104 protein-coding genes and 1 riboswitch (2 of these 105 only partly in view) are annotated in these 112,514 nt (G+C 60.7%); of the genes, 65 read left to right on the forward strand and 39 right to left on the reverse strand.

Annotated features, from left to right (window positions below; genetic code table 11):
• A protein-coding gene (locus ACWFVE_RS05840; RefSeq protein ID WP_447528338.1) for an ATP-binding cassette domain-containing protein crosses the window boundary here: on the forward strand, positions 1-471 show its 3' end. 1,446 nt of this gene lie to the left of the window's left edge; only the last 471 of its 1,917 coding nucleotides appear in the window; the start codon falls outside the window, past its left edge; its stop codon occupies positions 469-471.
• Positions 472-515: 44 nt separating this feature from the next.
• Here the strand turns inward: ACWFVE_RS05840 and ACWFVE_RS05845 are convergent, their stop codons facing one another.
• Positions 516-968, reverse strand: a complete 453-nt coding sequence (locus ACWFVE_RS05845; RefSeq protein WP_447528339.1) for a universal stress protein — start codon at positions 966-968, stop codon at positions 516-518.
• A 152-nt stretch (positions 969-1,120) separates the two neighbouring features.
• Between ACWFVE_RS05845 and ACWFVE_RS05850 the strand changes: the two genes are divergently transcribed.
• Positions 1,121-1,639: a preprotein translocase subunit YajC gene (locus tag ACWFVE_RS05850; protein WP_447528340.1), complete on the forward strand. Its 519-nt coding sequence runs from the start codon at positions 1,121-1,123 to the stop codon at positions 1,637-1,639.
• A gap of 70 nt (positions 1,640-1,709) precedes the next feature.
• On the opposite strand, the gene slyA is transcribed toward ACWFVE_RS05850, so the two are convergent.
• Entirely contained in the window at positions 1,710-2,162 is a 453-nt protein-coding gene (slyA, locus tag ACWFVE_RS05855; protein WP_447528341.1) for a transcriptional regulator SlyA, read from the reverse strand.
• Between the two features lie 73 nt (positions 2,163-2,235).
• Positions 2,236-3,387 (reverse strand): DUF5924 family protein, encoded by a 1,152-nt coding sequence (locus tag ACWFVE_RS05860; RefSeq protein WP_447528342.1) that lies wholly within the window; start codon positions 3,385-3,387, stop codon positions 2,236-2,238.
• Between the two features lie 271 nt (positions 3,388-3,658).
• Here ACWFVE_RS05860 and fadB point away from each other — a divergent pair, with 271 nt between their 5' ends.
• Together fadB and fadA are read left to right on the forward strand one after the other, a co-directional pair.
• Complete coding sequence (gene fadB, locus ACWFVE_RS05865) at positions 3,659-5,830, forward strand: fatty acid oxidation complex subunit alpha FadB (RefSeq protein ID WP_447530503.1); 2,172 nt, start codon at positions 3,659-3,661, stop codon at positions 5,828-5,830.
• Positions 5,831-5,854: 24 nt separating this feature from the next.
• Positions 5,855-7,033 carry an acetyl-CoA C-acyltransferase FadA gene (fadA, locus tag ACWFVE_RS05870; RefSeq protein WP_447528343.1) on the forward strand — a complete coding sequence of 393 codons (1,179 nt, stop codon included), beginning with the start codon at positions 5,855-5,857 and terminating at the stop codon, positions 7,031-7,033.
• Positions 7,034-7,212: 179 nt separating this feature from the next.
• Here fadA and ACWFVE_RS05875 read toward each other — a convergent pair whose 3' ends face one another.
• Entirely contained in the window at positions 7,213-7,674 is a 462-nt protein-coding gene (locus ACWFVE_RS05875) for a flavodoxin family protein (RefSeq protein WP_447528344.1), read from the reverse strand.
• A 72-nt stretch (positions 7,675-7,746) separates the two neighbouring features.
• Here ACWFVE_RS05875 and ACWFVE_RS05880 point away from each other — a divergent pair, with 72 nt between their 5' ends.
• From ACWFVE_RS05880 to ACWFVE_RS05930, 11 genes are all read left to right on the forward strand, one after another.
• Positions 7,747-8,118, forward strand: a complete 372-nt coding sequence (locus tag ACWFVE_RS05880; protein ID WP_447528345.1) for a thiol-disulfide oxidoreductase DCC family protein — start codon at positions 7,747-7,749, stop codon at positions 8,116-8,118.
• 73 nt (positions 8,119-8,191) lie between these two features.
• Positions 8,192-8,731: a hypothetical protein gene (locus ACWFVE_RS05885; protein WP_447528346.1), complete on the forward strand. Its 540-nt coding sequence runs from the start codon at positions 8,192-8,194 to the stop codon at positions 8,729-8,731.
• Positions 8,732-8,804: 73 nt separating this feature from the next.
• On the forward strand, positions 8,805-9,278 hold the full coding sequence (locus ACWFVE_RS05890) for a YbhB/YbcL family Raf kinase inhibitor-like protein (RefSeq protein ID WP_447528347.1): 474 nt from the start codon (positions 8,805-8,807) through the stop codon (positions 9,276-9,278).
• A gap of 75 nt (positions 9,279-9,353) precedes the next feature.
• Complete coding sequence (locus ACWFVE_RS05895) at positions 9,354-9,692, forward strand: zinc ribbon domain-containing protein YjdM (RefSeq protein WP_447528348.1); 339 nt, start codon at positions 9,354-9,356, stop codon at positions 9,690-9,692.
• A gap of 214 nt (positions 9,693-9,906) precedes the next feature.
• Positions 9,907-10,371, forward strand: coding sequence for an SUF system Fe-S cluster assembly regulator (locus tag ACWFVE_RS05900; protein ID WP_447528349.1), 465 nt, complete (start codon positions 9,907-9,909; stop codon positions 10,369-10,371).
• A 71-nt stretch (positions 10,372-10,442) separates the two neighbouring features.
• Positions 10,443-11,885 (forward strand): Fe-S cluster assembly protein SufB, encoded by a 1,443-nt coding sequence (sufB, locus tag ACWFVE_RS05905; protein WP_447528350.1) that lies wholly within the window; start codon positions 10,443-10,445, stop codon positions 11,883-11,885.
• Between the two features lie 68 nt (positions 11,886-11,953).
• The gene (gene sufC, locus ACWFVE_RS05910) at positions 11,954-12,703 is read left to right on the forward strand and encodes a Fe-S cluster assembly ATPase SufC (RefSeq protein ID WP_447528351.1); all 750 of its coding nucleotides are present in this window, start codon (positions 11,954-11,956) and stop codon (positions 12,701-12,703) included.
• A complete protein-coding gene (gene sufD / locus ACWFVE_RS05915) occupies positions 12,700-14,040 on the forward strand; it encodes a Fe-S cluster assembly protein SufD (protein ID WP_447528352.1) in 1,341 nt (446 codons plus the stop codon). The genes sufC and sufD overlap by 4 nt, the downstream gene beginning before the upstream one ends.
• 27 nt (positions 14,041-14,067) lie before the next feature.
• Positions 14,068-15,330 (forward strand): SufS family cysteine desulfurase, encoded by a 1,263-nt coding sequence (locus ACWFVE_RS05920; RefSeq protein WP_447528353.1) that lies wholly within the window; start codon positions 14,068-14,070, stop codon positions 15,328-15,330.
• Positions 15,331-15,335: 5 nt separating this feature from the next.
• Positions 15,336-15,905 (forward strand): putative Fe-S cluster assembly protein SufT, encoded by a 570-nt coding sequence (gene sufT / locus ACWFVE_RS05925; RefSeq protein WP_447528354.1) that lies wholly within the window; start codon positions 15,336-15,338, stop codon positions 15,903-15,905.
• Between the two features lie 17 nt (positions 15,906-15,922).
• Complete coding sequence (locus ACWFVE_RS05930) at positions 15,923-16,687, forward strand: SanA/YdcF family protein (protein ID WP_447528355.1); 765 nt, start codon at positions 15,923-15,925, stop codon at positions 16,685-16,687.
• An 8-nt stretch (positions 16,688-16,695) separates the two neighbouring features.
• Here the strand turns inward: ACWFVE_RS05930 and ACWFVE_RS05935 are convergent, their stop codons facing one another.
• The 4 genes from ACWFVE_RS05935 to ACWFVE_RS05950 all read right to left on the reverse strand — a co-directional run bounded on the left by ACWFVE_RS05935 (position 16,696) and on the right by ACWFVE_RS05950 (position 19,761).
• A complete protein-coding gene (locus ACWFVE_RS05935) occupies positions 16,696-17,142 on the reverse strand; it encodes a hypothetical protein (RefSeq protein WP_447528356.1) in 447 nt (148 codons plus the stop codon).
• A 102-nt stretch (positions 17,143-17,244) separates the two neighbouring features.
• Entirely contained in the window at positions 17,245-18,153 is a 909-nt protein-coding gene (gene rimK, locus ACWFVE_RS05940) for a 30S ribosomal protein S6--L-glutamate ligase (protein WP_447528357.1), read from the reverse strand.
• Between the two features lie 36 nt (positions 18,154-18,189).
• Positions 18,190-18,630 (reverse strand): ATP-dependent zinc protease family protein, encoded by a 441-nt coding sequence (locus tag ACWFVE_RS05945; protein ID WP_447528358.1) that lies wholly within the window; start codon positions 18,628-18,630, stop codon positions 18,190-18,192.
• A 96-nt stretch (positions 18,631-18,726) separates the two neighbouring features.
• On the reverse strand, positions 18,727-19,761 hold the full coding sequence (locus ACWFVE_RS05950; protein ID WP_447528359.1) for a DUF3549 family protein: 1,035 nt from the start codon (positions 19,759-19,761) through the stop codon (positions 18,727-18,729).
• 267 nt (positions 19,762-20,028) lie between these two features.
• Here ACWFVE_RS05950 and ACWFVE_RS05955 point away from each other — a divergent pair, with 267 nt between their 5' ends.
• Positions 20,029-20,361 carry a YqcC family protein gene (locus tag ACWFVE_RS05955; protein ID WP_447528360.1) on the forward strand — a complete coding sequence of 111 codons (333 nt, stop codon included), beginning with the start codon at positions 20,029-20,031 and terminating at the stop codon, positions 20,359-20,361.
• An 87-nt stretch (positions 20,362-20,448) separates the two neighbouring features.
• On the opposite strand, the gene ACWFVE_RS05960 is transcribed toward ACWFVE_RS05955, so the two are convergent.
• The 5 genes from ACWFVE_RS05960 to ACWFVE_RS05980 form a co-directional block, all read right to left on the reverse strand.
• Positions 20,449-21,087, reverse strand: a complete 639-nt coding sequence (locus ACWFVE_RS05960; protein WP_447528361.1) for an OmpW/AlkL family protein — start codon at positions 21,085-21,087, stop codon at positions 20,449-20,451.
• Positions 21,088-21,257: 170 nt separating this feature from the next.
• Positions 21,258-22,748, reverse strand: a complete 1,491-nt coding sequence (gene putP / locus ACWFVE_RS05965) for a sodium/proline symporter PutP (protein ID WP_447528362.1) — start codon at positions 22,746-22,748, stop codon at positions 21,258-21,260.
• A gap of 140 nt (positions 22,749-22,888) precedes the next feature.
• Positions 22,889-26,080, reverse strand: coding sequence for a bifunctional proline dehydrogenase/L-glutamate gamma-semialdehyde dehydrogenase PutA (gene putA / locus ACWFVE_RS05970; RefSeq protein WP_447528363.1), 3,192 nt, complete (start codon positions 26,078-26,080; stop codon positions 22,889-22,891).
• A gap of 152 nt (positions 26,081-26,232) precedes the next feature.
• Positions 26,233-27,045 carry a helix-turn-helix domain-containing protein gene (locus ACWFVE_RS05975; RefSeq protein WP_447528364.1) on the reverse strand — a complete coding sequence of 271 codons (813 nt, stop codon included), beginning with the start codon at positions 27,043-27,045 and terminating at the stop codon, positions 26,233-26,235.
• 33 nt (positions 27,046-27,078) lie between these two features.
• Complete coding sequence (locus ACWFVE_RS05980; protein WP_447528365.1) at positions 27,079-27,438, reverse strand: hypothetical protein; 360 nt, start codon at positions 27,436-27,438, stop codon at positions 27,079-27,081.
• Between the two features lie 362 nt (positions 27,439-27,800).
• Between ACWFVE_RS05980 and ACWFVE_RS05985 the strand changes: the two genes are divergently transcribed.
• The 8 genes from ACWFVE_RS05985 (at position 27,801) to ACWFVE_RS06020 (ending at position 34,191) form a co-directional block, all read left to right on the forward strand.
• Positions 27,801-28,385 carry a YqaE/Pmp3 family membrane protein gene (locus ACWFVE_RS05985; RefSeq protein WP_447528366.1) on the forward strand — a complete coding sequence of 195 codons (585 nt, stop codon included), beginning with the start codon at positions 27,801-27,803 and terminating at the stop codon, positions 28,383-28,385.
• A 78-nt stretch (positions 28,386-28,463) separates the two neighbouring features.
• Positions 28,464-29,351, forward strand: coding sequence for a DMT family transporter (locus ACWFVE_RS05990; protein WP_447528367.1), 888 nt, complete (start codon positions 28,464-28,466; stop codon positions 29,349-29,351).
• A gap of 70 nt (positions 29,352-29,421) precedes the next feature.
• On the forward strand, positions 29,422-30,351 hold the full coding sequence (locus tag ACWFVE_RS05995) for an NAD(+) kinase (RefSeq protein WP_447528368.1): 930 nt from the start codon (positions 29,422-29,424) through the stop codon (positions 30,349-30,351).
• Positions 30,351-31,325 (forward strand): metallophosphoesterase, encoded by a 975-nt coding sequence (locus ACWFVE_RS06000; RefSeq protein WP_447528369.1) that lies wholly within the window; start codon positions 30,351-30,353, stop codon positions 31,323-31,325. The genes ACWFVE_RS05995 and ACWFVE_RS06000 overlap by 1 nt, the downstream gene beginning before the upstream one ends.
• 223 nt (positions 31,326-31,548) lie before the next feature.
• Positions 31,549-32,400 carry a rhomboid family intramembrane serine protease gene (locus ACWFVE_RS06005; RefSeq protein WP_447528370.1) on the forward strand — a complete coding sequence of 284 codons (852 nt, stop codon included), beginning with the start codon at positions 31,549-31,551 and terminating at the stop codon, positions 32,398-32,400.
• A 24-nt stretch (positions 32,401-32,424) separates the two neighbouring features.
• Complete coding sequence (locus ACWFVE_RS06010) at positions 32,425-32,709, forward strand: YeaC family protein (RefSeq protein ID WP_447528371.1); 285 nt, start codon at positions 32,425-32,427, stop codon at positions 32,707-32,709.
• Positions 32,710-32,755: 46 nt separating this feature from the next.
• Complete coding sequence (locus tag ACWFVE_RS06015) at positions 32,756-33,559, forward strand: DUF2797 domain-containing protein (protein WP_447530504.1); 804 nt, start codon at positions 32,756-32,758, stop codon at positions 33,557-33,559.
• Positions 33,560-33,765: 206 nt separating this feature from the next.
• Positions 33,766-34,191: a CopD family protein gene (locus tag ACWFVE_RS06020; protein ID WP_447528372.1), complete on the forward strand. Its 426-nt coding sequence runs from the start codon at positions 33,766-33,768 to the stop codon at positions 34,189-34,191.
• A 41-nt stretch (positions 34,192-34,232) separates the two neighbouring features.
• Here the strand turns inward: ACWFVE_RS06020 and ACWFVE_RS06025 are convergent, their stop codons facing one another.
• Positions 34,233-34,694 (reverse strand): DUF2231 domain-containing protein, encoded by a 462-nt coding sequence (locus tag ACWFVE_RS06025; protein WP_447528373.1) that lies wholly within the window; start codon positions 34,692-34,694, stop codon positions 34,233-34,235.
• A gap of 36 nt (positions 34,695-34,730) precedes the next feature.
• Here ACWFVE_RS06025 and coxB point away from each other — a divergent pair, with 36 nt between their 5' ends.
• From coxB to ACWFVE_RS06045, 4 genes are read left to right on the forward strand one after another with little or no spacing between them, the layout of a single operon-like run.
• Positions 34,731-35,798: a cytochrome c oxidase subunit II gene (gene coxB, locus ACWFVE_RS06030; protein ID WP_447528374.1), complete on the forward strand. Its 1,068-nt coding sequence runs from the start codon at positions 34,731-34,733 to the stop codon at positions 35,796-35,798.
• On the forward strand, positions 35,795-38,329 hold the full coding sequence (gene ctaD, locus ACWFVE_RS06035) for a cytochrome c oxidase subunit I (RefSeq protein WP_447528375.1): 2,535 nt from the start codon (positions 35,795-35,797) through the stop codon (positions 38,327-38,329). The genes coxB and ctaD overlap by 4 nt, the downstream gene beginning before the upstream one ends.
• Before the next feature lie 4 nt (positions 38,330-38,333).
• Positions 38,334-38,690, forward strand: a complete 357-nt coding sequence (locus ACWFVE_RS06040) for a hypothetical protein (protein WP_447528376.1) — start codon at positions 38,334-38,336, stop codon at positions 38,688-38,690.
• A 22-nt stretch (positions 38,691-38,712) separates the two neighbouring features.
• Positions 38,713-40,989 carry a heavy metal translocating P-type ATPase gene (locus ACWFVE_RS06045; RefSeq protein ID WP_447528377.1) on the forward strand — a complete coding sequence of 759 codons (2,277 nt, stop codon included), beginning with the start codon at positions 38,713-38,715 and terminating at the stop codon, positions 40,987-40,989.
• Here the strand turns inward: ACWFVE_RS06045 and ACWFVE_RS06050 are convergent.
• A complete protein-coding gene (locus tag ACWFVE_RS06050; protein WP_447528378.1) occupies positions 40,943-41,242 on the reverse strand; it encodes a helix-turn-helix domain-containing protein in 300 nt (99 codons plus the stop codon). The two genes, ACWFVE_RS06045 and ACWFVE_RS06050, sit on opposite strands and share 47 nt — an antisense overlap.
• Positions 41,243-41,362: 120 nt before the next feature.
• Here ACWFVE_RS06050 and ACWFVE_RS06055 point away from each other — a divergent pair, with 120 nt between their 5' ends.
• The 4 genes from ACWFVE_RS06055 to ACWFVE_RS06070 all read left to right on the forward strand — a co-directional run bounded on the left by ACWFVE_RS06055 (position 41,363) and on the right by ACWFVE_RS06070 (position 45,403).
• Entirely contained in the window at positions 41,363-42,283 is a 921-nt protein-coding gene (locus tag ACWFVE_RS06055; RefSeq protein WP_447528379.1) for a bile acid:sodium symporter family protein, read from the forward strand.
• A 134-nt stretch (positions 42,284-42,417) separates the two neighbouring features.
• Positions 42,418-43,599 carry a Na/Pi symporter gene (locus ACWFVE_RS06060; protein ID WP_447528380.1) on the forward strand — a complete coding sequence of 394 codons (1,182 nt, stop codon included), beginning with the start codon at positions 42,418-42,420 and terminating at the stop codon, positions 43,597-43,599.
• A gap of 4 nt (positions 43,600-43,603) precedes the next feature.
• A complete protein-coding gene (locus ACWFVE_RS06065; protein ID WP_447528381.1) occupies positions 43,604-43,840 on the forward strand; it encodes a hypothetical protein in 237 nt (78 codons plus the stop codon).
• Between the two features lie 423 nt (positions 43,841-44,263).
• Positions 44,264-45,403 (forward strand): Na/Pi symporter, encoded by a 1,140-nt coding sequence (locus ACWFVE_RS06070; RefSeq protein WP_447528382.1) that lies wholly within the window; start codon positions 44,264-44,266, stop codon positions 45,401-45,403.
• A 38-nt stretch (positions 45,404-45,441) separates the two neighbouring features.
• On the opposite strand, the gene ACWFVE_RS06075 is transcribed toward ACWFVE_RS06070, so the two are convergent.
• Positions 45,442-46,539: a PA0069 family radical SAM protein gene (locus ACWFVE_RS06075; protein WP_447528383.1), complete on the reverse strand. Its 1,098-nt coding sequence runs from the start codon at positions 46,537-46,539 to the stop codon at positions 45,442-45,444.
• Positions 46,540-46,705: 166 nt separating this feature from the next.
• On the opposite strand from ACWFVE_RS06075, the gene ACWFVE_RS06080 reads away from it, so the two are divergent.
• From ACWFVE_RS06080 to ACWFVE_RS06110, 7 genes are all read left to right on the forward strand, one after another.
• On the forward strand, positions 46,706-48,148 hold the full coding sequence (locus ACWFVE_RS06080; protein ID WP_447528384.1) for an alkaline phosphatase: 1,443 nt from the start codon (positions 46,706-46,708) through the stop codon (positions 48,146-48,148).
• Between the two features lie 118 nt (positions 48,149-48,266).
• Positions 48,267-48,707, forward strand: coding sequence for a hypothetical protein (locus ACWFVE_RS06085; protein ID WP_447528385.1), 441 nt, complete (start codon positions 48,267-48,269; stop codon positions 48,705-48,707).
• A 178-nt stretch (positions 48,708-48,885) separates the two neighbouring features.
• A complete protein-coding gene (locus ACWFVE_RS06090) occupies positions 48,886-49,269 on the forward strand; it encodes a nuclear transport factor 2 family protein (protein ID WP_447528386.1) in 384 nt (127 codons plus the stop codon).
• Between the two features lie 357 nt (positions 49,270-49,626).
• Positions 49,627-50,406: a hypothetical protein gene (locus ACWFVE_RS06095; protein ID WP_447528387.1), complete on the forward strand. Its 780-nt coding sequence runs from the start codon at positions 49,627-49,629 to the stop codon at positions 50,404-50,406.
• 84 nt (positions 50,407-50,490) lie between these two features.
• A complete protein-coding gene (locus tag ACWFVE_RS06100; protein WP_447528388.1) occupies positions 50,491-51,513 on the forward strand; it encodes a hypothetical protein in 1,023 nt (340 codons plus the stop codon).
• Positions 51,514-51,633: 120 nt separating this feature from the next.
• A complete protein-coding gene (locus ACWFVE_RS06105) occupies positions 51,634-52,137 on the forward strand; it encodes an AAA family ATPase (protein ID WP_447528389.1) in 504 nt (167 codons plus the stop codon).
• A 188-nt stretch (positions 52,138-52,325) separates the two neighbouring features.
• Positions 52,326-52,787 (forward strand): DUF6998 domain-containing protein, encoded by a 462-nt coding sequence (locus tag ACWFVE_RS06110; protein ID WP_447528390.1) that lies wholly within the window; start codon positions 52,326-52,328, stop codon positions 52,785-52,787.
• A gap of 62 nt (positions 52,788-52,849) precedes the next feature.
• On the opposite strand, the gene ACWFVE_RS06115 is transcribed toward ACWFVE_RS06110, so the two are convergent.
• Complete coding sequence (locus tag ACWFVE_RS06115) at positions 52,850-53,782, reverse strand: hypothetical protein (protein WP_447528391.1); 933 nt, start codon at positions 53,780-53,782, stop codon at positions 52,850-52,852.
• Between the two features lie 143 nt (positions 53,783-53,925).
• On the opposite strand from ACWFVE_RS06115, the gene ACWFVE_RS06120 reads away from it, so the two are divergent.
• Both ACWFVE_RS06120 and ACWFVE_RS06125 read left to right on the forward strand, forming a co-directional pair.
• Entirely contained in the window at positions 53,926-54,201 is a 276-nt protein-coding gene (locus tag ACWFVE_RS06120; RefSeq protein ID WP_447528392.1) for a hypothetical protein, read from the forward strand.
• Between the two features lie 5 nt (positions 54,202-54,206).
• Entirely contained in the window at positions 54,207-54,680 is a 474-nt protein-coding gene (locus tag ACWFVE_RS06125; RefSeq protein WP_447528393.1) for a hypothetical protein, read from the forward strand.
• A gap of 86 nt (positions 54,681-54,766) precedes the next feature.
• Here ACWFVE_RS06125 and pgi read toward each other — a convergent pair whose 3' ends face one another.
• From pgi to ptsP, 4 genes are all read right to left on the reverse strand, one after another.
• A complete protein-coding gene (pgi, locus tag ACWFVE_RS06130) occupies positions 54,767-56,425 on the reverse strand; it encodes a glucose-6-phosphate isomerase (protein WP_447528394.1) in 1,659 nt (552 codons plus the stop codon).
• A gap of 175 nt (positions 56,426-56,600) precedes the next feature.
• A complete protein-coding gene (locus ACWFVE_RS06135) occupies positions 56,601-58,337 on the reverse strand; it encodes a PTS fructose-like transporter subunit IIB (RefSeq protein WP_447528395.1) in 1,737 nt (578 codons plus the stop codon).
• Positions 58,334-59,302 carry a 1-phosphofructokinase gene (gene pfkB, locus ACWFVE_RS06140; RefSeq protein WP_447528396.1) on the reverse strand — a complete coding sequence of 323 codons (969 nt, stop codon included), beginning with the start codon at positions 59,300-59,302 and terminating at the stop codon, positions 58,334-58,336. The genes ACWFVE_RS06135 and pfkB overlap by 4 nt, the downstream gene beginning before the upstream one ends.
• Positions 59,302-62,190 (reverse strand): phosphoenolpyruvate--protein phosphotransferase, encoded by a 2,889-nt coding sequence (ptsP, locus tag ACWFVE_RS06145; RefSeq protein WP_447528397.1) that lies wholly within the window; start codon positions 62,188-62,190, stop codon positions 59,302-59,304. The genes pfkB and ptsP overlap by 1 nt, the downstream gene beginning before the upstream one ends.
• 201 nt (positions 62,191-62,391) lie before the next feature.
• Between ptsP and cra the strand changes: the two genes are divergently transcribed.
• Entirely contained in the window at positions 62,392-63,390 is a 999-nt protein-coding gene (gene cra, locus ACWFVE_RS06150; RefSeq protein WP_447528398.1) for a catabolite repressor/activator, read from the forward strand.
• 33 nt (positions 63,391-63,423) lie between these two features.
• On the opposite strand, the gene ACWFVE_RS06155 is transcribed toward cra, so the two are convergent.
• A complete protein-coding gene (locus ACWFVE_RS06155; protein WP_447528399.1) occupies positions 63,424-63,900 on the reverse strand; it encodes a methylglyoxal synthase in 477 nt (158 codons plus the stop codon).
• A gap of 55 nt (positions 63,901-63,955) precedes the next feature.
• Complete coding sequence (gene pyk, locus ACWFVE_RS06160; RefSeq protein WP_447528400.1) at positions 63,956-65,422, reverse strand: pyruvate kinase; 1,467 nt, start codon at positions 65,420-65,422, stop codon at positions 63,956-63,958.
• Between the two features lie 279 nt (positions 65,423-65,701).
• Here pyk and gap point away from each other — a divergent pair, with 279 nt between their 5' ends.
• On the forward strand, positions 65,702-66,706 hold the full coding sequence (gene gap / locus ACWFVE_RS06165) for a type I glyceraldehyde-3-phosphate dehydrogenase (RefSeq protein ID WP_447528401.1): 1,005 nt from the start codon (positions 65,702-65,704) through the stop codon (positions 66,704-66,706).
• A 123-nt stretch (positions 66,707-66,829) separates the two neighbouring features.
• Here the strand turns inward: gap and ACWFVE_RS06170 are convergent, their stop codons facing one another.
• Positions 66,830-68,821, reverse strand: a complete 1,992-nt coding sequence (locus tag ACWFVE_RS06170; RefSeq protein ID WP_447528402.1) for a bifunctional 2',3'-cyclic-nucleotide 2'-phosphodiesterase/3'-nucleotidase — start codon at positions 68,819-68,821, stop codon at positions 66,830-66,832.
• A 257-nt stretch (positions 68,822-69,078) separates the two neighbouring features.
• Here ACWFVE_RS06170 and ACWFVE_RS06175 point away from each other — a divergent pair, with 257 nt between their 5' ends.
• The 3 genes from ACWFVE_RS06175 (at position 69,079) to ACWFVE_RS06185 (ending at position 71,008) form a co-directional block, all read left to right on the forward strand.
• Positions 69,079-69,600 (forward strand): DUF3455 domain-containing protein, encoded by a 522-nt coding sequence (locus ACWFVE_RS06175; protein ID WP_447528403.1) that lies wholly within the window; start codon positions 69,079-69,081, stop codon positions 69,598-69,600.
• A 137-nt stretch (positions 69,601-69,737) separates the two neighbouring features.
• Positions 69,738-70,298 carry a sigma-70 family RNA polymerase sigma factor gene (locus ACWFVE_RS06180; RefSeq protein ID WP_447528404.1) on the forward strand — a complete coding sequence of 187 codons (561 nt, stop codon included), beginning with the start codon at positions 69,738-69,740 and terminating at the stop codon, positions 70,296-70,298.
• Complete coding sequence (locus ACWFVE_RS06185) at positions 70,295-71,008, forward strand: anti-sigma factor (protein ID WP_447528405.1); 714 nt, start codon at positions 70,295-70,297, stop codon at positions 71,006-71,008. The genes ACWFVE_RS06180 and ACWFVE_RS06185 overlap by 4 nt, the downstream gene beginning before the upstream one ends.
• Before the next feature lie 22 nt (positions 71,009-71,030).
• Here ACWFVE_RS06185 and trkA read toward each other — a convergent pair whose 3' ends face one another.
• Genes trkA through ACWFVE_RS06205 form a run of 4 tightly spaced genes read right to left on the reverse strand, consistent with a single transcriptional unit; the run spans position 71,031 to position 75,712 of the window.
• Positions 71,031-72,404 carry a Trk system potassium transporter TrkA gene (trkA, locus tag ACWFVE_RS06190; RefSeq protein WP_447528406.1) on the reverse strand — a complete coding sequence of 458 codons (1,374 nt, stop codon included), beginning with the start codon at positions 72,402-72,404 and terminating at the stop codon, positions 71,031-71,033.
• On the reverse strand, positions 72,401-73,126 hold the full coding sequence (locus ACWFVE_RS06195) for a response regulator transcription factor (protein WP_447528407.1): 726 nt from the start codon (positions 73,124-73,126) through the stop codon (positions 72,401-72,403). Before ACWFVE_RS06195 ends, trkA begins: the two co-directional genes overlap by 4 nt.
• Positions 73,119-74,222, reverse strand: a complete 1,104-nt coding sequence (locus ACWFVE_RS06200; RefSeq protein ID WP_447528408.1) for a sensor histidine kinase — start codon at positions 74,220-74,222, stop codon at positions 73,119-73,121. The genes ACWFVE_RS06195 and ACWFVE_RS06200 overlap by 8 nt, the downstream gene beginning before the upstream one ends.
• Entirely contained in the window at positions 74,222-75,712 is a 1,491-nt protein-coding gene (locus ACWFVE_RS06205; RefSeq protein WP_447528409.1) for a TrkH family potassium uptake protein, read from the reverse strand. Before ACWFVE_RS06205 ends, ACWFVE_RS06200 begins: the two co-directional genes overlap by 1 nt.
• A 249-nt stretch (positions 75,713-75,961) precedes the next feature.
• On the opposite strand from ACWFVE_RS06205, the gene zwf reads away from it, so the two are divergent.
• The 5 genes from zwf (at position 75,962) to ACWFVE_RS06230 (ending at position 85,462) form a co-directional block, all read left to right on the forward strand.
• Positions 75,962-77,455: a glucose-6-phosphate dehydrogenase gene (gene zwf / locus ACWFVE_RS06210; protein WP_447528410.1), complete on the forward strand. Its 1,494-nt coding sequence runs from the start codon at positions 75,962-75,964 to the stop codon at positions 77,453-77,455.
• A gap of 1 nt (position 77,456) precedes the next feature.
• Positions 77,457-78,122 (forward strand): 6-phosphogluconolactonase, encoded by a 666-nt coding sequence (gene pgl / locus ACWFVE_RS06215; protein WP_447528411.1) that lies wholly within the window; start codon positions 77,457-77,459, stop codon positions 78,120-78,122.
• Positions 78,123-78,168: 46 nt separating this feature from the next.
• Positions 78,169-78,831: a bifunctional 4-hydroxy-2-oxoglutarate aldolase/2-dehydro-3-deoxy-phosphogluconate aldolase gene (locus ACWFVE_RS06220; RefSeq protein ID WP_447528412.1), complete on the forward strand. Its 663-nt coding sequence runs from the start codon at positions 78,169-78,171 to the stop codon at positions 78,829-78,831.
• 210 nt (positions 78,832-79,041) lie between these two features.
• Positions 79,042-80,637: a solute:sodium symporter family transporter gene (locus tag ACWFVE_RS06225; RefSeq protein WP_447530505.1), complete on the forward strand. Its 1,596-nt coding sequence runs from the start codon at positions 79,042-79,044 to the stop codon at positions 80,635-80,637.
• A 295-nt stretch (positions 80,638-80,932) separates the two neighbouring features.
• Complete coding sequence (locus tag ACWFVE_RS06230; protein WP_447528413.1) at positions 80,933-85,462, forward strand: HEAT repeat domain-containing protein; 4,530 nt, start codon at positions 80,933-80,935, stop codon at positions 85,460-85,462.
• A gap of 228 nt (positions 85,463-85,690) precedes the next feature.
• Here the strand turns inward: ACWFVE_RS06230 and ACWFVE_RS06235 are convergent, their stop codons facing one another.
• From ACWFVE_RS06235 to ACWFVE_RS06285, 11 genes are all read right to left on the reverse strand, one after another.
• The gene (locus ACWFVE_RS06235; RefSeq protein ID WP_447528414.1) at positions 85,691-86,572 is read right to left on the reverse strand and encodes an SMP-30/gluconolactonase/LRE family protein; all 882 of its coding nucleotides are present in this window, start codon (positions 86,570-86,572) and stop codon (positions 85,691-85,693) included.
• Entirely contained in the window at positions 86,565-87,179 is a 615-nt protein-coding gene (locus tag ACWFVE_RS06240) for a 2-dehydro-3-deoxy-6-phosphogalactonate aldolase (RefSeq protein WP_447528415.1), read from the reverse strand. Before ACWFVE_RS06240 ends, ACWFVE_RS06235 begins: the two co-directional genes overlap by 8 nt.
• A gap of 13 nt (positions 87,180-87,192) precedes the next feature.
• Positions 87,193-88,158, reverse strand: coding sequence for a 2-dehydro-3-deoxygalactonokinase (locus ACWFVE_RS06245; RefSeq protein ID WP_447528416.1), 966 nt, complete (start codon positions 88,156-88,158; stop codon positions 87,193-87,195).
• Between the two features lie 20 nt (positions 88,159-88,178).
• The gene (gene dgoD / locus ACWFVE_RS06250; RefSeq protein ID WP_447528417.1) at positions 88,179-89,327 is read right to left on the reverse strand and encodes a galactonate dehydratase; all 1,149 of its coding nucleotides are present in this window, start codon (positions 89,325-89,327) and stop codon (positions 88,179-88,181) included.
• Positions 89,328-89,370: 43 nt separating this feature from the next.
• Entirely contained in the window at positions 89,371-90,084 is a 714-nt protein-coding gene (locus tag ACWFVE_RS06255; protein ID WP_447528418.1) for a FadR/GntR family transcriptional regulator, read from the reverse strand.
• 83 nt (positions 90,085-90,167) lie between these two features.
• A complete protein-coding gene (locus tag ACWFVE_RS06260; protein ID WP_447528419.1) occupies positions 90,168-91,133 on the reverse strand; it encodes a carbohydrate kinase family protein in 966 nt (321 codons plus the stop codon).
• Positions 91,134-91,216: 83 nt separating this feature from the next.
• Positions 91,217-92,182, reverse strand: a complete 966-nt coding sequence (gene glk / locus ACWFVE_RS06265) for a glucokinase (protein ID WP_447528420.1) — start codon at positions 92,180-92,182, stop codon at positions 91,217-91,219.
• Positions 92,182-94,071, reverse strand: coding sequence for a phosphogluconate dehydratase (edd, locus tag ACWFVE_RS06270; protein ID WP_447528421.1), 1,890 nt, complete (start codon positions 94,069-94,071; stop codon positions 92,182-92,184). Before edd ends, glk begins: the two co-directional genes overlap by 1 nt.
• Before the next feature lie 126 nt (positions 94,072-94,197).
• Positions 94,198-95,106, reverse strand: a complete 909-nt coding sequence (locus tag ACWFVE_RS06275; RefSeq protein ID WP_447528422.1) for an NAD-dependent epimerase/dehydratase family protein — start codon at positions 95,104-95,106, stop codon at positions 94,198-94,200.
• Between the two features lie 127 nt (positions 95,107-95,233).
• On the reverse strand, positions 95,234-98,395 hold the full coding sequence (locus ACWFVE_RS06280; protein WP_447528423.1) for an efflux RND transporter permease subunit: 3,162 nt from the start codon (positions 98,393-98,395) through the stop codon (positions 95,234-95,236).
• 9 nt (positions 98,396-98,404) lie between these two features.
• Positions 98,405-99,460: an efflux RND transporter periplasmic adaptor subunit gene (locus ACWFVE_RS06285; protein WP_447528424.1), complete on the reverse strand. Its 1,056-nt coding sequence runs from the start codon at positions 99,458-99,460 to the stop codon at positions 98,405-98,407.
• 178 nt (positions 99,461-99,638) lie between these two features.
• On the opposite strand from ACWFVE_RS06285, the gene ACWFVE_RS06290 reads away from it, so the two are divergent.
• The 14 genes from ACWFVE_RS06290 to ACWFVE_RS06355 all read left to right on the forward strand — a co-directional run.
• A complete protein-coding gene (locus ACWFVE_RS06290) occupies positions 99,639-101,087 on the forward strand; it encodes an efflux transporter outer membrane subunit (protein ID WP_447528425.1) in 1,449 nt (482 codons plus the stop codon).
• Between the two features lie 159 nt (positions 101,088-101,246).
• Positions 101,247-102,284, forward strand: a complete 1,038-nt coding sequence (gene cobT / locus ACWFVE_RS06295; RefSeq protein WP_447528426.1) for a nicotinate-nucleotide--dimethylbenzimidazole phosphoribosyltransferase — start codon at positions 101,247-101,249, stop codon at positions 102,282-102,284.
• Entirely contained in the window at positions 102,281-103,300 is a 1,020-nt protein-coding gene (gene cbiB / locus ACWFVE_RS06300) for an adenosylcobinamide-phosphate synthase CbiB (protein ID WP_447528427.1), read from the forward strand. Before cobT ends, cbiB begins: the two co-directional genes overlap by 4 nt.
• Complete coding sequence (locus ACWFVE_RS06305) at positions 103,297-103,827, forward strand: bifunctional adenosylcobinamide kinase/adenosylcobinamide-phosphate guanylyltransferase (RefSeq protein ID WP_447528428.1); 531 nt, start codon at positions 103,297-103,299, stop codon at positions 103,825-103,827. The genes cbiB and ACWFVE_RS06305 overlap by 4 nt, the downstream gene beginning before the upstream one ends.
• A 13-nt stretch (positions 103,828-103,840) precedes the next feature.
• Positions 103,841-104,602, forward strand: a complete 762-nt coding sequence (locus ACWFVE_RS06310; RefSeq protein WP_447528429.1) for an adenosylcobinamide-GDP ribazoletransferase — start codon at positions 103,841-103,843, stop codon at positions 104,600-104,602.
• Positions 104,554-105,198, forward strand: a complete 645-nt coding sequence (locus tag ACWFVE_RS06315; protein WP_447528430.1) for a histidine phosphatase family protein — start codon at positions 104,554-104,556, stop codon at positions 105,196-105,198. The genes ACWFVE_RS06310 and ACWFVE_RS06315 overlap by 49 nt, the downstream gene beginning before the upstream one ends.
• Entirely contained in the window at positions 105,150-105,578 is a 429-nt protein-coding gene (locus ACWFVE_RS06320) for a bifunctional adenosylcobinamide kinase/adenosylcobinamide-phosphate guanylyltransferase (RefSeq protein ID WP_447528431.1), read from the forward strand. The genes ACWFVE_RS06315 and ACWFVE_RS06320 overlap by 49 nt, the downstream gene beginning before the upstream one ends.
• A gap of 331 nt (positions 105,579-105,909) precedes the next feature.
• Positions 105,910-106,416: a DUF805 domain-containing protein gene (locus ACWFVE_RS06325; protein WP_447528432.1), complete on the forward strand. Its 507-nt coding sequence runs from the start codon at positions 105,910-105,912 to the stop codon at positions 106,414-106,416.
• Between the two features lie 64 nt (positions 106,417-106,480).
• Positions 106,481-106,704, forward strand: a riboswitch (cobalamin riboswitch).
• Between the two features lie 138 nt (positions 106,705-106,842).
• Positions 106,843-108,654 (forward strand): TonB-dependent receptor domain-containing protein, encoded by a 1,812-nt coding sequence (locus ACWFVE_RS06330; RefSeq protein ID WP_447528433.1) that lies wholly within the window; start codon positions 106,843-106,845, stop codon positions 108,652-108,654.
• A gap of 31 nt (positions 108,655-108,685) precedes the next feature.
• On the forward strand, positions 108,686-109,531 hold the full coding sequence (locus tag ACWFVE_RS06335; RefSeq protein WP_447528434.1) for a cobalamin-binding protein: 846 nt from the start codon (positions 108,686-108,688) through the stop codon (positions 109,529-109,531).
• Positions 109,528-110,505, forward strand: coding sequence for a FecCD family ABC transporter permease (locus tag ACWFVE_RS06340; protein ID WP_447528435.1), 978 nt, complete (start codon positions 109,528-109,530; stop codon positions 110,503-110,505). The genes ACWFVE_RS06335 and ACWFVE_RS06340 overlap by 4 nt, the downstream gene beginning before the upstream one ends.
• The gene (locus ACWFVE_RS06345) at positions 110,502-111,314 is read left to right on the forward strand and encodes an ABC transporter ATP-binding protein (RefSeq protein ID WP_447528436.1); all 813 of its coding nucleotides are present in this window, start codon (positions 110,502-110,504) and stop codon (positions 111,312-111,314) included. Before ACWFVE_RS06340 ends, ACWFVE_RS06345 begins: the two co-directional genes overlap by 4 nt.
• On the forward strand, positions 111,307-111,900 hold the full coding sequence (gene cobO, locus ACWFVE_RS06350) for a cob(I)yrinic acid a,c-diamide adenosyltransferase (RefSeq protein WP_447528437.1): 594 nt from the start codon (positions 111,307-111,309) through the stop codon (positions 111,898-111,900). The genes ACWFVE_RS06345 and cobO overlap by 8 nt, the downstream gene beginning before the upstream one ends.
• Positions 111,900-112,514, forward strand: partial view of a cobyrinate a,c-diamide synthase gene (locus ACWFVE_RS06355; protein ID WP_447528438.1) — the start only. 702 nt of this gene lie beyond the right edge of the window; the window shows 615 of its 1,317 coding nt (coding positions 1-615); the start codon lies at positions 111,900-111,902; the stop codon falls past the right edge of the window. Before cobO ends, ACWFVE_RS06355 begins: the two co-directional genes overlap by 1 nt.

Here is a 112,514-nt window from a genome sequence, read left to right on the forward strand (position 1 = left end):
GGTACGCTCCTGCTGGTTTCCCACGACCGAACCTTTATGGATCACGTGGTGACCAGCATGTTCGCCTTCGAGGGCGAGGGCGTGGTACGGGAATACGTGGGGGGTTATACCGACTGGATTCGCCAGGGCGGAAAGCTTCCCCCGGCGCCTTGGGAGGGCGCGGCGCGTCAGCATACCGAGCCGACCAGCAATGAGGCGCCAAAAGACAGCGAAAAGCCAAAAAGCGAGCCTCCCAAAAAGCAGGCCAAGCTCTCTTACAAGCTACAGCGCGAGCTGGATAGCCTACCTGGCGAGATCGAAAAGCTGGAAAGCGAGGTGGCGGCGCTGGAGCAAACCGTGGGAGATCCTGGGTTTTATCAAAAGCCCGCTACCGAGGTGACCGCGAAACTCCAGGAAATGGAGGGCGTTCAGGCGCGCCTGGAAAGTGCCATGGAACGCTGGATGGAACTCGAGGCGATGGCCAACGGCTAGGAAGTCCAGGCGAAGGCAGGGCGCCCGAAAGGGCGCCCGATCGCTTACTCGTCGGTCTGTTCGCCTTTGTGGCCTACGCGAACTGCGAGTACGTCGCAGGGCGCACCGTGCAGTACCCCGGTCGAGGTGGAACCGAGCAGCAGGGCAAAACCGTGGCGCCCATGGGAGCCCACGACGATCAAATCGACACCGTGCTCGCCCGCGAAGCGGTGAATTTCCGTATCCGGCATACCCACGACCACGTGCTGGTCTTCCGGCTGGACGTGGGGCATCGCGATCTCGGAGAGACGCTTTTTGGCGTGATCGTCCAGTTGATCCTGAATGCTGGTGAGATCCATGGGAATATCGCCGCCATAGGCGAACCCCAGTGGCTCCAGGGTGTGCATGATCGAGATTTTCGCTTGCTCGTTACGCTGAGATACGGCAATCGCGCGCTCGAGCACCTTGTGGGAATCCTTGGTCAAATCGACCGCGACCAGAATATGGTGATAGCTCATGGCCCATCTCCTTCGCAATAAGCAACAAAGGGCACCTTTGTTGGGTAATGTTTACTTTAAGCGCTGCGCCAAGGCTTAACAACGACCTGAATCAAGGTTTTTTTAACGCACACAGCGACGCCGGGTTAAAGCGTTTGCAGGAGAATGGCCGAATGGCATGGTTAATCGTGGTGGCGGTTTTGATGTTTATTGTCTCGCCGGTCATGTGGCTAAAGCCCAGCCCGCGTCAAAAACGCCAGGTCAAACTAAGGGCCTACGCCCGCCAGCAGAAAGTGGGCGTTAAAATGGCGTCCCCACCGCTGCACGGTTTCAAAGGCACCATGCCCGCTTATCGCTGGGCCTACGCGCAAAACGCGCCGGGCCCGGATTTCGTGTTGCTGCGGGAAAGCCATGCAAGCGAAGCACTGGACACGTTTCACGCCGGCTGGCGCTGGCGCATCGCGCCTCTTAGGCCGCTACCCGAAGAGGCCGAGGCCGCGCTAAAAGCGTTGCTGGAGCGTCTGCCCAAGGACGCTTTGGTGATCGAGTCCAACGCGCAGACGCTCACGCTCTGGTGGTGGGAGTCTCAGGACGCCGCGCGTTTTGAAAGCTATCTGACGGCGTTCAGGGCGATCACTCACTCGCTTGGCGGCCAGGCCGACCATTTGGCTTTATCGAGCCACGGCCGCTAGGTCGTTAGCTCTGTCTTTAAGCTCCGTCTTTAAGCCCCGTCTTTAAGCTCTCTGTCTTTAAGCCCCGCCTCTACACCCCGGGGCCTTCCTGGTCCCGGGCCTGTATGGCCAGCGCGTTGGCCTCGATGATCGCCAGCCCCTCATTGAGCTTTTCGACTTCCTCGTCGCTCAAGCCTTCGAAAATCTCTTCCCGCGCCTGTTTGGCAACGTTATCGATTTTCTCGAGCAGCGGCATCGCCTCTGGCGTCAGGTAGATGCGCTTGCTGCGTCGGTCGTTATCGCAGGCGCGGCGCTCGATCAGCCCCTGGGATTCCAACTGCCCCAGGGTACGCACCAGCGACGGCGCCTCGACCCCGATGACCTTGGCCAGATCGCACTGGGGGTGGCCTTCGCCCAGGCGCCACAAGTGATAAAGGGTGACCCAGCGGGTCTGGGTCAGGCCAAGCGGCGCCAGTCTTCGATCCAGAATAGAGCGCCATAGGTGCGGTAAACGCGCAATTCGAAAACCAATTGATGAAGCCATAAGTCGCTGCCCATAAGTGTGTTAAGTAAATTGTCATAACCTGGAACGCTGAATGCAAGCACCTGGCGCCATACTACTCCGCCTCGTCCTCTGGGCTTTCGCTACGCCCGGGGATAAAACGCCCTAAATTCAACCGGCTTAGCCCGCTTGCACGTATTTGACCGTCGGCCAGACTCGCCTGGTCGGGTTCTTCGGCCACCACGAAGCGGATCAATCCCAATCGCTGGCCGCCCGCGGTCATGATATCGATTCGCCAGTTGCCGGTGGGCTCGGCGGGGAAGTTGAGCTTGTGGCTCCAGGCCCGGTACCCTTGCTCGCGCCCGCCGCTGATATCGAGCTCGACGCTATCCATTTGCTGGCCGTTGTGATGCCAGACGTGGTGAATGGTTTCGCTCAACCCCCGAGGGGCGCGAATGGCGGTGTAAACGTAGAGCCCGTTACCGGCCAGGGCCTCGGGCGTTAGCGCCATCTCCCCCAAAGGGCTTCGGTGCTGGATATCGAAATCGGGCGAGAGCGCGCTGCTGGTCATCCAAAGCGTGGCCGGCGGTACCCACACCCGGCCCAGCCAGCCGGCAAAGGCCAGCGTCAGCAGCAGCGCTAAAAACAGGCACCAGCGCAGAAGCGAGCGTTTTTTCACCAGATGCCAAAAGCTTGGCAGCGCGATCAGCACGGTCAACCCCAGGGCGAGCACCAGGCTTTGCCCGGTGGTCAGGTGCAGCATGATCGGCAGTATGACCAGCACGACCAGAAAAACGCACTGGGCGTGGAATAGAAAGTAGAGACTTCGCGAGTGCCCGGCTAACTTGTAGTAGAGCGGGTCGACGATCGAGAGAATTGCCATCGCCACGACCAGCAGCGCAAACAGCATTTGGCCGCTGTTCCACACCGTGGTAATCAAAATGAAGGGCAGGGTGAAAAAAAGCGTTTCCTGGTGAATCATCTGAGCAATGAAGGTGGTCACCATTCGCGGCAGCCCTTCCTGGCCGCGCTTTCTCAGCACGCGGGAAAGCACGCTTTCCGAGAGCATCAGTGCCCAGGCGAACAAAAGTCCAAGCGCCAGTGCCGCGCCTAGCCACTGCTGACGGTCCACCAGAAAGAAACTGCCAAGACCCGCGGCAAAAGCAATCGGCGGCCAGAGAAACGTCCAGGGCTTGACGAGCACAACTATACGCTCAGCGCGCCTTTGTAAGGAGGCCATGCGGGAGGGGGTTAAAAAAGTGCCCATGGAGGTCAACTCAAATGGTAAACGTCTATAATCTCCGGGTTTGCAACGAAAGTCGATAGCGCTTCGCTGGCCCTTGCGCTGCAAGGGCCGGACTCTTGAACATCGCTTTATTAGCGTAGTCACAGCGTAATACCCGCCTTTGGAAGGCTTGACGTTACATGGCAACTCAACCAAGCTTAAGCGATCAAACGACCGTATGAAATACGCGGCAGGCCGCCCGCGGGGTAGCCTGCCCGAATCTGTAGAGCCCGTACCTGTGGAGATAGCGCGGATGATCTATCAAGGCAACGCCATCACGGTGGAGCGTCGTGACACCCAAGGTGGCAATAGCATCGCAGTGCTCACTTTCGATTTGAAAGATGAGTCCATCAACAAGCTTTCGAGCGCCGTCATTGCACAACTGGGTGAGGCGGTCAACGCGATCGAGTCCGAAACCGGCTTGAAAGGGTTGATGATCAAAAGCGCCAAGGACGTCTTCATCGTCGGGGCGGATATCACCGAGTTCCATTCGCTGTTCGATAAGGGCGAAGAGTATCTGGTCGAGATGAACCAGAAGGTTCACACGATTTTCAACGCCATCGAAGACCTGCCGTTTCCCACCGTGGCCGCGATTAACGGTCTGGCGCTGGGCGGCGGGTGCGAAGTGCTCCTGACCTGCGATTTTCGCGTCATGAGTGAGAAGGGCAAGATGGGGCTTCCCGAAACCAAGCTAGGCATTTTGCCGGGTTGGGGTGGCTGTGTGCGCCTACCGCGCATCATCGGCGCGGATAACGCCATCGAGTGGATCGCCGGCGGCACCGAAAACCGCCCCGAGGCCGCACTCAAAATGGGTGCCGTCGATGCCGTAGTCGCCCACGATCAGCTCGACGCTGCAGCGCTGGATGTGCTCGATCGCGCCAGCACCGGCGAGCTCGATTATCAAAGCCGCCGCGACGAGAAAAAAGGCCCGCTTAAGCTCAACGCCATCGAGCAGATGATGGCGTTCGAGACCGCCAAGGGTTATGTGGCCGGCAAGGCAGGCCCGCACTATCCCGCGCCGATCGAGGCCATCAAGGTGATCCAGAAAGGCGCCGGTGAAGAGCGCGACCGTGCCCAGGCCATCGAAGCCAAGGCGTTTGGCAAGCTCGCCATGAGTCCGGTGGCGTTCAACCTGGTGGGGCTGTTCCTGAACGACCAGGTCGTCAAGAAAAAGGCCGGTCAGTACGAGAAGAAGGCCCCGCCGGTCAAGCAGACTGCGGTGCTGGGGGCAGGCATCATGGGCGGCGGCATCGCCTACCAGAGCGCCTCCAAGGGCACGCCGATCATCATGAAAGACATCAAGCCGGAAGCGATCGAGCTTGGTTTGAAAGAGGCGCGCAAGCTTTTCGGCAAGCAGGTCGAGCGTAAAAAGTTCACCACCGAAGAGATGGCCGAGAAGCTCACCAACATTCGCCCCACGCTCTCCTATGGTGATTTCGAGAACGTCGATCTCGTCGTCGAGGCGGTGGTCGAGAACCCGAAGGTGAAAGAAGGCGTGCTGACCGAGGTCGAAAAGAGCGTCGGTGAGAACACCATTTTGACCTCGAACACCTCGACGATCTCCATCAACCGCTTGGCGCAGAACCTGCAACGCCCGCAAAACTTCTGCGGCATGCACTTTTTCAACCCGGTGCATCGTATGCCCCTGGTCGAAGTCATTCGCGGTGAGAAAACCTCGGATGAAGCGGTCGCCGCCACCGTGGCCTATGCCCGCGCCATGGGCAAAACGCCGATCGTGGTCAACGATTGCCCCGGCTTTTTGGTCAACCGCGTGCTCTTTCCCTACTTCGGCGGTTTCAGCTTTTTGGTCGAGCAGGGCGCGGACTTCCAGCACGTCGACAAGGTCATGGAGAAGTTTGGCTGGCCGATGGGGCCTGCGTACCTGCTGGATGTGGTCGGCATGGACACCGCGGTGCACGCCAACGAAGTCATGGCGGAAGGCTTCCCGGACCGCATGGCCCGCGAAGGCAAGACCGCGATTCAGGTGATGTATGAAAACGATCGCCTGGGCCAGAAAAACGACAAGGGCTTCTACGCCTACGAGGAAGACAAAAAGGGCAAGCCCAAGAAGGTCAGCGACGATCAGGCCTACGCCTTGATCAAGGAAGTAGCCGGCGAGCAAAAAGAGTTCTCCGATGACGACATCATCGCGCGCATGATGACGCCGCTTTGCCTTGAAACCGTGCGCTGCCTGGAAGACGGCATCGTCGACTCGCCCGCCGAGGCGGACATGGCGCTGATCTACGGCATCGGCTTCCCTCCCTTCCGCGGTGGAGCACTGCGCTACATCGACGCTATGGGCGTGGACAAATTCGTCGCCCAGGCCGAAGAGCTCGCAGCCGAGCTCGGCCCGCTTTACGCGCCGACCGAAAAGCTCAAGCAGATGGCGCAAAACGGCGAGTTTTTCTATCAGGGCAAGGCCTAAGTCACCGCGTACAGGAGCATTGTAATGAGTTTGAATCCGAGAGATATCGTGGTGGTCGACGGTGTTCGTACTGCCATGGCCAAGGCCAAGAACGGCGCTTTTCGCAACGTCCGCGCCGAGAACCTTTCTGCGGCGGTGATGCAGGCGTTGTTCGAGCGACACCCCAGCATGGATCCTTCTGAGGTCGACGACGTGATCTGGGGTTGCGTCAACCAGACCCTCGAGCAGTCGATGAACATTGCGCGTAACGCGGCGATCATGACCGGTATCCCGCGTACCGTGCCGGCGCAGACCGTCAACCGTCTGTGCGGCTCGTCGATGACTGCGCTGCATATCGCCGCGGCCAATATCAAGGCCAACATGGGCGATATGTACATCATCGGTGGCGTGGAGCACATGGAGCACGTACCCATGGCCCACGGCGTCGACGTCAACCCGGCGGCCAGCAAGTACGCCGCCAAAGCCGCCATGATGATGGGCCTGACCGCCGAGCTTTTGGGCAAGATGCACGGCGTCACCCGCGAAGAGCAGGACGCCTTCGGCGTGCGCTCGCACCAACGCGCCAAGGCCGCCAATGAGAACGGCTATTTCGATAACGAAATCATCGGCGTCGAAGGCCACGACAGCGAAGGTTGGCTGGTTAACTTCAAACACGACGAAGTCGTGCGCGGCGACGCGAGCATGGAGTCGATGGCCGGACTCAAGCCGGTGTTCGATCCGCGCAACGGCACCGTCACTGCCGGTACGTCCTCGGCGCTGTCGGTGGGCGCTTCTGCCATGGCGGTAATGAGCTACGAGCGCGCTCAGGCGCTGGGCCTCGAGCCGATCGCCCGAGTGCTTTCCACCGGTGTGGCGGGCTGTGATGCGTCCATCATGGGCTACGGCCCGGTGCCGGCGTCCAAAAAGGCGCTGAAAGCGGCAGGGCTTTCCGCCAGTGACATCGAAACCGTGGAGCTCAACGAGGCGTTTGCCGCCCAAGGCATTCCAGTGTTGAAGGATCTGGGCTTTTTGGACGACCTGGACAAGAAGGTCAACCTGAACGGCGGCGCGATCGCCTTGGGCCACCCGCTGGGCTGCTCCGGATCGCGCATCTGCACCACGCTTTTGAACGTTATGCGCCAGCAAGACACGACGCTGGGTCTGGCCACCATGTGTATCGGCATGGGTCAGGGTGTGGCGACCGTGTTCGAACGACTCAAGTAAGCGCTCAAGCAATCGAAAACGGCACCCAGTAGGGTGCCGTTTTTTTGTCGGGTTTGAGTCCGGCGGTGAGCGGTATCGGGCACCCCGAAGCGGGGATTTTTCGCCAGGGATGGCGAAAGTAGCGTACAGGGAGGTATTTACAGCGACCCGCGCAGGGGTGCCCGATACCGCAGCGCTAGCTAAAAAAGCCCGTTATCCAGCCCCGCGGCCATATAAAGACCGAGCTCCCGGGTTTGCTCGATAAAATCTTCCCGCCATTCGCCCTTGAGCACTAGTGGTTGCTGGGCAAAACGCCATCCCAGCCCCTTGCAGATACTTTCGACCGCTCGACGGGTGCCCGTGCCGTCGAGGCCCGCGCGTACGTAGAGTGCGCAGGGCAGGCCGCGTTTGTCATCGCTTACACCGTAGTAGCTGCGGTCGAAAAAATCCTTTAACGCGCCGCTCATGTAGCCCAGGTTTTCCGGGGTGCCCAGAAGGATGGCGTCGCAGGCGTTGACGTCGTCGGCGCCGGCCTCGAAGGGCGATTTCACTACGCACTCCACCGCGTCGATGGCGCTATCGCGGGCGCCTTTAGCCGCCGCATCAAGAAGGGCTTGGGTATTGGGGGAGGGCGCGTGGGCGACGATCAGTAAACGCTTCATCGGCATGGACCTTTAGTATTGCGTGTGCCGGGGGACATGCCACACTTAGGGCAGTCACTCAAGAGAGCCTATATGTCCTCTGCCCGCAAGATCAACGTCTATTACGACGGCCAATGCCCCCTTTGTCGCCGGGAGCGGCGCCGGTTCGAGCACCTCGCCGGGAAGCGCGGGCGCGATGTCGTCTGGTGTGACGTCGCCGAATACGAGCAGACGCTGGCAAAGCACGGCATCGCCCGCGACACCGCGCTTCGTTCGCTGCATATAGAACTCGAGGATGGGCGCATCATCGAAGGCATCGACGCTTACCGGCTGCTCATGAAACGTATTCCCTGGCTCTCGCCCGGGGCGTATATTATTGGCCTGCCCGGCATCAAGCAGGGCCTGCGCCGCTACTACGACTACTGGGTCGAGAAGCGGTTGAAGCGTCAGGGGCGCTGGTCTTAGCAGCTGGCGTGCGGCAAGTGAAGGCGGCCGATTTAGAGCGGTCGCCCAACGGATAACGGCATAGGGAATCGTGATGAACAAGGGAAACTGTTGGGCTTTACCGGGCGTGGTGGCACTAACGTTACTCATCGCTGGCTGCGCGGGGCGAACCCCACCACCCGCCGCGCCACCGCAAAGCGAGCCGGAGGCCACGCCGGCAACACCGGCCTACGTTGCCGCGCCCCGCTATGGCACGACGGATGTCTACTGGACGCCCCCGCTGATCACAAGCCCCGAAGAGAAAGCCGCCTATTACGTTAGCCGCCTTGCCGATCAGCGGTTTGTCGCACCCGGCGCCAACGGTGTACGCTACGTCGCCGCCGAGCAGCTTGGCGAGATCGGCCTGCCCGCCGTACCGCTGCTGCTTGCCCGGTTGGATACAAACGATGCGTTCGAGCTGATGCTGGCGCTTTACGCTCTCGAATTGGCCACCCAGGACCCGCTGATAACGACCCGAACCCAGGGCGATTATATCGAGCTTACCGGCGCGTTGAATCCGCAAACCAACGCCGAGAACGTGGCCAAGGCCCGCCAGTGGCAGCAGCGCCACCCCAGCGCGCTCGAACCCTATTAAAAACCGGTAGCCGGCGAATACGTTTGCCGCCGGGCCGTCATTCTCAGTCATAGTTGCAACGAAGGAGCCGATCATGGCGTTTGCACTCTCTTCGATGAAAGTAACCAGTTCCGCATTTGCCGACCATCAACCGGTTCCCGCGCAGTATACCGGTGAAGGCGACGACCTCTCGCCGCCGCTCGCCTGGCAGGATGCACCGGAAGGCACCCGCGGGTACGCGGTGATCTGTCACGACCCGGACGCGCCGCTGGTCAAAAACGGTGCCTACGGGTTCGTCCATTGGCTGATCTATAACCTGCCTGACGATATAACCGAGCTCTCGGAAGATGCCACGGTGGGAACCTTCGGTAACAACGACTTCGACAAGCCCGGCTATGCGGGCCCCATGCCGCCGGAAAATCACGGCAAGCACCTTTACTACTACTGGGTGCTGGCGCTGGATCGTCAAACGTCGCTGCCAGAAGGCCTGACAATGGGTGAGCTTCTCAAGGAAGTCGAGCCGCACCTTCTAGGCATGAACCGCTTGGTGGGTACCTATCAGCGCTAAGCCTGCTTAAGGCTGGTGAAAATCGCCCAATCGGTGTAGGCTCCATCGCTTTATTTGTCCGCGATGGAGCCTTCGATGAGTGATCTGCCCAGCTGTCCCGCCTGTAATTCCGCTTTCACCTACGATGATGGCCTACAGTTCGTCTGCCCCGAGTGCGGCAACGAATGGTCAAAAGAGGGCGAGGTAGCCGCGGAGGCCGAAAACGTCATTCGCGACGCCAACGGTAATCCGCTGGTCGATGGCGACACCGTCACGGTCATCAAGGACTTGAAGGTCAAGGGCAGCTCGACGGTGGTCAAGGTCGGTACCCGAGTGAAAAACATCCGTTTGGTCGACGGCGACCACGATATCGATTGCAAGGTCGACGGTATCGGTCCCATGAAGCTGAAGTCGCAGTTCGTCAAAAAAGCCTGATCGCACCTTGAAGCCCGCCGCTAACCCGGCGGGCTTTTTCGTGGCCGTCCAATAGTATATATAAATGAGAATGATTGGCTTTTATGATTCAAAAAGCGTCGATCATGCAAAGAAATAGCGCTTTTTGATCAATCATGGTATCCGGGGCTTCACATCATTTTCATACAGGACTAAAATGGTCCTCAATTGAAAGCGACACCCACCGGGAGTCCCCATGCTCAAGCTTTCTCGGCTAACCGACTACGCGGCGGTGGTCATGGCGCAAATTGCCCGCTACCCCGAAGTGCCCCACGCAGGCGCGGATCTGGCTCAGGTCGTCAATTTGCCCCATCCAACGGTCAGCAAGACGCTCAAGATGCTGGTCAAGGCGGGTCTTTTGACCTCGCAGCGTGGCGCCCAGGGCGGTTACCAGCTGGCGCGGCCCGCATCGAAAATCACTGTGGCGGATATCATCACCGCGATAGAAGGGCCGGTGGCGATGACCGAATGCAGCCACGCCGAAGGTGAGTGTGAGCTGGCCGCCACCTGCGGCGTCGCCGACAACTGGCAGCGCGTTTCCATGGCGCTGCGCACCCTATTGGAAAGCGTCACGCTTTCGCACCTGGCGGACACTACGCCGATCAAGCTGCCTATACAGCTACCGATTCAAACGATCAGCCTGTCGGCGGCGTCTGCTTAGCAGGCTCGCAAAGGCGCTCACTTTATGGACGGCGAGCAGGCTCGCCACCCAATTGCCTGGAGGGTACGACCATGGCTACCGAAGAAATGGAACAATTGGTTCGTCGTGAATACAAGGACGGCTTTGTCACCGACATCGAAAGCGATACGCTGCCACCTGGCCTGGACGAAAACACCATCGCCTTTATCTCCAAGAAGAAGGGCGAGCCGGAGTGGATGCTCGAGTGGCGTTTGGACGCCTATCGCCAGTGGCTCAAAATGGAAGAGCCCTCCTGGGCGCATCTGGACTACCCGCCGATCGACTACCAGGAAATCTCCTACTTCAGCGCGCCCAAGCGCCCGGAAGACATGCCGCAGAGCCTTGACGAAGTCGACCCCAAGCTTTTGGAAACCTACGAAAAGCTGGGTATCCCGCTCCACGAGCGCGCCGCCCTTGCCGGTGTCGCCGTCGATGCGGTGTTCGACTCGGTGTCGGTGGCCACGACCTTCAAAAAGGAGCTGGCCGAGGCGGGCGTGATTTTCTGCTCGATTTCCGAGGCGATTCGCGACTACCCGGAACTGATCAAGCAGTACCTGGGCACCGTGGTGCCGAAGGCGGACAACTACTTCGCCGCGCTCAACTCGGCGGTGTTCACCGACGGCTCCTTCGTATTCGTACCGGAAGGCGTGACCTGCCCGATGGAGCTCTCCACCTATTTCCGCATCAACGCGGCCAATACCGGCCAGTTCGAGCGTACGCTGATCGTTTGCGAAAGCCGCGCCGAGGTTTCTTATCTCGAAGGCTGCACCGCGCCGATGCGCGACGAGAACCAGCTCCACGCCGCGGTGGTCGAGCTAGTGGCCCTCGATGACGCCTACATCAAATACTCGACGGTGCAGAACTGGTACCCGGGCGACGAGAACGGCAAGGGCGGTATCTACAACTTCGTCACCAAGCGGGGCGAGTGTCGCGGCGACCGTGCGCGCATCAGCTGGACCCAGGTCGAAACCGGTTCGGCGATCACCTGGAAGTACCCCTCCTGTGTACTGCGCGGCAAGGACAGTATCGGCGAGTTCTATTCTGTCGCCGTGACCAACGGACGCCAGCAGGCGGACACCGGCACCAAAATGATCCACGTCGGCGAGGGCACGCGCTCCTATATCGTCGCCAAGGGTATCTCCGCCGGGCGCAGCGATCAGTCCTACCGTGGCCTTGTGAAGATCGGACCTAGAGCGAAGGGCGCGCGTAACTTTACCCAGTGCGATTCGCTCTTGATCGGCGATACCTGCGGCGCGCATACCTTCCCGTACCAGGAAATCGGCAACAGCACCGCCAAGATCGAGCACGAGGCGACGACCTCCAAGATCGGCGAAGATCAGCTGTTCTACTGCCAGAGCCGGGGCATCAGCGAAGAAGACGCGGTCAGCATGATCGTCAACGGTTTCTGCAAGGACGTTTTCCAGGAGCTCCCCATGGAGTTCGCCGTCGAAGCCGAAGCGCTTTTGAACGTGACCCTGGAAGGCGCGGTCGGCTAAACGCCTGCGCCACCATTTACTGTCAAGCGTCGCCGCGGCGACCCGCAAGATTTTGAAGGGCTAATACTATGTTGGAAGTTAACGATTTACACGTCACCGTCGAAGGCAACGAAATCCTCAAGGGCCTGACGCTGACCATCAACGCCGGCGAAGTCCACGCCATCATGGGCCCCAACGGCGCGGGCAAATCGACCCTTTCTGCTGTCATCGCGGGCAAGGATGGCTACGAAGTCACCCAGGGCAGTATCACGTTCGAAGGCAAGGACGTGCTCGAGATGGAGATCGAAGAGCGCGCTCAGGCGGGCCTGCTGCTCGGTTTTCAGTACCCGGTCGAGATTCCGGGGGTGAAGAACATCTACCTTTTGAAATCCGCGCTCAACGCCCAGCGTGCGGCCCGCGGTGAAGGCGAAATGCCGGCCCCGGAATTCATGAAGCTGATCAAAGAGAAGCTTGGTTTCATGAAAATGGACGCAAGCTTTTTGCAGCGCGCGGTCAACGAAGGCTTTTCCGGCGGCGAGAAAAAGCGCAACGAGATCCTGCAGATGCTCGTGCTGCAGCCCAAGCTTGCCATGCTCGACGAAATCGACTCGGGGCTCGATATCGACGCCATGAAGGTCGTGGCCGACGGCGTGAACAGCCTGCGCGCCCAGGAGCGCGCCATTTTGCTGGTGACTCACTACCAGCGCCTGCTCGACTACATCGTGCCGGATAAAGTGCACGTACTGGTCGATGGCCGCATCGTTAAAACCGGCGACGCCGAACTTGCCAAAGCACTAGAGGCGAACGGGTACGAAGGTATCGAGGAGTCCGTGGCATGAGCGACACCCAAACGTTTTTGGACACCCTGAAAACGCGCAGCACGCACTACAGCGGCGAGCCGAGCTGGATCGCCGCGCGCCGCCAGGCGGGTGCCGCGCGCTTCGAGGCGGTGGGCTTTCCCACTCGCCGTGACGAAGAGTGGAAATACACCGACGTGCGCGCCATCGCCCAGTCCAACTTTGCTTTGGCGGACAGCGCCGAGTTCTCCCAGGCCCAAGCGGCGGCGCTGACACTACCAATCGAGGCGTATCGGTTGAGCTTCGTCGACGGTGTTTTTTCCAAAGCACTTTCTGACGTCGATTCGCTACCGGAAGGCGTGCAGGTACTCACGCTCTCCAAAGCGCTCGAAGAGAATCACGAAGCGGTCGGCGGCCCCCTGGGTCGGTTGACCAGCGTCGACTTTTCCGCCTTTGCCGCGCTCAACACCGCCTTTATGGAAGAGGGCGCGGTGGTGCGCATCGCCCCTAACACCGTGGTGGAAAAGCCGATCATCCTGCAGTTTCTCTCCCGTGAGGGCGAGGCGGTAATGAGCCACCCGCGCATTCTGATCGAGGCCGGTGGGCGTAGTGAAGCGACCGTCATCGAGCATTACGCCGGCGAGGCGGATGCCACCAACTTCACCAACGTGGTCGCCGAGCTGATGCTCGACCGCGGCGCCATCCTGAACCACTACAAGCTTCAGGAAGCGCCGCTGGGGGATTTCCACGTCGCCAGCATTCACGTCGAGCAGAGCCGCGACAGCGTCTACACCTCGTATAATCTGAACTTGGGTGGGGCGCTGGCGCGTAACGACATCATCGCTGATCTCAACGGCGAAAACGCCTATACCAACCTTTACGGGCTGTTCTTCGGTCAGGGTCGCCAGCACGTGGACAACCACACCAAGGTGAACCACAACGCGCCGCTGACGTTCTCCAACGAGAACTACAAGGGCATCCTTGGCGACCGCGCCCACGGCGTGTTCAACGGCCGGGTTTACGTCAAGCGCGACAGCCAGAAGATCGAAGGCTTTCAGAGCAACCAGAACCTGCTGCTCTCGGATCGTGCGCACATCGACGCCAAGCCCGAACTCGAAATTTACGCCGATGACGTCAAGTGCTCCCACGGCACGACCACCGGTCAGCTCGACGAAGAGGCGGTCTACGCGCTGCGTACCCGGGGTATCGACGAAGCCACTGCGCGTGGGCTTTTGACGCTGGCCTTCGCCGGCGAAGTGCTCGAGCAGGTCACCCTCGATGCGATTGCCGAGCGGGTCGAACTGGCCGTGGCCGGCAAGCTACCCGAGCGCTTCAACCTGGCGGGTCTGGTTGAAATTGCCGCCGCGCTTAACGAATAAGCGTTTAACCAGTGAGAGGAGCGAGCCATGTTCGACACCGCGATTGAGACGCGCTCGGCGTTTGATGCGCTTTTTGATGTGAAGGCGCTGCGCGAACAGTTCCCGGTACTGCACCGGGAAGTTCACGGCAAGCCCCTGGTGTATCTGGATAACGCCGCGACGAGCCAGACGCCTCAACGGGTGATCGACGTGTTCGACGATTACTATTCGCGGTTCAATGCCAACATTCACCGTGGCCTGCATACGCTGGCCGATGAAGCGACCGCGGCCTTCGAGGGCACCCGCGCCAGGGTCAAGGCGTTTTTGAACGCCGAAGACACGCGCCAAATCATCTTCACTCGAGGCACCACCGAGGCGATCAACCTGGTGGCGCAGAGCTGGGGTCGCCAAAACCTCGCCGAGGGTGACGAAGTGTTGATCTCGATGCTGGAGCACCACTCCAACATCGTGCCTTGGCAGATGCTGGCCGCCGAGCGGGGTTTTACCCTGAAGGTGATTCCGGTAGACGCGGATGGGGCGCTCGACATGGACGCCTACCAGGCGCTTTTGAGTGAGCGCACCAAGCTGGTTGCGGTGAATCACGTCTCCAACGCCTTGGGTACCATCAACCCGGTGAAGGAGCTGGCTCGCCTGGCCCACCATCATGGCGCCTTGATCCTGGTCGATGGCGCCCAGGCAGCTCCCCACCAAAAGATCGATGTTCAGGATCTGGACGTGGATTTCTACGCGTTCTCCGGCCATAAAGTGTACGGGCCCACCGGCGCCGGCGCGCTTTACGGCAAGAAGGCGCTATTGGATGCCATGCCGCCCTGGCAGGGGGGCGGCGAGATGATCAAGACCGTCTCCTTCGACGCGGGTACTGTGTTTGCCGAGACCCCGCACAAGTTCGAGGCGGGCACCCCGGCGATTGCCGAGGTCATCGCCATGGGGCAGGCGCTCGAGTGGGTCGAAGGCGTCGGTGTGAGCAAGATCGGCCAGTGGGAAGCCACGCTTTTGGATCACGCCACCCAAGGCGTTAGCGAGATCGACGGGCTCAGGATCATCGGTACCGCGCCGCACAAGGCCGGGGTATTGTCCTTCGTGGTCGACGGCGCCCACTCCCAGGATATCGGGCTTTTGATCGACCAGTTGGGTGTGGCCATTCGTACCGGCCACCACTGCGCCCAGCCGCTTTTACACCATTTTGGTGTCGAAGCCACGTGTCGTGCGTCGTTTGCCGCGTATAATACGCTGGAAGAGATCGACATTTTCGTCGCCGCGCTTAAACGGGTCATTGGAATGGTGAGATAGCGTTTATGGATATTGAGCAGGTGGCAAGTCTCACCCGCGGCCAGCAACTGCCGCTTCAGCGCGACGTCGAGGCGATCGCGATTCCGTTTGGTAGCACAGAAACGTTGGCCGAGGACAGCGTGGTCAGCATCATGCAGGCCAAGGGCAGTACCGTCAGCGTGGGCTTCGAGGGGCGCCTTTATCTAATCGAGGGGCGTCACCTGGACGCGCTGGGGCTCGAGGCGCTACCCACGCCAACACTTCCCGAGTCCGCCAGCGAAGCGGATATCGAGGCCTTCGTGTGGGAGCAGCTCAGGACCTGTTTTGATCCGGAAATCCCGGTCAACATCGTCGATTTGGGCCTGGTGTACGGCTGCCGGATCGACCAGCTGATCAGCGGCGAGCGCATGGTGACGATCCGCATGACATTGACCGCACCTGGCTGCGGTATGGGCGATGTGATCGCCGCCGACGCGCGCAACAAGATTCTTGGCGCGCCGCAGATCAGCAAGGTACATACGGAAATCGTGTTTAGCCCGCCCTGGAGTCGGGACATGATGAGTGACGAGGCCAAGCTTGAGCTCGGCATGTTCTAACCCGGCCGAGGCGCTGGATGTTTAGTATTTTGATTCGGGCGATTCGATGGGTGTTGGTGTCGCTGGCGGCCTTTGCGCTGCTGGCGGCATTGGTGTTTTTAGCCGGTAACGTTTGGGTGCTGGCAAGCACCGCCCGCTTTATCGACCGGCCTTTGGAGCAGTGCCGGCCCGATGAGGTCGCCATCGTATTCGGCACCTCCCACTGGACCCGCAGCGGGCTGCGAAACCCGCACTTCCACGCGCGCATGCGGACCTCCGCCGAGCTAATCGAGCGGGCGACGGTGAACCATCTGCTGCTCTCCGGTGATAACCGCACCCAGGCGTATAACGAGCCCCGCGCCATGTGGCGCGAACTGCACCGCCGCGGCGTAGCCTCTCCCCGCATGACGCTGGACTTTGCTGGATTCAGTACCTACGACACCCTGGTGCGTGCCCGCGATGTGTTCGAACTCGACCAGGCGCTGCTGGTGACCCAGAGCTGGCATCTTCCGCGCGCCATTTATATCGGCCGCTCTTTGGGGATGGACGTAACCGGTTGCGTGGCCGAGCAGCAGCCGGCGGCGGGCGAGTGGCGCTTGCACCTGCGTGAAGTGGCGGCGCGCGTGGCAACGCTTGGGGATCTCTATCTCTGGGGGCGCGAGCCCTATTTTCTCGGGCCGACCGAGCCGATCGAGACCCAACGGAATGTGCCTACCTCAAATTCCGTCTTACCGCTTATTTACCATCTACCCGCCGAGCTGATGCCGGTCTCGCCGTCGCCACATGGCGAGGGCAGTGAATAACGGTGGCGCTAGCGCTTGGCGCGCTGTTTTTGCAGGTTGTAGAGTTCGCGGATCAGCTGACGGCACGCCTTCATGGCCTCATCGATCACCGGTTCGATTGCTTCGGGCAGCGGATGAGTAAACAGCGTCGAGAGGGCCTGCATCAGCACGCGCTCCTGCTCCAGAAGCTCGTTGATCAGTACCTGGCTGTCGTTGCCCACAAAGCTTTTCAAGCGGCTCCAGAGCCACAGGAAATCGTCGCGCTCGACGTCGGCGTCCCGAGGGAGCATTTTAAGTTGGCTACGCGCTAAAGACTGCAAAGAACGCATCTGCTTGAGTCGGGCGGCGTAGTAGGGCTTCAAAGCGTCGCGCAGCGAGGGGCGCAGGCGCTCAAGGTTATCCTGGAAATAGTCAATACTGTCGGCCAGCGCTTCGAGCACGCTGTCCATCGCCACCTGGCGATTATCAAGAAACATGAGCGTCTACCTCCTTCGGTGACGCAAATTGTGGCGGGGGCGGCCGGGTTTTGCCACCCCTCAAACGGATTATTTTTAGCGCTCGGCCCAAGGCCTTGAGCTCTAGCCTTTAGGCTTGGGGGGCGCTTTGCGCGGCGGCGTCGCGTTTTTCTCGATGTGCTCGATGATCATGCCGGCAATGTCCTTGCCCGTGGCGGTTTCGATCCCCTGTAACCCAGGCGACGAGTTGACTTCCATGATCACCGGGCCGTGGTTGGCGCGCAAAAGGTCTACGCCCGCCACTTGAAGGCCCATCGCCTTGGCGGCGCGAATCGCCGTCGAGCGCTCTTCCGGGGTGATACGAATGACGCTGGCCGTACCGCCCCGGTGCAGATTGGAGCGAAACTCGCCTTCCGCGGCTTGGCGCTTCATGGTGGCCACGACCTTATCGCCGATGACCAGGCAGCGGATATCCGCGCCCTTGGCCTCTTTGATGTACTCCTGAACCATGATATTGGCTTTCATGCCCATGAAGGCCTGAATCACCGACTCCGCGGCCTGGTTGGTCTCGGCCAGTACCACGCCGATGCCTTGAGTGCCCTCGAGCAGTTTGATCACCAGCGGCGCGCCTTTGACCATGGTGATCAAATCGGGGATGTCGTCCGGCGAGTGGGCGAAGCCGGTGATCGGCAGGCCCAACCCCTTGCGCGAGAGCAGCTGCAGCGAGCGCAGCTTGTCCCGGGAGCGGGTGATCGCCACCGAGTCGTTGATCACGTAGGTGCCCATCATCTCGAACTGGCGCAGGACCGCACACCCGTAGAAGGTGACCGATGCACCGATACGCGGAATGACCGCGTCGAAGCGTTCGATCTCGGCACCCTTGTAGTGAATCGACGGGTGGTGGGCGGCGATGCTCATGTAGCAGCGCAGCGTGTCGACGACGCGGGCGGAGTGGCCGCGTGCTTCGGCGGCTTCGACCAGGCGGCGGGTCGAGTAGAGATTGCGATTACGCGAAAGCAGAGCAATATGCATAGGGTACTCCGGATCAGGATAGGTACGTTTGCAGGTTCAGGGTTCGCCGTGCAAAAAGGCAGCGCCTGGGGCGACCAGCAGGCGCCGCATGGCCCGACGGCCCAGCAGCATGGGGTGGCGCATATTGCTTCGGTCGGTCAGCGTGAGCTCGACGGGAAAGTCGAGATCGCCAAGCAAAACGGGGGTGCGAATCACGTAGCGCCATTCGCTGTGCCCGTTGGAGCTGGTCACGCGCCGCCGGTCGTGCAGGTGAAGCTTATAGCGGTGCCCCGGGGTATTGGGGCCACCGCTATGGGTAATGAAGCTGATCCAGAGCTGGCCTTCGGCGTCCTCTTCGGTGGCGATCTCTTCGGCATGAAGCGCCGAGGTGCGCGCGCCGGTATCGGCTTTACAGCAAAGATGAAGCCCAAGCTCAGGAAGCGTCACCATTTCTCGACGCCCGATGACGGCTTTGGCCTGATAGGGTAGTTCCTTCACGGCTGCTCCTTAACACGCGCCCGAGGGCAGCGATTCAAGCCGGGCGTTGAGCCAACGCCTCGGTATCTATACGAAAATCTTTGTCTGTTCTTAACGTTAGTGGCGAGACGTGATATTCGCCAGCCGAGATTGAATGGCGCTGTCTGCCGGGGCGTCGCGCAGCGTCATCACGACCAAAAGCCTTAGCCTTGGGATCAGCGCGATATCGCGCACCGCAGCGGTAAAATTAGTATTTGGGTGCTCGGCCAGGCGCTCTAGAAAGAGCGGCAAGCGCTCGGCGTCTTCAAGCCATGCCCAACCGCGCCCGGCGATGGCGGCCAGTAAATCCGGCCCGCAGGCGGCACTATCATCGAGCAGCGCCTTGTACCAGTCGCCCGCGGCCTGGTTTTCGCTACCGCCCACGGCTCGCACGCAGGCGCACAGGGTTTCGACGTCCCCTGCGTTGGCCGCCAGCTCACCTTTAGCGGCCAGCGCCTTGACCAGTGCGTCGTCGGGCGCGCAGTGCTCAAGACAAAGACACAGCGCGCGAATGACTTCGTCTTCCAGGCGCTGCTCGCTGATGGCCCGTGCCAGAAGGTGGTGGGATTCGCTGTCGCTTCGCACAGTGTAGTCGGCAATGCCCTGTAGACCTAACGCTTGCCAATCAATTGTTTGTTGACCGCTTAAGTAGGCTTCTACGGGCTCCAGGTGCTGACTCGCGGCAAGCCCCAGTGCCCAGCGCGCTCGGGCGTTGAGCACCGCCTGAAAGGGCAGGCTCGGGGTGAATGCGAGCGGGTTATCCTTCATGAAATGCTCGCCGCTCGGGTCCTTTTGGCCGAGGGTGCTCACGTTACGCCCCAGCGTTTCCACCAACCGGTTCAAAAAGCCATCGCGAGAGGCGGGAGAGAGCAAGCCTTGCTCGTCGAGAGGTAGCGCCAAAAACCAGATCGCGGGCTCGACCATATCGCCAATGCGAAACACGACGCCAATGCGCGCCTGACCTTGCCAGGGCTCCGGCCAGGGCGTTTCGCCGCGTTCGAAGCTCGCCAATGTTTGCCTGGCGCAGGGCGCTACGCGTCGGCCCATATGGTAAAACGATACGTCGGCACCGCTTCGCTCAAAGAACTCGTCGAGAGTATGGAGTGCTTGCATTAATTCCTTCCCTTGTGCAGGCCTGCACTCTACCTCGACCGACGCGCAGTGTCAGCCCGAGTTTACCGGTTAAAAATTAAGCAACATTGTCAGAGGCCCATGGGGGGTGGCTCTGCGTCACCTTTCCATAGTTTATCCACAGTCTCTTGCAGGTTTTCTGTGAATCTGTGAGTAACTCGATTGGTGCGGCGCAGGCGCTCGGGTCATGGCAAGTTGTTCCCATAAAAGGGATAATGCGTTATCCATGCACCGACTCCCCAGGAGCTTATGAGCGTTCATCAATCGCTACACCAGGCGCTGCGTGAGCTCGAAGCCGCGATGAAAGCGGCCGAGCTTTGGCGTATGCCCACCCCCGATGCGAAGGCCTTTGAAAGCCAACAGCCTTTTTGCGTCGATACCATGTCGCTGGCCCAGTGGCTGCGCTTCGTGTTTATTCCAAAGCTCGATACGATGATCGATGCCAAGGCGTCGATGCCTGCCAAGTGCGAGGTTGCCCCGGCGGTCGCCGCTTATTTGCAGCAGGAAAAAACCCGCGCCAGCGATCAGTTGCTGGTGGTTCGAGCCGTCGAACGTGTGGATAAACTGGTCACCGAAGGCTGACCTTGAAGGTTCGGCACGTAAAAGGCCCGGGCTCGCAAGAGCACCGGGCCTTTTTATGCATACATGTTATATGCACCAAGCGGCGGTTTAGAAACGGTAGCCAATACCGGCCATGACCACCACCGGGTCGATCTCGACGCTGCCCGCGGAACTGCCGGCCACGGTTGCGTCGCTGTCGATATCCAGATACCAGACCGCGGCGTTCAGCGACCAGTGATCGTCGACCAGCAGGTCGATGCCTGCCTGACCCGCTGCGCCCCAGGTGTTGTCCAGGTCCAGGCTAACGCCGTCGATATCGACCTGCTCGCTGGAGAAGCGGGTGTAGTTGACGCCGGCGCCTACGTAGGGCTGAACCGGTGACTCCGTGCCACCCAGCGGGTAGTACTGAAGCGTCAGCGTCGGTGGCAGATGTTTGGTAGAGGCGATGTTGTCGCCGTTCAAGCGGATATCATGCTTGAAGGGCAGCGCGGCGAGTAGCTCCACGCCAAACTTGTCGTGAAAGCGATACCCCAGGGTGAAGGCGAAGTCTGACTTGTCTTCGACATCGACCTTGAGATCGCCAAGCGCGGTGTCCAGCGTGCCGTTGCCGCTTTTGGGCGATACTTTGGCGATACCGGCGCGGGTGAAGAAGTCACCCTCGCCATAAGCGAAAGCTTGACCGCTGGCGGCGAAAGTAGCCGCCGCGAGGCCAGCGGTGACGAGAGTAGTAAAAGTGAGACGACCCATGGCGCTGCTCCTTGTGGATAACGTGACGCTCGGCTTTGAGAAAGTAACCTTGAAACCGTTAGCAGAGCGTATCGCGTTGGCACGGGCGGGTTTTTGACTCAGCGCAAGAGTATTGAAAACGCGCATAAAAAAGGCCACCCGAAGGTGGCCTTGGAGCTATCAGTCAACGTTTACCGGTCGATGTGACGGTATTCACCGGCATCCGCGGTCATGCTGCTCACCACCATGATGGCGATGAACGAGGCAATGAAGCCGGGAATGATCTCGTAAATGCCGGGGCCACCCAAAAATTCGCCGTTAAAGCCCAGGCTGATCCAGAGCATGACGGTGAGCGCACCGACCACCATGCCGGCAATGGCACCGGCGCCGTTGGTGCGCGACCACATCAGCGAAAGCAAAATCAACGGGCCGAACGCCGCACCGAAACCGGCCCAGGCGTTACTGACGAGCCCCAGCACCTGGGATTCCGGATTGGAGGCGATGATGGCGGCCACGGTTCCTACCAGCGCCACGCTTATACGGCCCACGGTGACGGTCTCTTTCTCGCTTGCTTGTTTGCGCAAAAACAGCCGGTAGAAGTCCTCGGTCAGCGATGATGAGGCGACCAGCAATTGGCTCGAGATGGTACTCATCACCGCCGCCAGCAGCGCGGCGTACAAGAAGCCGGTAATCAGCGGGTGGAACAAAAGCTCCGAGAGGATGATGAAGATCGTCTCGGGGTTTTCGACGTCCAGGCCATTACGGATCGCAAAGGCGCGGCCGAAAATACCCAGTGAAACGGCCCCGATCATGGAGACCAGCATCCAGCTCATGCCGATATTGCGCGCGATGGGCACATCCTTGAGGCTGCGAATCGCCATGAAGCGTACGATGATGTGCGGCTGACCGAAGTAGCCAAGCCCCCAGGTCACCGCCGAAAGCCAGCCGATGAAGGTCAGCCCGTCGGTCCAGGAGAGCAGGGTGGGGTCCACCTCGTTCAGCGTTTGCGAGGCCTGGCTGAAGCCGCCGCCGCCTTCGCCGAAAAGTACCACCGCCGGCATGATGATCAGTGCCAGCATCATGATGCAACCCTGAACGAAGTCGGTCAGGCTGACCGCCAAAAAGCCGCCGACCACGGTATAGACCAGCACCACGCCGAGGGTGATGATGATGCCGGTGCCGTAGTCGCTGAACCCGCCAAGATCGATGACCCCGGCGAAAGCGCTTTCGAAAAGCCGCCCGCCCGCGACCAGGCCGGACGCCGTGTACACCGCAAAGAAGATCACGATGACGATGGCCGACACGGTTCTTAGCGACAATGCCCGGGTGGGAAAGCGGTTGGCCAGAAAGGCCGGAATGGTAATGGCGTTGCCGTAATGCACCGTCTGCTCACGCAGGCGCGGGGCAACCAGCAGCCAGTTGAAAAAGGCCCCCACTAGAAGGCCGATACCGATCCAGGCCGACGCCAGCCCGGACACGAACATGGCCCCGGGCAGGCCCAACAGCAGCCAGCCGCTCATGTCCGAGGCGCCGGCGGAAAGGGCGGCCACCTTGGGGCTCAAGGTTCGCCCGCCCAGTACGTAATCCTCCGAGGTGGAGGTTGAAGTGCGCATGGCATAGACCCCTATGCCGACCATCAGCGCAAAGTACGCGAAAAGACTGATCCAAACGCCAGTATCCATAGAATTTCCCCTGTTGATCCAATCGGAAGGCTCCGACACTGCTCGTTATTGTTAGCAATACGTTGATGTAAGTTGACGTCACCCCCCGAAAGGGGGCGAGCGCCAGGGTTTCGAGCCCGTCGTTCGAAGAAGCCGGGTACTTATTCGTCGCCCAGGGCGAGCAGCGAGGCGTTGCCGCCCAGTGCCGCCGTGTTGTTGGTCACGGTTTTTTCCGTCACGAAGCGCTGCAGGTAGTGCGGGCCACCTGCCTTGGGCCCGGTACCGGAAAAACCCTGCCCGCCAAAGGGCTGTACGCCGACCACGGCGCCAATGATATTACGATTGATGTACACATTGCCCACCCGAATTTTCTTCGCGATGTCCGTGGCGAAGGATTCGTTACGGCTGTGCACGCCAAAGGTGAGCCCGTAGCCCCGCGCGTTGATCGTCTCGATCACCTTGTCGATGTCGCGGGCCTTGTAGCGCACGATATGTAGCACTGGGCCGAACTGCTCGCGGGTAAGCGCATCGATGCTGTCGATGACGAAGGCGACCGGCGCCACGAAGGTGCCGTGTTGCGTGTACTCGGCGGCCATGGGCGTCTCGGCGACCAGGCGATTTTCGTCTTTGAGCGTCTGGATATGCGTCATTAGGCCACTACGCGCATCGTCATCGATCACCGGGCCCACATCGGTGCCCAGCTCCCGTGGGTCGCCTATCCTTAGCTCGCTCATTGCGCCCTTGAGAATCTCGATCACTCGGTCGGCGACATCGTCTTGCAGGTAGAGCACTCTGAGCGCCGAACAGCGCTGGCCGGCGCTTTGAAAGGCCGACTGGATCACATCGACCACGACCTGCTCGGGCAGGGCGGTGGAGTCCACGATCATCGCGTTCAGCCCGCCGGTTTCGGCAATCAGGGTCGGCAGCGGGGCGTTTTCCCGCGCGGCCAGAGAGCGGTTGATCGACTGCGCGGTGTCCGTGCCGCCGGTAAACACCACGCCGGTCACGCGCGGGTCCGAGGTCAGCACGCTGCCCACGGTAGGGCCGTCGCCGGGCAGCAGTTGGACCACATCGCGAGGCATGCCGGCTTCATAAAGCAGCTCGATCACGCGGTGGGCGATAATCGAGGTCTGTTCGGCGGGCTTGGCCAATACCGTGTTGCCCGCAACCGCCGTCGCGACGATCTGGCCGCAGAAGATCGCCACCGGGAAGTTCCAGGGGCTGATAGCGGCGAATACGCCCTTGCCGCCCATGGTCAAACGGTTGGATTCGCCGGTCGGCCCGGGCAGTTCGATCACATCGCCAAACGACTCTTCGGCACGCATCGCGTAGTAGCGACAGAAGTCCACCGCTTCCTTGATCTCGTCGACGCCGTCGGTCAGAAGCTTGCCGCCTTCACGGCAACAAAGCGTCATGAGCTCCGGCATGTGCTCTTCCAACAGATCCGCCAGGCGGCGCAGAATCGCGGCTCGCTCGGCCACCGGCGTGTCATCCCAGCGGGGGAAGGCCGCCCAGGCGGCGTCGAGCGCTTTTGTGGCCTGCTCGCTAGTGGTCCACTGTACAGTGCCCACGCTCAGGTTGTGATCGAACGGCGCGACGACTTTGTGCGTATTGGCCGCGTCGTCTTCGATATCGAAGGCCAGCAGCGGCTTGACCGGGTACTGGGTCTCCATGAAGGCGGCCATGTTCTCCATCAGCGGCTCGAAGTGGCTGCGGATGTTCAGGTTCACCCCGCGGGAGTTCTGGCGCTTGGGCCCGTAAATGTCCCGCGGGGCGGGAATGCGCGTATTGGCCAGGGTGTCGTACTGCTTGAGCGTCTCAAGCGGGTGTTGGCAGAGCCACTCCACCGGGATTTCCGGGTCGACCAGCTGGTGAACGAAAGAGGAGTTGGCGCCGTTTTCCAGCAAACGGCGCACCAGGTAGGGGAGCAGGTCCTTGTGGGCGCCGACCGGGGCGTAGATACGACAGTAGGTGCCTTCTGGGGCACGCTTCAAGGCGGCTTCGTAAAGCGCCTCGCCCATGCCGTGCAGGCGCTGGAATTCGAACGCCCGGGCGCCTTCATTGGCCTGCTCGACGATAGCGGTCACGGTGTGGGCGTTATGGGTGGCGAACTGCGGGAAAATGCGCCCGCGGGTATCCTCGGAAAGCAGGAACTGCGCGCAGGCCAGATACGCCACGTCGGTACACGCCTTGCGGGTATACACCGGGTAGCCATCCACGCCGAGCTGCTGCGACTCCTTGATTTCGCTGTCCCAATAAGCGCCTTTGACCAGGCGAAGCGGAATTTCGTCGCCCTGCTGCTCGGCCAGCCGGTTGATGTAGTAAAGCACCGGCAGCGCGCGCTTGGAGTAGGCCTGGACCACCAGCCCGAAGTGGTCCCAGCCCTTGGCGGCGCTGCTCTCGAATACGGCGCGGAAAACCTCGAGTGAAAGCTCGAGACGGTCGACCTCTTCGGCATCGATGGTCACCGCGACGTCCAGCTCCCGGGCCCGCGTGACAAGCGCGATGACGCTATCGACGAGCTCGGCGAGCACCTGCTCGCGGCGGCCGAATTCGTAGCGGGGGTGAAGGGCGGAAAGCTTGATCGAGACCGACGGCTTGGGTGTGCGCTCGTTCAAACGCTGCGACGTCTTGCCGACCTGCTCGATGGCTTTGGCGTAGTCGTCGAAATAACGCTTGGCGTCGTCGCGGGTGCGCGCCGCCTCGCCCAGCATGTCGTAGGAGTAGGTGTAGCCCTTGTTGAAAAGCGGCTTCGAACGCTTGAGCGCCTCGTCGATATCCCGCCCCAACACGAACTGCTTGCCCATGATCTTCATCGCCTCGAACATGGCGCGGCGAATCACCGGCTCGCCCATCCGGTTGACCATGCGGTTGATGAAGTTCGCGGGCTGGCCTTCGCGCGGCTCGTCGAGCTTGAGCACCCGGCCGGTCATCAAAAGGCCCCAGGTGGAGGCGTTGACCATCCAGGATTCGCTTTTGCCGACGTGGGACTGCCAGTCCGCCGGGCCCAGTTTGTCTTCGATCAGCGCGTCCGCGGTCGCTTTATCGGGGATGCGCAGCATCGCCTCGGCCAGGCACATCAGCATCAGGCCTTCGTGGGTGTCCAGGCTGTACTGCTGCAAAAGCTCGTCGATGGTATCGACGGCGGTATCCATCTTGCGCACGTCGCGCACAAGCTCGGCGGTCTTTTCGCCAATGCGGTCGAAGTCTTCGCGCCCGGCTTCGAGCACCTTGATCAGTTCAGCCACGTAAGTGTCTTCATCGACGATATAGTGGTCGCTGACGGTTTTCAAAAGCGTATCGAGATCGGTTTGCCAGACGTTGGAGTCGCGCATTTTTTTGACGTTGAGCATTGTGGCCCCCGTGTTCCAATAGAACGAAAGATGGCACGGCGCGTGCCTGATAGCGCTCGAATGTAGAGCGCCTAACGAATGGGTGTATGTCGGTATCGCGGTAAAACGTGTCAATTTCGCGGTAAGCGCGGCTTTTTGTCACTTTCCAAACGTTACTTAAAGGCGAGCTCGCCCGGGCCCGCCTCGAACCCCAGCGCGTTTTCACGCACCTGCCTGAACGCGCGGGGTGATTGCCCGTAGCGGCGCCGGAAGGCGTGAGAGAGCGCGCTTTGGTTGGCAAAGCCGGTTTGCACGGCGATATCGGTTAGCGGCAGACGGCTTTGTGTGATTAGCTCGCGCGCCGCGCTTAGCCGCTTACGCCGCACGTACTGCCAGGGGGAAAGCCCGGTCTGGGCGCGAAAGCGCGCGGAGAAGTGCGCCTCGCTAAGGCAGGCCAAGCGGGCGAGATCCGCAACGCGCAGCTCATCGGCCAGGCGGATGGCGATATAGCGGTCGATGGGTTCCAGGTCGAGCTGGCGCTTGGGCGAGGGCAGAGGCGAGGAGAGCCGTGCTTTCAAGGCGCCCAGCAGGGTGGCGGCCAGCCGGTCGGGCTGATGGTCGGCGCCGCCGTGCTCGAAGCCCAGGCGCAGCTCGCTCTCGACGAAGCTCAGGTAGTGGCGCAGCGAGCCATCGAGGGCGAAAAAGCGCGGCGCATCGAAAAGCGCGATCAACTCACGATGCTCGCCGGTCAACGCCGGGGCGTTCTCCGGTAGATCGAAAATGAGCTGGCGGTTGTAGCCGTGGCCGGAATAGTAGTGCTCGTGGTTAGCCGGGACGATACAGCCGGAGAATGCGTTGACCCGGCCTCCCAGCCCTTCGATCTCAAAGTCCGAGGCACCGCACAGCGTAATCACGATTTGATGGAAGTCATGGGCGTGATGCTTGACCGCGCTCTCCAGAGGAATCTGGCGGATGGTGCTCAGCATGGGCGGCTCCTCTTAAAAGGCGCTTTGAACGCCTTACTGCTGGCGAAGCGCAGTGTGCGCAGCCAAATGGTCGCGCAGCGCTTTTAGCTCTTGCTGGCCGGCCTGGTTGAGTAGCGGCTTGCCCTGGGCGATTTGCCAGCGACGCCCGTATTGATCCATCAGCTGTGACGCCCGGCGGCGTACGCCGTCCAGGTACTCGTCGTGACGAATCGGGTAGCCGATCATGGCGTTCCACTCGGTCTCGCTGACCTTGCTTTCGAGCGCCTTGTCAAAAAGGGCCAGCAGGTGTTTGGGCTCGGTGCGATAGCGCGGTGTGCTCGTCGTCATCAAAATGACCAGCACCGAGCCGATCACCAGTAGACAAACACCAAGCACCAGTAAATACAGCGCCATGTTGTGCTCCTTGCCCGCTCTTTGCGTTTGGCTATTACCTGCCTGCAAGCAGAAAAAATAGCGAAAACGTCGTTCGATTGAGAACTTTTTGCCAAATTAGTGTCAGAGAATGTACAGGCAACACGCGATAGCAGTCGCTAGAAGTGTTGCACTGGCTTCTTTTTCGATCCCTTGTTTCCGCTGCCTTCTGGCAGCGGTTTTTTTTGGCTTGCCTATACTACTGATATTTCTACCAGGCTGCACTGAACGCGCGGCCTGGTTTGACTCTTGGGTCAGTGCCCGCATGATAAAGGGTCTCACGTACCACTATAGCGTTTAAGCGTTCAGGGTAAACCTGGGCGTTTAAACTCGAGGAGGCGTTTATGGATGCCCGCGAATACTTGAACCGTAAAGGCGTTGGCGTGGAGCGCGAGCCCGACCGGCCCAATACGCTCGAAGAAAAAGCCTGGGCTCGTGCCCGGGGTTCCGGCGACGCACGGCCAAAATCCGGCACGCCCCACGACTGGGAAGACTGGGAGCGCTACCACGATGAGCTGGCTGACGACGCCGGTACTCTCGAGCAGAAAATCGATAAAGAGGCGCATCGCAAAGCACTCGAGCGCGAGCGCCGCGAGGCGCAGGAGCAAAACGACCCCGTCGAACAGTTTGGCCCCGACGCCGCTTCTCAACCGGCACCGGTCGAGCATTTCACCCCCGATACGCCCCAACCCGCTGCAAAACCCGCGCCGGAGCAGCCGCAAAAGCCCAACAACCTGGCGGTCACCCCCCAAGCGGGCGAGCCCGCCGCGCTCAAGGCGGCTTACGCGGCGCTGGCGGTGTTGTTGCCGCCGCTGGGCGTTGGATTGACCGGGGCAGGGGGCAAGCGAGTGTTCATCGCGCTGGTGCTGACGCTTCTGGGTTGGGTGCCTGGCGCCCTTTACGCACTCGTGTGGGTGCTTCGCCGTTAACCTTGTTTTAGTTAAAGGTTTACCTTCGCGAGGATCTTCGTATAATCCAGTCAACTTTTAAAGTCGAAGAGGTTGACCATGGGTTATTTGGTGGGGGTTACCGCGCTCTGGGCGTTTTCGTTTTCGCTGATCGGCGTTTATATCGCGGGGCAAGTGGATAACTACTTCGCGGTGCTGGTGCGCATTACGCTCGCGCTTTTAGTGTTTTTGCCGTTTTTACGCCCGGGTTTGTTGAAAAAGCGCGATATCGCCGCGCTCATGGCGCTGGGGGCGGTTCAACTCGGTATCATGTACCTTTTCGTATACCACGCCTATCTGGTGCTGTCGGTGCCGGAGGTGGTGCTGTTCACCATTTTCACGCCGGCTTACATTGCGCTGCTCGACGATCTGATGTTCAAGCGCTTTACCCCGATCTATCTGGTCACCGCGGTACTTGCGGTAATCGGCGCGGCGGTGATCCGTTTCGACGGCGTGAACAGCGGTTTCTGGCTCGGCTTTTTGGTCGTGCAGGGGGCGAATCTCTGCTTCGCCATCGGTCAGGTGGGGTATCGTCGGCTGGCCGCGGGTTACGCCGAGGATTTGGCTTGGCACAACGTGTTCGGCTGGTTCTTCGTCGGCGCGCTGATCATCGCGCTGCCCGCGTTTTTGCTGATGGGCGATACCCAGGCGCTGCCCACCACGTCCACACAGTGGGCGGTGCTGGCCCTGCTTGGACTGCTCTCCTCGGGGGGGGGCTACTTCGCCTGGAACCAGGGCGCCACCCAGGTCGATGCGGGAACCCTGGCGGTAATGAACAACGTGCTGGTGCCCGCGGGGCTCTTGGTCAACGTGGTGATTTGGAACCGGGACGCGGACCTTGGTCGCCTGGCGCTCGGTGGGTCGATAATTCTGGCTTCGCTGTGGCTTAACCAGTGGTGGCTCAAGCGCCGTGAGCGCAACGTTTCCTGGCCTTTGCTACGCCGTTAAGGGGCGGGCGGATTTGCCCGCGTGCAAGGGGAGCTTCATAATAGGCGACTGACAACAGTGAGAGCCGCCCATGCCCGCCACGCCACCCTCTACGTCCGCCACGCCCAGCACCGCGAGTGACCGGCCGTTCAAAACGATCGGCTTGATCGGTCGTCTGGGTAGCGACAAGGTCATCGACTCGCTCACCCGGCTAGTCGAGTACCTGACTGGCCACGACTATCATGTGCTGGTCGAAGACCGCACCGCGACCATGATCCCCTATCATGGCCAGCCCGAAACCAGCCGTCGAATGCTCGGCGAGCTTTGCGATCTGGTGATCGTGGTGGGCGGCGACGGCAGTCTTCTTGGCGCGGCGCGCACGCTTTGCCAAAGCGGCACGCTTATCCTGGGCGTCAACCGCGGGCGGCTGGGGTTTTTGACCGATATCTCGCCGGATGAACTCGAGACCCGAGTGGGGGAAGTGCTGGCCGGGGAGTTCGAGGTCGAACCGCGCTTTTTACTCGACGCCGTGCTTTATCGCGACGGCGTGGCGGTAGGGCACGGCGATGCGCTCAACGAGGTGGTGGTGCACCCGGGTAAAGCGGTGCGCATGATCGAGTTCGAGCTTTTCGTCGATGGCCAGTTCGTCTATAGCCAACGAAGCGATGGCTTGATCGTCGCCACACCCACCGGCTCGACCGCCTACGCGCTCTCCGGGGGTGGGCCCATCATGCATCCCAAGCTCGATGTCATCACCCTGGTGCCCATGTTTCCCCATACGCTTTCCAGCCGGCCGATCGTGATCGACGCGGCCAGTGAAATCCGTATCCATATCGGCGAAACCAACCACTCCTACCCGCACGTCAGCTGCGACGGCCAGACCCGCGCGGTGGCCAAGGCCGGCGACGTGTTAGTGATTACCCGTAAGCCTGCTCGCGTCCAGCTGGTTCATCCGCTAGGGCACAACTACTACGATATTCTGCGCAGCAAGCTGGGCTGGAGCCACCGGCTGGGGGATTGATGAGTAACGGTTTTGATTTGATCGGCGACGTACACGGCTGCGGCGCTACGCTGGCCGCGCTGCTCGAAAAGCTTGGCTATAAAAAGCGGGAGGGTGTTTATTGCCACCCCACGCGCAAGGTGATCTTTCTGGGCGACCTGATCGACCGGGGCCCGCGCATCCGCCTGGCCGTGCAGATCGCGCGGCGCATGGTCGACGAGGGCCAGGCGTACATCGTGATGGGCAATCACGAACATCACGCCTTGGCCTACACTCAACCGGCGCCGGAAGGCAGCGGCCGGCGCTGGCTCAGAGAGCACTCGCCGCGCCACAACCGCATCATCGCCGACACCCTGGAGCAATACCGCGACCATACCAATGAATGGGAAGATACGCTCGCCTGGTTCAAGACCCTGCCGCTGTTTCTGGAAATGGACAGCTTTCGCGTGGTTCACGCCTGCTGGGATGCGCCGTTGATCGAGGCACTCAAGGCGCGCTCGCCCAACGCCTGCCTGGATGATCGAATGCTCGAGGAGTCCGCGGACCCCTCCACCGAGGCGTTTCAGATCGTCGACCGGCTGACCCGCGGGCCGAATATTTCCCTGCCCGAGGGGGTCGCCATTCACTCCGGCGACGGCTTCACGCGCAAGAATTTTCGCGCCCACTTCTGGGCAGCCGACCCCCAACAGTGGGGCGACGTCGTGTTCCAGCCGGACAACCTGCCGGACCACCTGGAGACTCGCCCGCTCAGCGAGCAAGAGCACGCGGGGCTGAGCTACTACGGCCCGGACGAGCCGGTGCTGTTTATCGGCCACTACTGGTGCGAGGGCATTCCGGCGCTGCCGGCGCGCAATATCGCCTGCCTGGACTACAGCGCCGTAAAGTACGGGCGGTTGGTGGCCTATCGGTTCGATGGCGAGCGGGAACTAAGCGCCGACCGCTTCGTATGGGTGGATGTCGACCGCGAAGAGAACCACCCCGTTTTAATGCGTTAGGCGCCGGTTTTTAATTCACGTTATTCATGGATACATAGAGAAACATCTTTTTTTGAAAAAATTGCTGAACTAACCCCGCTGCCGGCTATCAGAGTAAGTGTTCCCTTGAATGATCCCTTGCTTTAAGCCGGCGGCCCCCTCCGCCGGTTTTTTTATGCCTGTATAAAAGGCACCGCGCAGAGCAGACAGCCCCAATCGACCGTTTCACCCCGAGGGAGGTGTTATGCACCCTGTTATGCTGTTACCCGCTGACACCGATACCAGCGAGCTGCGCAAAGCGCTTTGGCACTACCGCATTGGCCACCGGTTCACCGAAGAGGCCGACGGCCTGGCGCTTTGGGTGGCCGACCCCCGCCAAAAAGATGAGCTGACCGCGCTTGTGCGCCGCTGGCAGCAGGGCGAACCCCTGGTGGTGGGGCCGCGCCCCCAAAGTGGCCAGGCAATCCAGGGCTTGAACCTTTTGCGTCGGCTGCCCGTTACCGCCCTCATCATCGGGCTAAGCCTGCTGGTGTTTTTACTGATGAACACCTTGGGTGATGGGGTGCTGGCCGGGCTCACCATCGTGCCCGTGGGCGTGGTCAATAACGCCCTGGTGGCCTCGGGGCTTGGCGAGACGTTGGCCACCGGCCAGTTGTGGCGGCTTTTGACCCCGGTGTTTTTGCACTTCAGTTTGATGCATCTGATTTTCAACTTGATGTGGGTATGGTACTTCGGCCGCCAGGTCGAGCTTTTACAGGGCAGTAAAACCATGCTGGCGCTGCTTTTAGTGGCGGGTGTCGGCTCGAACCTGGCCCAGTACGCCACCGGCACGGCGCTTTTTGGCGGCATGTCCGGCGTGGTGTACGCGCTGCTGGGCCACGTCTGGCTACTCTCGCGCAAACGCCCGCAAAGCGGTTTTTTCGTGCCCCACATGCTGGTCGTGTTCATGCTCGGCTGGATGGTGTTCACCATGACCTCGTTTGCCGGCTATTTGGGCTTTGGCAACGTGGCCAATGAAGCGCACTTGGGCGGGCTACTCGTGGGGCTGGCAACAGGCTGGTACTATTGCGCCAAACGCCCCAAATCGATGCGTTAACGTTTACTACGACTGGAGCCCTTTATGAGTGATATGAGCTTTGAGCGCATGATCGGTCAGATGACCCCGAGCATTTACGAAAGCCTGAAGCAGGCGGTGGCGCTGCGTAAATGGCCGGACGGGCGCTTTCTAACCGCCGAGCAGACCGAGCTCTGCCTGGAAGCGGTGATTCGCTTTGAGATCGAAAACAACGTGCCGGAAGAAAATCGCGTAGGCTATCTGGAGCGGCGCACTTGCGGGGCCGGGGCGACCGGCGCCGGCGTTTCACCGGATATGGCGGGCCTTGGCCGGGACGCTTCGAGTGACTGATCTGCTGGCCACTGAAGTACCTGGTATGGGCGGCAATCTCGTCAAAATGGCCGCCACGCTGTCGCCGGAACACCGCGTGGAATATCAGCTGCGCGCCGGCGGCCAGCATCTAGCGCTCAACGCGTATATCGGCAGACACCTGCGCCTCACCTGGCAGGGCCAAATCGACTGCACCCACTGCGGGCGCAAAACCAACAAGAGCTTCGCCCAGGGCTACTGCTATCCCTGCTTCAAGCGTCTGGCGCAGTGCGATACCTGCATCATGAAGCCGGAGACCTGCCACTACTTCCAAGGCACCTGCCGCGAGCCCGAGTGGGGCGAGGCGCACTGCTTCACCCCGCATATCGTGTATCTGGCCAACTCCTCCGGGCTCAAGGTGGGGATCACCCGCAAGACCAACATGCCGACCCGCTGGATCGACCAGGGGGCGATTCAGGCGTTGCCCATTCTGGAAGTCGCCACCCGCCAGCAGTCCGGTCTGGTGGAAGTGCTTTTCAAGGAGCACGTGTCGGATCGCACCAACTGGCGCGCCATGCTCAAGGGCGAGGTCGCCGAGCTCGATCTTTTGCATGAGCGCGACCGGCTTTTCGAAGCCGTCGAAGAGGGCTTGGCCGCGCTACGCGCGGAACATGGCGAAGAGGCGATCAAGGCCCTCGACGAAACCCCGCTGGATATTCACTACCCGGTCGACGTTTTCCCGCAAAAAATCGCCTCGCACAACCTCGACAAGACCCCGGTGGTCGAAGGCGTGCTTCACGGCGTCAAAGGCCAGTACCTGATACTCGACACCGGCGTAATTAATTTACGCAAATTCACGGGTTACCGCGTCAGCGTTGACTGGCCAGGCTAGCCAGCTCGCCAGGAGTTGGCTAAGGTAAGGGGAGTCTTCACGTGCCCGACCGGCCCTTGAGAGGCGGGTGCGTGAACGCTGGTAGCGACGTCACCGTCAGGGTGAAGCGCTTTGCTGGCTTGGCCCTTTTGAGGGACCCGGTTCATTTCCAACGTTTGCGTGCTTTTGTATTCAAAAGCGCTTTTTTGCATTGCAAGGACGCCGTGATGCCCTGGTTAAAACTCTTACACATCGCTGCCCTGGTCATTTGGTGCGGCTCGCTTTTGTATCTTCCGGCGCTTCTCAACCAGGCACTGGTGCTGCGTAAAGATGCCGGGTTCGCCCAGGGCACGCCGCCGATGCCGCGCTTTTTCTATAACACCGTTGCCACCCCCGCGGCGCTTTTGGCGATCGGCTCGGGGACGCTGCTGTTTTTAGTGCACGGTTTGATGGGCGGCTGGCTGATCTTGAAGCTGGGCGCGGTGGTCATGATGGTCGCCGCCCACGGCGCCTTTGGCTGGCTGATTCTGCGCCTGGAGATGGGCGTTTACAGCGGCGTTAAAATGGCCACACTAGCGGGGCTTTTGCTCAGCGTGCTGGGGATTTTGGGCGTACTGGGGTTCGTGCTGGCCAAGCCCCTGGCGTGGGGCTAGCCTTTCTGCGCGGCGGCCTGCATTCAGGGCCGCACCGTGGTTTACTCTTCGACATCGACGCCCACGGCGTGTTCGTAAACGAGTTGCCCGCCGAGCCAGCCGGCAAGCGCAATCAAACCGCCGGTGACCAGCGATACCGCGAGCCCCCAGGGCAGAATGGCTTCCGGGGAGTTGAGGCGCAAAAGCCAGTTCAGAGAGGCCAGCGACAGCATCACGACCGCGACGATGGCGTGGCTCCAGCCGGTAATCAGGCGGCGGATACGCGCTACCGACACGAGGTCGATAATACCGGCAATCGAGGCGATCCAGCCGCCGAAAGCACCCACACCGGCAAGCCAAAGGCCGGTGCGCGCCCAGAAAGGATCGCCGGTATACCAGTAAGCCAGATCATTGGCGACCAGCGCCATCAAGGCCGCCACCGGAAAATGGATCATGACAGGATGGAGCGGATGCCCGGCTAACGAGGCGCGGCTTCTTATCGAACGTTGAGGGGTGGATGCCATGGACACTTCCTGTGGGCAGACAAAGGGAATGAGTATATGAGGGAACGTAACGGCGCGACGCCCCAAGGACGTATTCAACGCGTATCGCGGCGGTGGGTCAACCTGGCCCCGTTAACGCTAGCGTTGGTAGCGCTATCATTATTGACGGGCTGCGCCGGGGATCACTCTATTTTGAATCCTGCGGGCCCGGCGGCGCGGGATATTCTTTTGATCTGGTGGGTCATGCTCGGGTTCGCTACCGTCGTGCTGGTGGCCGTGACCGCACTTTGGCTCTACACCTTCACCGCGCGGGACGTGACCCGCACCCCGGCCCAGGAGCGGCGTATCGGCCGACGCTGGATCATCGGCGGTGGCATCATCCTGCCGGTGGTGACGGTCATCGCGCTTTTGATGTTTGGCGTACCGACCGGCAAGCGGCTTTTGCCGCTGCCGCTGGACGAGCCGCCGGAAGTCATCGAAGTAGTGGGGCACCAGTGGTGGTGGGAAGTGCGCTACCCAGGCGCCGAAGGCGGCGAGGTCGTTACCTCCAACCAACTCGTCATGCCCGCCGGCGAGCCGGTGGATTTTCACGTGACCGCCGCGGATGTCATCCACGGCTTCTGGATTCCCAGACTTGGCGGCAAGATCGATATGCTCCCGGGCCGGGTCAACCGTATCCGTCTGGAGGCCGACGAGCCGGGCGTGTTCGGCGCGCAGTGCGCCGAGCTTTGCGGTGTGGGCCATGCTCATATGCATCTTCACGTCGAAGCGCTGCCCCGGGACGAGTACGAGGCCTGGCTTGCGGCGCGCCAGGAAGAAGCACTGGCCGAGCTTGCTGTCAGTGACGCCGCTTTCGCCGAGGCCCGGGAAAACTTCACTACTTTCTGCTCGAGCTGCCACCAGGTGGCGGGCATGAGCGTGAGCAATATCGGGCCCAACCTTTCTGACCTGGGCGGGCGAGCAATGCTCGGCGCCGGCGCCATGGCGATGGAAGAGGGCGCGGTCTATCAATGGCTGAGAAATCACCAAACGTTAAAGCCTGGAAACAAGATGCCGCGACACGACGATCTGGATAACGACACGCTCGAAGACCTGGGTGCCTGGCTGGAGACTTTAACCCCATGACAACGATTAATCGTCAAGCGACGCCTCAGGACCCGCAAGACCCTCGCTCGCTGCACGAGGACCTGCACGAGATTTGGGGTAATCCTCGGGGCATCAAGGCGCTCACCATCGTCAACCACACCACCCTGGGTCTGCGTTTCATGATCACGGGCATGGCGTTTTTCCTGCTCGGCGGCATTTTATCGATGCTGATACGCACGCAGCTCGCCACGCCCGACCAGAACTTCATGACGCCGGATATCTACAGCCAGGTCACCACCATGCACGGCACGGTGATGATGTTCCTGTTCGCGATTCCCGTGCTCGAGGGCCTGGCGATCTACATGATCCCCAAGATGATCGGTGCCCGCGACCTGGTATGCCCGCGGCTGACCTCGCTGGGCTATTTTTGCTATCTGTTCGGCGGCATCATCCTGGCCTCGAGCCTGGTGATCGAAATGGCCCCCGACGCTGGCTGGTTCATGTACACGCCGCTTTCGAGCAGCGAGTACTCCCCGGGGCTGGGGTCGGATTTCTGGCTTCTGGGCATTACGTTCGTCGAAATCTCGGCGCTTTCGGCCGGTGTCGAAATTGTCGTTTCGATTCTGCGCACCCGTACCCAAGGCATGGCGCTTCACAAGATGCCTTTGTTTGCCTGGTACATTCTGGCCATGGCGCTAATGATCGTGGTCGGTTTTCCGCCGCTGATTCTGGGCAGTATCCTGCTCGAGCTCGAACGCGCCGTGGGTATGCCGTTTTTCGAAGTGGCCGGCGGCGGCGACCCGCTTTTATGGCAGCACCTTTTCTGGCTTTTCGGCCATCCGGAGGTGTACATCATTTTCCTGCCGGCGGCCGGTATTATTTCGACGCTGATTCCGGTCTTCGCCGGCCGGCCGATCGTTGGCTACGGCTGGGTGGTGTTCGCGATCATCGTCACCGGCTTCATTAGTTTTGGCCTTTGGGTTCACCACATGTTCACGGTGGGAATACCACAGCTCGCCCAGGCGTTTTTCTCGGCGGCGAGTATGCTGGTGGCGGTGCCCACCGCGATTCAGGTATTCGTCTGGTTGGCCACGCTGTGGCTTGGCAAACCCAAATTCAAGCTGCCCATGCTCTGGGTGCTGGGCTTTTTGATCATTTTCGTCTGCGGTGGTTTGACCGGGGTGATGCTCGCGCTGGTGCCGTTCAACTGGCAGGTGCACGATACCCACTTCGTGGTCGCGCACATGCACTACGTACTGGTCGGCGGCATGCTATTCCCGCTGATGGCCGGGTTCTACTACTGGTTGCCGCTTTTCTCCGGGCGCATGCCCTCGGAAACCATCGGCCGCTGGGGCTTCTGGCTGACGTTTTTAGGCTTCAACGGCACCTTCCTCATCATGCACTGGACCGGGCTTTTGGGTATGCCGCGGCGTATCTATACCTACGAAGGGGGTAATGGCTGGGAGATCTTCAACCTGCTTTCTTCCGTGGCAAGCTTCGTGATGTCGGCGGGTATCGCCATGGTGCTGATCGATATCGCGCTGCACTTTCGTTTCGGCAAACCCGCCAAGCACAATCCCTGGGGCGCCGATACGCTGGAGTGGGCCAACAGCCTGCCACCCAGCGCCTATAACTTCGTCAGTCTGCCCAACATCGAAACGCGCCACCCGCTTTGGGACAACCCGAACCTGCCGCAGACCATGGCGGAAGGCAAACACGGCCTGGCGATCGCCTCCCACGGGCGCCGCGAAATGTGGGGCAGCGATTCGATTACCGGCAAGGTGCGCGAAATCGTTCACCTGCCCGGTAACTCCTGGTGGCCGTTTCTCGCCGCATCGGCGCTGGCCGTCGTGTGTATCAGTCTGCTAACGCGGGTCTACGCGCTCGCCGCGGTGTTCGTGGTCGTTGCCAGCGTGTTTTTGCTGCGCTGGGCCTGGGAGAACGGTGCCCATCCCAAGGCCGCCCCGGACGCCGAGGTCAACAAAGGCGATCCGCCGCTTCACTCGCGCACCATGAGCGGCCCGGGCGTTTGGGCCATGGCAACGTTTTCGATCGCCAATGGCTCGTTTTTCCTCTCTTACCTGTTTGGCTGGTTCTATCTGTGGACCGTCTCGCCGGAGTGGCGCATGCCGGAGGTTTCGCCGCTTTCGCTGGTAGTACTGGTGGTCGCCGGGCTGGCGCTCACTTTGGGGGCCGGTGTGATGGAGAAGCTGGTTCGCGGGCTTCGCCGCCAGCGCGATAAAGGCTTGATGAGCGGTTTTTATCTCAGCGCGCTGCTGGGCGCGGTTCAGGTAGGGCTGATCATATGGTCCCTGTTCACCGCCGGGCTTGCCCCGACCGAAACGAGCCACGATGCGATAATGCTGGTCGGGCTCGTTTACGCGCTGTTCCACGGTGGCCTGGCGATGATCTTGTCCGCCATGCAGGGGCTTCGCGTCCACTATGGCTACGTGGGCCGTCATGCGCCCTTCGAGCCCGCGGTGGTGGTGCAGCTTTGGCGCTACAATGTGGTGACGTTCTGGGTACTGGTCGGCGCGCTTGGCGTGCTGCCCCGGGTCATTGGAGGCTAATTGAATGCAAACCGCTTTTCGACGACTTCACCTGACCCATCCCGCCCATCTGGTGGTTGGCTTGACGCTCTGGAGTATCTGGTTCGTCGCGGTGTATGGCGGCCTTTCGGTTGCCTGCGCCGTGGCGCCGCCGGCGCCGGACCAGGGGGCGATGACCGGGCTCAACCTGGGGCTGGGGCTTTTCAGCGTGCTGACCACACTTGCCCTGCTATGGCTGACCTGGGCGGGCTGGCAGGTGGGCAAAGAGCACACCGGGCGGCCGCGGTTTCACGCCCTGGTCTCCGCCGGGCTTTATCTGTTTTCCGCGTTCGGGGTGATCTTTGCCGGCATGCCGATCATTGGCGTGCCGCCCTGTTTGTAAGCCTTGCTGGGCCATCGACACCATGAGCCGCGACCTACCCGGCGCTGAAACCACCGCGCTTTATAGCCTTCACGGCATGTGGTGCACCAGCTGTGCGCTGGCCGTCGAGGGGGTGCTAAAGCGCGCTACCGGTATCTCGGCGGCCAGCGTTCACTACCCAACAGCCACGGTGTGGGTAAAAGGCGAGGAGGGCGCCGCGGCGCTCTCGACACTGGCCCCGAAAGTCGCGCGCATCGGCTATCGGCTAAGCGAACTCGAGGCGGTGCAGGACGCCGCCGAGCGCCTCGAAAAAGAGAGCCGCTACCTAAGCCTTCGCCTGATGGTGGCGGCGGTATTTGGTATGTGGACGATGCTCGCCTCTATCCTGATCTACGCAGGGGCGGTGCCGGTGGGGCGGGTCGAAACCGTCATGGCCTGGGTCTCCGGCGCCTTTGCGCTGCCCGTGGTGTTTTATTCGGGAATCCCTTTCTACCGCGCGGGCTTTCGTACGCTGCTTGCAAGGCGCCCGGGCATGGACGTACTGGTAAGCCTGGGCGTGCTGGGCGCGGTGGCCGTGTCGGGCTGGCTTCTTTGGCGCGGCTCGATCGAGGTGTACTTCGATACCGCCGTCATGCTGATCGCGCTTTTGCTGGTGGGGCGCCTTGCCGAAACCCTTTGCCGCCAGCGCGGGCTGAAGGCCTTCGACGCTCTGGCGCTTCCCGAAGGCGGCGTGACCCTTGACCGGGACGGCGGCCCCCAAACCTTCGCGCTCAACGAGGCGCGCCCCGGCGACACCCTGCTTTTAGCGCGCGGCGACACCTTGCTGTTGGACGCCACTTTAAAGGCGCCTGGCTGGTTCGATACCGCCACGCTCTCCGGGGAAAGCGTGCCGCGCTACTTTTACAGCGGTCAGCACGTGTACGCGGGCTACCGCTACCTGGAAGGTGGCGCTAAAGATCACACTATAGCGCTTTGCGTCACCGCCGCCGCCGGTGAGCGGCGCGTGGATCGTTTGTGCGAGCAAATGCGGCTTTTACAAACCCAAAAGGGCGAGCTTCATAAGCTCGCCGACCGTTTCGCCGCTTGGCTGAGCCCGGCGGCGCTGCTGCTTGCGCTGATGACCCTGCCAGCGGCGGCTATTCTGGGCGCCGGTTGGGAAGAGGCGGTGGTTCGCGCGCTTTCGGTGCTGGTCGTCGCCTGCCCCTGTGCGGTGGGGCTTGCCGTACCGCTGGCAACGCTTGCCGGCAGCGGCCAGGCCATGCAAAGCGGGGTCGCGATAAGAGACCCCGCCGCCTTCGAGGTGCTCGCCCAGGTGCGCGCTGTCGCTTTCGATAAAACCGGCACGCTCACGGCCAATAAGCATCGCGTGGTACATTTCGCGCTTCGCGAAGTCTCCTTCCCCCAGGATTTTTACTCAAAGCTGACCGCGAGCGCGCGCCAAAGCGAGCACCCGTTAAGCCTTGGGCTTTTACGCTGGGCAAGTGGGTTCGAACGTCAGGATACCGAGCAAGGCACCAGCGCGATTGCCCGTGTAGAAGAGTCCGCCGGCGCCGGGCGCACCGTCGAGTTCGAAAGCGGCGAGCACTGGCGGATGGGCAGCGCCGCCTGGCTTGGCGAACAAGGCGTGGCGCTGGCGGACAGCGCCGCCCACCCCGATTACGCCTTCGCCTCCCAGGTCGTACTGGCCGACCGCTCGGGCTGGTTGGCCACTTTTTACCTGGCCGACCCGGCGGTCGAAGATGCAAAAGAAAGCCTGGAGGAGTTGCATCGTCTGGGATATCTGACTGCGCTGATCAGCGGCGACCGCCAGGGGGCGGTGGGCTGGCTGGGCAAGGAGGTCGGCTTCGCCCCGAACGCTTGCTACGCCCAGCGCTCGCCGGAGGCGAAAGCCCAGCTATTGGCCGGGCTCGCCTCACCGGTTCTTTACGTAGGCGACGGCGTCAACGATACGCTCAGCTTGGCCGCCGCCGGAGTAGGGGTCGCGCCCATGCAGGCAAGCGAGGCCGCCCGCGAGGGCGCAGCGGCCCAACTTTTAACGCCGGGCATCGGCGGGGTGGTGCGCCTGCTCGCCATTGCCAAACGCACTCGCCGGGTGATGCTTCAAAACCTGGCGTTCTCGGCGCTTTATAACACCCTGGCGCTGGGGCTGGTGGTGATCATGGCGATACCGCCGTTGGCGGCGGTGCTCGCCATGGCGGCAAGCTCTTTAAGCGTAACCCTCAATGCTGCTCGTCTGGCCTGGGCCGAGCCCGGAGAATCGCCGTCGCCAGGTGCTACAGGTAACCCAGCACTTGGCCCAGCCGCTCGGCATTCGCCTTGACCCAGCGCGCATCGATAGGGCCCCACGTCTCGATCACGTAACGGCCGATATTGTGGCGCTCGCCTTCGAGGTTGTGAAACACGCAGCGAATATCCAGCTCGCCCAGGGATGCGATGGTGTCCTGGGCGGTACGCCGCGGCATGCCGGTGGCGCTGATCAGTTCGGGCACGCTGCTCGCGCCTTCGCTGATCAGGTGGGCGGTATACAGGCGGCGATAAAAACTGAGCTGGGTCTTGCTGGGCGTGTCGGTCATGAAGGTCTGCCAGTGGAAGTCGCTGAAAAGATAACGTGAATATACAGAGCATGCCTATAAAGCGCATGAATATACAGCCCATGAGCATGGCTAGCCTATCAAGGGAGCGAACGTAACAGCATGACCCGTATTATATCTTTCGTTGAGGATCAGCTTCTTTGGTTGGTCGTGGTCGCCGCCGCCCTGGGGCTGATGGTGCCCGAAACCGGGCTTTTACTCGAACCCGCTATCGGGGTCTTGCTGGCGCTTTTGATGTTCATCATCAGCCTGACCTTCGATGCCCACGACGTGCGAAAGGTGATGCGCAAACCCTCGCGGCCGTTGTTGGCGCTAGGGCTCGTCTATGGGCCGATGTCGCTTGTCGGATGGCTGACTGGGCGGCTCTTTTTCGGAAGCGGCCCCCTGGCGGCGGGGCAGATGCTGCTGGGCACCTTGCCAACGGATGTGTCATCGCCGTTATTGGTGCTCATGGCGCGGGGTAACGTGGCGCTGGCGGCCGTGTTCAACGCCATTAATACCGCGCTTTCGCCGTTCATTGTGCCCGTTTTGTTTTTGTGGCTAACGGGCATTCAGTTGGAGGTTCCTTTAGGGGCGATCATTGTTGAGCTGGTGTTGATCGTTTTGCTGCCCACGGTGTTGGGGGTCACCTTGCGCACGATGTTCACGGGCTTTTTAGCGCGTTTTGACGCCACCTATGCAGGCCTTGGCTCTAGCGTCTACCTGTTGATACTGCTGGCCGTGGTCGGGCCCAACGCCGAGACCATCATCGGCTACGGCGCGTATGCTTTCGTGATCGCGGGCGCGGCGCTTTGTCTGAACCTTTCGGGCTACCTGATCGGCATGGCGTCGCGGCTGGTCACGCGTGACCGCAAGGAGATCATCACTTACCTGTTCACCGTCAGCAAGAAGGAGTTCAGCATTGCCGCGGCGTTCGTGGCCGCCTCCGGTTTGCCCTCGGAAGTCGCGATTCCCGCTGCCTTCTTTGCGGTGATTCAGATGATTACCTCCCCTATCGCGGCCAAAATGCTGGCGCGGGGCTGAAAACCTCTTTAAACGACGGGGAAATAATCAACTTAGAAGGACGCTGGTCACTTTATTGTCATTGGTTGTCGGTCATGCTGGGTAAAGCTTAGTCAGAGAGCGAGCACGCTTTACTTCCTACTGAGGGTAAGACGATGACCGAAGCGACGACAAGCGTAGCCGATCATACTACGCGCGACGATGAAGAAAGCAGTGCGCGAGGTGGGCGAGCCACGAATTGGCTAACGCTGCTTTTGCTGATTTATTGCCTGATTTGTGCGGTTTCGGTGATCGGCGACGGTTTCAGCACCGCCACCGGTGGACGAGCCGAGCAGCTTTTCGAGTTCGCCACCAACCCCTTGGTGGGGCTCATGGTCGGTATCGTGGCCACCTCGCTAATTCAGTCTTCTTCGACGGTAACCTCCATTATCGTGGCCATGGTGGCCGGGGGCTTGCCGGTGGCGATCGCCGTGCCGATGGTCATGGGCGCCAATATCGGCACTACCATGACCAACACCCTGGTGAGCCTGGGGCACGTGCGCAATAAAGACGAGTTTCGCCGCGCTTTCGCGGCCGCCACGGTGCACGACTTTTTCAACTTTCTGGCGGTGGCGATTCTACTGCCGCTGGAAATACTCTTTAGCCCGCTGGAGCGTTTGGCGCTGCAAGTAGCCGAGCTTTTCTACGGCGATGCGGATTTGTCGATCGAGAACGCGGACCTGCTGGGTTTTGCCACCGACCCCGTCACGGGCTCGGTAGAGAGCCTGGTCTCAGGGCTGCCTACCATACTCGGCGGCATCGTCATGATCGCGATCGGCATTACGGCCATCTTTTTATCCATTCGCTACATTGGCAAACTGCTCAAGAAACTGATGGTGGGGCGCGCTAAGCGCATCATGAATAACGCCATCGGTCGTGGCCCGGTGACCGGCGTCATCTCCGGCACGCTGGTGACCATTCTGGTACAGTCCTCGTCGACCACGACCAGCTTGATGGTCCCGCTGGCGGGCTCAGGCACCTTTACGTTAAGGCAGATCTACCCCTTCACTCTGGGCGGGAACGTCGGTACCACCTTTACGGCTCTGCTGGCTGCAACCGCCGTGAGTGGCGAGCACGCCATGCTCGCGTTGGAAATCGCCCTGGTTCACCTCTTCTTTAACCTCTTTGCCATCCTCATCATTGGCGGCCTGCCGTTTTTACGCCTGCTGCCCGTCAAGGGGGCCCGGCGGCTCGGCGACCTGGCCGCCGAGCGTAAAACATTGGCGGCCGCCTGGGTGCTGGGTGCTTTCGTTGCGCTGCCCGCAGCGCTTATTGCCATTACGACGATGTTAGGATAACGCCATGAGTTTTGAACAACGCCTCGAAAGCACATCAACCGCCGAGCTCAAGGCCATGTTGAACGACTCCGCCGAGCTGATAGAGGAGATCAGAAACGAACTCGCCGCCCGCGAGGACCAGCACCGCGAGATCGAGTCGGTGGATACGCTCATTCACGAGGCCCGGCCCAGGCTCCAGGAAATTCGCGGCTTTTTCGCACTGGTGCTCAGCGAGCTACGCGAACGCCGCGGCGAGCGCTGATATTCAGCGCATGCAAGGCCCTTCTGAAGTTTCGCCATCACCGAGATGATCACCTTGTCGGGGGTGGCGACCCAAGGCGCGGGTGATCGCCCCCGGTTTTCGATGATGTAGCGGCAGACAAACTGGCAAAGACGACACGGCGTCCTTGTCACCAGGATGTCACGTTGATGGTGCAGGCTAAAGCGTTTAGGGTCTGTCTGAAAAGTCGACGAGCGAAGACAAGACAAGGCAAAAATTGGCGAAAAAACGGAGTTTACATGTGTAAATGAGTATTTTGATCGGACTCGCGCGCGAGCCAATTTTTAACGCCGTATTGTCGAGCGCAGGCACTTTTCAGACAGAGCCTAGCGCTTTGATGCGTATAAGCCGCTGGAGCGTACCGCCATGGTAGAGACGGCCAGGCGCCGGGCAGAGAGTAACGTCATGTACCATCAACAAAAAATACGACGCGGCCAGCTGGGGCAATGGCTGGCGCTTGCGCTGCTCGTCTACTTTCTGATTTGTGCGGTATCCATCGTCGGCGAGGGTTTCCAGCGGAGCCTGGGCGATCAAGCCGAACAGCTCTTCGCCTTTGCCACCAATCCCTTCGTGGGGCTGATGATCGGCATCATCACAACCGCGCTGATTCAATCATCCTCCACGGTCACCTCGGTGATTGTCGGTATGGTCGCCGGCGGGCTGCCCGTGGCCCTGGCGGTGCCCATGATCATGGGCGCCAATGTGGGCACCACCTTGACCAGCACCCTGGTAAGCCTTGGCCATGTGAAAGACGATAACGCGTTTCGCCGCGCCTTTGCCGCCGCGACGATGCACGACTTTTTCAACCTGTTAGCGGTCGCCATCCTGCTACCCATCGAGATTCTATTCAGCCCGCTGGAGCGCTTGGCCGAACGCGTGGCGGTGCTCTTTTACGGCGATGCAGACCTTTCCCTCGATCGCGTCAATTTCGTCGGTCAGGCGACCGATCCGGTCGCGGATTTTGTGGCGAATGCGCTTTCGCGTCTTCCGGAGGTGGCGTTCGGCGCTGCCCTGATCTTCGTGGGGGTCGCGATGATCTTTCTTACCATTCGCTACATCGGCAAGCTTTTATCAAGGCTGATGGTAGGGCGCGCCCGGCAGATCATGCTCAGCGCCATCGGGCGCGGCTCGATCACTGGCGTTATGTCGGGCGCGCTGGTGACGATACTGGTGCAGTCTTCGTCGACGACCACCAGCCTGACGGTGCCCATGGCCGGCTCCGGTGCGTTTACCCTACGCCAAATCTATCCCTTCACGATTGGCAGTAACCTGGGGACCACCATGACCGCGCTGCTCGCAGCGACGGCCATCAGTGGCTCCACGGCGCTGCTGGCGTTGGAAATCGCGCTGGTGCACCTGCTGTTCAACGTGTTTGCAGTGCTGATTATCGGGGGAATACCGTTTTTACGCCTGCTGCCGGTCAAAGGTGCCCAGTGGCTGGGCCGGGCCAGCGTCGAGCGCAAAGAGGTCGCTGGTATGTGGATGCTGGGCGTGTTTATCGCGCTGCCCGCCTTGTTGATTGCCATTACCGTCATAGCCGGATAACGCCCTGAATAGCTCAATGAGCTGCGAACGCGCCAACGTTAGCCGGGACCGGCCAAGTCGAATAGATCGCCCTGAGCGTGGGGCGCTCTGAAATCCCGGGTATTGAGGCCCTGCTCGGCCCGGGGCTGCATACCCCACTGGCGGCTGGAGCGCTTGAAGCGCTGGTCGATTATATCGACGAACACCCCTTCGCCGCGAAAACGCTTTCCAAACGCTGCCTCGTTGGTTTTGCCGCCACGGCACTGGCGAATCAGGCTCATCACCTTGTCGGCGCGCTCGGGGTAGTGGGTGGTCAGCCACTCTTCGAACAGCGGCGCGACCTCACGGGGCAAGCGCAACAGCATCCAGTTTGCCGTGCGCGCGCCAGAGCGGCTCGCGGCCTCGATTAACCGCTCGATCTCGTGATCGGTAAGCCCGGGAATCACCGGCGAGACCAGCACACCCACCGGGATACCCGCGGTGTTGAGCTCGCGGATCACCTTCAGCCGCGCCTGGGGCGAAGCCGCCCGTGGCTCCAGCGTGCGCTTCAAATTCGCATCCAGGCTGGTCAGGCTGACCAGCACGCGCACCAGGCGGTGCTCGGCCATTTTTGCCAAAAGCTCGATATCGCGCAGAACGAGTGTGCCTTTGGTCACCAGCGTGACCGGATGGCGGCATTGGTATAAAAACTCTAAAAGGCGCCGGGTGGTTTGGTGTTTCGCCTCGATGGGCTGGTAGCAGTCGGTATTGCCCGACAGGTTGATAGGGCGGCAGGTATAGCCCGGTTGGCTCAGCTCTTCTTTCAAATGCTCGATCAACCCGGTCCGGGCAATCAGTTTCGTCTCGAAATCGAGCCCCGGCGACATATCCCAATAGGCGTGAGAAGGGCGGGCAAAGCAGTAGATACAGCCATGCTCGCAGCCGCGGTACGGGTTCAAGGAGCGATCAAAGGAGAGATCCGGCGAGCTGTTCCAGGCAAGCGCGCTTTTACTCGGCTCTTCGCGTATTTCGGTGGCAAGCGAGGTCGGAGCCTCTTCCTGCCACCAGCCATCGGACTCGTATTCGCTTTTCGAGGGCGCGAAGCGGTTGTGCGGGTCGAAGGTGGCGCCTCGGCCTTTAAAAGGCGCCTTGCCTTGCGGCGTGAGAGGTTGCGCCATTGCTACATCCTTATAGTGTATATAAATACAGTATATAACGATGCCTCTACAGCGCAAGTGCCACCTTTAACCGCGTCATTTTATAAAAGTAGTGGCCTATATTCACCAAACTGTCATTAATGGCTTTTAAGTTCACTAGCAAGGCCACAGCCACTCGGAGAGTTATATGCAAACGTTCAAACGCGGTGCGCTTACCGTCGCCATCGGTGCCCTGTTCGCCACGCCGGGCTTTGCCCAGCAAGACACAGCCAAAAACGTCATTTTGATGATTACCGACGGCGCGGGGATCGAAACATTCCGCGCGGCCAGCTACTACCGTCACGGTGCACTAGGCCACGAAGTGTATGACGGTTTCGATACGCAGCTCTTCGCGGCCACGTATCCGCTGACCACCGCCACCGAACCCACCTTGAGCGATGACGATAGGGTGAGCTTCGACCCCGCTGAGCTATGGTCCGACGAGGCGGTCGAGGGCGTGGGCTTTGAAGGTAAGCTGGCCGACTACGACGGCTTTTTTGCAGGCTACAACTATGCCCGTGAGAATTTCACCGACAGCGCCGCCGCGGGCACCGCGCTCGCGTCGGGGCAAAAAACCTACAATAGCGCCATCAACTGGTCGAACGACGACGAGGCGCTCAAACATATTGGCGAGTACGTCGTCGATAGCGGCCGAGCGCTGGGCGTGGTGAGTTCCGTACAGCTAAGCCACGCCACACCCGCCGCGTTTTTGGGCCACAACGCCAATCGCAACGAATACGCCGCGTTGGGCGAAGAAATTATCGATTCGGGGCTTGCCACGGTCGTATTCGGAGCGGGGCACCCTTACTTTGATGAGGCGGGCAACGGCGTCGACGACCCCGAAGAGGACGCCTTTCGCTACGTGGGCGGCCAGGCCACTTGGCAGCGTGTGATGGATGGAGACACCGACTATCAGTTGATCGAAACCCGCGACGATTTCGAATCGCTGGCCCAGGGCGGCCTGACACTTGAAAAAGATAAAGTGCTGGGTGTGGCGCAAAACAACGCCACGCTGCAGTTCAACCGTCCAGGCGTCGCCGCCGGTGACCTGCTCGACAACGTGCCCAGCCTGCCCACGATGACGCGCGGCGCGCTCGAGGTGCTCAAGAATAACGACGAAGGCTTCTTCCTGATGGTCGAAGGCGGCGCCGTCGACTGGGCGGCGCATGCCAATAACCTGCCGCGCCTGGTCGAAGAGCAGGTCGATTTCAATGAAGCGGTCGAAGCCGCCGTCGAGTGGGTCGAGGCGAATAGCAGCTTCGACGAGACCATGATCATCGTCACCACCGACCACGGTAACGGTTTGCTACAAGGTCCTGATTCCGACCAGAACGCCTACAGCCCGGTCGTAAGCCAAGGCGCGGGGGCGCTGCCGCTGGTACGTTGGCACTCGGATAACCACACCCGCGAGCTGGTACCGCTCTACGCCAAAGGCGCTGGCGCCGAGTTCTTCACGGACGTGGCCGAGCGAGACGAAGGGCTTGCCACCTACGACGTCGACGACGCGGCGCAGTACTGGGTCGACAACACCGACGTATTCCGCGCAGCGATGAACGCGCTGGGTATCGACGAGGATAGCGAAGCGCGTTAACCAGTGCGGCCCTTTGGCTTGACGTTAGCCCCCCGGCGAGCAATCGCCGGGGGGCTGCGTTTAAGCGTTTTTTAGAACAGGGTTAAGCAACGTATCATCAGAATTTTACGGAGGTTTCATGCAGGCTTTTTCCGTTGTCTTGATACGTGTGCTGGCAATCTATCTAATCGTCACCCCGGTGATGGTGCTGTGGCCCGCGGCGATGAGCGCTTCTGGCGTGGGGGAGTTCGATCAGTGGCGGCTCATCGTCATCACAGGCGTTCTACCCGCGCTTTTTATCGGGGCGCTGCTCTGGTTCAAGGCGCCCGCTATTGGGCAAAGGCTTCACCGCTACGAAAGCGCCCCAAGTGCGGCGCTGGACGAGGCGGGCCTGGTACGCGCAGGCAGTTTCTTGATCGGTGTGTATTTACTGGTTCAGCACCTGGGCGGTTTGCTGAGCACTCTGGGCTTTGCAGGGCGCATCGACTATGGCGCGCTGGCGGTTATCCTGCTCAGCCTAGTGTTGATACTGGGCGTAAACTTCATCGAAAAGCTCTACCACCGCTTCAGGAATTTTTAAAACCACCAGGTGAACTTGGCATGCGAGCGTGGTCCTATTTCGGTAACATGACCGTCGAATCGTCTTTCTCTGGAAGGCGAAGGGCTCGCTGTATTGGATGTAACTGCCGTATCAAGTCAGGTCACCGCCGTTTGAGCCCGCGGCGTCAAGTCACCGCTATCTGTTGAAGAGGTTTAAGATGAGAACACCCCACGACGTGCTGAATGAGTGGATGCAAGCGATCAACGACGCCGATGTAGAAGCGCTGCTCGCCCTCTACGATGACAACGCCGTACTGATCCCTACCTTTTCGAACCGCATCGCCAATAACAGCGAAAAACACCGCGACTATTTCGAGCGTCTCGGCGCCCGCCCGGGTTTGAGCATCACCCTGCACGAAAAAACCCTGATCATTCAGGAAATGTCCGAGACACTCTGCTCGCTGACCGGCCTTTACAACTGGCGCTTCGAGGTCGAAGGCGAGCTCTTGAACTTCGAGGCCCGCTTTAGCTACGTGGTCGATCTGTCCAAAGAAGCGCCCATTCTGCACCACCACTCCTCGCAAATTCCGCGCATGCTGTAAGCAGGCAACGGCGAAGCTCAGGCTTCGCCGTGTCCGGTTCAAGAAAGGAGCAGCGCATGTTCGTTGGTAAAAATACCGGAAGTAAGCGAATTCGATACCGCTTTCGGTGCGGCTCCCTTCGCATGTCACGCTCTTGATGGAAAACAGCGCGGATGGCCCAGTGCCACCACATTTGAGTACACCAACTATAGCCTGGCGGCGCGCACACGAAATTTAGGTATGTGGCCGAAATTTTCTTTGCTTTCAGTAGAATCAATAGGGTAGGTTTGATCAAGGCGGCTACATAATCTTAATGAACGCGCTGGCACGTTTATTGAGATTGAGTAGCCAGCTATATAACCACTGTTAGGCTAAGTGATGAAAAAAATTCTGGCTTTTGTGTCTCGCTTACATTGGCAGCTTGTGATTTCTCTCCTAGTGGCTTCTATTTCTTTGTCATGGGTGATGTTCTGTGACACTGGCCAAGCGAGCCTTGCAAAGCTAGAAATCTCGACCTACGTATCGGTTATTACAGGCTTGGCTTCCATTGTCGCGCTTTTTTGCTCAGTTTCATTCGGCTTCGTGTTGTTCCAGATTCAATCAGCAAAGTCAGAACGGCTGGGAGCGTATTCAGAACTAAAGGCTCGGCTTTATTCTTTTCATTCGTGGCTTCGCTCTTTAGAAGATAGTCCTGAAAAAAATGTCTGCATGGCTATGGTTTTTGAGCTGGAGAAGCTAGATCTAATCGATATACCGAGAATACACTATGGCAAAGAATATGATGACTATATAGAGGCTATGGATGAAGGCCTTAACAATACAGAGAGGCGTGAGTTTTACTTAACCTCCATATTGTATTCAGGTTATATTGATCAGCTGCTCTCAAGGCTAGGTGTTATCTCGATAAGGCAAATAATAACAAAGCGTTTTTTGGATACCCTGTCGAAGGGTTTTGGGTTAGTAGGTGGATTAGTCCTTTTGCTTTTTATCAGTCTAGTGGCTTTTGATAGCAGCTTGAAAGAGTATATTTTTTCTTCAGCTGTATTCTTCTGTTTAGCGACTCTGCTCCTGTTTCTAGAGTTCAGTTACGACGTTTATCGTCAATACCAAGAGGAAATCGATTTTATTGAATATGACTCCGAGGCTGATTCAGCCTAACCAGTGCATAATGGCGGACTGATTTTCCGCTGCACTCCAAACTAGCCTAAAATTTAGGCATTAACCCTATGAGGAGAAGTTGGGTTGTTGTATAAACTAAGTTCAACCGATGAGACGTTTGACAGAATTGAGCCATTGCCATTTAAGGATTTCTCTAGCTTTGGTCAACTCGAAAAAAATCTGGAAAATTTAATAGCGAGCAGTATTCTCGAGTTACTTTTCGAAGACGCAAGCTTGATGCCTATTTTTCAAGAACGACAATACCAAGCCGAGGCTGATGTATACGCTCTGAATAAAGATGGCGAACTAACTATTTTCGAGCTGAAGCGGGGCGCCGCTGGCGAAGACGCGGTGCATCAAGCCCTTAGATATGCTCAGCATGCAGGCCAATGGACTTACGCCGAAATCGAATCGAAATATAAAAAATATCTTGATAGAAACGCTGATCTTGCTCTTGACCACCAAGAAGCGTTTGAGCTTGAGCATCCTCTAGACGCTAGGCAAATCAATAATAAACAGCATCTGATCATCATAGGCAGTGCAGCCGACGAGAGTTTGATTAATGCCGTCAATTACTGGCAAAGCCAAGGCGTATCTATCAACTTTTTACCCTACCGGATTTATGAGATCGGTGAAGATAAATATTTTGAGTTCTTCGCCCTACCGTACGATAAGCACAAGAACCCTGCCGACGTCAAAGGAGTGCTCTTCGATACAAATCGTAGTTGGGAAGAGGATTCTATTTGGTACATGGTCGAGAATAGTAGAGTAGCTGCGTTCGGGGATGCTAAACGTTTTGTTGAGTACGTTTATCCTGGGGACATAGTATTTTTTTCGCACAAGTGGACTGGTCTGGTCGCAGCAGCAAAAGTCAAGAAAGGATCCGTACGGGCACCTGAGCCTGGCACTCTGTATCGAGACGTGGAATTTATTACCCCTGTACCCGAAAAGGGTCGTGAAGTTAAGGGGATGCCATTTAAGATGGTCTCGGAGTTAACTGGCAAAAGCTTCTTCTGGGCGCGAACCATCAAGGTTCCATATCTCACTCGCGACGAAGCAAACGATCTCGCCGTGGAACTAAAAAAGTATTTAGATACAAAGGCATAACAAGTCGCTGCGGTTGACCGCCGAAAGCGCTGCCGCGCTTCAGGTTCCATCCACAGCCTACGGTTGCTCCAGCGGCAACTGAGCTTAGGCGTTAATTATGAAATCGAGAACCAAGGCTCCGTGAAAAAAATAATCATTTTTGGCAACTCAGGTTCCGGGAAGTCTACTTTAGCCCAACACTTGCGGGATCAAGGACTCGCCCACCTCGACTTGGATGTTTTGGCGTGGCTTCCCTCGAAACCGCCGGAAAGGCGACCGATAGACCAGGCGGATGAACACATTCAGTCTTTCATTCACGAACATAACGAGTGGGTTATAGAAGGCTGCTACACGGATTTGCTCGAACGGGTAGCGCCGTTTGCCAACGAGGCGGTTTTTATGAATCTGCCGGTTCACCTGTGTCAGGAAAATGCCAGAAATAGACCCTGGGAGCCGCACAAGTACGAATCCAAACAAGCACAGGATGATAATTTTCCGATGCTGCTCGATTGGATTGCAGGATACAGGGAAAGGGATGACGCGCTTTCATACCGTGCCCACAAGGCGCTTTTCGAAGGCGTTCAAGGCAAAAAGAGTGAGCTCACCTGCAACGCGAATAGATATAACCCACCGTCCGAGAGCTAAGTTGAAAGCCCATGTTTAGGCTCTGTCTGAAAAGTGCCTGCGCTCGACAATACGGCGTTAAAAATTGGCTCGTGCGCGAGTCCGATCAAAATACTCATTTACACGTGTAAACTCCGTTTTTTCGCCAATTTTTGCCTTGTCTTGTCTTCGCTCGTCGACTTTTCAGACAGACCCTAGCCGAGTGTTAAATGCCCATGATCGATCACGATAAATTCCAGGCGTTGGTCAAACAGCTTTATGCCACGGTCGAAGAATTGCAGGCCATGTTTCCGGGTAGGCATTTTACGCCGGACGGTCATATGGTGGGCAGTTTGGGTGAGTGCCTTGTGGCCGATGCCTACAACCTTGAGTTGCGGGCGGCCTCCAACAAAGGCCATGACGCGGTCACCGAAACCGGCCTGGAAGTGGAGATCAAGGCGACGCAATCCAACTCGGTTGGATTTCGGAGTCAACCGCAGCATGCGATCATCATCAAGATTTTGCGTGATGGTACATTCGAGGAAATCTACAACGGGCCAGGGCGGCTTGTTTGGGAGCAGTTTCAAGGTAAACGGCTACCGAGTAACGGCCAGTTTCAAGTCTCTCTCAACAAGCTCCGCCAACTCGATCAGTCCGTGGCTCCAGCCGATCGTGTGCTTCCAGCCATTTAATACATCGGGTAGTACGCGGGCGAGAGCGGCAGGCAGATAGCTTACCGCTGGGGAGAGGCGCGCTAAACCTTTATATCGATACTGCCAGTAGCAGCGCTAGCGTCGACCGTTGGTGTTGGCAGTAGCTGGCCCAGGGTTGAGTACAGCGCGTTGGTCTCTGCCTTGGCGAGGGAGCGGTCCATCTTGTCCATGTCCTTTTCTGCTTGCTTTAGCTCGCGGCGCGCCTCTTTATCTTCCTGGCGTAGGCGAATCTTGAGTTCGCTCATCGCTTCCTGAAATTCCTTTTTCGTATCGGTCAGGATAGAGCGAAGCGCGTGTTCGCTGGCGCTAATGCCAGGGGTGCGTTCAGTGGGCTGGGTGGTCGAAGGTGCCAGGGTATTTTGCGCTAAAGCATCGCCAGGCGCTTGAGGTTGATCGCCGCGCTTTTGCTCTTCAGGTTTTTCTTCATTATCAGGGTTTTCCTGAGCGATAGCCGCCTCGGTGCTTGCAAGCGTAGCGTTGGCGGATTTAACGTCGCTTTCGGCGCTGGCTACATCGCTTTCCACGTTTTCGCTGGGCGGTACCGGTGCGGCGCCGTTAGCCCCCTGTACTGCGTTGACCGTGGGTGTGATCGTTGGGCCAGCACTAGCGCCGCCGCTGCCACTAAGCTGGCGCGCCGCCGCGCCAAGCTCCCGCGCGATGCTTTTAAGCTCGCTGGCCATGGACTTGAGCTGCTCCGGGGAGGCAAAGCGCATCATCGCCTTGAGGGTCTCTAGCCGCTGTTTTAAAAAACCGGCCTTTTGTGCGGCGTTCTGCATCGCCGACTCTTTGGGGCTTGGCAGCGACGCCAGCGCCTCAAACGCCTCTTTCTGCTTTTTAAGGCGTTTGATCTGTGCGTCGTTGGTCGTGGCGGCGGGGGCTATTAACGGCGCTTTATTGGCCACTTGCGGCTTTGGGCCTGTCGCCGGTTCACGACGGTTAGCCATCGTAAAAAGGTTGGAGAATCCGATTTTCATGAGCGGTTCCTGATTGTTATTAGTCTAATTATCGGCCGTTTCATAAAAAGCTTAAATTTGGGTGGGGTATCTGGTTGAGCCAGCCTTTGCAGGCCACTATCAAGAAACGCTAAAGTAGCTTTTTCCAAAAATGAGTAAAGCGTATGGCTAAGCGCGTTAAATCTCGAAAAATAGCGGCATTGAACATTGCTGGAAGCCTCGCTATCGCAGGCGCGACGACTTATATGTTGTTCGTTGGTTTTAACGTAGTGGGTCTGGCGATTATAGGGGTAGCTCTCATAAGTGTTGCGATTCCCGTTGCCGCCAGTGGTGATAGCCTCCTCGAAATTTTACTGGGCCTTCTCGAAGCGTTATTTGAAGGGATAATGGCTGGGTTAGAGGGCATTTTTAATGCAATATGCGCATTGTTTAGCTGGTGACTCGCATGAATAAGTGGCAGCGAAGAGTAGCGGGCACTCTGGCGGTAGCGGGTGGGGGCATTGGTGCCGTCTCGGTTTTTTCACTATTGTTTAACGGCCTAAATATATTCAACTGGCTGTTTTTCTTGCTCTTTTTAGCGCTATATAGCGGGGGCATAGTGTGTGGCATTAAGCTAATCGAGGGCCATGCCAATGCCGAAAAAGCAAACTTCCTGTTTTGGCTGTGCCAGGTTCCGCTGGTGTTCTCTCCCGTCGCCGGGTATTTCTTTGCCTCCGGCCTTTATTTCACCGTGTGGTTCACGCCGGGAACGCTCGATATGGGCACCGAATTCTTCGTAGGCAGCGTTTTTAGATACTCCCTGTTTGAGTCGCATCAACCCCTCACGCTCGGCGTTAACCTGGTGGCGATCGCGATGAGCGTTTGGTTCTTCATTAAAATGCCCGGAAAAACCCGGCAGCCCAATGAGCCTGAACAGTAAACCCCGGCTAAATAGTTGATCAAAAAAAACGCCCAAACTGATAATTTGGGCGTTTTTTTAGGTCCCGAAAATGGCGTTAGCCAGAGCTAGCGTTTCTTGCTGCCCGCCACTTTGTTGCTTTCAGTTCGGCCACTTTCCTCTGCACTGCCCCCCGGAAAATGCCCCCGCACCAGCTCCAAAAGCCCCTGGGTCGAGGCATCGAAGTCCGCGGCGTTGGTGTCGATGCGCTCGCTGATTTCCCCGGCGATGCGCTTGCCGAGCTGTACGCCCCACTGATCAAACGAATTGATGTTCCAGATGACGCCCTGAACGAACACCTTGTGCTCGTAGAGGGCGATCAGCGCGCCGAGGTTTTTCGGCGTGAGCTCGTCGAGCAGCAGAGTGCTGGAGGGGCGATTGCCGGGGCAGCTGTAGGGATCCTGGCTGAGCTCTCGGGCGTCCCCCTGGCTGCCTTCCATGAAGGCGTTGGCCTGGGCCAGCATGTTGGTGATCAGGGCGAAGTGGTGCTCCTCCATGCCGGATTCGGGCTTCAATGAGGCGATGAAGTCGATGGGCACGTAGCGCGTACCCTGATGGAGTAGTTGGAAAAAGGCATGTTGGCCGTTGGAGCCGGTCTGACCCCAAACGATGGGGCCGGTCTTGTAATTGACCGGGTGGCCGAAGATATCTACCGACTTGCCGTTGGACTCCATATCCAGCTGCTGCAGAAACGAGGGCAACTGGTTGAGCGCCTGATCGTAGGGCACGATGGCCTGGGTTTCGGCGCCAATGAAGTTGATGTACCAGATCCCGATCAGCGCCATCAGCACCGGCATGTTTTGCGCAAGCGGCGCTTCGATGAAGTGGCGGTCCATCTCGTGGGCGCCTTCCAAAAGCTCGATGAAGCCCTCGAAGCCGATGGAGAGCGCAATCGGCAGGCCGATCGACGACCACATGGAGTAGCGCCCGCCCACCCAGGCCCAAAACTCGAACACGTTCTCCTCGCGAATACCGAATTCCATCGCCGCGGTGCGGTTAGTGGAGGCGGCGATGAAGTGCGCGCCCACGTCGGCATCTTCGCCGGCGTTTTCCAGAAACCAGCGCCGGGCGGTCTTGGCGTTCAAAAGTGTTTCCTGGGTGGAAAACGTCTTGGTCGAGACGATGAACAGCGTGGTCGCCGGGTCGAGCCGCGAGAGCACTTTCTGGATGTGGGTGCCATCGACGTTGGAGACGAAGTGGAAGTGCATCTCCGGGTGGCGGTATTTTAGAAGGGCGCGTACCGCCATGTTCGGGCCCAGGTCCGAGCCGCCGATGCCGATGTTCACCACGTCCTTGATGGCCTTGCCGCTGTAGCCTTTCCACTCGCCGCTGCGTACCGCCTCGGAAAAGCGCTTGATCTGCTCCCGGGTGCGGGTGATTTCCGGCATCACGTCTTCGCCGTCGACATACACCGGCTCGTCGCCCGGGTTTCTAAGGGCGGTGTGCAGCACCGGGCGGTTTTCGGTCACGTTGATGATATCGCCGGAAAACATCTGTGCGCGGCGCTGCACAAGGGCAGAGTGATCGGCAAGCTCGATCAGCTTGGCCATGACCTCATCTGAGATGTGGTGCTTGGAGTAGTCCAGAAACAGCCCGCCGACTCTCAAACTCATTTTCTCGAAGCGCTGCTTGTCTTGGGCGAAGTAGTCGCGAATGCGGTCGTTATGGGTTTTATCGCGCAGGCGCTCCAGGGCCTGCCAGGTGACGCTGCGGGTGAGCTGAAACATAAAGCGGGGATTCCTTTGGGGTGAGGCGGATAGCAGGCAAATGCTGGCCTTTATTGTTGTGTAAAAAATACTACATCAAGCGCCATGGATGACAAACGAAGCGCAAAAAAAAGCGCCTTTAACGTAATAAAACACGTTTTGGGCGCTTTTCGTTGCGTGTCAGGCGGGCGGGGCGTTAGCTTGCCACGGCCACTTGGGCTGCGCCGCGCTTGAGGAAAGCGTAGCTCACCCCGGTAATCAGCGAGCCCGCCACGATGGCGCCCAGATACAAAAGCGCCGGGGTGATGGCACCCGGGATCAGCAGCACGAAGATACCGCCGTGGGGCGCCATGAGCTGTGCCCCGGCAAGCATGGAGAGCGCGCCGGTGATCGCGCCGCCGGCGATACAGCAGGGAATGACGCGCAGCGGATCCTTGGCCGCAAACGGAATCGCGCCTTCGCTGATAAAGCAAAGCCCCAGCACGAAGGACGCCTTACCCGCCTCGCGCTCGGCGGCGGCGTACTTGTAGCGCGCCAGAAAGCTTGCGATACCCATACCGATAGGCGGCACCATGCCCGCGGCCATCACCGCCGCCATCGGCCCATAGGTGTTCGAGGCGATCAGACCCACCCCAAACGTGTAGGCGGCCTTATTGATGGGCCCGCCCAGGTCGACGCACATCATCGTGCCGAGCAGAAGCCCCAGAATGACCGCGTTGGTGGAATCCAGCGACTCGAGGTAGTTCTCGAGCGCGCCCAGCAGGCTCGCGACCGGCTCGCCGATGACGTACACCATCACTAGCCCGGTCACCAGGCTCGCCACGAAAGGAATGATTAAAATGGGCTTGAGCGACTCGACGCTCGAGGGCAGCTTCACGCCGCGGGTGACGGCCAGCGCCACGTAACCCGCCAGAAAACCGGCGAGAATGCCGCCGATGAACCCGGAGCCGATATCCGCGGCGAGCATGCCGCCGATCAACCCTGGCGCGATGCCCGGCCGGTCGGCGATGGAGTAGGCGATGTAGCCCGCCAGTACCGGCACGATCAGCCCCATGGCGCTGCCGCCGATTTGCATCAGCGCGGCGGCCAGGGTTCCCGGCTCCTCGAACGCCTCGATGCCGAAAACGAACGAGAGCGCGATGATCAGCCCGCCCGCCACCACCATGGGCAGCATGAACGACACCCCGGTCAGCAGGTGCTTGTAAACGCCTTTTTCCTTGAGGCTTTTGCTGTCACCGGAGGGCTTTGCACTGGCGCCGTCTTCTACCACGGCCTGAGAGAGCGCGTTTTCGACGGTGAGCTGCGGTTTTTTCAGCGCCGTACCGGTCGAGGTGCGATAGACCCGCTTGCCCGCGAAGCGGGTCGGGTCGACCTCGATATCGCAGGCGAGAATCACCACGTCGGCGTCATGAATTTCCGCTTCGGTCAGCTTGTCCTGGGCGCCCACGGACCCTTGGGTTTCCACGCGAATGGCGTGGCCCAGCGCGCGGCCGGCCTCGCTCAATGCCTCGGCGGCCATGAAGGTATGCGCCACGCCGGTGGGGCAGGCGGTGACGGCGACGATGCGGTGCACGCCTTCGGCGTTAGCCGCCGCTGGCGCCTCATGGGGTTCTTCGTCCGGGGTATAGAGCGGCGCTTCACGCTTGGCGGTGGCCAAAAAGTCTTCCGGCGCCGGTAGCGCCTGCGCAATGCTGCCGTGATAGAGGCGCTTGCCGGCGAAGCGGCCGGGGTCGGGCACGTGGGGCGCGGTGACCACGATCAGATCGGCGTGCTGTATCTGCTCGGCGCTGGCGGGTGTGAGCGGGGCCAGCTCGCTGTGCATTTCGACGTGCGCTTGCCAGCCTAAACGCTTGGCGGCCTGCTCGAGCCGCCGGGCGGCCAAAAAGGTCGTCGCCATGCCGCTGGGGCAGGCGGTAATTAGAATGATGTTCATTGAAAAGCTCCCTCGACGCGGCCGGTTTCCAGGCGCTGTACGTGAGTCTCTAGTTCCAGGTTTGAAAAGTCGCTGGCCCTGGCATCGCCAACGCCTGGGTGGCGCACCGATTCACAGGAGAGGGCCGTGGCAAAGCGCAGTGTGGCCTCGGCGTCGTGTCCGCTCAGCAGGCCGTGCAGCATGCCCGCCAGGAAGGTGTCGCCAGCCCCTACGGTATTGACCGCTCGAACCCGCGGCGGCGTGGCCTGCCAGGCGCCTTCGGCGTTGACCCAGAGTACGCCGTCGGCGCCGGCGGAAAGCAGCGCCTGGTCGATCCCGGCCCGGTGCAGGCGCTGGGTTGCCTGCTGGCGGCTCGCCAGGTTATCCAGCGGGCTTTGTGCCCACTCGGCAAGCTCGATTTCGTTGGGCTTGACCGCCGCCGGGGCGATCTCGATGGCACGCTTTAGCGCCTCGCCGCTGGTATCGACCCAAAGCGGCACCCCGGTATTTTTGAGTCTTTCGAGCAAGGCACTGAAGCGGTCCACATCGAGCCCGGGCGGCAGGCTCCCGGCGACCACGATCGCCTCGACCGGGGTGTGGGCCAGTGTCTCTTCAACGCCACACAGCAGCGCCTCCAGGGGGGCGGCGTCCAACGCGATGCCCGGGCCGTTGATATCCGTCACCCGGCCGCTTTGCTCCGCTAGTTTGGCGTTGATGCGGGTCTCGCCGGGCACGCGCAAAAACGCGTCCGTGACGCCAAGCTGCTCGAAAGCGCGCTTGAAGGGGCCGTCGTTATCACCCCCCAGAAAGCCGCTTACGATGACCTCGTGGCCGAGCCCGGCCAGCACGCGGGCCACGTTGACGCCCTTGCCGGCGGCTTCGAGCTGGGCGTGGTGTGGGCGGTTGACCGCCCCCAGGGCCAGCTCATCGAGAGCGAAGGCGAGATCCAGCGCCGGGTTGAGGGTGAGTGTCAGAATGCGGGCCATTAGCGGGCCTCCAGGGCGTCGCGCACCGCCTCAGAGGTGGCCTGAGCGAGGGCCAGGCGGGCGCTGGCTTGCGCATCTGCCAGGTCGAACTCGCGCAGGCGCGCTTTCACCAGCGCCACCTGGCGGGCACTAACCGAGAGCTCGTCGACCCCCAGGCCGACCAGCACCGGCACGGCGGCGGCATCGGAGGCGAGCTCGCCGCATACGCCGACCCATTTGCCTTTGGCGTGGGCGGCCTCGACGGTCATTTGAATCAGGCGTAGCACCGCCGGGTGCAGGCCGTCGGCCTGAGCGGAAAGCACCGGATGGCCGCGGTCGATCGCCAGGGTGTACTGGGTCAAATCGTTGGTGCCGATCGAGAAGAAGTCGACCTCGTCGGCCAGTGTGGGGGCGAGCAGGGCGCTGGAGGGAATCTCGATCATCACGCCCAGCTGCACGTCCGTTGCCCGCTCGGTGGCGGGAATCTCGGCGAGCAGCCGGTCGTAAATGGCTTTGGCGGCGCGGAACTCGGCCACGTCCTTGACCATGGGGAGCATGATACGCAGCGGACGCGCGTTGCCCTGGGCGTCCGGGGCGGCGGCCATTAGAAGCGCCTTAAGCTGGGTTTCCAGCACCTGTGGCTCGGTCAGCGCCAGGCGAATGCCGCGCAGCCCCAGAAACGGGTTGTCCTCCTGGGGGACCGGCCAGTAGGGCAGGGGTTTGTCGCCACCGACATCCAGGGTGCGGGCCACCAGCGGGCGCCCGGCAAGCGCCTCGAGGGCCTGGCGGTATTCGGCGGTTTGTGTGGCCAAATCCGGAGCGCTCGAGTGGGCCATGAACAGAAACTCGGTGCGCAACAGCCCCACGCCCTCGGCGCCGCGCTCCACCGCATCTTCGGCGTGCAGCGTATTGCCCAGATTGGCGGCAACCTCGACCGGGTGGCCGTCGCGGGTTTGGGCGGGCTCGAAGCGCCGCTCCCAGGCGTCCGCTTCCCGGCTTTGCAGGTCGAGCAGTTGCTGCTCGGCGCGGCTCAGGCGCTCCTCGCTTGGCGAAGGCGTAATGCGGCCGCGCTCGCCGTCGAGAATCATCATGCTGGTGTTATTAAGGCTCATTACCGCCTTGCCGGCGCCGACCACCGCCGGAATGCCCAAGGCGCGCGCCAGAATCGCGCTGTGGGCCGTGGCGCCGCCGCGCTCGGTCAAAAGCCCTTTGACGCGGGACGTATCGAGCCGCGCCACATCCGAGGGGCCGATATCCTCGGTGACCAGAATGTAGGGGTGGTTGGGGGGTTCGGGGAGCTCCACATTGCACAAAACGCTGAGTACCCGGCGGCCGACATCACGAAGGTCCGCGGCGCGCTCGGCCAACAGCCGGTCGGCCAGCATTTCCTGGGCGTGGGCGGCGGTGTCGATCGCCTCCCACCAGCCGGCCTCCGCCGAGCGGCCCTCGCGAATGGCGTCTTTCGCGGCGTGGTGAAGCTCCGGGTCGTCGAGCATCTCTTCGTGCATGGAGAGAATATCCGCCACGTCGCCGCCGGCGGCGTGGCGCACCAGCGCGCTTAGCTGCGCCTTGCCCTCCTGCACCGCCTCCTTCAGCCGGGATAGCTCCCGCTCGGCGTCTGCCGCCTGCTCCGGGTAGTCGAACTGCGGGGCGCGCATGACGAACACCGGGGCAATCGCAAGCCCCGGGGAGGCGGCTACACCGGTATGCGGCGTGTCGGCCTCGAGGGCCATAACCGGTTGTTCTTCATGCTCGGCGGGGGCGGGCGGCTCGAAACCGCCGTCGAACGGCGCGACTTTTTCGCCAAGCCCGCCTTCGATGGCCTGGGCCAGCGCTTCGAGCGCCTGCTCGGCGCCTTCACCTTCGCCGGAGAGCGTCAGCCACTGCCCGCGCCGGGCGCCCAGGCCAATCACCTTGGTCAAGCTCGCCGCGGAGACGCTGGTCGGGCTGCCTTCTTCCAGGCGCACGTTGATCGCCACGCTCTGGGCACGGGCCACCTGCACCAGCTGCTTGGCCGGGCGGGCATGCAGGCCGTGGGGGTTGAGCACGCGCACGCGCCGGGTCGGGGTGGCGGCGTTTTCACCGGCGAGTAGTGCCAGCGCCTTGGCGGTGTCGGCGTCGGCAAGGGTTTGGCTCGCTACGTTCTCGAGCAGCGCATCGACTTGCTTTAAAAGCGGCAGGTGGTAGTCGCCCTGTGCGGCCAAACAGAAAAGCGCCTGCACCGGGTGGCCCGCTTCCTCGAGCGCGGTATCCGCCGGGGTGGCCAGCGCCAGCGCAGGCGTGAGCGCCCCGCCCGAATGGCTAACGAGCCAGTAGCCATCGCCCAGCCATACCGGGGCCTGGTCGGCCACGGCGGCGATGAAGGTGTTATCCACGCAGCCGCTTTGATAGAGCCTGGCCGCCGCGGCCAGCGCCAGTTCCTGGGCGCTTTGTGCGGGAAACTTCAGGCACAGCGTCTCTTTACCCAACCGCGGTGCCGGGACCTCTTTGGCCAGCAGGCGGGCGACGTCCTCGGTGGAGGTCGCCTTGGCCAGCGCCTCGGCCACGCCATCCCGGTCCAGCACATGGGTGAGCTGGCGCAAAATATCCAGGTGCTCGTCGTTTTGCGCGGCGATGGTCACCAGGACGTGAACACGGTTGCCGTCATGCCACTCGACCCCTTCCGGGAACTGCAGCACGCGCACGCCGGTTTGCTGAACGTGCTGACGACTTTGCGGCGTGCCGTGGGGAATGGCGATGGCGTTGCCCAGATACGTGGACGACTGGGCTTCACGAGCGTGCAGCCCGTCACGGTACTCCGGTGCGGTCAGCCCCGCTTCGTTCAGCGCGCCGGCGGCGGCGTCCAGCGCGGTTTGCCAGCTATCCGCCCGGCAACCCAGCAGGATATCGTCAGGGCCAAGTGTGAGCATGCAGTTCTCCTGTAAAGCGCGTCCGGCGTGAACTCGAAAGCGGCGCGAAGGCGGGGTCACAACGCGCATTAAAATCGTGAAACCCTTGGTGATGCTATGCTGAAACGATTCACCTCAGGGCACAAGGGGTGTGTTTGTAGACGTTGGTAGGGGCTTAGTCAAGGCGCTGGTACACTAAAGCGCTCAATGTGAGGACATGACATGACACTTGCCGATATCGCCCGGCTCGCCGGCGTCTCGCGAACCACGGCCAGCTACGTGATCAACGGCCAGGCGGAAAAGCGCCGTATTAGCGCCGCGACCATCGAAAAAGTAATGAGCGTGGTACGGGCGCACCGCTATCACGTCGACCCCCAGGCGGCGGCGCTGCGCCGTGGCGCCAGCCGGCTGATCGGGCTGATCGTGCCGGACCTGGAGAACGTAAGCTACGCGCGTCTTGCCAAGCGCCTGGAGCGGGGCGCCCGGGAGAAGGGGTATCAGCTTTTGGTGGCAAGCTCCGACGACAACGCCGAAAGCGAATGCGCGCTGGCGTTGGCGCTGCGTGCCCAGCGCTGCGAGGTGCTGATTACCGCGAGCTGTTTGAGTCAAAGCGACCCGTTCTATACCGAGCTTGCCAACGAGGGCGTTCGTATCGTGGGGGTCGACCGGGGGCTTTCCCCCACGCGCTTTGCAAGCGTGGTGAGCGATGACTTCGCGGCGGCGCAGGCGCTGACGCAATCGGTGATTGGCACCGCTACGCGGCGCCTTGTCTGGATCGATGCGATGCCCGCGCTTTCGATCAGCCGCGACCGCCGGGCCGGGTTCGAAACCGCCTTGCACGAGCGCGGGGTAGAAGGGCGAACGCTTTGTGCCAACCGCTACGAGCGCAGCGAGGGCGCCCGGCTAATGGCCGAGCTCGAAAGCGAGATGGGCGAAGTGGATGCCATCGTCACCGCCTCCTACACGCTGATGGAAGGGGTGTTCGATCACTTTCTCGGCCGCGGGGGGCTTCCGCACGCGCTCAAACTGGCCACCTTTGGCGATCACCGGCTTTTGGACTTTTTGCCCCAGCCGATCAACACCGTCTCTCAGGATTACGAGGGTATGGCGCAGTGCACGCTTGCCTGCGCGCTGGAGGCCATCGAAGGCCGCGTCCAACCCGGCCAAAAAGTGGTGGCGCGCCAGCTGCGCGTCCGCGAGGGCCAATACGCAAGCGCCTAAAACGCCCGGCACTGTTGGTAGCGCCAGGGCGCTCTAGGGCGTGCGGGCCTCGGCCCAGGCCTGGGCATCCGGGATGTTCATGACGTATTCCGCGTCGATATAGTGCGACGAGAGCATGAAATCCGCGCTGGCTGCGTTGCAGGCCACCGGCACGTTCCAAAGCGCGGCCAAACGCAGCAGCGCTTTGACATCCGGGTCGTGGGGCTGGGGCGCGAAGGGGTCCCAAAAAAAGATCAGAATATCCAGGCGCTGCTCGGCGATGCGCGCGCCAATCTGCTGATCGCCCCCGAGCGGCCCACTCATCAATCCTTCGACCTCGAGCCCCAGTGCGCTCTTTAGCCGACCGGCGGTGGTGCCGGTGCCAAGTAACGTATGCGCGCCAAGCGTTTGTTGCCAGCGCGCCGCCCACTCCAAAAGCTCGCTTTTTTTGCCGTCGTGAGCAATCAGCGCGATCCGCTTTTTGTTAGCAAGCGTCCGCGTGGTCTGGCGGGGTGGGCGGGCATCGTTCATGGCGTGTTCTCTTGTTATGGCTTATCGATAGCGCCTTGCGGGCGCACGGGCTCGTTTATTCGGCGTCCACCGCCAACACTTTCAGGGTATTGGTGCCGCCGTGGGCGTTCATGTGATCGCCCCGAGTGAGAATGACATGTTCCCCCGGGCCCGCCAATCCGTGCGCCTTGAGAAGTTCGACGGCTTTCTGATTGACCTCGGTGGCGGCCATGTCGGTGGTATCGAAGGGAATCGAGACCACGCCGCGGTAAAGCGCCATGCGCCGTTGGGCGATCGGGCTATGGGCAAGCCCCACGATCGGAAGCCCCGATCGAATGCGCGAGGCGATCAAGGGGGTATAGCCGGTAGCGGTCATGCAGGCGATGGCGCGCACGCCGGTCAAGTGGTTGGCGGCGTACATCGCCGACAGCGCTATGGTTTCGTCGATACGCTCGAACCCTTCGTGAATCCGGTGGCCCGAGGACTGCGCGATCCGTTCGCGCTCGGCGCCCAGGCAGACCCGGTCCATGGCTTCGATGGTTTCCACCGGGTAGTCGCCAGCGGCGGTTTCTGCCGAGAGCATCACCGCGTCGGTGGCGTCCAGTACCGCGTTGGCCACGTCGAACACCTCGGCCCTTGTGGGCAAGGGCGATTCGATCATCGACTCCATCATCTGGGTGGCGGTGATCACTGCCCGGTTGTGCGAGCGGGCATGCTTGATGATGCGCTTTTGCGTACCGATCAATGCTTCGTCGCCGATCTCCACGCCCAAATCGCCCCGGGCGACCATGACCGCCTCACTGGCGTCGATGATACCGTCGAGGGTTTCATCGGTGGCGACCGCCTCGGCGCGTTCGAGCTTGGCGACCAGGCCGATCTCCTTACCTGCCTCGCCCAGAAGCTTGCGGGCTTCCTGCATGTCCGCGGCGCTTCGCGGAAACGACACCGCCAGGTAGTCCACGCCGATCTCGACCGCGGTCTTGAGATCTTCCCGGTCCTTGTCGGTCAGCGCCGGGGCGGAGAGCCCGCCGCCCTGTTTGTTGATGCCCTTGTTGTTGGAGAGCTTGCCGCCCACGTGTACTTTGGTGTGTACCTCTTGGCCTTGAATGCCGGTCACGTCGAGCACCACGCGGCCATCGTCGAGCAGTAACCGATCACCGGGGGCGACGTCGTCGATCAGTGCCTTGTAATCACAGCCCACCCGCTCGGCGCTGCCGCTCTGGCTATCCAGCGCCATGTCCAGAATGAACGCGTCACCAACCTTTAGGTTCACCGGGCCGTCGGCGAAGCGGGCGATGCGAATCTTCGGGCCCTGCAAATCGCCAAGCGCGGCAACGCTGCGGTTCAGGCGTGCGGCGATCTCGCGTACCGCCTCTAAACGGCGCTGGTGATCCTCTTTGGAGCCGTGGGAGAAGTTGAGCCGCACCACATCGACTCCCGCCTCGAGCATCTTTTCGAGCACCCCAGGGCGGTCGCTGGCCGGTCCCAGCGTTGCCACGATTTTGGTGCGGCGTAGGGGCGTGTAGGACACATTGCTGCTCATGGAGCGTCTCCTTTATCGACTAAATAGCATTGCGGTTGGCAAACGGGTGTCGGACCACAATTAATGATTGGACCAAGATAGCGTTTTTATAGTAATTTTACTACATATTAGGCTTAACGCCGCTTGAAAGCGCTATAACTGGCCTTTAATTGATTTAAATACGTTTTTTTACCTCTTTTTTGTAATTTTTTTACTGATTTTCTGTTTTTGTAACACGTTTTGTAATAGCGTTTGACGACAGTTAGCAACGACTTCACTACCAGCCAAACGAGGTGCCCTGTGAGCATTAAGATTGCGATTAATGGCTTTGGCCGCATCGGCCGTAACGTACTGCGCGCGCTTTATGAAAACGGCTACCGCGACCGCTTCGAAGTCGTGGCCATCAACGACCTGGGTGAAGCGTCACTCAACGCCCACCTGCTGCGCCACGACACGGTTCACGGCCACTTTCCCTTCGCCGTCGAACACGACGACGAGAGTATTACCGTGGACGGCGACCGCATTGCGATCTCCTCCGAGCGCGACCCGGCAAACCTTCCCTGGAAAGCGCTGGGCGTCGACCTGGTCATGGAGTGCACGGGCCTTTTCTCCAAGCGCGACGCCGCCGCCAAGCACATCGAAGCCGGCGCTGGGCGCGTGTTGATCTCCGCGCCGAGCCCGGACGCGGATGCCACGATCGTGTTTGGGGTGAACGACGATATCCTGACCGCCGAGCACAAGGTGGTCTCCAACGCCTCTTGCACCACCAACTGCTTGGCGCCGGTGGCCAAGGCGTTGAACGACGCCGTCGGTATCGAAAACGGCCTGATGACCACCGTTCACGCCTACACCAACGACCAGAATCTATCGGATGTGTACCACTCGGACCCCTACCGGGCGCGCAGTGCCACGCACTCCATGATTCCGACCAAAACCGGGGCCGCCGCCGCCGTGGGTCTGGTGCTGCCCGAGCTCGACGGCAAGTTCGACGGCCTGGCCGTGCGCGTGCCGGTGATCAACGTATCCCTGGTGGATCTGACCTTCACCGCCTCGCGCGATACCACCAAGAAAGAGATCAACGAAGCGGTGCAAAAAGCCGCGGCGAATTCCAAAGTGCTGGCCGTCAACGAGCAGCCGCTGGTCTCGATCGACTTCAACCACGATGCGAACTCCTCGACCTTTGACGCCAACCACACGCGTGTCAACGGCCGCTTGGTCAAGATCATGGCCTGGTACGATAACGAGTGGGGCTTCTCCAACCGTATGCTGGACACCGCACTCGCCATGCAAAAAGCCGCGCAGTAACGCTTAAGCGCAAGGCCGGTGCTGTAAAAGTGGCCGGTGTTGTAAAAAAGGGCGGGGCGCCATTGGCGCCTCGCCCTTTTTTCGTTCATGCACAACCGGGTTCGCCTGAGCGCGGGATGCTGGTTAAAGCGTGATCCGGTAGCGTGCAAAGCCGTTGTCGCCATCCCCCGCGGGTTCGATTTGCGTGGTCTGCGCCACGTCGGCCAGGTAGTGCTCTGCCCCGGGGCCGGTTTCGAACAGCGCCGTGGTGCCGGGCATCGGTTTGAATGCCCAGTTGAAGTCCGCCGCCGGGTCGACCGTTCCCTGCTCGACGATATAGCGCACGATGATGTCGCGGTTGGTGTCCGGGCCCACGAAAATGACCGCCTCCGAGTCGATACCCGGGAAGTTACCGCCACCCCCGGCCCGGTAGTTGTTGGTGGCCACGACGAACATTTGCGCCGGGTCGATCGGCGCGCCTTCGAACTCCAGGTCGACGATGCGGTGGGCCTCGGGGTGGGCAAGCTCGCCTTCTGCGGTGTAGCGGGCAGGCTGTGCCAGGTCGATGCGATAATTCACGCCGTCGATCACATCGAAGTTGTACGACGGGAAGCGCGTATCGAGAAGCGGCGCGTCCTCGGCGCCTTCATTGACCTGATGGAACATGCCCGCCGACATCTCGAGCCACTCGCGCACCTGGGCGCCGCTGACCGCCACGGCGCGAATGGTGTTGGGGTAAAGATATAAATCCGCCACGTGCTTGATGGCGATGTCCCCCGCCGGCACGTCGGTGTAGTAGTCGGGGCCGCCTCGGCCGCCGGTTTTGAAGGGGGCGGCGGCGGAAAGCACCGGCAGCCCCGCGTACTCGCCGCCCTTGAGCATCTCTTCGATGTACCAGATCTGGGCATTGGCGACGAGCTGCACCGAGGGGTCGTCGGCGACCAGCGCAAAGTAGGAGTGTAGCGGGGCCGCGCTGCGCCCGACCGGCGTGCGTACGTAGTCGAGGGTGGCCTGGTGGTCGTCGCTCACCGCGCTAGTCACTGCTGCGCTTGAGGCCACGTTAGGTATCACGTCGCGGTCTTCGTCGCGGTGATAGATCGGGCGCGCCTCAGTGGTGAAGTCGACGATTCGCCAGCGCCCGCCGTCGCGTTCGAGCAGTAAATCGATCAGCCCCATGTGCGAACCCCAAAACCCCGCCATGACCGCCGGCTTGCCCATCAGCGTTCCCCGCGCCGGGTCGACCCCGGCGATGCCCTCGAAATCATTGGGGCCGGGAAAGACCAGATGCTGATGGCCGGTGAAAAGGGCATCGATACCGTCGACCCCGGCAAGATACAGCGCAGCGTTCTCCATCCGCTCGGTTTGGCCCGCGCCTTCGATGCCGGAGTGGGCGAGTGCCACGATAATGTCCGCACCTTCCTCTTTCATTACCGGCACCCAGGCCCGGGCCGCCTCGACGATGTCGCGGGTATTGGCGCGACCTTCGAGGTGCTTTTCGTCCCACGTCATGACCTGGGGCGGCACGAAGCCAATGAAGCCGACCTTGACGCTGCTGCTTTGGCCGGCGCCATCGGTGATCGTTTTCTCCTTGATCAGGTAGGGGCGCAGGAAAAGATCGTCGTTGCGCGGGTTGGCCGCCAGCGCGCCCTTGGTCAGGTTGGCGCAAACAAAAGGAAAGTTGGCGCCGTTCAACACCTTGAACATGAAGTCCAGGCCGTAGTTGAACTCGTGATTGCCCAGGGTTGCGATGTCGTAGCCCAACACGTTCATCGCGTTGATGACCGGGTGGCGGTCGCCTTCGCGCATGCCGCGCTCATAGGCGATGTAGTCGCCCATCGGGTTGCCCTGAAGAAAGTCGCCGTTATCGATCAGCATCGCATTGGTGGACTCCGCCCGCACCGCGTCGATGAGCGACGCGGTGCGGGCCAGGCCCATGGTGTCGTTGGGCCGGTCGGCGTAGTAATCATAAGGCAGCACGTTGACGTGGATGTCGGTGGTTTCCATCAGCCGAAGGTGTGCCTGGCGGGGCGAGGCGTGCGCTGCAAAGGGGTGTAGCAGGATCAGCGACGACGACGCGGCCAAACCGCCCAGAAACGTACGGCGCGAAAGGGCATTAAGGTCGATACTCGAAGGCATACAGGGCTCCCAAGGCAGAGTGAGTAGTAGTGGCCGCCTTTATCCTACGGCGTTGATATGACATCTGTTGGACGGCGATAGGGCTTTTAACGATTAAGACGCTGTTTTGACTATAAAAGAGAACACGACAAGAGGGGTAGAGCGGGGTGCGCTAAAATTTTTTTCAAAAAAAGTGCATCCAAAACGAAGGCTCGCGTGTATCCCCTATACAGCCGCAAAGAACGAGGCGGTTGATAATAACCTTTAAGGAGACTGAAATGAGTATTCAACATCTAACGCGTGCTACTTTAGCTACTGCCCTGATTGCATCCTTCAGTCACGCTGCTCTGGCGGATACGCCAGAGGACGTCCAGGTACCGGACGGCCACACCGTTGCGCTCGAAACCGTCGGTGTAGGCGCGATCAAATACATGTGTGAAACCAACGATTCCGGCGACGTCGAGTGGGTATTCAAGGGCCCGAGTGCGGCGCTCAACGACGGCGAAGGCGCCCAGGTCGGCAGCTACTACGGCCCGCCCGCCACTTGGGAGGCGATGGACGGCTCCAAAGTGACCGGTACCCAGCTTGCTACCGCCGATAACGGCGATGACAACATTCCGCTTCAGCTGGTCGAAGCCAACCCGGCTGAAGGCGAAGGCGCCATGACCGACGTAAGCTACATTCAGCGTCTGAACACCGAAGGCGGTGTAGCGCCGGATATGGCCTGCGATAGCGACCACGAAGGCGCCACGGCCATCGTCACTTATCAGGCCGACTACATCTTCTGGACCGCCGAATAAGTCCAACCCTGCCCGTTATCGGGGCAGGGATTTCTTTGCCTCATTAAAATTAAGGGCTCGTTTCGCGGGCCCTTACTCGTTATGCTCTATCTCAGCGCACAAGGGAATGAACCGGCGCGTTTCGAGGGAGCAAAAGTGTGGCTGAAAAAAACCATGAATTCGACTATGCCGACACGTTAGTGCGCTGCGCCCGCGGTGAGCACGACGCACTTCATTCGCTATACCGTGAGGAAGGGCCGCGCATTCTTGGCGTGGTGTATCGAATCGTCAAGGACCGGGGCATGGCGGAAGATATCGTGCATGACGCTTTTTTGAATATCTGGCAGCGCGCCGCTACCTTCGACCCCGAAAAAGGCACCGCCCGCACCTGGATTTTCAGCATTGCCCGCCATCTGGCACTCAACGCCATTCGTCAGCGCGAAAGAGTGACGGACGACGCTTTCGATGCGGACAGTGTTGAGCAAGAGGATACCCGACGCCCGGAAGGCCAGACCCTGGACGCCTTCGACTGGCAAACCGGCCAGCGAATGGACGAATGTTTAAAGGAGCTTGAAGCCGAACGTCGCAACTGCGTGCTTCAAGCCTATGTCGATGGCTTGAGCCATGCAGAAATCGCCGCACATACGGGCGCGCCGCTGGGCACCGTCAAAGCCTGGATCAAGCGAAGCCTGGTGCGCCTACGGGAGTGTCTGGCATGACAGCGCCCAACGACCAGGATGACAAGCAGGCGGTGGCGGGCGAGTACGTTCTGGGCACGCTCTCGTTTGACGAGCGCCAGGCGTTCGAAGCACGCCTTGAAAACGACCCTGAACTGCAGCAAATCGTGCGCGACTGGGAGGAGCGCTTCTTCCCCTACAACGCGCTCACCGAGGCGCTAACCCCCAGCGAATTGCTATGGCCGCGCATTCAGCGAAGCCTGAATGCGCGCCGCGAGGCGTCTACTAACGCGGCGAAAGCGCGACCGGGGCTCTGGCAGCGTGTGGCGCTTTGGCGCGCTGCAACGGGGGCGGGGGTTGCCGCGGCGGTATTAATGGCGGCGCTTCTGCTGTTAAAGCCCTCAGCCCCAACCACGCCAGAGTACATGGTGGTACTGCTCGCCCCGCAGAATCAATCCGCCGGCTGGGTGGTGCAGGCCGCCAACCGGCGCCAGATCGAGCTGATCCCGCTGGGCGCTTTCGAGGTGCCCGAAGGCAAGGCGCTGGAGTTTTGGACCAAGGCCGACGACTGGCAGGCGCCGGTGTCGCTTGGCCTGGTCGAACCCGGCGAGCCGATACGCCTGGACCTGGACCAGTTGCCTCCGCTCGAGGACAATCAGCTTTTCGAGCTGACCATGGAAGACGCCACCGGCTCGCCCACGGGGCTACCTACCGGGCCCATCGAGTACATCGGTCGCGCGGTGGAAATCTAGCGCAGTCACTGTCGGCCAACGCCTAGAAAAAGCTCAAGCCGACCTGGAACATCCGCTCGACGTCACGGATCCGGCGCTTGTCGATCACGAACAAAATCACGTGATCGCCGCTTTCCACCACCGCGTCACCGTGGGCGATGATGACCTCCTTGCCGCGCACCATCGCGCCGATGGTGGTGCCCTCGGGCAGGTCGATATCGCGCACCGCCCGGCCCACCACTTTGGAAGACTGCTTGTCGCCGTGGGCGATCGCCTCGATCGCCTCCGCCGCACCCCGGCGCAGGGAGTGCACGTTGACGATGTCGCCCCGGCGCACGTGGGTCAAAAGGCTCCCGATGGTCGCCTGCTGCGGCGAGATCGCGATGTCGATCTCGCCGCCCTGGACCAGATCCACGTAGGCGGCGTTGTTGATCAGCGTGAGCACCTTCCTGGCACCCATACGCTTGGCCAAAAGCGACGACATGATGTTGACCTCGTCGTCGTTGGTCAACGCGCAAAATATATCGCAATCCTCGATGTTCTCCTCTTCCAAAAGCCGCTTGCTGGTGGCGCTGCCGTGCAGTACTACGGTGCGATCCAACCGCTCCGACAGGTTCGTACAGCGTTCGAGACTGTGCTCGATGATCTTGACCTGGTGGCTATGCTCCAGGTGCTCGGCCAGGCGCTCGCCGATGTTGCCGCCGCCGGCGATGACGACCCGGCGAGAGCCGCGCTCGACCCGCCTGAGCTCGCTCATCACCGCGCGAATGTCGCGCCGGGCGGCGAGGAAGAACACCTCGTCGTCGGCCTCGATGATCGTATCGCCCCGCGGGATGATCGGCCGGTTGCGCCGGTAGATCGCCGCCACGCGGGTATCCACGTTGGGCATATGGCGACCCAAAAACGCCAGGTCCTGGCCCACCAGCGGCCCGCCGTGAAACGCCCGCACCGCCACCAGTTGCAAAAGCCCGCCGGCGAACTCCAGCACCTGAAGGGCGCCGGGGTGTTCGATCAAGCGGCGCACGTGGTCGGTGACCACCTGTTCGGGGCTGATCAAGACGTCGATGGGGATGGCTTCGTGGGCGAATAGCCCCTTGCGGGTCAGATAGGGCGTGGCGCGTACCCGGGCGATCTTGGTCGGCGTACGAAAAAGCGTATGCGCGACCTGGCAGGCGATCATGTTGACTTCGTCGGAGTTGGTCACCGCGATCAGCATGTCCGCGTCTTCGCAGCCCGCCTGGCGCAGCACGATGGGGTAGGAGCCGGCGCCGGTAACGGTGCGAATATCGAGCCTGGTGTGTAGTTCCCTGAGCTTGGCCGCGTCCGTATCGACCACGGTGATATCGTTCTCTTCGCGGGCGAGGTGTTCGGCCAGCGTGCCGCCGACCTGGCCGGCGCCAAGAATGATGATTTTCATGAGTGTCTCTCCTCGAGGGCGGGCTCGCCGCATAGCCGATAGCCTATGCCGGGTTCGGTTTGCAGCAGGTAAGGCGTTTGCGGGTTGTCGCCGAGCTTTTGGCGCAGCCGGCTGATGACGATGCGCAGGTAGTGGGTGTCGTGCTGGTGAGTAGCGCCCCAGACCTGGCGCAGCAGCGTGGTTTGGGTCACCACGCGCCCAGGCTGGCCTACCAGCAGCGCCAGTACCGCAAACTCCTTACGCGTGAGCGACACCGCCTGCCCGTCCAGGGTTATTTGGTGGCCGGCGATATCGATACACAGCGCGCCGTGTCGATACACCGTGGTGGCGACGCTCGAAGCGGGCCGGCGCAGCAGCGCGCGAATCCTCGCCAGCAGCTCCTCGATGCCGAAGGGCTTGGTGACGTAGTCGTTGGCGCCGTTATCCAGGGCGCGCACTTTTTCGGCCTCGTGGCCCCGCGCCGACACGACGATGACCGCCACGTCACTGTGGCGACGAATCGTGCTCAGCACCTGCTGGCCGTCCATATCCGGAAGGCCAAGATCGAGCAGTATCAGATCGATCTTGGTGGACACGCTCAAGGCGGTGAGCACGGCGTCGATCGCCTGGGCGCCGGTGGCCGCTTCGCTCACGCTAAACTCCTGGGAGCTCAGGCTGATGCGCAGAAACTGACGAATCCCGCGCTCGTCGTCCACGATCAGCACGTGTTTAGGGTCATTCATCGTGAGGCGCCGGTTTAAAAGAGTGAAGCGGCAGCGAGATGACCATGCGCGTCCCCGTGTGGTGAGGGGCACTCTGCGCGTACACCTGGCCGCCGTGGGCGCCTACCATGCCCTTACAAATCGCAAGCCCCAGGCCGCTGCCGTGCAGGCTGCAGTCGCCGCCGGTGTAGAACATGTCGAACACTCGCTCGCGCATCGCCGGTGCAATCCCCGGCCCCTGGTCGGTAATCGCGATGGTCAGCGTCTTTCGATCGCGGCTCGGCGCGGCGCTTATCCAGATCTCGCCACCGGCCGGCGAGAAGCGCGCGGCGTTTTCCAGCACGTTGATCAGCGCCTGCTCGATCAGCGCCGGATGGACATACAAAAGCGGCAGGCTTCCCGCTTGCCACTGCTGGGTGAGCGTTAAATCGCTCAGCGCGGCGGTCAGGCGCTTGCGCGCCGAGGTGATCAGGTCATCGAGTGATACCCAGTCGCGCTCGATCTTGAGTTCACCGTGGCCAAGCCGGGTCATGTCCAACAGGTTTTGAATGTAGCGCTCCAGCCGCTCGCTTTCGCCCAGCACGCTATCGAGCAGTGTTTGGCGGTCGGCGGGACTTAGCTGGGCGTCCAGCGAGCGCAGCGAGCTGGCGGCGCCGATAATCGAGGCAAGCGGGGTGCGCAGGTCGTGAGATACCGACGCCAGCAGTGCCGAGCGCATCCGCTCCTGGTCTTCCGCCAGACGCGATGCGTTAAGCGCCAGCATACGTTGTCGGCTTTTACCCGCCACGTTGCCGACCACCAGGGCGATCAGTAGAAAAAAGCACAGCGTTAAAAACTGTTCGCGCTCGGCGACCAGCAGCGAAAAGCGCGGCAAGGTGAAAAAGAAGTTAAAGGTGATAAAGCCGATCAGCGCGCTGATCAGCGCAGCGTAGCTGCTGGCGAGTACCGCGCAGACAAGCACCGCGGTGAGAAACACCAGCGACAGGTTGGCAAGCGCAAGCCAGGTATAAAGTGCCCAGCTCGAAAGCATGGCAAAGGCGTTGCTTAACAGCACGCAGCCCATCTCGCGGCGGTTGGGTAAGCGCAGGCTGGATAGCATGGAGCGGCTTTTGATCATCAACGTCGCCAAAACATCGGGGTGAACAGTACGATCACGGTAAGAATTTCCAGCCGCCCCAGCAGCATGCCGATACACAAAAGCCATTTGGCCGCATCCGGCAGGGTGTAGAAGTTGCCCGCCGGGCCAATCACATCGCCAAGGCCCGGGCCTACGTTGGCCACCGCCGTGGCCGCCCCGGTAATGGATGTGACCAAATCAAGGCCGAGGGCGGAAAGCAACAGCGCGAGCGTGGCAATGGTGATCAAAAAGAAAAACGAGAATGCCACCACACTTCGCGAAATCTCGCTGGTTACCGGCTGCTGATTATAGCGCGTGGTGAATACACCGTTGGCGTGAATCAGGTACCTGAGCTGGTTACGCAGCATCATCAGCGCGATCTGAAACCGAAACATTTTCATCCCTCCGCTGGTCGAGCCGCTGCAGCCGCCCATGAAGGTCAGGTAGAAAAACGCCGTGACGGGCAGGCTGCCCCAAAGCGTGTAATCGTCCGAGGCGTAGCCGGTGGTGGTCACCACCGAGATCACATTGAACGTAACGTGGGTGAGCGAGGCAAACCAGGGGTCGCCGTGAAGCGTGCGCCAAAGGCTTAAAAGTACGATGGTCGCCAGCAGTAGCTTCAAGAGACCGCGCACCTGACGGTCGTGCCAAAGCGCGCCAGGCGCGCCGCTTAAAAAACGAATATACAGCACGAAGGGCAACGCGCCACACAGCATGAAAAAACTTGCCAGCCACAAAAGCCAGGGCATTTGCGCGTAGGCGCCGAAGGAGGCATCCGAGTTGGCAAAGCCGCCGGTGGCAAGCGAGGTCATGGCGTGAACGACGGCGTCGATGGGGGGCATGCCTGCGAACCAGTAGCTCGTCATGGCCAGAAATGTCAGGCCCACGTAAATGCCAAGCGTAGCCTTGGCGATGCCGCCGGTGCGCGGCATGACCTTCTCCGACCAGTCCGAGGACTCGGTATGAAAAAGGCGCATGCCGCCGACTTTCAAAAAGGGCAGAATCGCGATGCCCATGACGATGATGCCAATGCCGCCCAGCCACTGCATGAGGCCGCGCCAAAGCTTGAGGCCATCGGATAAGTGCTCGATGCCCACCATGACCGTGGAGCCGGTGGTGGTAATCGCCGAGACCGACTCGAAGATAGCGTTGGTCACGCTCATTTGCGGGGCGCCCAATATGAGCGGAAGGCTTGCAAAGGCGCTCACGCTTACCCAGCTGGCCACGGTTAGCACAAACATCTGCCAGGGTTTAAGCTCGATAGGGATGCCCCGGGTGGCCGCCAGGCCAAGGCCCGCGGGTAGGGTGACGAGCAGCACCGCCAGCAGGAAGGCCTGGGCGTCCGGGTCATTTTCCCAAAGCAGTACGCAAAGCGGCAGCAGCATGAACAGCGCCAAAATCATCCAGATCACCGCGAGAATTCTGATGACCGGCCCCCATTGGCGGCTAACGTCGCGCTGCTTCAATACGCTTATCGTGGCAGGGAGCATGGTCGTCTCGTCTTGTGGTGCAGGATGCGCTTATCTCATCATGGGCTGGTATAAAAAATCCGTAAAAAGTCGTGGTTCTTTTTTATACTGAGCGTTGCCATACGGTGCCACGCGCGGTATTCAGGGGTGGCGGGTAAAAAATTTTCGTTAGGTAGTAAAATTACATAATTTATTGCGTATCATGGCCGCCATCGGATAGATTTTAGGTAATTCAACAACGTTGAGCGGCCTCTGGATCAAGGAGTCACGATGAGCCAGCCCCAATCCCCTTTAGGCGATCCGAACCATGCGATCGACCTGGCGCTTTTTGGTGCGCTGGGAGACCTTGCCACGCGCAAGCTCTTTTTAGCCCTTTATCATCTGGACCGCGAAGGGCTGATGCCCGAGGCCACGCGTATTCTGGGGCTTGCCCGGCAAGAGCACGACACCGACGGCTTTCGCGAGCTGGTTTTGGAGGCGCTTCAAAAACGTCTCAAGGACGACGAGCAGGACCCGCAAAGCCTCGAGCGCTTTCTGAACCGGCTCGAATACCTGCAGCTCGATTTTAAAAGCGTGGAAGGTTATAGCGCGATCAAGGCCTGGCGCGAAGGCGCGAACCGCCCCATGGTGGTGTATCTCTCCGTGGCGGCGCGTATCTATGGCGATATCTGCCATAACCTTTCAGAGAGCGAAAGTCTCGACGACGACACCCGCGTGGTGGTGGAAAAGCCCATCGGCTACGACCTGGCGTCCTCCAAAGAGGTCAACGATGCTATCGGCGCGGTGTTCCCGGAAGAGCGCGTCTACCGTATCGATCACTACCTGGGTAAGGAGACGGTGCAGAACCTGATTGCGCTGCGCTTTGCCAATCCGCTGTTCGGCACCCAGTGGAATCAAAACCACATTTCGCATGTGGAGATCACCGTGGCCGAAAAGGTCGGCATCGAAGGGCGCTGGGGCTACTTCGACGACGCCGGCCAGCTCCGCGACATGGTGCAAAACCACCTGCTCCAGCTTTTATGTCTGATCGCCATGGACCCGCCGTCGAATCTGGACGCCGACGCCATCCGCGATGAAAAAGTGAAAGTGCTCAAGGCGCTCAAACCCTTCACCGGCGAGGCGCTGGGGCGCGACGTGGTACGCGGGCAATATATCAGCGGCACCAGCGACGGCCAGTCGGTGCCGGGCTACCTGGACGAAGAGGGCGCCAACACCGACAGCCACACCGAAACCTTCGTGGCCATGAAAACCGAAGTGAGCAACTGGCGCTGGGCCGGCGTGCCGTTCTACCTGCGCACCGGCAAACGCATGCCGGAGAAGCTCTCGCAAATCGTCATTCACTTTCGCCAGCAGCCGCACTACATTTTCGACCCGGACCAGCGCGACATCGCCTCCAACAAGCTGATCATTCGCCTGCAGCCGGAAGAGGGCATCGCGCTACAAGTGCTGACCAAGGACAGCGGCCTGGATAAAGGCATGCGCCTGCGCCAGGGCCCGCTGCACCTGGATTTCAACAGCGCCTTTCCGAAGTCGCGTATTCCGGATGCCTACGAGCGGCTGCTGCTGGAAGTCATGAAAGGTCAGCAGTATCTGTTCGTGCGCCGGGATGAAGTCGAGTTCGCCTGGCGCTGGTGTGACCAGCTGATCGACGGCTGGAAAACCCGCGAAACGCCGCCCCGGCGCTACCCCGCTGGTTCCTGGGGGCCGGTGGCATCCATTGCCATGATTACCCAGGATGGCCGCAGCTGGTACGAGGACTACTAGGATGAGCAACGTACGCAACGCCTTGGCCGAGCAACTGGCCGAAGCGGTTTTTCAGGCGCTCGAAAGCGACCTGGTCCAGCAGGAAAAGGTGCTGCTGGTGGTATCCGGCGGCTCCACCCCGGTGCCTTTCTTCAAAGCACTGGCGGCCAAACCGCTGCCCTGGCAGCGCGTACAGGTGACGCTTGCCGACGAGCGCTGGGTTGACGCCCAAAGCAGTGACAGCAACGCCAAACTCGTGCGCGAAAACCTGCTGGTGGGTGAGGCGGCCAACGCCGACTTCATCCCCTTGACCGCTAGCGCCGAGACGCCGGAGCAGGGCGTGGAAGACGTCGCGCGGCGTACTGAAGCGCTTGCCTGGCCGGCAAGCGTGGTCATTCTGGGAATGGGCAGCGACGGCCACACCGCCTCGCTTTTCCCCGATAGCCCGGAGCTTGGTCTGGCGCTTGCCACCGACGAGGCACTGGTGGCCGTGCGCACGCCAAGCCAGCCCCAGCCGCGCATCACGTTCAGCGCGAACCGCCTGCACCAGGCGCGCCGCCACTTTCTGCATATTACCGGCGATGACAAGCGCGCCGTACTCGGCAGCGCCTTGGGCGGCGACGACGTTCGTACGCTCCCTATCCGCGCCTTCTTGAGCTGCCCCCTGGCCATTTACTGGGCCCCTTAGGGTTTTACTTAAGCGCCACCCATCAGTTACCTGGAGAAACACCACAATGACGATCGATAAACAGCTCCCCTCCAGCCGCACCGCAGAACTCGACAGTATTTGCTTGAAAGCCGAAGTCATACCGGTCATCACCATCGACCGGCTGGAAGACGCCGTACCCATGGGCCGCGCGCTGATCGAAGGCGGTATCAACGTGCTGGAAGTGACGCTACGCACCGACTGCGCGCTGGAGGCCATCAAGCGCATGAAGAAAGAGCTGACCGGCGCCAGCATCGGCGTGGGTACCGTGCTCACCCCCGCCCAGTACCGCCAGGCCGAAGAGGTCGGCGCGGATTTCGTGGTCACGCCCGGCACGACCGAGGCGCTCTACCGCTATGGCGTCGAAAGCCCGGTGCCCATGCTGCCCGGCGTTTCCACCGTGTCCGAACTAATGACCGGCTGGCAGTACGGCTACCGGCGCTTCAAGTTCTTCCCCGCGGAATCCAGCGGCGGCTCCAAAGCGATCAAGGCGATTGGTGGGCCGCTGGGGGATGCACGTTTCTGCCCGACCGGCGGCATCACCCTGGATAACGCAGACGAGTATTTGAAGCTGCCCAACGTCATGTGCGTGGGCGGCAGCTGGCTTACGCCCAAGGCCATGGTCGACGCCGAAGATTGGGACGGCATCAAAAAGCTCGCCCAGGAAGCCGCGGAGCGCTTCCACCACTAAGCGTTCGCCATTTAAAGCAAGACCCTCAAGCCCAGGCCGCTCGTTGGCCTGGGCTTTTTGTGGGCACGGGGGCTGAAAAATCGGGTAATAGTGCCTAGCGTGCTACTACCAAAGGTGGATTACCCAGCCGGGGCGCGGCGATTAAAATGAGCGTTTTAATTGTCTGACATATCCGCGCGCTATCGAGGCGCGTGCAACCCGGAGGCGAGCATGCACCTGCTGACCCTGGCGTCCTTCCTGTTTTTTACAGGTTTGGTCGCGCTTGTTACCTGGCGGATTACCCGCCGCGACGATCACTCCAGCACCAGCGGCTATTTTCTGGCCGGGCGTAGCCTGACCTTCCCGCTGATTGCCGGTTCGCTGTTGATGACCAACCTCTCCACCGAGCAGATGGTCGGCCTCAACGGGTCGGCTTTCGCCGACGGCCTGAGCGTCATGGCCTGGGAAGTGGTGGCGGTCATCGCCCTGGTGGCGCTGGCGCTGTTCTTCTTGCCGCGCTTTTTGAAAAGCGGCATCGCCACGCTCCCTCAGCTTTTGGAGATTCGCTTCGATAAAACCACCCAGCTGATCACCAACGTGATCTTTTTGATTGCCTACGCGGTGATTTTGCTGCCGATCATTCTCTACTCCGGTGCCATCGGTTTGCAGGGTATGCTCGACCTTCAAGGGTTGACCGGTATCGACTCCTCGACGACGCTTTTGTGGCTCACCGTATGGATCGTCGGCATCATTGGCGCAATTTACGCTCTGTTTGGGGGCTTGCGTACCGTTGCGGTGTCGGACACGCTGAACGGCGCGGGGCTTTTGATCGGCGGCTTCGTCATCGTCTACTTCGGCCTGCAGGCGGTCAGCGACGGCACCGGGGTGATGGAAGGCTGGAGCATTCTCAAGGAGTCCAACCCCGAGCAGTTCAACTCCATCGGCGGCGACGAGCAGCAGGTGCCGTTTTTCACGCTGTTCACCGGCGTTTTCCTGATCAATCTTTTCTACTGGAGCACCAACCAGCAGATCATCCAGCGCACCTTCGCTGCCAAGAACCTGGCGGAAGGCCAAAAAGGCGTGCTGCTCACCGGCTTTTTCAAACTGCTCGGCCCGCTGTATCTCGTGCTGCCCGGCATCATCGCCTATCACCTTTACTTCGATGACGGCGTGCGCGCCGACGAGGCCTACGGCCACCTGGTCTTCAACGTGTTGCCGCCGTACCTTACGGGCTTTTTCGCCGCGGTGATGGTCGGTGCGATTCTCTCGTCGTTCAACTCGGCATTGAACAGTACCACCACGATTTTCAGCCTGGGCATCTACAAGGGCGTGCTGAATCCGGACGCGAACGAAGAGCAGGTGGTGAAATCCGGCAAGGTATTCGGCTGGATCATGGCGATACTCACCATGATCATCGCGCCGCTGCTCGCAGGCCAGGAGAGCCTGTTCGGCTACCTGCAGAAGATGAACGCCATCTACTTCATCCCGATTCTGGCGGTGGTCATCGTCGGGCTTCTCACCAAGCGTGTACCGCCTATGGCCGCCAAGATCGCCCTGGTCGGCGGCTGCTTGATGATCTCTGCAGGCTACTTCGTGCCGCCGTTCACGCTGCTGCCTGAAGTGATGCACGAGTTCCACTTCGTGGCCCTGGTGTTCGCGCTGCTGGTGGTCATGATGCTGGTCATCGGCAAGCTGCGCCCCCGGGAAACCGACTGGGTACAGCAGGACACGGGGGATGTCGACCTCACCCCCTGGAAAGGCGCGGTGCCCGTCGGCGTGGTGCTGGTGATCCTGGTGATCGTGATGTACATAAGCTTTGCTGGTTAAATAACTTTCTATAGTTTTTAGGTTTTATAGAACTTGGTTAGTTTGGCATCTATATTGTCTGTGAACGCTCGCTGCATTGTAGCGGGCGTTCTGTATTTCATAAGTTAGGTTCGGTTATGGCTTTTGATTGAGTCGTTGATCATGTAGCGTGCCTGGTTCAGTGTTTCAAAATTCACCGATTTTTCTTGGCTATAATGGATATAGGTTTTAAGAGCATTTAACAGTTGAGTCGCATTTTGATCCGCCTGTACCAGCTTTAAGGAATTTGACTTGGCCGATGATTGAGGATAAGTAAATGACACAAGCTGGCGGGCCAGCTGCGATAAATGGCTTTCTTTACCAGATTCTCCATCACTTGGCATGGATTACGGAAGTCTCGCTCTCCGGCACTATAGACGGAGAGCTAATCGATGATGCTCGTCTGGTTCTTGAGCCACGCAATGGTGGTGACGCACGAGCTGAGGCGACTAGCCTATATCTCGTCGAGCAGTACAAATCACGTAAAAATGGTACATGGTCCGTCAATGATATCGTCTCTGTCCTCGCTGATCTGCGAAAGTCGATACCCGCCCAACATCCAGCTTATGCACGTTATCGATTTGTCACTGATGGTCAGGAAGGCCGTTTAGAGCCTTTAAGACTGTTTCTCACTGATGTTGAGTCAGCAGTGGTACCTGATGATCTAGATCGGTTAATAAAAAGGAAATTTAGCTCTAGGCTAATCTGTACAAATAGCGAATTCTTCGACCATATTGTTGTGGCTAGCCGCGCAATTAGAAAACTACGGGAGGGCGATGAGCGGATACAAGTATTTCATCTACTTCAGCACCTGCAGCTAGAGTTTGAATCGGATAGCACTAAACAGGCTTATGCTGTAGATAAATTGCTGCGCCGATATGCTCCTAATCTGGGAGATGAAAGCGGCATACGAGAGCGGCTTGTAGGTATTCTTGTTGAGAAATTAAGTAAGGGGGAAGCAAAGCTTGATCGCCAAGAGATAAACGATATGTTTCGCAAGGTAGGGCTCAATCCAGAGAGGATGGTTCGTCTTGAACAACTAGCTGAAACGATGGGCGAGCGGACTCGCAATCGTCTTGATCGTATGGGTTATCGCCCTGAGTGTGATGTGCGGAACCCACCGGATTGGCCAGATAATAAGCCCGTTCTTTTGATCGCTGGCACAAGCGGTATGGGAAAAACTTGGCAACTGGGGCGGCTTCTGGAGACTCTGGCGCAAAGCCGGGAGATAGTTACTCTCGTACCTTCTAACAGCGCTTCTGAAACAGTGCTGAAGGATGCAGCGCAGGATATCTGGCAAACCGGGCTCGACGAAACATCTGAGAAATCACTTGTTGCGGTTGCGCGATTCCTTTGCGAGCTTGTGCCAAACGCCAAGGCTCGAAAGGTCACGATCGCCGTGGATGACGTTCAAGATGTGGATGTTGCGCGCGCTTTGATTCGACAGGATTGGGACGATTTGGGCATGCGTCTTGTTATGACCTTACCGCTTAATGTGGCTCAAGCGATAAAGTTGTCCGACAGCGAGTATACCTACCTTCATCCTGTCGTTGATTTTTCTACCGAAGAGCTCAATCGATTGTTACTTCAGAACGATCGTAGCTGGCTAGAACTCCCTCCCGACCTAAAGAGGCTTCTACGCATTCCAATTTTGGCCGGTCTTTATCTCAAGCTTCCTTATAGCTCTATACAACGTGCCCCGCGAAGTGAGTATGAAATCTTTGAATACTTTTGGACGCGAATAGCTTTAAAAGGAGTGTCCAGTGATGCCGGCATTGTGCTCGCGCTTGCTAGTTCATATATCGGAGGGGAGTCTTATCCGCTTCCCCGCCATAGATGGAATGAAATCGGCCTGATCGATGGGAATCATACACAGCTGGAAGCGACGGGGTGGCTTCGAACTACAGATGAAGGCGAGGTTGTATTCGCGCATGACCGTTTGCTGAATTGGGCTGTTGCAAAAGAGCTTGTTCGCAAGTATCAGCGCAAAGAGCTTAGCGAGGCAAAGCTTGGCGAATTTTTTTCAGGTGGTATTAATGAAGACCAGCCTCGGTGGCGTCGCCTCAAGTATATGCCTATGGATACAATCTGGCTACTCGGAGAAAGCAATCAATACGCCAAATTGCTGAGCGCGATCATCGTACAAATGGAACAAAGCCGTGAGTTCGGAAGTTATGGAAAAGAGCTCTACACACAACTTCTGCCGACATTAGGTCAGCGTGCGGTTTCGATTCTTCTTTATCGTTTGAATTCTGTAGTTACTGAAAATTATAAAGATAGGGATTACCGCGCAGGGTTAATTGGTCAGTCTTTGGCTATTCTATCTCGACAAGATCATGTCAATCTATCTGAGACGACCTCATTACTGCTTAGATCTAATTTATGGAGTTACCAAAAAGTTGCGATAGAGGTACTAACAGAGGTGCCGGTTGCTGCCAAGCTCGATAGGCTTTGGGAAATTCACCAACACTGCGTCATTGCATTGGAAGAAAGCAAAAATAGCGAAGGTTATAAAGCCAGTATGGGGGCTCTGCGTTCCGGTGTGGCCCTTAACCCAGAATGGTTGCGGCGACGTATTCTTTCTATTGATCCTTCCAAGGAGTCAGTATGGGATTTAGGGTATCTGCTAAATAGCCTTGAACATCCTGATGCACTGGCTATTTGGAGTGAGACAGGAGATCAATTAGTTGAAAAGATGCCTGCGAGTAAGCCGCGAAGTCTCCTCTATTGCATTACAAGATTTAACGATCGAGACAAAATTGATTTCGTTATAAACCATCTGTCAAAACAGCAAGACTTTGCCAGTGGAGCAGCGCTTAATGCGCTTTCCGTTCTCAATCCAAGCGCCGCAATTGATCGGCTTGAGGAGGTCAGTGAAGCAGAGCGTTACTACACTCGAAATCTATGGCTACCTGGTTTGCTTCATGCTGAGCCGGAAGTATCGCGTCATCGCTTACTCGCGCTAGCTAAAGCTCAGCCCAAAGGCCACCACGTTATTGAAATACTTTTTGGTGAACGGCCGGATGAAATTAACGAAGAAATGTTGCGGTTTGTGCTGAGCACCCTTGAAAAAAACTTGTTGGAAAATCTCGATGCGATCAACGCGGGAGATGTGCGCAGGCTTGATCGACCGCTAAAGTTTTTGGCGAGTATTACGCGCCCGGATCTTCTTGCCATCATAATGTCGCAGAAAGGTCGCGAGCTGGAGCGAATGTTAACTATCGTTAGTCGCAGCCGGTTGATGGGCAATAGCAGGGCGCAAGATGATATTCTTGAAAGTGCTCGACGTCTCCTAATCCTGTTTGGTGGTGAAGGGATCACTGCGCTAGTTAGACATGAGCTGGAGTCGGAGCATTACTGGGTACGTTATGGCGGTTTAAATTGGGCTTTTGTACGTCAAGATTCTGAAATTATTGAGAGATTGGCAGCTATCGCCCGCCGGCCAATTCCAAGAGATGCTATTGGGAAATTTGAAGCGGAGCCATATAGCGATTTCTATAAAGCGGTAAGTGGGCTGTCGGCATTAGGTGCTGATGCCCATTTAGTCGATGCTGTTTTTGAAATCGGAATACCTGAAGTGCCACTCGAACTTGTTCTCCTTCGGTTGCATCAAGGGCCAATGCTGACTGCTCTTATGAAAAGAGCTATTTTGATTATGGAAGACAGAGCCGCAGTAGAAGATGAGCTTTGTATTGCTTTGATTATTGCCTGGATAAGCAATAATAAAGAACTCATACCCACAGTTCGCGAAGTATTGATAGGAGCTATTCCTACCAGTCGCTTAGCAGTATATCTCTGTATTACGCTCAGTGAGCTTGGTGATAAATCTGAAGAATTTGCTCAATTTGCCTTTCAGGTAGCACAAACGGAAGAGAATCTTCGCTGGGGTATTGATGCTCTTGCAAGCTTAGGCGATTGTGGTGCTAAATTAATGTTGGAGTGGTTAAAAAACCAGAACGGAATTTTATGGAGCCGCTATGAGATTTTTGTTATTCGTATGCTCTATAGACTTCCTGAGACACGAGATCAAGCCATAGTAGCTGCAGTAAGAGCCTGCGAGCAGGTTAGCAATTTCGATGAAATTCCTTATGACATAGCAGCTGAAGCTAATGATCCGGAGCTGCGGGATAAAATTCTAGATGAGGCGTTTTCCGAAGCCTCTTTTGTAGTCACAAGACCACTAAAAGCTATTGAAGGATTAGCCAAATTTAATATGGCGCGCGCTGTTGATGCAATTGAGTTGGCTTTCCAAGCCCACCCAAAGATTGAGCGAGAGTTGGCGAGGCTGCTCGTTCGCCTCGCACCAGATGTAGCAGCCGAGAAGCTGATTAATGCGGCTGTTATGATTGAGCGGGAATCGATTAGAAGTGCTGTTGGACGAGCTCTGCGACAGCTCGACCCTGCAATAATTGCCCCGCTGTTTGCCGAGCGTGTAAAGGGTACAGCTTCCGAGAGAAAGGTCATCGCTGAATTAGCTGCTTGGTTGCCACTTCCTCAAATTAATAACGTTCTTGTTGGGCTTGCTGACCAAGATAGCGCTAGCGAAGTTAGGCATTCGGCACTGCAGGCGCTCGAATACCATCGTAAGGAAGTAGGCCTGAGAGCACTGCTAGAGGATTTTAAAACTGCAGATTATGACAAGCGATGGAGTCTGCTAACGGCCATCCTGAATGGTGCAGACGCTCATTTGTTAAAGAGCCGTGATGACCCACTTTGGTTGGGCAACATACTAACGGACGAGCTCCCATTTATATTTGAACACCATGCTAATAATGTATTGGAGCAAAGAATTCAGCAAGGAAAGTAGTAGCAGAAGCTAGTCCGAACATACCGCTTCTAGGCCTTACACCGAATCGTGTGAACATGGTCAGCAGCTTAAATGAAGAAGACTCCGGTATGCTAAGTTGTTATTCATGTTAATCGCGTAATTAAAACCGTAACGACCAAGTCGGCGATCAATTGTGCTGTAAGGTCATTCAAATAATGGATGCACAATCAAGAGAAGCTTCGTGATTGCGAGGCTTCTCTTTTCTGGCTAAGCCAGACGTAGCGGTAGTTCGGCTAGACCTTTAATGGCGGTCTCGACTACATGGAGCGAGCCAGCGGTGGGCTCTTGGGCCAATTGATCTTCATTCAATCCCTCTTTCGCTGTAGTGATATAGAGCGTTTCGAGCGCCACACCGCCGAAGGCGGGGCAAGAGGGCTGGTCGACGGGAAGGGTGATGTCGGCGACGATTTGGCCGTGCTTGTCCAGGCGCACGACCTTGCCCGCGCCCCAAAGCGCAAGCCACATCAGGCCTTCTTCGTCGATCACTGCGCCGTCAGGGTTGCCTGGGCTTTGGGAGAAATCCGCGAAGGGTGTGGGCTCGCCGATGGGAAAGCCTTCATCATCCAACGCCCAGCGCATCACCACGCCGGTGGGCGTGTCGGCGAAGTAGGCCGTATCGCCTTCCGGGGAAAAACAGATCGCGTTGGGGATGGTGAGTCCTTTGCGAAGGGTGTGGAGCTTGCCGCGGTGCAGGCGGTAGAGGCTGCCCGCACCGGGTTCGGCGTTTTTGCCCATGGTGGAAAGCCATAGGCTGCCGTGGCGGTCGACCCGGGCGTCGTTGCTGCGGGTCACCGGGTTGTCCGCTTCGAAATCGCAAAACGGCGTTTGGGTCCTGGAGGCCGGGTCGAACAGCGTCAGGCGGTTTTCGCCAACCAGCAGTAGCCGGCCGTCTTCGGTCGGCGCGGCGCAGGAGACCATGCGTTCCAGAGCCACGCTTTCGTGGATGGCCGTTTCGGGCTCCAGCCAGTGAAGCGTGTGGCCGAGGATATCGCACCAGTAAAGACGTCCGCTTGCCGCCTGCCACTGAGGGCCTTCGCCCAGCTCGCAGCGGCAGTCGACGGCAAGCCTGGCGGGGATCGAATCAATCATGCTCACCTCCTGCCGCTTGCCAGGCGCTGACCAGCGCGACGGCCTGGCGGGCCACCTGCTCGGCGCTCTGTTCGGGTTTGTAGAGCGCACTGCCCAGGCCCGCACCATCGATGCCCCCAAGGCGCCACTCCCCGAAGTTCTCCTCGCCGATGCCGCCCACCGCGTACAGCAGCGTGCCCGGGGGCAGCACCGCGCGCACCGCTTTCATACCCGCGATGCCGACCTGCACGGCGGGGAAGAGCTTCAAGCCCGTGGCGCCGGCGTCCAAGGCGTCGAACGCCTCAGACGGGGTGACGATGCCCGGCCAGCTCTGCATTTCGAGCCGGGCGGTTTCTTCGATGACCGCCGGTCGGCAGTTGGGCGAGACGATCAAGCGCCCGCCAGCGGCGTGCACATCCCGCACCTGTTGGGGGGTGAGCACCGTGCCCGCGCCGATCAGCGCCTGGTTGCCGAAATGCTCGGCCAGGTACGCGATGCTGGCAAGCGGCTTTGGCGAGTTCAGCGGCACCTCGATGCGGGTGATACCCGCGTCGATCAACGCCTGGGCGATAGAACCCACTTCGGCGGGGGTTACGCCGCGTAAAATGCCGATCAAGGGCAGCGTCATGGCAATCTCCTGTTCAAGCGGTCAGCGAGCGGCGGGCCAGGCTCAGGCCCTTGATCACCGCGGTGTCGCCGTCAAAAATCTGGTAAGGGCGCTCGATGGCATCGAGCGCCAGGCCGTAGCGCCGGGTCAGCGCCTGGCCGCCGATCAAGGTGACGCTTTCTCCCTCCCGCGTAAGCGCCGCCGCCCCGGCAAGCTCGAGCCCGATCACTAGCCCGGATAGCCTGGCAGCGAGCACGCTTTTACGCCGCACGCCCTGGGGCAGCGATGAATCGAGCAAATCCTGGGCGCGCAACCTGAAAAGCTGGCTGCTAAAGCGCGCCGGGGTTTGGAAGCTTTCGCGCACCGCGTTCTGGAAGGCAGCGTTCGAGGTCTTATCGTTTTCGTCGTCGCCAATGGAGTGGCGCAGTACCGATTGGCGGGCCAGCAGCTCATAAAGCTCGCCGGTGAGAAATGTCGCAAAGCGGGTCAGCGCGCCGTTTTCCAGCCGTGCCCATTTGGCGTGGGTGCCGGGCAGGCAGGCCAGGCCATTGAACTCGGGGGTGTCAGCGACAAGACCGGCAAGCTGGGTCTCCTCGCCGCGCATTACATCGAACCCTTCGCTCGTTTGGCGCTGGCTTACCCCGGGTAATAAGTGAACCTTAAGCGCCTGGTTATCGAGCGGTGGGTGAACCGCCCCCTGGCTTAGCCGGTCAAGCGCTGCGGGCAGGGCCAGGTACGCTGCCTCCCGCCAGCCCTGGCGGGCGCCGGCCATGCCGCACACCAGAACATCCACCTTTTTTTCGGCAAGCCAGGGCGTGACCAGGCGATAAAGCTCGCCTTCGTATTCGTTGCTTGAAAGGGCGAGCATGCCCTTGTCGCTCTTTTCCTGGGCGATCACCTGGTCGTTTTGGTCCATCGCCCAGACGCGCAGATTCGATGAGCCCCAGTCCGCGGCGATCCAGTCGAGTCGTTGGCGAACATGCTGAATATCGTTTTTCACGCAAACCTCCTGGTCTTCGCTCACCACTCGGCGATGGAGCCATCTTCGTGGTGCCACACCGGGTTGCGCCAGCGGTGGCCGGTTTGGGCGCGCTCTACGACGAAGGCTTCGTTGATCTCCACGCCAAGCCCGGGCCCTTGGGGGATGGCGCAGAAGCCGTCCTCGATGGAAAGCGCACTTTTATCCACCAGGTAGTCGAGCACGTCGTTGCCCTGGTTGTAGTGAATGCCCATGCTCTGCTCCTGGATGAAGGCGTTGTGGCTTACCGCATCCAGCTGGAGCGAGGCGGCCAGCGTGAGCGGGCCGAGCGGGCAGTGCGGGGCAAGCGCCACGTCATAGGCCGAGGCGAGCGCGGCGATCTTGAGGCCTTCGCTGATGCCGCCGCAGTGGGAGATATCCGGCTGGACGATATCGATCATGCCGTCCTGTAACAGATCGCGAAACTGAAAGCGGGTGTGCAGCCGCTCGCCGGTGGCCAGGGGGTAGCTGAGCCCGCCGGCGATCTCTTTCAGGCAGGGCAGGTGCTCCGGGGCGACCGGCTCTTCGACGAACATCGGGTGGAAGGGCTCGAGTTCGCGCAAAAGTGCCTTGGCCATGGGGCGATGCACCCGGCCGTGGAAGTCGATGCCGATGCCGACATCCGGGCCGACCGCCTCGCGGGCCTCGGAAACGCGCGCCACCGCCTCGTCGATCTTTTTGTGCGAGTCGACGATCTGCATCTCCGGGGTACCGTTCATTTTGAATGCGGTAAAGCCTTTATCGACCAGCGCACGGGCCCCGGCGCCGACATCAGCAGGGCGGTCGCCGCCGGTCCAAGCGTACATACGCATCTTGTCGCGCACCGCGCCGCCCAGCAATTGGTGAACCGGCACGCCCAGGTCGCGGCCTTTTAAATCCCAAAGCGCCTGGTCGATACCGGCGATGGCGCTCATCAGAATCGGTCCACCGCGGTAGAAGCCCGCGCGGTAGAGCGTGTTCCAAAGGTGCTCGATGCGGTGCGGGTCTTCACCGATCAGGTAGTCGGAAAGCTCATGCACGGCGGCCTCGACGGTCGCGGCGCGCCCCTCGATCACCGGCTCCCCCCAGCCGTACACGCCTTCGTCGGTTTCGATTTTTAAAAACAGCCAGCGGGGCGGTACCTGCCAGGTTTTAAGCCGGGTGATCTTCATACTGCGCTCCTTTAAAAAACGGTTGGGGGCTCATGGCCCGAGGCTAATCGGCCAGGCCCAGGTCCTGGGCCGTGCGCTCAAGCACCTGGTGCGCCGCGGCGCTGGCCGCCTCGGCGTCACCGGCCTTTATGGCCTCGAACAGCCGCGCGTGGCGCTTTAGGCTGTCGTTAAGCGTGGTCAGCTGGTGTTGAGAGCCTTGCACCAGCGCCATGATGCAGGGGCGCAGCAGGTGGCCCATTTGCCGCCACACCAGGTTGTGGCTGGCGTTGTAAATGGCGTCGTGAAACTGCACGTCGAACTCGGCGTGGTGGGCGCGGTCTTCCTGCGCGCTCTGCTGCATGCCTTCAAAGGCCTGGGTGAGGCGATCAATATCCTCTGGCCCCGCCTTTTGGGCGGCAAGCGCCGAAACGACCGGCTCCGCCGAAAGGCGAAAGGCATAAATGGCGCGAATCAGCTGCGGGTCGAGCCGGGTCAGCCCGGTCATCCACACGCTCATCGCGGGGTCCAGAAGGTGCCACTCGTCGATGGCGCGAACCACGCTCCCGCGCCCGGCGGTGCGGGTCAAAAGGCCGGTGGCGGTCAGCCGGGCCAGGGCGGTACGCACCTGGTTGCGGCTAATGGCAAAGTGCTTTGCGATATCGAGCTCTTTGGGAAACGTCTCGCCGGGCTGCCACTGCCCGCTCAAAAGCGCCTGGGCAAGCAGCCTTGCCAGGTCGCCGGCGTCGCCGGAGTGCGCAGGTAGGGCGTCAAGCGGCATTAAAAAAGCTCCTTCACAACGCGAAATAGGCCGTTGTGAAGGAGCTTATTAAATGTCTGACATTAAGACAAGCCGACGTTGGTCTAGTCCAAACCCTCGATATCCTGACGGGTCGGTAGGGCGGCGTAGGCACCAGGACGGGTCACCGCGTGGGCACCACAGCGACAGGCCAGGCGCACGGCGCGCTCAAGAAAGTCCGCGCTTTCGAGTATTTTGAGGAAGGCGGGCTCACCGCTCATCGCTTGGCTTACGCAGGCCAGAAAGCCCCCCATGAAGGCGTCGCCGCCGGCGGTGGTATCCACCGCTTTGACGCGGGGCGGGGTGATGCGCTGCTCGAGCGTCGCCGTTTTAAGGCGCACGTCGTTGGGCCCGTCGGTGATCAGTATGGTCTTGGCACCCGCGTTCAAGCGCTCGGCAAGCCAGGCCTCTTCGCTGTCAGCGCCGCGCAGGTAGTCGAGCTCTTCCTGGGATACCTTGATCAGGGCCGCCAGTTCCAAAAGCGCGGTGACGCGGTGGGGCGAGGCGCTGCCCTCTGGCCACAGGTTGTGGCGCAAATTGGCATCCACGCTGACCAGCGCACCCGCCTTTTGGGCCATGCGCGTTAGCGCAAGCGTCGTATCGAAGATGCCTTCCTCGGTCAGGCTGTTGCTGCATACGTGCCAGATGACCGGTGCCGAGAAAGTGTTCTGGGGCAGGTGCGCGGTTCGATAGAGAAGGTCCGCCGCCGGCGGGCGGTAGAAATCGAAGGTGCGCTCACCTTGCGCGTCGCGGGAAACGAACGCCAGTGCGGTGCGCGCCTGCCGGGTAAACACCACGCCCTGGGTATCGACGCCGTGGCGTCGGAGTTCATCGACGAGAAAGCGCCCGAAGCGGTCGTCGCCCACCATGCCCAAAAACCGGCTGGGCACGCCCAGCCGGGCGCAGGCCACTGCCACGTTGGCCGGTGCCCCGCCGGCGTAGGGCGTGAAGGTTTCCGGGCCGGCTTCATCGCCCAGCCGGCTCGAGAGCATATCGACCAGGGCCTCGCCAAAGGTAACGACCGGGGTCATGCACACCTCCTCTTTGCGCGTTCTCGCGCTCATTGTTTTGTATAAACCCGTCTTGTTCGCGTCAAAAAAGCTTGCCCGAAGGGCTAGAACACCTCTTCGTTATGCAGCGCCTCTGCCGCGCCTAAAAGCCCCGTCCAGGGGTGGGTGACTACCTGAATGGGAATGTCGGCGTTGTAGGCCTGCAGGCGGCCCTTGTCGTTGAAGCTTTGGGCCAGCGCGCTGTGCGGCAGCCAGTCCAGAAGCCTGGGCAAGATACCGCCGCAGAGATACACCCCACCCCGTGCGCCCAGGGTTAGCGTGGCGTCGCCGCACACGTCGCCGAGTATTTTCAAAAAGCGCAAAAGCGCCATGCGCGCGAGTTCGTCGTCCTCGTCGGCGCCCAGACTGATCTCTGCCGGCGTCTCGAAGCGCGGCGCGGCGTCGTTCATTTCACAGTACGCCAGGTAAAGCTCGAAAAGGCCCTGGCCGCAGAGCACGCGCTCGACGCTGACGCGGCCGTGGCGCTTTTGGAAAAAACGCAAAAGCGCGAGTTCGTGCTCGTCGACCGGGGCGAAGCTTACGTGGCCGCCTTCGGTGGGGAGCGGAATCCAGGCGTGGCGGCCGGGAAACACCCCGGCCACGCCAAGCCCGGTGCCGGGGCCGATGATCAGCCGCGCGGCGTGGGGCTGGGCCTTTCCGGCCTGCACCTCGAAAAGGTGGCTTTCATCCACGTGGGGCACGCCTAGTGCCTGGGCGGTGAAATCGTTGATGACCTTGAAAACGTCCAGCCCCAGCGCGGCCTTCACCGCGCTTTTCTGAAAGTCCCAGGGGTTGTTGGTCATCTTGACCCGCTCGTTGTGGACCGGGCAGGCAAAGGCCAGGCACGCCTCGCGCGGGGCGAGCTCGTCCACCGCGCCGACCAGGTTGAGGTAGTCTGTGATCGCCTCGATGGGCCCGGCGTAGTCGGCGCAGGGCAGGTTATGCATGTCGTAAGGCGCGGTGTCACCGGGAATCACCAGCGCAAAGCGGGCGTTGGTGCCGCCGATATCGCCGATCAAGGCCGGTCGCATCAGGCATCTTCCTGGGAAATCTGGTTTTGTTGGCGCGCCAGGTCCTCGGCCTCGAAACCGCCGAACACGCCGGCGCCTTCTTCACCGCGCATCGCCAGGTGGCGAAAGCCGCCAAAGAGCTCCCGGCCCATGCCCACGTGGTACTCGTCCAGGTCCGCGTGGGCCAAACCGCGCTTGGCCCATTCCGCCGGGTCGACCCTGGCTTCGAGAACCCCGGTGTTGGCATCCAGAAAAACCACGTCGCCGTCGCGCAGTTTGGCCAGCGGCCCGCCGTCCAGCGCTTCCGGGCTGATGTGGATCGCCGCGGGCACCTTGCCCGAGGCGCCGGACATGCGCCCGTCGGTCACCAGCGCGACCTTGAAGCCGCGGTCCTGCAATACGCCAAGGAAAGGCGTGAGCTTGTGAAGCTCCGGCATGCCGTTGGCCTTGGGCCCCTGGAAGCGCACTACGACCACCACGTCGCGGTCGAGCTCGCCGGCCTCGAACGCGCCTTTCATCTGGTTCTGGTCATCGAAAATACGCACCGGCGCCTCGAGTACACGGTGCTCCTCGGTCACCGCGGAAATCTTGATCACCCCGCGGCCCAGGTTGCCGTCCAGAACGGTGAGCCCGCCGGTGGGCGCAAAGGGCGTGGCCACCGGGCGCAGCACGTTTTCGTCCAGGCTCGCATCAACGCCTTCGCGCCAAACCAGCTTGCCATCTTCCAGGAAGGGCTCCTGGGTGTAGGCGGTCAGGTCCGTGCCGAAAACGGTGGGGATATCACCGTGAATGAGGCCCGCGCCGAGCAGCTCGCGGAACAGGTAGCTCATGCCACCGGCGGCCTGGAAGTGGTTGATGTCCGCCTGGCCGTTGGGGTAGACCTGCATCAAACTCGGCGTGACCGCGGAAAGCTCGGTAAAGTCATCCCAGGTGAGCGTGATGCCCGCGGCGGCGGCCATGGCGATCAGGTGCATGGTGTGATTGGTCGACCCGCCGGAGACCAATAGCCCGACCACCGCGTTGACGATGGCGCGCTCGTCGATCTGCTGATAGAACGGGCGGTACGCGCCGCCGGGTTCGGTGTTGCGAATCGCCTGCTCGGTGGCAAAGCGGGTCAGCGCCTCGCGCATCTCGGTGCCTGGGTTGACGAAGGACGTGCCGGGCAGGTGAAGGCCCATCACTTCCATCATCAGCTGGTTGGAGTTGGCGGTGCCATAAAAGGTGCAGGTGCCGGGGCTGTGGTAGGACTCGGATTCGGCTTCCAGAAGCTCCTCGCGGCCCACCTTGCCTTCGGCGAACAGCTGGCGCACCCGGGCTTTCTCTTTATTGGGCAGGCCCGAGGGCATCGGCCCGGCGGGCACGAACATCGCCGGCAGGTGGCCAAAGCGCGCCGCCGCGATGAAAAGCCCGGGCACGATCTTGTCGCACACGCCCAGATAAAGCGCGGCATCGAACATGTTGTGGGAAAGCCCCACGGCGGTGGCCATGGCGATTACATCCCGGGAGAAAAGCGAAAGCTCCATACCCGGCTGGCCCTGGGTCACGCCGTCGCACATGGCGGGTACACCGCCGGCGAACTGGGCGGTGGAGCCCATGGCCCGGGCCGCGCCGCGAATCGTTTCCGGAAAGGTTTCGAAGGGCTGGTGCGCCGAGAGCATGTCGTTGTAGGCCGAGATAATCCCTAAGTTGGCGCTGTTCATCAGCTTCAGCGAGTCTTTCTCACCCGGGCTACAGGCGGCGAAGCCGTGGGCCAGGTTGCCGCAGGAGAGTTCGCCGCGGTGCACGCCGCGACGGTGCTGGTCGGCCATGCGCTGCTCGTACAGTGCCCGGCGCTCTTTGGAGCGCTCGGCAATGCGTTGGGTCACCTTGGCGACGGTGGCGTTTAAGGTGGCAGGCGTTGAACTCGGCATAAAAGCCTCCGCAGGGTAGAAACGGTCTTGGGGAACTGTCGTTATTTTACATTTTTAGCATCTATATGAGCGATGTTTCGCCAATAAAAAACCAAATCGGTTGTTTTATTACCTTGATCCGGTGGTTCAGTCGCTCTGCGACACTTTGTGTGCAAGCGCTTCTCGCCAGGTGTGGCGCGGCTCGAAACCGACCAGACGGCGCGCTTTTTCGATGCTGTAGAAGGTCTCAAACTCACCCATTTCGCGCTCGATGGCAACGCCTGCATAGTAGCGCTCGACCACCTGGGCATTGGTCAGGCCGACGGACAGGTCGCTATTGGCCACGTTGAAAACCTCATACCCGAGGCCATCGACTTTCAAACAGCAGTCGACCATTTGGCCCAAATCGCGGGCGTCGATGTAGGCGAATATATTGCGCCGGCGCAGGCCCGGTTCGTCCAGGTAGGCGGGGAAGTTCTCGCGGTACTCGTGGGGTTCGATGACGTTATTGATGCGCAGGCCGTAAATGTCGATGTTCGAGCGCGCCTGGAACGAACGCGCCGTGGCCTCGTTGACCACCTTGCTCATGGCGTAGCTGTCTTCGGGAACGGTGGGGTGCGCTTCGTCGACGGGCAAGTAGTCGGGCTTGCGCTCGCCATCGGCAAAGCAAATGCCGTAGGTGGTTTCGCTCGATGCGAAGATGACCTTGGGAATGCCCAGCTTGGTGGCAGCATCGAGCATGTTATAGGTGCTTAACGTATTGATCCGATAGGTCTCGTTATCCGGCCGGTGCAAAATGGCCGGGATGGCGGCAAAATGCACGATGGCGTCATAGCGCGGCACGCCCGTGCCGGGTTCCAGCTCATGGGCGTTGGCGTAAGCCTGGCAGGCGTTGAAGACCTGGCCTGCATCGGTGAGATCGGTGATCAGGGTGTCGACCCCGGGCACATCCGATTTGACCCAATCCAGGTTGGTCACTTGGTGGCCCTGGTCGCGTAGATAAGCGGTTACATGACGCCCCGCCTTGCCGCTGCCGCCAGTGAATAAAAGACGCATGGTGAGTTCTCCGATTGTTGTAATGGGTCGCGAACGCTTTTTTGCACCGTTTCAATGGCCGCGTGCCCGCCGGCCCCGGGAGTGGGCAGGCGGGCACGCTGGGCGCTTGTTTTCATCTCGAGTCATCTCAAGAGGTCGAGGTATTTTTCTCGTCCACCTCGTCGCGTTTGATGCCAAAGAACAGCGCGTACAGCGTGGGTACGGCGATCAGCGTCAGTATAGACGCGAACAAGAGCCCGCCCATGATCGTGATCGCCATGCTGTTGAAAAAGGCGTCCCACAAAAGCGGAATCATGCCCAAAATGGTGGTGCCAGCGGCCAAAAAGACCGGCCGTAAACGGCTGATGCTGGCATCCACAAGGGCTGTGAAGCGGGCCTTGCCTTCACTGATCTGACCATCGATCTCGTCGACCAGCACGATGGCGTTTTTCATCAGCATGCCCGAAAGGCTAAGCATGCCCAAAAGCGCGGTGAACGAGAAGGGCAGGCCGGTCACGAGCAGCCCGATGACCACGCCGCATACCGACATCGGCACCACCAGCCAAACGATCAAGGGCTGTCTGAGCTTGCCAAAAAGCAGAATCGAGGTGAGCACCATGATCAGAAAGCTCATCGGCAGCTGCTGACCCAAGGACGCCTGGGCGTCGCCGGAGTCCTCGTGCTCGCCGCCCCACTCGAGGGTGTAGCCCGGCGGAAGCGCGATGTCTTCGATCTCGGCGCGCACGGCGTCAAACGCCTGGGCGGCGGTGTAGCCCTTGTCCGGCTCGGCGCCCACGGTCAGCGTGCGCACCCGGTTGCGCCGCTCGATCAGCGCCTCTTCACTGCGTATCTCGAAGTCGTCGATCACCTGGGAGAGGGGCACGAAACGCTGCTGCGCCTGGCTATAGACCTGGCGGTCGCTGAGTAGCGCCACGTCGTCGCGCTCCGCCGCGGGGGCGCGGGCGGTAATCGGTATCAGGTGTTCGCCTTCGCGGTAGGTGCCGGCGCGAACGCCGGAGGAGGCGAACTGCAGCGTCTGGGCGATATCTTCGCGGGTGACGCCGGCGATGCGCGCGCGTTCTTCGTTGATGAGAGGCGCGACAATGAGCTCCTGCTGGCGCCAGTCGATACGATCATCGATCAAAAGCGGGTTGGCGGCCATGCGCTTTCTTGCCTCTTCGCCGAGCTTACGTAGCACCTGGGGCGAGGGCCCGGCAAAGCGCGCCTCGATATCCGCGCCGTCGCCTGGGCCGAACTGCAGCCGCTGAGTGCGCACCTGGGCGTTGGGGAAGCGCTCGTTGAGCTCCTTGTAGAACTTACGGTCCAGCCCGTCGATGGGGTCGAGCTCATTGGTGCGAATGATGAACTGGGCGTAGCCGGTATTGGGCTGCTCCGGCGAGTAGGTGAGCATGAAGCGCGTCGCGCCGCGGCCTACGAAACTTGCCACCGAGACCACGTCCTCCTGCTCGAGAATATAGGCTTCGATCTCTTCGACATCGCGCAGGGTGGCGCGAATGTCCGCGCCCTGGGGCAGTTCATAATTGATGAAGAACAGCGGCGTGCTGGAATCCGGGAAAAACGACTGGGGCACCAGCGTGAACGCCCACATGCAGACCCCGGTAATCACCACCAGCGCGGAGACGGTGATGATGCGCACCTTGAGCGCAGCGAGCAACAGCGTACGATAGGTGCCGTAGACGATACCGCGGGGCTTATCGTCGTCCTGGTCGTTCTGTTGGCTATCGCCGTTCTCGTCGCTTGCTTCTTCGCGTTGCTGGTGCTCCCGGGACTCCTTCTCGCTTGCTTCGTCCGCGTCGTCCTCTTCGCCTTTTTTGCGCAGCAGGTAATAGCCGAATAGCGGGGTCGCGGTCAACGCGAGCACCCAGCTCAGCATCAGCGATACTAAAATGACGATGAATAGCGAGAACATGAACTCGCCGGTCACATCGCTTGAAAGGCCGATGCCCGCAAACGCCATGATGCCGATGAGCGTGGCGCCGAAAAGCGGCATCTGGGCGCGCTTGGCGGCGTCGCTTGCCGCGCGCTTGGCCTTCATGCCGCCTTTGATGTTGGTGACCATGCCTTCGGCCACCACGATGGAGTTATCCACCAGCATACCCATGGCGATGATCAACGCGCCCAGCGATATACGCTCCATCTCGATGTTGAAAAGGCCCATCACGAACAGCGTACCCAGCACCGTGAACAGCAGCGTACTGCCCACCACGACGCCGATCTTCCAGCCCATGACCAGACACAGCACGCCGATGACGATACCCACGGACATAGCCAGGTTGATCAAAAAGTCGTTGATGGCGTCATTGACCACGTTGTGCTGCTCGTAAAGCGGGTGTAGCTCGACCCCCAGCGGAATGCGGGTTTGAAGCTCCTCCATGCGTGCCTCGACCGCCTCGCCGATTTCGATGATGTTTTCCGTGGCGATACCGGCGATGCCTAAGGTAAAGGCGGGCTTGCCGTTATAGTGCACGACGTGATCCGGGATCTCCGTGGGCTGGCGGTAGATCGTCGCGATATCGGAAAGCGCCACCTGCTCGGTGGTGCCGGGTCGGCCGATACGAATCGACTCCAAAAGCGTGGTGCTGTCGATACTGGAGCGCGCCACCAGGCGCACCTGGCGGTCGCCCACTCTGAGCGTGCCAGCGTCCTCCACGGCGTTTTCGGTTTGAATGGTGTCGATGACCTGATCGATCGTGACGCCCAGGGTGGTCAGGCGCTCGTTGGAGATATCGATATAGATCGTCTCTTCGCGCTCGCCGGCGGAACTGACCCGGGCGACCCCGGGTACGGCGAGCAGTTCCCGCTGCAAAAACGTCGAGATATCGCGAATCTCGCGGGTCGAGAAACCCTCGGCGGTGACCGCATAAAAAAGCCCGTACACCTCGCCGAAATCGTCGTTGACCTGGGACTGGAGCGCCCCCTGGGGCAGGTCGGCCTGGGCGTCGTTCACTTTGCTTCGCAGCTCGTCCCAGATTTGCGGAAGCTGATCGCTGCCGTAGGTGTCCTGAATCTCGACCTGGATTTCCGAGCGGTTGGGCAGCGATTTGGAGTCGAGCACGTCGAGCTGCTCCATCTCCTGGATGGCACGCTCAAGACGTTCGGTGACCTCCTCTTCGACCTCTTCGGCGGTGGCGCCGGGGTAGGGCGTGTTGATGATCGCGTAGGGAATGGTGAACGACGGATCTTCGAGCTTGCCGACGGTGTTGAAACCCCAGATGCCGCCCAGTACGCAGATGACCACCAAAAGCCAGGTGTTGATCGGTTTTTCGATCGAGCGCTTTGCAATATCCATAACGCCCCCTTAAAGCGCGTTTTCGAGGGGTTTGACGCGCATGCCCTCGCTCAAGAGGTGCGCGCCGGTGGCGACCACGCGGGTGCCTTCTTCCAGCCCCGCGATGATCATCACCTGGTCGTCGACGATCTCGCCGACACTAACGGTTTGGGGGCTTACCTCGCCTTCGTCGGCATCGAACACCCACACGCGAAACGCACCTTCTTCGTCGCTGTCCAGTGCGCTGCTGGGCAACACGATCAGCGGGCTTTCGATCTGCGCGTCGGGTTGGATATAGACCGTGGCGGTGGTGCCGGGCAGGGCGATGAGGCCATCACCCACCGGGGCGTACTCGACCTCGTAGGTCTGGGCGACTTCGTCAGGCTCGGTCACGTGTTCGCGGTACTCGAGTGGAATGCGCTGACCCGGGAGCGTGGCGATTTCCGCCTCGGCGCTGAACGCACGGCCGTTCTCCAGGTGCTGCATCAGCGCCTGGGGCACGTTGAAGCGAATGCGCAGCTCCGAGATATCCTGAATACGCACGATTTCGGTGTTGGGCGGCACGGTGGTGTAGTTCTCGACCAGGCGACGCGCGATCAGCGCATCGAAGGGCGCGTGAATCGTGGTGTAGGCGAGTTCCTGGCGAGCAGTGTCGCGCTGGGTTTCGGCGCGCTCGGATTCGGCTACGGCGGCGTCCAGCGCCGCCTGGGACGCCGCGCCCTGGGCGCGCAGGGTGCGCTGGCGGTCCAGATTACGCCGGGCCTGCTCGAAATCCGCCTCGGCGGCGCGCAGCTGCAGCACGTAATCGGTTTGGTCGAGCTTTGCGATCAGCTCGCCTTCGGGAATGATGGCCCCCTGAACCGCGGGGAATTCCTGTAGCCGGCCGCCGACTTGGAAGGCGTAATTGACCGTGCTGCGCGCATCGACCCGGCCCACGAAGCGCCGTCCGGGGTAGACGGACTGCTGCTTCGCTTCCACCAGTTTGACGACCTGGGCGGGGCGCTGTTGGGGTTCTTCGTCGTCACCGCAGCCGGTTAGTACCAAAAGCGTAATGAACAAAGCTATCCATGAAAAAACCGGCCTCATTGCGTCGCGTCTCCCTGCGGGCAGTAGCATTTTAAAACGGGGTGGTATTACATCAGGCACCTACTATAGTGGGTGCCTGAAAAAACGCGAACAGTCGTTTTAATTTTTAAGCCCTCGAGAAGCCAGATTTTCATGGCCGGTCCGCGCAAGTAAGTGATTAAAAAAGCAAGGAGAATCGATGAAGAAGGGAGTCTTTAAGCGCCACTGGCTGAGCGCGGTGGGGCTGGCGCTTTTAACCGGCTGCGCGGTGGGGCCCGAGTACGAGCGCCCGGAGATCGCGCTGCCCGATACCTGGCCCGAGCAAATTACCCTGAGCCAAACCGAGCGCGGGGAGTGGCGCGACTGGTGGCGCCAGTTCGACGACCCGGCACTCAACGCCTTGGTCGAGCGTGCCACCGAGGACAACCTGGAGCTCGCCGTGCAGTTGGCGCGCATTCAGCAGGCCCGGGCAGAGCTCGGCTTTGCCGACGCGGACCGCTTTCCCACTGTGGGCTATCAGCTCGAGGCCAACCGGGAGCGCATGCCGGGGGCATCGATCCCCATCGACATCGACCCGGTGCAGGATCTTTTGACCTCGGTCAACAACGAGTTCTCGCTGGCGGCAAGCCTCGAGTACGAGCTGGATCTGTGGGGCCGGCTCGAGCGCCAGCGCGAGGCGGCGTTGGCCTCACTGGGCGAAAACCTGTTCGCCCGGGACGCCGCGGAGATCGGCGTGATCGCCGATGTCGTCACCACCTATTTCGATTTGAAAAACGCCCAGTACCAGCGCGATATTCTCGAAGAGACCGAGGCGACCTACGAAGAGACCTACCGGCTACAGAAGCTGCGCTTCGATCTGGGTGACATCAGCGAGCTCACTTTTCGCCAGGCCGAGGCCGAGTGGCGCAGCGTGCGCACCGAGCTCCCCCAGGTCAATCAGCAGGTAGAAACGCTGAAAGGAGCGCTGGCCACATTGGTGGGGCTAACGCCTGCGGAGCTGATGGGGGAGCTCGACTACGGCAACACTCGGCTGGTCGAGATCGCCGAACCCCAGCGTTTGCCGCAGCTGTTGCCCTCGGAGCTTCTACAGCGCCGCCCGGACATCCGCTCCGCCGAGGCGACGCTGATCGCCGCCAACGCCCAGGTGGGCGTCGCCGAGGCGGCCAGGCTTCCGTCGATCAACCTGACCGCTTCGCTTGCAAGCGTTGCCGCAGACTCGAGCGACCTGTTCACCGACAACGCCCGCGCCTGGGGGCTGGGCGCCTCGGTGGTCGGCCCGATTCTGGATTTCGGCCGCACCCGGGCCAACGTGGAAGTGGCAGAGTCCCAGGTCGAGCAGGCCGACGCCCAGTACCGGCTCACCGTGCAGACCGCCTTCGTCGAGGTGCGCGACGCGCTCAATAGCTACCGGTTCTCCGAGCAGCGCATCGAGGCCGCGGACGAGGAGCTCGCCGCGGTATCGCGGGCCCGCGACCTGGCGGTGCTGATGTACGACCAGGGCCAAACCAGCATGCTCGAGCGCCTGGACGCGGAGCGCTCGCTGCTCTCCGCCAGGCTCGACCGCTCGGCGGTGCAAAGCGACCGCTTGACCGCCGTGGCCACGCTGTTCAAAGCGCTGGGCGGTGGCTGGGAGAGCCAGCCCCGCTGATATCCGGGGCGCAGAGGCAAAGCCAGCGCGGCCAGGCTTTGGTATCATGGGTGTCACTCGCGACGGGTCTGCTTCTGGCAGGCCCGTTTCTCGTGGCCGGCGGTTTTTTCCGGCCCGATTTTAAAACCTTGACCCACCCCGTTCGCGCCGGAGCCCGCCATGGACACCCTGATTTCCCGCATTCAGCCCATCGATGCCGGCATGGAGCGCCAGGCCAGGGCCTATCTGGACTCACTCACCAAACCCCCGGGCAGTCTTGGGCGGCTGGAAGACCTGGCCGTCACGCTGTGCCAAATCAGCGCCACGCTCACCCCCGATGTGACCCCGCCCGGGGTAATCGTCTTTGCCGCCGACCACGGCGTGGCCGCCGAGGGGGTCTCCGCGTTTCCCCAAGCAGTGACCGCGCAGATGGTCGCCAACTTCGCCAGCGGCGGGGCGGCGGTCAACGTCTTCGCCCGCCAGATCGACGCGCGGCTGGAAGTGGTCGATGTGGGCGTGGCGAGCGATATCGAAGCGTCCGGGGTGGTCGCTGCCAAAGTGCGCCGCGGCACGCGCAACTTCGCCCGGGAAAACGCGATGACCGGGGATGAAGTGGAAAGTGCGATGCAGGCGGGCGCGGAGGCCGTTGCGCGCGCTCAAAGGGCCGGCTGTAAAAGCCTAATACTCGGCGAAATGGGGATCGCCAATACCACTGCCAGCAGCGCGGTGCTGGCGGCGCTTTTGAACCATCCGGTGTCCGCGCTGGTCGGGGCGGGCACGGGCCTGGCCCAGGATTGTCTCGCGCACAAGGTGGGCGTGATCGAGCGCGCCCTGAACGAGCGCACCTATAGCGAGGCGCCGCTTTCGGTGCTGGCCGCTCTAGGCGGGCTGGAGCTTGCCGCCATGGCCGGGGCCTATCTTGGCGCCGCCGCCAACCGCTTGCCGGTGGTGGTCGATGGCTTCATCGCGACCGTGGCGGCGCTGGTGGCGGTGCGGGTGTGCCCCGCGGTGCGCGATTATCTGGTGTTCGGCCACCGCTCCGCGGAGCCTGGCCACACCCTGGCGCTCGAAGCGCTAAGCGCCACGCCGCTGCTCGAACTCGACATGCGCCTGGGCGAGGGCAGCGGCGCCGCGCTTGCCTTTCCGTTATTGACCGCCGCCTGCGCCATGATGGGTGAGATGGCCACGTTTGCAAACGCTGGCGTTGCAAGCGAGTGACGGTTGGGCTGGTGCTTTGGGCGGTCGCGGTCGATTTAGCCGTTGGCGACCCTCGGCGGCTGCCGCACCCGGTGGTGGGTATGGGCCGGGTGATCGATTTTCTGGAAGCGCGACTTAATCACGGCGGCGCTCTTGCCCGGCGCTTCAAAGGCGGGCTTTTAACACTGGTCGTGGTGGGTGGGGTATTTGGCCTGGCGACGTTGCTTCTCGATCTGTTGAGCAGGGTGCACCCCTGGCTTGGCCTGGCCGCCGAGCTTTGGCTGCTCGCCACGACCTTTGCGATCAAGGGCCTGGCCGAGGCAGGGCGGATGATTGCCGCGCCGCTCGCCCGGGGCGATTTACCCGGCGCCCGCCAGGCACTGGCCAGGGTGGTGGGCCGCGATACCCAACGGCTGGATGAGGCCGAGATCGCCCGCGGCGCGGTGGAAACCGTGGCCGAGAACAGCGTCGACGGGATCACCTCGCCGCTTTTTTTCGCCCTCATCGGCGGCGCGCCGCTGGCGCTGGCCTACAAGGCGGTCAATACGCTGGATTCCATGGTGGGGTATAAAAACGCCCGCTTCGCGGATTTCGGCTTCGCCTCGGCGAAGCTTGACGACATCGCCAACTGGCTACCCGCGCGGCTGACCGCGGTGTGTCTGTGGGCGGCGGGGGCGCTTTTAGCGGCCAGCGGTAAAGAAACCCTCTTCGTGGCCGATGCCTTTACCCATACCCGGCGCCAGGCGCCGCGCCACCCAAGCCCCAACGCCGGCTGGCCCGAGGCGATGGTCGCCTGGCTCATGGGGGTGCGCCTTGGTGGGGTCAACTATTACCAGGGCGTGGTTTCCCATCGCGCAACGCTGGGGCCGGGAAGTGTCACGCTCGGTGCCCGGCATATCGCCGTGACGATTCGCCTGATGCATTTGGCCTGGGGGCTTTTTTTGTTGATGATGATCATCTGTGGTTGGGCGGGAGGGGCGCTCGAAACGCTCGCTTCGGCGGATGGTGTGGTGATTCTGCGCCTGGGGGCCGAATGATCGCGTTCATAAGCGGCGGGGCGCGCTCGGGAAAGTCCCAGCTGGCCGAAACCCTCACGCTAAAAGCCGCCCAGGGGCACTGCTACTACGTGGCGACGGCGCGGGTGAGTGATGCCGAGATGGCCGAGCGCGTAGCGCAGCACCGGGACCGGCGCGACAGCCGTTGGGTCACCCTCGAAGCCCCGGTTGATCTTGACCAGGCGCTGGCACGTATTCCGGCCCACCAGGCCGTGCTGGTAGACTGCCTGACGCTCTGGGCCAGCCAGCTCCTGTTCAGCGCAGAGCTTTCCGAGGAGGAAGGCGTCCGGCGCCTCGAGGCGTTCGTGCAACGAGCCCGCGCCCGGCACCTGCACTTGGTCGTGGTCTCCAACGACATCAACGAGGCGCTGCTGCCGGAGGACCCGGTGGTCTGGCGCTTTGTAAGCTTTCTGCAGCGCCTGCACCGTTTGCTGGCCCAGGAAGCCGACTCGGTGGTCGAGGTCGTCGCCGAGCGCGGCGTCGAGTGGAAACCCGCACATACCGATTAGAAGAGTCACCGCCTTGAAAAACGCCCTGTTCGGCGCCGTGCTGGCGTTTCAGTTTTTGACCCGCGTGCCGCTGCCCATCGAGTGCCCATGGAACGCCGCCACCCGGCGCTGGGCGCTGCGAACCTACCCGGTCGTGGGGCTTTTTATCGGCGCCGTGCTCGTGCTCGTCGCGCATTTTCTGGAGTACGTTGCTATGCCCGCGCCGCTTGGCGCGCTGGCGCTTTTGAGCCTGTGGGTCGCGCTGAGCGGCGCCCTGCATCTCGATGGCGCGATGGACCTGGCCGATGCGCTGGGCAGTAACCAGCCGCTGGCGCGGCGCTTCGAAATCATGAAAGACCCCCAGGTAGGCAGCTTCGGCCTGCTGGCGCTTTTTTTCCTGCTGGCCTGGAAGGCGGTGCTTTTATGGGCGCTGCTCGCCTACCAGGCGCCGCTCGTTTGGCTTTTGGTCATTCCGGCGCTAGGCCGCTTCGCGGGCGCGGCGTTTCTGGTGCTAAGCCCCTGCGCTCATCAAGCGGGGCTTGCCTACAGTTTCAAGCGCTCGCTTACCGCGCAAGACGCCGTGCTTGCGCTGGTGCCGCTACTGGTCGTGGCGCTTTTTTACCCGGCGCTGGTCCTGTGGCTCATGGCGGCGCTTTTGTTTACCGCGCTTTACCGGGCGGGTGTTCTGCGTGCCTTCAGGGGCATCAATGGGGATATGGCCGGCGCTTTGATAGAAGGAGTTGAACTGTGGCTTTTGATGGTGATGTGGAGCTGGTGGTGGTTCGCCACGGGATAACCGCCTGGAATCTGGAGCGGCGCTACCAGGGCCAGCGCGATATTCCGCTGTTGTTGCCCGATGCGAAAGAGGGCCTCGATACCCTGCGCGAAGCGCTGGCAAGGGAGGCGTTCGACGCCATTTACGTGAGTGACCTGACCCGCTGCCGACAAACCTTCGAGTGGATCAAGCCCGAAGCCTGCGTAGCGCCGGTCCATGACGAGCCCCGGCTTCGTGAACTCGACTTCGGCGACTACGAGGGCAAGGTGTACGACGAACTCAAAAACGACCCGGGCTATCGCGCCTGGATTGATAGCGTAGGAGAGCTTAGAATCCCCGGCGGCGAATCCGCGGGTGATCTGCGTCACCGCCTGGACGCCTGGCTCGAGGACGTGGCCCAAAGCGCCCGCCAGTGCGGCCATCGGCGCATACTGGCGGTCACCCACGGCGGGGTGATTCGCGAACTAAGACGGCGTTTCGAGTCCGTGCCTTTCTGGGAGGCCACGGTGCTCCAGGCCACCGGCCGGCGCCTGACACTCAAGTATCACGCTCAGCAAGAGGGGTGGCAATGCAGCTTTTCATCGGCGGTGCCCGCGCTGGAAAACGAGACGCCGTAAAAGCGCGCTTTGAAAACGCCGCCTGGTGGACCCTCGCCCCGGGCCAGCGCCTGGCGGACTGCCACTCGATACTGGTGCCCAACAAACCACTGGTGATCAACGGCTTTTTAAACTGGGTGGCGCGCCACGGCGAGTACGAGGCGGATAACGAGCGCCTGCGCGCTCAATGGCGTGAGGATATCGATTTTCTATGCCAGGCCGCCGCGGCCCGCAACGCGACCATCGTATTGATTTTAAACGAAGTAGGCCGAGGCCTGGTGCCCATGGCCCAGGACGACCGCCGCCTGCGCGATTTGAACGGCTGGCTGAGCCAGGACGCGGCGAAGAAAGCAGATAGGGTGTGCTATGTCCGTCACGGCCTGGTGCAGTCCATCCGCTAGCGGTTTCGCTTGAAAAACCTCTACTAGAAAAACCTCTAATAGACCCCTCCTAAAAAGCCCTGCCTCGTTTGGATGGCGCATGCTTGGGCTATCCATGTGGAAAGCCCAGGCATGGTCCGATAGATCAGATAGCGCGCCAAGTGGGGGACCGATGTAAGAGATATCTTATTTTCGTGTAGGACTTTATCGTTTCTCCTCCAGAGTCGACTGTTTAACTGAATTCGTTTGTTATTCTCTGCGGGTCTCGGCGGCGTAGTCAGTCTGACGCTGCTTACGGCGCGGCGGGTCACTACCGCCCCGCAGCGCTAATCCATTGCAGAAAGGCAAACACATGAACTCCTCGATACAGAGCCTCGATACTCCCCAGGGAGAATCGCATTCTTCCGGGTACTTGCCGCGTATGTTTCAAATGCGCGGTCGAATAGGTCGGGTGCGCTTTATAGCCTATTCGGCCAGCATGATTGTCCTGTTTTGGGGGATAGTGGGTTTTTATTTGGAAGTGCTCCCGCTAATGATCGAGAATGCGTCTCTCTATCGTGGGCTGTTATTGGTCGTCATGGTGTTCATGGCTCCGCTGGCCGTACTGCAGACTCTTTTTACAATTCGTCGCCTTAACGATATGAACGTTATGGGCTGGGCAAGCCTTGTGTCTTTGGTGCCCATGATTAATCTTTTCTTCTATCTCGCTTTGATATTGAGTCCCGGTAGCCCTGGCGATAATGCGTACGGGAAGCCCCCTTTGCCCAATGATCACAACGTGCACCGCTTGTTGACCTCACTGGTTTTGATATTTCTTTTGGCGATTGTTCTGATAGGCATGTACAGCGGCGAAGCATAATCAGGCGAGGCCCTGGCGATATCAGCGATCACGATACAAATTGACCCTTCCATCCCGACTTGCTAGTTTACGCCCACCTTTGGGTGCTGGCGGTTTATCTTGCCGCCAGTTAAACGGGAAGCTGGTGCCCATTCCAGCGCTGCCCCCGCAACGGTAATCGAGTCAAGAACGGCCAATATGCCACTGTGTCGCCCGCGACATGGGAAGGCGGCCGTTTGAAAAGGGTGCTCTTGAAGTAAGCCTCTTTTGCTCGTCAGCCCGGAGACCGGCCCAAACGTCAGGTTTTAGAACCACTACTGCCGAGTCGCGGAGGGCGTGCTTAGGGCTGATACGGGCCACCCACGCTCGCTATTTCCCCTTGTCCACTCTTTGCCCGGCCCTATAAAAAATCGGCTGTGCGGGTGAGCACGGCCAAAGGGACCCACCATGTCATATTCGCGTACCACCTCCGGGCTTACCGCCTTGACGCTTGTCGCACTGCCGCTGGCCGCCTCCGCCCAGTCAGTGCCTTCCTCGAACATACCAAACGATGATCAGGCCCTCGACCCGGTCGTGGTGACTGCCACGCTCGCCCCGCGCACCGCCAACCAAAGCCTTTCATCGGTTACCGTACTGGACGAAGCCACCTTTCGCCGTCAGGACCCGGTGAGCGTCACCGACCTGCTCCGCGGCCAGCCCGGCGTGGATGTTTCCAGCAACGGCAGCTTCGGCAAGAATTCGAGTGTCTTCATTCGCGGCACCGGCAGCAGCCAGAACGTATTGTTGATCGACGGTATTCGCCTGCGCTCGGCCACCAGCGGCGGGGCGGCCTGGTCGTATCTGGACCCGCGCATGTTCGAACGCGCCGAGGTCGTACGCGGCCCGCGGGGCAGCCTTTACGGCGCCGATGCCATCGGCGGGGTGGTGCAGCTTTTTACCCACCAGGCCGATGAAGAGGGCCCCCAGCCGCGTCTATCCTTCGGCGGCGGCTCTTTCGGCACGGCGCGGGCCAGCGCCGGGATCAGCGGGCGCGAGGGCGGCACCCGTTACAGTTTCGCCGCCAGCCATTTCAATACCGACGGCGAGCCGGTGCGCCGCGATGGCGACGACAAGGGGTTCGACAACACCACCGCGCTTGCCCGGGTTTCGCACACTTTTGATAACGGCGCGGAGACCGGCGTATTGGCCCTGCGCGCCCGCGGCAATAACGAGTACGACGGTGGCGAGAACGACTTCGTCCAGCAGGTGGCCGGGGTGTATGGCGAGCTTCCCGTACTCGATAATTGGCGCTCGCGAGTGACCCTCTCCGAGGCCCGGGACGAAAGCGACAACATCGACGACCTGGGTGTCTCCACCTTCGATACCAAAATCCGCACCGCGCGCTGGGAGAACACCTTCACCACCGGCGCCCACGAGTTCATCGCCGGCGCCGAGTACAGCGAAGACAAGATCGACAGCACCATCGATTACGACGAGACCAGCCGGGACAACACCGCCGCGTTCACCCAGGCGCTTTTCGACTTCGCCCCGTTCACGCTGCAGGCCAGCGCCCGTTTCGACAGCAACGAAAGCTACGGCGACGAGGTGACCGGCAGTGTGGCGGCCGGCTTCGATATCGATGCCCACCACACCCTGCGGGCAAGCTACGGCACCGCCTTTAACGCGCCGACCTATAACCAGCTTTACTACCCGGACTTCGGCAACCCTGACCTCGACTCCGAAACATCCGAGACCGTCGAACTCGGCGCGCGGGGCCAGTACGCGCGCTGGTTCTGGGACGCTGCGCTCTACCAGACCGATATCGACGACTTGATCGCCGGCCAGGGCGAGCAGTTCAACGTGCCCACCTCGCGCGTTCGCGGCGTCGAGCTATCGAGCGGTGTAGAAATCGATGCGTGGACCTTAGCCGCCGCACTCACCTACACCGACCCGGAGAACCGCGCCACCGGCAACCGGCTGCAAAACCGCGCCACCCAAAGCCTGCGTTTGGATGTGGACCGCGCGCTGGGCGAGTATTCCGTGGGCGGTTCCTGGGTGGCGCAGAATCACCGCTACCGCGATGCGGCCAACGACGACCGCCTCGCCGGTTATGGCCTGGTGAATCTTCGCGCCGGCTGGGAGTTCGCGCCCCTGTGGAGCGCCCGGGTGACGCTGGAGAACGCCCTGGATCAGGATTACGTCACCACGCGCTCGTTTGACGGCGCCGACTACATCAACGCCGGCCGCGCGGCGTTTTTGAGCGTCAACTTTGGTCAATAAGTGGCTCGTGGGCCTGGCGGTGGCGCTCTGTATGAGCGCCACCGCCCAAGCCGAGGTGTGCGCCCAGGACGATCTTGATCGCCAGGTGTGTTTGAGCGCACCGGCCGAGCGAATCGCCGCGCTTTCACCGGGGGCGACGGAGCTCGTTTTTGCGGCCGGGGCCGGCGAGCAGGTGGTGGCGGTGGTGTCGTTTAGTGACTACCCGCCCGAGGCCCAGGAGGTCACCTCGGTGGGCAGCCACACCCGGCTGGATCTGGAAGCGCTGGTGGAGCTGGCGCCGGACCTGGTGATCGGCTGGGTGACCGGCAACCCCGCCGAGCAGCTCGACACGTTGGAAGCGCTGGGTATGGCGGTGTTTTATATCGAGCCGCGCAGCGTGGAAGGGGTCGCCAGCGCCATCGAGCGCCTCGCCGCGCTTTCCGGCACCGACGCCGAGGGCGAGCAAATCGCCCAGCGCTTTCGCGACGAAATGGCGACCCTTGAAGCGCAGTACGCCAACCAGCGCCCGGTCGATACCTTCTATCAGGTGTGGGACGCGCCGCTTATGAGCGTGAACGACGAGCACCTGATCGGCCAGGTGATTCGCCTGTGCGGCGGGCGCAACGTGTTTGGAAGCCAGCCCCGGCTGGTGCCGCGCCTGGACGACGAGGCGGTACTCGCCGCTAACCCGGCGGTGATCCTGGCCGGCGGCATGGGCGAGGAAAACCGCCACTGGCTGACCCACTGGGAGCAGTACCCCAATCTCGAGGCGGTCGCCCATGACCGGCTCTATTTCGTGCCGCCTTCGCTGATTCAACGCCCCACGCCGCGCCTGGCCGAAGGTGCGCGCCTTCTATGCGAGCACCTGGCCACCGCCCGCACCGAGGCGGCGCCTTGAGCGTAAGCCATTTGAAAGCCTGGCCTGCTGTGCTGCTGGGCTTGGCCGTGCTGGCGCTGGGGCTGGCGCTCGTCAGCGGCAGCGCATCGTTAGGGGTAAGCGAGCTTTTAAAGGTTTTAACCGGCGGGGGCGAGGCGCTCTCGCGCACCCTGGTGCTGGATTTACGCCTGCCCCGGGCGTTCTCCGCCTTCGCGGTAGGCGGGCTTTTGGCCGTGGCCGGGGCGCTGATGCAGGTGCTTTTACGCAACCCCCTGGCGGACCCGTACGTGCTGGGGCTTTCCGGCGGGGCGAGCATTGGCGCGCTGGGCGCGATGCTCGCGGGTATCAGCGGCTTGCTGGTCACGGGCTCCGCGTTTGTCGGCGCGCTGATCTCCACGCTTTTGGTATTTGGCTTGGCCCAGGGGCGCGGTGGCTGGACCCCGGCACGGCTTTTGCTGACCGGCGTGGTCGTGGCCTCGGGCTGGGGCGCGGTGATTACGCTGATGCTCGCGATGAGCCCCGCCGAGCGCCTGCCCGGCATGCTCTACTGGCTGATGGGCGATCTCGCCTACGCGCGAACGCCCTGGCCGCCGCTTGCGGTATTGCTGGCTACCTGCGTGCTTTTATGGCCGCTGGGCAGAAGCCTGAACGTGCTGGCCCGCGGCCCACACCAGGCCGCCGCCCTGGGGGTGGCGGTGCGCCCGCTGGAGTGGGGCATTTACGTGCTGGCAAGCCTGCTGACGGCGGTGGCGGTAACCACCGCGGGCAGCATTGGTTTCGTGGGCCTGGTGGTGCCGCACATGCTGCGCCTGGTGCTGGGCAACGACCAGCGCCGGATTCTCCCCGCCTGCGCGCTGGCCGGCGGCACGCTGCTGGTACTGGCGGATACGCTCGCGCGCACGCTGATCGCCCCGGAGCAGCTGCCCGTGGGTGTGATCACCGCGCTTTTGGGCGTGCCGACCTTTTTGCTGCTGCTGTACCGGAGCCGCCCATGAGCACCTTGAGCGCGAAGGGGCTGGTGCTCGAGATTCCGGGCCGGGTAAGCGGGCAGCCCATCGATGTGAGGGTGGCACCCGGCCAGGTGTGGGGCGTGCTCGGGCCTAATGGGGCGGGCAAAACCACGCTCTTGCATACGCTCGCCGGGCTGAACGCGCCGCGGGCGGGTCACGTCGAGCTTGACGGCGCGCCACTTGGCTCGTTCAAGCGCCGCCGTATCGCCAGGCGGCTGGGGCTGGTATTTCAGGAGCGCATGGACGGCTTTCCCGCCACGGTACAAGAGAGCGTGATGATGGGCCGCCACCCATATCTTTCGCTTTGGCAGCGCGAGGGTCATGAAGATATCGAGCGCCTGAAGGCGGCGCTGGCGCAGCTCGATTTGAGCGCGCTCGAAAAGCGGCTGATCACCACGCTCTCCGGCGGGGAGCGCCAGCGGGTGGCGCTGGCCACGGTGCTGACCCAGAACCCGGCGGTGTGGCTTTTGGACGAGCCGACCAACCACCTGGACCTTCACCACCAGAGCGCGGTAATGGGACTGTTGACCGAGCAGGCCCAAGCGGGGAAGGCGGTGATGATGTGCCTGCACGACCTCAACCTGGCCACCCGTTGGTGCAGCCATTTACTCCTTTTATACCCGGATGGCGAGGTCAACGCCGGGCCGCGCAATGAGGTACTCGAGCTCGACGCCCTGGAGCGGCTCTACCGCCAGCGGCTCAGCGTAGCCGAGATCGACGGCGCGCCGGTGTATATGCCGCGGGTGGTGCCAACCTGTCAATCACGCAACGAGCCGAGGAGAGACCATGAGTGACGAGGGGCACGCCCAGCGCATGCAGCGCAAGAAGGCCGTGGTGGACGAGCGGATCGCTCGCGCCGACCAGCAGCGCGGCGTATTGATCCTGTTGAAGGGCAATGGCAAGGGCAAAAGCAGCTCTGCCTTGGGCACCCTGGCCCGCTCACTCGGCCACGGCCAGCGCTGCGCGGTTATACAGTTCATTAAGGGCCGCCGAGAAACCGGCGAGTACCTGTTCTTTCGTGATCACCCGCGGCTCGACTGGCACATCATGGGCCAGGGTTTCACTTGGGAGACCCAGGACCGTACCCAGGACATTCAGGCCGCCGAAGCCGCCTGGGGTATCGCCCAGGGACTTCTGGAGAACCCGGATTTTGAGTTGATCGTGCTCGACGAGATGAGCTACATGTTCAAGTACGGCTACCTGGACGTGGCGCCGGTGGTCGAGGCGCTCGAGCGCCGGCCCGCCCATCAGAACGTGATCATTACCGGGCGCACCATGGCCACTCCGCTTCAGGCGATAGCCGACACCATCAGCCAGGTGGAGGACGAGCGCCACGCCTTTCGCGCCGGCGTGAAAGCGCAAGCGGGCATCGAGTACTGATGGGCGCCGCTGTCTGCCCGGCGGTGCTGATCGCTGCCCCGGCATCGAGCCAGGGCAAGACCACCCTGACCGCCGCCCTGGCGCGCCAACTGGTGAACCAGGGCAAGGTGGTGCGGGTATTCAAGACCGGCCCGGACTACCTGGACCCGCAAATTCTTGCTCAAGCTGCGCGCCGCCCGGCGGAGCAGCTCGACCTCTGGATGATGGGCGAAACCGAGTGCCGCCAGCGGCTCTACGACGCCGCGGTCGAGGCGGATCTCATCCTCATCGAGGGCGTGATGGGGCTATTCGACGGCGAGCCTTCGAGTGCCGACCTGGCGGCGCTGTTCGATATTCCCCTGGCGGTGGTGATGGACGTGAAGGGCATGGCGCAGACCGCCGGCGCGCTGATGGCGGGGCTTGCCAGTGCCCGCGACGATATCCGCTTCGCCGGGCTGATCGCCAACCACTGCAACAGCCAGCGCCACCGGGAGTTGATCGAGCATTCGCTTTCGCCCGCCACGCCGCTACTGGCCGCCATACCGCGTGATTCCACCCTGCAGCTCCCGGTGCGCCACCTGGGGCTGGTACAACCGGACGAAAACCGGTCCGACATGGAGCAGCGACTCGAAGCC

The organism is Vreelandella mediterranea, from assembly GCF_970647075.1.

Excerpts from the sequence above, each read along its gene's own strand:
- ACWFVE_RS05845 (WP_447528339.1), bottom strand. The coding sequence starts at position 968 with ATGAGCTATCACCATATTCTGGTCGCGGTCGATTTGACCAAGGATTCC.
- ACWFVE_RS05850 (WP_447528340.1), top strand. The coding sequence starts at position 1,121 with ATGGCATGGTTAATCGTGGTGGCGGTTTTGATGTTTATTGTCTCGCCG.
- slyA (WP_447528341.1), bottom strand. The coding sequence starts at position 2,162 with ATGGCTTCATCAATTGGTTTTCGAATTGCGCGTTTACCGCACCTATGG.
- ACWFVE_RS05860 (WP_447528342.1), bottom strand. The coding sequence starts at position 3,387 with ATGGGCACTTTTTTAACCCCCTCCCGCATGGCCTCCTTACAAAGGCGC.
- fadB (WP_447530503.1), top strand. The coding sequence starts at position 3,659 with ATGATCTATCAAGGCAACGCCATCACGGTGGAGCGTCGTGACACCCAA.
- fadA (WP_447528343.1), top strand. The coding sequence starts at position 5,855 with ATGAGTTTGAATCCGAGAGATATCGTGGTGGTCGACGGTGTTCGTACT.
- ACWFVE_RS05875 (WP_447528344.1), bottom strand. The coding sequence starts at position 7,674 with ATGAAGCGTTTACTGATCGTCGCCCACGCGCCCTCCCCCAATACCCAA.
- ACWFVE_RS05880 (WP_447528345.1), top strand. The coding sequence starts at position 7,747 with ATGTCCTCTGCCCGCAAGATCAACGTCTATTACGACGGCCAATGCCCC.
- ACWFVE_RS05885 (WP_447528346.1), top strand. The coding sequence starts at position 8,192 with ATGAACAAGGGAAACTGTTGGGCTTTACCGGGCGTGGTGGCACTAACG.
- ACWFVE_RS05890 (WP_447528347.1), top strand. The coding sequence starts at position 8,805 with ATGGCGTTTGCACTCTCTTCGATGAAAGTAACCAGTTCCGCATTTGCC.
- ACWFVE_RS05895 (WP_447528348.1), top strand. The coding sequence starts at position 9,354 with ATGAGTGATCTGCCCAGCTGTCCCGCCTGTAATTCCGCTTTCACCTAC.
- ACWFVE_RS05900 (WP_447528349.1), top strand. The coding sequence starts at position 9,907 with ATGCTCAAGCTTTCTCGGCTAACCGACTACGCGGCGGTGGTCATGGCG.
- sufB (WP_447528350.1), top strand. The coding sequence starts at position 10,443 with ATGGCTACCGAAGAAATGGAACAATTGGTTCGTCGTGAATACAAGGAC.
- sufC (WP_447528351.1), top strand. The coding sequence starts at position 11,954 with ATGTTGGAAGTTAACGATTTACACGTCACCGTCGAAGGCAACGAAATC.
- sufD (WP_447528352.1), top strand. The coding sequence starts at position 12,700 with ATGAGCGACACCCAAACGTTTTTGGACACCCTGAAAACGCGCAGCACG.
- ACWFVE_RS05920 (WP_447528353.1), top strand. The coding sequence starts at position 14,068 with ATGTTCGACACCGCGATTGAGACGCGCTCGGCGTTTGATGCGCTTTTT.
- sufT (WP_447528354.1), top strand. The coding sequence starts at position 15,336 with ATGGATATTGAGCAGGTGGCAAGTCTCACCCGCGGCCAGCAACTGCCG.
- ACWFVE_RS05930 (WP_447528355.1), top strand. The coding sequence starts at position 15,923 with ATGTTTAGTATTTTGATTCGGGCGATTCGATGGGTGTTGGTGTCGCTG.
- ACWFVE_RS05935 (WP_447528356.1), bottom strand. The coding sequence starts at position 17,142 with ATGTTTCTTGATAATCGCCAGGTGGCGATGGACAGCGTGCTCGAAGCG.
- rimK (WP_447528357.1), bottom strand. The coding sequence starts at position 18,153 with ATGCATATTGCTCTGCTTTCGCGTAATCGCAATCTCTACTCGACCCGC.
- ACWFVE_RS05950 (WP_447528359.1), bottom strand. The coding sequence starts at position 19,761 with ATGCAAGCACTCCATACTCTCGACGAGTTCTTTGAGCGAAGCGGTGCC.
- ACWFVE_RS05955 (WP_447528360.1), top strand. The coding sequence starts at position 20,029 with ATGAGCGTTCATCAATCGCTACACCAGGCGCTGCGTGAGCTCGAAGCC.
- ACWFVE_RS05960 (WP_447528361.1), bottom strand. The coding sequence starts at position 21,087 with ATGGGTCGTCTCACTTTTACTACTCTCGTCACCGCTGGCCTCGCGGCG.
- putP (WP_447528362.1), bottom strand. The coding sequence starts at position 22,748 with ATGGATACTGGCGTTTGGATCAGTCTTTTCGCGTACTTTGCGCTGATG.
- putA (WP_447528363.1), bottom strand. The coding sequence starts at position 26,080 with ATGCTCAACGTCAAAAAAATGCGCGACTCCAACGTCTGGCAAACCGAT.
- ACWFVE_RS05975 (WP_447528364.1), bottom strand. The coding sequence starts at position 27,045 with ATGCTGAGCACCATCCGCCAGATTCCTCTGGAGAGCGCGGTCAAGCAT.
- ACWFVE_RS05980 (WP_447528365.1), bottom strand. The coding sequence starts at position 27,438 with ATGGCGCTGTATTTACTGGTGCTTGGTGTTTGTCTACTGGTGATCGGC.
- ACWFVE_RS05985 (WP_447528366.1), top strand. The coding sequence starts at position 27,801 with ATGGATGCCCGCGAATACTTGAACCGTAAAGGCGTTGGCGTGGAGCGC.
- ACWFVE_RS05990 (WP_447528367.1), top strand. The coding sequence starts at position 28,464 with ATGGGTTATTTGGTGGGGGTTACCGCGCTCTGGGCGTTTTCGTTTTCG.
- ACWFVE_RS05995 (WP_447528368.1), top strand. The coding sequence starts at position 29,422 with ATGCCCGCCACGCCACCCTCTACGTCCGCCACGCCCAGCACCGCGAGT.
- ACWFVE_RS06000 (WP_447528369.1), top strand. The coding sequence starts at position 30,351 with ATGAGTAACGGTTTTGATTTGATCGGCGACGTACACGGCTGCGGCGCT.
- ACWFVE_RS06005 (WP_447528370.1), top strand. The coding sequence starts at position 31,549 with ATGCACCCTGTTATGCTGTTACCCGCTGACACCGATACCAGCGAGCTG.
- ACWFVE_RS06010 (WP_447528371.1), top strand. The coding sequence starts at position 32,425 with ATGAGTGATATGAGCTTTGAGCGCATGATCGGTCAGATGACCCCGAGC.
- ACWFVE_RS06015 (WP_447530504.1), top strand. The coding sequence starts at position 32,756 with ATGGCCGCCACGCTGTCGCCGGAACACCGCGTGGAATATCAGCTGCGC.
- ACWFVE_RS06020 (WP_447528372.1), top strand. The coding sequence starts at position 33,766 with ATGCCCTGGTTAAAACTCTTACACATCGCTGCCCTGGTCATTTGGTGC.
- ACWFVE_RS06025 (WP_447528373.1), bottom strand. The coding sequence starts at position 34,694 with ATGGCATCCACCCCTCAACGTTCGATAAGAAGCCGCGCCTCGTTAGCC.
- coxB (WP_447528374.1), top strand. The coding sequence starts at position 34,731 with ATGAGGGAACGTAACGGCGCGACGCCCCAAGGACGTATTCAACGCGTA.
- ctaD (WP_447528375.1), top strand. The coding sequence starts at position 35,795 with ATGACAACGATTAATCGTCAAGCGACGCCTCAGGACCCGCAAGACCCT.
- ACWFVE_RS06040 (WP_447528376.1), top strand. The coding sequence starts at position 38,334 with ATGCAAACCGCTTTTCGACGACTTCACCTGACCCATCCCGCCCATCTG.
- ACWFVE_RS06045 (WP_447528377.1), top strand. The coding sequence starts at position 38,713 with ATGAGCCGCGACCTACCCGGCGCTGAAACCACCGCGCTTTATAGCCTT.
- ACWFVE_RS06050 (WP_447528378.1), bottom strand. The coding sequence starts at position 41,242 with ATGACCGACACGCCCAGCAAGACCCAGCTCAGTTTTTATCGCCGCCTG.
- ACWFVE_RS06055 (WP_447528379.1), top strand. The coding sequence starts at position 41,363 with ATGACCCGTATTATATCTTTCGTTGAGGATCAGCTTCTTTGGTTGGTC.
- ACWFVE_RS06060 (WP_447528380.1), top strand. The coding sequence starts at position 42,418 with ATGACCGAAGCGACGACAAGCGTAGCCGATCATACTACGCGCGACGAT.
- ACWFVE_RS06065 (WP_447528381.1), top strand. The coding sequence starts at position 43,604 with ATGAGTTTTGAACAACGCCTCGAAAGCACATCAACCGCCGAGCTCAAG.
- ACWFVE_RS06070 (WP_447528382.1), top strand. The coding sequence starts at position 44,264 with ATGTACCATCAACAAAAAATACGACGCGGCCAGCTGGGGCAATGGCTG.
- ACWFVE_RS06075 (WP_447528383.1), bottom strand. The coding sequence starts at position 46,539 with ATGGCGCAACCTCTCACGCCGCAAGGCAAGGCGCCTTTTAAAGGCCGA.
- ACWFVE_RS06080 (WP_447528384.1), top strand. The coding sequence starts at position 46,706 with ATGCAAACGTTCAAACGCGGTGCGCTTACCGTCGCCATCGGTGCCCTG.
- ACWFVE_RS06085 (WP_447528385.1), top strand. The coding sequence starts at position 48,267 with ATGCAGGCTTTTTCCGTTGTCTTGATACGTGTGCTGGCAATCTATCTA.
- ACWFVE_RS06090 (WP_447528386.1), top strand. The coding sequence starts at position 48,886 with ATGAGAACACCCCACGACGTGCTGAATGAGTGGATGCAAGCGATCAAC.
- ACWFVE_RS06095 (WP_447528387.1), top strand. The coding sequence starts at position 49,627 with ATGAAAAAAATTCTGGCTTTTGTGTCTCGCTTACATTGGCAGCTTGTG.
- ACWFVE_RS06110 (WP_447528390.1), top strand. The coding sequence starts at position 52,326 with ATGCCCATGATCGATCACGATAAATTCCAGGCGTTGGTCAAACAGCTT.
- ACWFVE_RS06115 (WP_447528391.1), bottom strand. The coding sequence starts at position 53,782 with ATGAAAATCGGATTCTCCAACCTTTTTACGATGGCTAACCGTCGTGAA.
- ACWFVE_RS06120 (WP_447528392.1), top strand. The coding sequence starts at position 53,926 with ATGGCTAAGCGCGTTAAATCTCGAAAAATAGCGGCATTGAACATTGCT.
- ACWFVE_RS06125 (WP_447528393.1), top strand. The coding sequence starts at position 54,207 with ATGAATAAGTGGCAGCGAAGAGTAGCGGGCACTCTGGCGGTAGCGGGT.
- pgi (WP_447528394.1), bottom strand. The coding sequence starts at position 56,425 with ATGTTTCAGCTCACCCGCAGCGTCACCTGGCAGGCCCTGGAGCGCCTG.
- ACWFVE_RS06135 (WP_447528395.1), bottom strand. The coding sequence starts at position 58,337 with ATGAACATCATTCTAATTACCGCCTGCCCCAGCGGCATGGCGACGACC.
- pfkB (WP_447528396.1), bottom strand. The coding sequence starts at position 59,302 with ATGGCCCGCATTCTGACACTCACCCTCAACCCGGCGCTGGATCTCGCC.
- ptsP (WP_447528397.1), bottom strand. The coding sequence starts at position 62,190 with ATGCTCACACTTGGCCCTGACGATATCCTGCTGGGTTGCCGGGCGGAT.
- cra (WP_447528398.1), top strand. The coding sequence starts at position 62,392 with ATGACACTTGCCGATATCGCCCGGCTCGCCGGCGTCTCGCGAACCACG.
- ACWFVE_RS06155 (WP_447528399.1), bottom strand. The coding sequence starts at position 63,900 with ATGAACGATGCCCGCCCACCCCGCCAGACCACGCGGACGCTTGCTAAC.
- pyk (WP_447528400.1), bottom strand. The coding sequence starts at position 65,422 with ATGAGCAGCAATGTGTCCTACACGCCCCTACGCCGCACCAAAATCGTG.
- ACWFVE_RS06170 (WP_447528402.1), bottom strand. The coding sequence starts at position 68,821 with ATGCCTTCGAGTATCGACCTTAATGCCCTTTCGCGCCGTACGTTTCTG.
- ACWFVE_RS06175 (WP_447528403.1), top strand. The coding sequence starts at position 69,079 with ATGAGTATTCAACATCTAACGCGTGCTACTTTAGCTACTGCCCTGATT.
- ACWFVE_RS06185 (WP_447528405.1), top strand. The coding sequence starts at position 70,295 with ATGACAGCGCCCAACGACCAGGATGACAAGCAGGCGGTGGCGGGCGAG.
- trkA (WP_447528406.1), bottom strand. The coding sequence starts at position 72,404 with ATGAAAATCATCATTCTTGGCGCCGGCCAGGTCGGCGGCACGCTGGCC.
- ACWFVE_RS06195 (WP_447528407.1), bottom strand. The coding sequence starts at position 73,126 with ATGAATGACCCTAAACACGTGCTGATCGTGGACGACGAGCGCGGGATT.
- ACWFVE_RS06200 (WP_447528408.1), bottom strand. The coding sequence starts at position 74,222 with ATGATCAAAAGCCGCTCCATGCTATCCAGCCTGCGCTTACCCAACCGC.
- ACWFVE_RS06205 (WP_447528409.1), bottom strand. The coding sequence starts at position 75,712 with ATGCTCCCTGCCACGATAAGCGTATTGAAGCAGCGCGACGTTAGCCGC.
- zwf (WP_447528410.1), top strand. The coding sequence starts at position 75,962 with ATGAGCCAGCCCCAATCCCCTTTAGGCGATCCGAACCATGCGATCGAC.
- pgl (WP_447528411.1), top strand. The coding sequence starts at position 77,457 with ATGAGCAACGTACGCAACGCCTTGGCCGAGCAACTGGCCGAAGCGGTT.
- ACWFVE_RS06220 (WP_447528412.1), top strand. The coding sequence starts at position 78,169 with ATGACGATCGATAAACAGCTCCCCTCCAGCCGCACCGCAGAACTCGAC.
- ACWFVE_RS06225 (WP_447530505.1), top strand. The coding sequence starts at position 79,042 with ATGCACCTGCTGACCCTGGCGTCCTTCCTGTTTTTTACAGGTTTGGTC.
- ACWFVE_RS06230 (WP_447528413.1), top strand. The coding sequence starts at position 80,933 with ATGACACAAGCTGGCGGGCCAGCTGCGATAAATGGCTTTCTTTACCAG.
- ACWFVE_RS06235 (WP_447528414.1), bottom strand. The coding sequence starts at position 86,572 with ATGATTGATTCGATCCCCGCCAGGCTTGCCGTCGACTGCCGCTGCGAG.
- ACWFVE_RS06240 (WP_447528415.1), bottom strand. The coding sequence starts at position 87,179 with ATGACGCTGCCCTTGATCGGCATTTTACGCGGCGTAACCCCCGCCGAA.
- dgoD (WP_447528417.1), bottom strand. The coding sequence starts at position 89,327 with ATGAAGATCACCCGGCTTAAAACCTGGCAGGTACCGCCCCGCTGGCTG.
- ACWFVE_RS06255 (WP_447528418.1), bottom strand. The coding sequence starts at position 90,084 with ATGCCGCTTGACGCCCTACCTGCGCACTCCGGCGACGCCGGCGACCTG.
- ACWFVE_RS06260 (WP_447528419.1), bottom strand. The coding sequence starts at position 91,133 with ATGACCCCGGTCGTTACCTTTGGCGAGGCCCTGGTCGATATGCTCTCG.
- glk (WP_447528420.1), bottom strand. The coding sequence starts at position 92,182 with ATGCGACCGGCCTTGATCGGCGATATCGGCGGCACCAACGCCCGCTTT.
- edd (WP_447528421.1), bottom strand. The coding sequence starts at position 94,071 with ATGCCGAGTTCAACGCCTGCCACCTTAAACGCCACCGTCGCCAAGGTG.
- ACWFVE_RS06275 (WP_447528422.1), bottom strand. The coding sequence starts at position 95,106 with ATGCGTCTTTTATTCACTGGCGGCAGCGGCAAGGCGGGGCGTCATGTA.
- ACWFVE_RS06280 (WP_447528423.1), bottom strand. The coding sequence starts at position 98,395 with ATGGATATTGCAAAGCGCTCGATCGAAAAACCGATCAACACCTGGCTT.
- ACWFVE_RS06285 (WP_447528424.1), bottom strand. The coding sequence starts at position 99,460 with ATGAGGCCGGTTTTTTCATGGATAGCTTTGTTCATTACGCTTTTGGTA.
- ACWFVE_RS06290 (WP_447528425.1), top strand. The coding sequence starts at position 99,639 with ATGAAGAAGGGAGTCTTTAAGCGCCACTGGCTGAGCGCGGTGGGGCTG.
- cobT (WP_447528426.1), top strand. The coding sequence starts at position 101,247 with ATGGACACCCTGATTTCCCGCATTCAGCCCATCGATGCCGGCATGGAG.
- ACWFVE_RS06305 (WP_447528428.1), top strand. The coding sequence starts at position 103,297 with ATGATCGCGTTCATAAGCGGCGGGGCGCGCTCGGGAAAGTCCCAGCTG.
- ACWFVE_RS06320 (WP_447528431.1), top strand. The coding sequence starts at position 105,150 with ATGCAGCTTTTCATCGGCGGTGCCCGCGCTGGAAAACGAGACGCCGTA.
- ACWFVE_RS06325 (WP_447528432.1), top strand. The coding sequence starts at position 105,910 with ATGAACTCCTCGATACAGAGCCTCGATACTCCCCAGGGAGAATCGCAT.
- ACWFVE_RS06330 (WP_447528433.1), top strand. The coding sequence starts at position 106,843 with ATGTCATATTCGCGTACCACCTCCGGGCTTACCGCCTTGACGCTTGTC.
- ACWFVE_RS06335 (WP_447528434.1), top strand. The coding sequence starts at position 108,686 with ATGAGCGCCACCGCCCAAGCCGAGGTGTGCGCCCAGGACGATCTTGAT.
- ACWFVE_RS06345 (WP_447528436.1), top strand. The coding sequence starts at position 110,502 with ATGAGCACCTTGAGCGCGAAGGGGCTGGTGCTCGAGATTCCGGGCCGG.
- cobO (WP_447528437.1), top strand. The coding sequence starts at position 111,307 with ATGAGTGACGAGGGGCACGCCCAGCGCATGCAGCGCAAGAAGGCCGTG.